General features: G+C 48.5%; 123 protein-coding genes, 1 tRNA gene and 1 pseudogene (1 of these 125 running past the window's edge). 80 read left to right on the top strand and 45 right to left on the bottom strand.

The genetic code is table 11. The features are described 5' to 3' along the window. The 12 genes from VD907_06425 to VD907_06370 all read left to right on the top strand — a co-directional run. Window positions 1-115, top strand: partial view of a hypothetical protein gene (locus VD907_06425; protein ID HYG84481.1) — the 3' end only. It extends 890 nt beyond the left edge of the window; only the last 115 of its 1,005 coding nucleotides appear in the window; the start codon falls outside the window, past its left edge; its stop codon occupies window positions 113-115. Next, complete coding sequence (locus VD907_06420) at window positions 115-597, top strand: hypothetical protein (protein ID HYG84480.1); 483 nt, start codon at window positions 115-117, stop codon at window positions 595-597. Before VD907_06425 ends, VD907_06420 begins: the two co-directional genes overlap by 1 nt. Next, window positions 598-1,212 carry a hypothetical protein gene (locus VD907_06415; GenBank protein ID HYG84479.1) on the top strand — a complete coding sequence of 205 codons (615 nt, stop codon included), beginning with the start codon at window positions 598-600 and terminating at the stop codon, window positions 1,210-1,212. Between the two features lie 9 nt (window positions 1,213-1,221). Next, window positions 1,222-2,970 carry an ATP-binding protein gene (locus VD907_06410; protein ID HYG84478.1) on the top strand — a complete coding sequence of 583 codons (1,749 nt, stop codon included), beginning with the start codon at window positions 1,222-1,224 and terminating at the stop codon, window positions 2,968-2,970. 72 nt (window positions 2,971-3,042) lie between these two features. Then, the gene (locus VD907_06405) at window positions 3,043-3,603 is read left to right on the top strand and encodes a M23 family metallopeptidase (GenBank protein HYG84477.1); all 561 of its coding nucleotides are present in this window, start codon (window positions 3,043-3,045) and stop codon (window positions 3,601-3,603) included. Next, window positions 3,600-5,891, top strand: a complete 2,292-nt coding sequence (locus VD907_06400) for a TraM recognition domain-containing protein (GenBank protein ID HYG84476.1) — start codon at window positions 3,600-3,602, stop codon at window positions 5,889-5,891. Before VD907_06405 ends, VD907_06400 begins: the two co-directional genes overlap by 4 nt. A 141-nt stretch (window positions 5,892-6,032) precedes the next feature. Continuing rightward, the gene (locus VD907_06395) at window positions 6,033-6,344 is read left to right on the top strand and encodes a hypothetical protein (protein HYG84475.1); all 312 of its coding nucleotides are present in this window, start codon (window positions 6,033-6,035) and stop codon (window positions 6,342-6,344) included. A gap of 464 nt (window positions 6,345-6,808) precedes the next feature. Continuing rightward, window positions 6,809-7,246, top strand: a complete 438-nt coding sequence (locus VD907_06390) for a hypothetical protein (GenBank protein HYG84474.1) — start codon at window positions 6,809-6,811, stop codon at window positions 7,244-7,246. A 1,214-nt stretch (window positions 7,247-8,460) separates the two neighbouring features. Then, a complete protein-coding gene (locus VD907_06385) occupies window positions 8,461-9,645 on the top strand; it encodes an ATP-binding protein (protein HYG84473.1) in 1,185 nt (394 codons plus the stop codon). A gap of 375 nt (window positions 9,646-10,020) precedes the next feature. Further along, window positions 10,021-10,455 carry a hypothetical protein gene (locus VD907_06380; protein HYG84472.1) on the top strand — a complete coding sequence of 145 codons (435 nt, stop codon included), beginning with the start codon at window positions 10,021-10,023 and terminating at the stop codon, window positions 10,453-10,455. A gap of 530 nt (window positions 10,456-10,985) precedes the next feature. Then, window positions 10,986-11,318 (top strand): type II toxin-antitoxin system RelE/ParE family toxin, encoded by a 333-nt coding sequence (locus VD907_06375; protein HYG84471.1) that lies wholly within the window; start codon window positions 10,986-10,988, stop codon window positions 11,316-11,318. Between the two features lie 73 nt (window positions 11,319-11,391). Next, complete coding sequence (locus VD907_06370; protein HYG84470.1) at window positions 11,392-11,667, top strand: helix-turn-helix transcriptional regulator; 276 nt, start codon at window positions 11,392-11,394, stop codon at window positions 11,665-11,667. 213 nt (window positions 11,668-11,880) lie between these two features. On the opposite strand, the gene VD907_06365 is transcribed toward VD907_06370, so the two are convergent. Then, window positions 11,881-12,288, bottom strand: coding sequence for a hypothetical protein (locus tag VD907_06365; protein ID HYG84469.1), 408 nt, complete (start codon window positions 12,286-12,288; stop codon window positions 11,881-11,883). Between the two features lie 212 nt (window positions 12,289-12,500). Here VD907_06365 and VD907_06360 point away from each other — a divergent pair. Then, window positions 12,501-12,731: pseudogene (locus tag VD907_06360) on the top strand (recombinase family protein). A 25-nt stretch (window positions 12,732-12,756) separates the two neighbouring features. Further along, the gene (locus tag VD907_06355; protein HYG84468.1) at window positions 12,757-13,032 is read left to right on the top strand and encodes a hypothetical protein; all 276 of its coding nucleotides are present in this window, start codon (window positions 12,757-12,759) and stop codon (window positions 13,030-13,032) included. Between the two features lie 290 nt (window positions 13,033-13,322). Here the strand turns inward: VD907_06355 and VD907_06350 are convergent, their stop codons facing one another. Continuing rightward, entirely contained in the window at window positions 13,323-13,610 is a 288-nt protein-coding gene (locus VD907_06350; protein HYG84467.1) for a hypothetical protein, read from the bottom strand. A gap of 377 nt (window positions 13,611-13,987) precedes the next feature. On the opposite strand from VD907_06350, the gene VD907_06345 reads away from it, so the two are divergent. Continuing rightward, window positions 13,988-14,845: a replication-relaxation family protein gene (locus VD907_06345; protein HYG84466.1), complete on the top strand. Its 858-nt coding sequence runs from the start codon at window positions 13,988-13,990 to the stop codon at window positions 14,843-14,845. Window positions 14,846-15,032: 187 nt separating this feature from the next. Here VD907_06345 and VD907_06340 read toward each other — a convergent pair whose 3' ends face one another. Further along, a complete protein-coding gene (locus VD907_06340) occupies window positions 15,033-15,326 on the bottom strand; it encodes a type II toxin-antitoxin system Phd/YefM family antitoxin (GenBank protein ID HYG84465.1) in 294 nt (97 codons plus the stop codon). Between the two features lie 117 nt (window positions 15,327-15,443). Here VD907_06340 and VD907_06335 point away from each other — a divergent pair, with 117 nt between their 5' ends. Further along, complete coding sequence (locus tag VD907_06335; GenBank protein ID HYG84464.1) at window positions 15,444-15,770, top strand: hypothetical protein; 327 nt, start codon at window positions 15,444-15,446, stop codon at window positions 15,768-15,770. 89 nt (window positions 15,771-15,859) lie between these two features. On the opposite strand, the gene VD907_06330 is transcribed toward VD907_06335, so the two are convergent. Continuing rightward, entirely contained in the window at window positions 15,860-16,408 is a 549-nt protein-coding gene (locus VD907_06330) for a DUF1697 domain-containing protein (GenBank protein HYG84463.1), read from the bottom strand. A gap of 133 nt (window positions 16,409-16,541) precedes the next feature. On the opposite strand from VD907_06330, the gene VD907_06325 reads away from it, so the two are divergent. After that, entirely contained in the window at window positions 16,542-16,979 is a 438-nt protein-coding gene (locus VD907_06325; protein ID HYG84462.1) for a prepilin-type N-terminal cleavage/methylation domain-containing protein, read from the top strand. 418 nt (window positions 16,980-17,397) lie between these two features. Here VD907_06325 and VD907_06320 read toward each other — a convergent pair whose 3' ends face one another. From VD907_06320 to VD907_06310, 3 genes are all read right to left on the bottom strand, one after another. Continuing rightward, a complete protein-coding gene (locus tag VD907_06320; GenBank protein HYG84461.1) occupies window positions 17,398-17,838 on the bottom strand; it encodes a VOC family protein in 441 nt (146 codons plus the stop codon). Window positions 17,839-17,894: 56 nt separating this feature from the next. After that, the gene (locus VD907_06315) at window positions 17,895-18,557 is read right to left on the bottom strand and encodes a VOC family protein (GenBank protein HYG84460.1); all 663 of its coding nucleotides are present in this window, start codon (window positions 18,555-18,557) and stop codon (window positions 17,895-17,897) included. Window positions 18,558-18,740: 183 nt separating this feature from the next. Continuing rightward, window positions 18,741-19,091, bottom strand: a complete 351-nt coding sequence (locus tag VD907_06310; protein HYG84459.1) for a hypothetical protein — start codon at window positions 19,089-19,091, stop codon at window positions 18,741-18,743. Window positions 19,092-19,427: 336 nt separating this feature from the next. On the opposite strand from VD907_06310, the gene VD907_06305 reads away from it, so the two are divergent. Beyond that, complete coding sequence (locus VD907_06305; protein HYG84458.1) at window positions 19,428-19,688, top strand: hypothetical protein; 261 nt, start codon at window positions 19,428-19,430, stop codon at window positions 19,686-19,688. Between the two features lie 649 nt (window positions 19,689-20,337). Then, window positions 20,338-20,871 (top strand): hypothetical protein, encoded by a 534-nt coding sequence (locus tag VD907_06300; GenBank protein HYG84457.1) that lies wholly within the window; start codon window positions 20,338-20,340, stop codon window positions 20,869-20,871. Between the two features lie 269 nt (window positions 20,872-21,140). On the opposite strand, the gene VD907_06295 is transcribed toward VD907_06300, so the two are convergent. Next, complete coding sequence (locus VD907_06295) at window positions 21,141-21,779, bottom strand: YdcF family protein (protein HYG84456.1); 639 nt, start codon at window positions 21,777-21,779, stop codon at window positions 21,141-21,143. A 283-nt stretch (window positions 21,780-22,062) separates the two neighbouring features. On the opposite strand from VD907_06295, the gene VD907_06290 reads away from it, so the two are divergent. The 4 genes from VD907_06290 to VD907_06275 all read left to right on the top strand — a co-directional run bounded on the left by VD907_06290 (window position 22,063) and on the right by VD907_06275 (window position 28,916). After that, on the top strand, window positions 22,063-22,311 hold the full coding sequence (locus tag VD907_06290) for a hypothetical protein (protein HYG84455.1): 249 nt from the start codon (window positions 22,063-22,065) through the stop codon (window positions 22,309-22,311). A 504-nt stretch (window positions 22,312-22,815) separates the two neighbouring features. Next, on the top strand, window positions 22,816-23,130 hold the full coding sequence (locus VD907_06285; protein HYG84454.1) for a hypothetical protein: 315 nt from the start codon (window positions 22,816-22,818) through the stop codon (window positions 23,128-23,130). A 356-nt stretch (window positions 23,131-23,486) separates the two neighbouring features. Next, complete coding sequence (locus tag VD907_06280; GenBank protein HYG84453.1) at window positions 23,487-26,156, top strand: hypothetical protein; 2,670 nt, start codon at window positions 23,487-23,489, stop codon at window positions 26,154-26,156. A 27-nt stretch (window positions 26,157-26,183) separates the two neighbouring features. Further along, window positions 26,184-28,916 carry a right-handed parallel beta-helix repeat-containing protein gene (locus VD907_06275; protein ID HYG84452.1) on the top strand — a complete coding sequence of 911 codons (2,733 nt, stop codon included), beginning with the start codon at window positions 26,184-26,186 and terminating at the stop codon, window positions 28,914-28,916. 394 nt (window positions 28,917-29,310) lie between these two features. Here the strand turns inward: VD907_06275 and VD907_06270 are convergent, their stop codons facing one another. Continuing rightward, window positions 29,311-29,988, bottom strand: coding sequence for a hypothetical protein (locus VD907_06270; GenBank protein HYG84451.1), 678 nt, complete (start codon window positions 29,986-29,988; stop codon window positions 29,311-29,313). A 226-nt stretch (window positions 29,989-30,214) separates the two neighbouring features. Between VD907_06270 and VD907_06265 the strand changes: the two genes are divergently transcribed. Next, window positions 30,215-30,508 (top strand): hypothetical protein, encoded by a 294-nt coding sequence (locus VD907_06265; protein HYG84450.1) that lies wholly within the window; start codon window positions 30,215-30,217, stop codon window positions 30,506-30,508. 350 nt (window positions 30,509-30,858) lie between these two features. Here VD907_06265 and VD907_06260 read toward each other — a convergent pair whose 3' ends face one another. Together VD907_06260 and VD907_06255 are read right to left on the bottom strand one after the other, a co-directional pair. Next, on the bottom strand, window positions 30,859-31,071 hold the full coding sequence (locus VD907_06260) for a hypothetical protein (GenBank protein HYG84449.1): 213 nt from the start codon (window positions 31,069-31,071) through the stop codon (window positions 30,859-30,861). Window positions 31,072-31,520: 449 nt separating this feature from the next. Further along, window positions 31,521-31,892, bottom strand: coding sequence for a hypothetical protein (locus VD907_06255; GenBank protein HYG84448.1), 372 nt, complete (start codon window positions 31,890-31,892; stop codon window positions 31,521-31,523). Window positions 31,893-32,146: 254 nt separating this feature from the next. On the opposite strand from VD907_06255, the gene VD907_06250 reads away from it, so the two are divergent. The 5 genes from VD907_06250 (at window position 32,147) to VD907_06230 (ending at window position 36,083) form a co-directional block, all read left to right on the top strand. After that, a complete protein-coding gene (locus tag VD907_06250; GenBank protein ID HYG84447.1) occupies window positions 32,147-32,461 on the top strand; it encodes a hypothetical protein in 315 nt (104 codons plus the stop codon). 191 nt (window positions 32,462-32,652) lie between these two features. Next, window positions 32,653-33,024 carry a hypothetical protein gene (locus VD907_06245; GenBank protein ID HYG84446.1) on the top strand — a complete coding sequence of 124 codons (372 nt, stop codon included), beginning with the start codon at window positions 32,653-32,655 and terminating at the stop codon, window positions 33,022-33,024. A gap of 126 nt (window positions 33,025-33,150) precedes the next feature. Then, the gene (locus VD907_06240; protein HYG84445.1) at window positions 33,151-33,621 is read left to right on the top strand and encodes a hypothetical protein; all 471 of its coding nucleotides are present in this window, start codon (window positions 33,151-33,153) and stop codon (window positions 33,619-33,621) included. Window positions 33,622-34,554: 933 nt separating this feature from the next. Then, on the top strand, window positions 34,555-34,947 hold the full coding sequence (locus tag VD907_06235; GenBank protein HYG84444.1) for a hypothetical protein: 393 nt from the start codon (window positions 34,555-34,557) through the stop codon (window positions 34,945-34,947). 458 nt (window positions 34,948-35,405) lie between these two features. After that, window positions 35,406-36,083: a hypothetical protein gene (locus VD907_06230; protein ID HYG84443.1), complete on the top strand. Its 678-nt coding sequence runs from the start codon at window positions 35,406-35,408 to the stop codon at window positions 36,081-36,083. Window positions 36,084-36,326: 243 nt separating this feature from the next. Here VD907_06230 and VD907_06225 read toward each other — a convergent pair whose 3' ends face one another. Together VD907_06225 and VD907_06220 are read right to left on the bottom strand one after the other, a co-directional pair. Next, window positions 36,327-36,746 (bottom strand): class I SAM-dependent methyltransferase, encoded by a 420-nt coding sequence (locus VD907_06225; GenBank protein ID HYG84442.1) that lies wholly within the window; start codon window positions 36,744-36,746, stop codon window positions 36,327-36,329. Between the two features lie 31 nt (window positions 36,747-36,777). Further along, window positions 36,778-37,236, bottom strand: a complete 459-nt coding sequence (locus VD907_06220; GenBank protein ID HYG84441.1) for a hypothetical protein — start codon at window positions 37,234-37,236, stop codon at window positions 36,778-36,780. A gap of 213 nt (window positions 37,237-37,449) precedes the next feature. Here VD907_06220 and VD907_06215 point away from each other — a divergent pair, with 213 nt between their 5' ends. The 3 genes from VD907_06215 to VD907_06205 all read left to right on the top strand — a co-directional run bounded on the left by VD907_06215 (window position 37,450) and on the right by VD907_06205 (window position 38,953). Next, on the top strand, window positions 37,450-37,836 hold the full coding sequence (locus VD907_06215; protein ID HYG84440.1) for a hypothetical protein: 387 nt from the start codon (window positions 37,450-37,452) through the stop codon (window positions 37,834-37,836). A gap of 89 nt (window positions 37,837-37,925) precedes the next feature. Then, window positions 37,926-38,345 (top strand): hypothetical protein, encoded by a 420-nt coding sequence (locus tag VD907_06210; GenBank protein HYG84439.1) that lies wholly within the window; start codon window positions 37,926-37,928, stop codon window positions 38,343-38,345. Between the two features lie 248 nt (window positions 38,346-38,593). Beyond that, on the top strand, window positions 38,594-38,953 hold the full coding sequence (locus VD907_06205; GenBank protein ID HYG84438.1) for a DUF5655 domain-containing protein: 360 nt from the start codon (window positions 38,594-38,596) through the stop codon (window positions 38,951-38,953). Window positions 38,954-39,013: 60 nt separating this feature from the next. Here VD907_06205 and VD907_06200 read toward each other — a convergent pair whose 3' ends face one another. Beyond that, window positions 39,014-40,033 (bottom strand): cellulase family glycosylhydrolase, encoded by a 1,020-nt coding sequence (locus VD907_06200; GenBank protein HYG84437.1) that lies wholly within the window; start codon window positions 40,031-40,033, stop codon window positions 39,014-39,016. A 172-nt stretch (window positions 40,034-40,205) separates the two neighbouring features. Here VD907_06200 and VD907_06195 point away from each other — a divergent pair, with 172 nt between their 5' ends. Together VD907_06195 and VD907_06190 are read left to right on the top strand one after the other, a co-directional pair. Further along, a complete protein-coding gene (locus tag VD907_06195) occupies window positions 40,206-40,727 on the top strand; it encodes a phosphoglycerate mutase family protein (GenBank protein ID HYG84436.1) in 522 nt (173 codons plus the stop codon). A 401-nt stretch (window positions 40,728-41,128) separates the two neighbouring features. After that, complete coding sequence (locus VD907_06190) at window positions 41,129-42,565, top strand: serine hydrolase domain-containing protein (GenBank protein ID HYG84435.1); 1,437 nt, start codon at window positions 41,129-41,131, stop codon at window positions 42,563-42,565. A gap of 396 nt (window positions 42,566-42,961) precedes the next feature. Here VD907_06190 and VD907_06185 read toward each other — a convergent pair whose 3' ends face one another. Further along, the gene (locus tag VD907_06185; protein ID HYG84434.1) at window positions 42,962-43,912 is read right to left on the bottom strand and encodes a helix-turn-helix domain-containing protein; all 951 of its coding nucleotides are present in this window, start codon (window positions 43,910-43,912) and stop codon (window positions 42,962-42,964) included. Between the two features lie 97 nt (window positions 43,913-44,009). Between VD907_06185 and VD907_06180 the strand changes: the two genes are divergently transcribed. Continuing rightward, window positions 44,010-45,416, top strand: a complete 1,407-nt coding sequence (locus VD907_06180) for an MFS transporter (protein HYG84433.1) — start codon at window positions 44,010-44,012, stop codon at window positions 45,414-45,416. Between the two features lie 75 nt (window positions 45,417-45,491). Here VD907_06180 and VD907_06175 read toward each other — a convergent pair whose 3' ends face one another. After that, window positions 45,492-46,655 carry a hypothetical protein gene (locus VD907_06175; protein HYG84432.1) on the bottom strand — a complete coding sequence of 388 codons (1,164 nt, stop codon included), beginning with the start codon at window positions 46,653-46,655 and terminating at the stop codon, window positions 45,492-45,494. Window positions 46,656-46,887: 232 nt separating this feature from the next. On the opposite strand from VD907_06175, the gene VD907_06170 reads away from it, so the two are divergent. The 8 genes from VD907_06170 to VD907_06135 all read left to right on the top strand — a co-directional run bounded on the left by VD907_06170 (window position 46,888) and on the right by VD907_06135 (window position 53,165). Then, window positions 46,888-47,475, top strand: a complete 588-nt coding sequence (locus VD907_06170) for a hypothetical protein (GenBank protein ID HYG84431.1) — start codon at window positions 46,888-46,890, stop codon at window positions 47,473-47,475. 439 nt (window positions 47,476-47,914) lie between these two features. Continuing rightward, window positions 47,915-48,250: a hypothetical protein gene (locus tag VD907_06165; protein HYG84430.1), complete on the top strand. Its 336-nt coding sequence runs from the start codon at window positions 47,915-47,917 to the stop codon at window positions 48,248-48,250. A gap of 175 nt (window positions 48,251-48,425) precedes the next feature. Beyond that, on the top strand, window positions 48,426-48,677 hold the full coding sequence (locus VD907_06160; protein HYG84429.1) for a hypothetical protein: 252 nt from the start codon (window positions 48,426-48,428) through the stop codon (window positions 48,675-48,677). Between the two features lie 545 nt (window positions 48,678-49,222). Then, on the top strand, window positions 49,223-49,681 hold the full coding sequence (locus VD907_06155) for a CHAP domain-containing protein (protein ID HYG84428.1): 459 nt from the start codon (window positions 49,223-49,225) through the stop codon (window positions 49,679-49,681). Between the two features lie 677 nt (window positions 49,682-50,358). Further along, window positions 50,359-50,547, top strand: a complete 189-nt coding sequence (locus tag VD907_06150; protein HYG84427.1) for a hypothetical protein — start codon at window positions 50,359-50,361, stop codon at window positions 50,545-50,547. A gap of 340 nt (window positions 50,548-50,887) precedes the next feature. Next, window positions 50,888-51,316: a hypothetical protein gene (locus VD907_06145; protein ID HYG84426.1), complete on the top strand. Its 429-nt coding sequence runs from the start codon at window positions 50,888-50,890 to the stop codon at window positions 51,314-51,316. A 445-nt stretch (window positions 51,317-51,761) separates the two neighbouring features. Then, complete coding sequence (locus tag VD907_06140) at window positions 51,762-51,995, top strand: hypothetical protein (GenBank protein HYG84425.1); 234 nt, start codon at window positions 51,762-51,764, stop codon at window positions 51,993-51,995. A 333-nt stretch (window positions 51,996-52,328) separates the two neighbouring features. Next, entirely contained in the window at window positions 52,329-53,165 is an 837-nt protein-coding gene (locus VD907_06135; GenBank protein ID HYG84424.1) for a hypothetical protein, read from the top strand. Window positions 53,166-53,593: 428 nt separating this feature from the next. On the opposite strand, the gene VD907_06130 is transcribed toward VD907_06135, so the two are convergent. Beyond that, window positions 53,594-54,217, bottom strand: coding sequence for a hypothetical protein (locus VD907_06130; GenBank protein ID HYG84423.1), 624 nt, complete (start codon window positions 54,215-54,217; stop codon window positions 53,594-53,596). 278 nt (window positions 54,218-54,495) lie between these two features. Next, the gene (locus tag VD907_06125; GenBank protein HYG84422.1) at window positions 54,496-54,963 is read right to left on the bottom strand and encodes a hypothetical protein; all 468 of its coding nucleotides are present in this window, start codon (window positions 54,961-54,963) and stop codon (window positions 54,496-54,498) included. A gap of 240 nt (window positions 54,964-55,203) precedes the next feature. Here VD907_06125 and VD907_06120 point away from each other — a divergent pair, with 240 nt between their 5' ends. Next, window positions 55,204-55,659 (top strand): MarR family winged helix-turn-helix transcriptional regulator, encoded by a 456-nt coding sequence (locus tag VD907_06120; GenBank protein ID HYG84421.1) that lies wholly within the window; start codon window positions 55,204-55,206, stop codon window positions 55,657-55,659. A 39-nt stretch (window positions 55,660-55,698) separates the two neighbouring features. Continuing rightward, window positions 55,699-56,433 (top strand): SDR family oxidoreductase, encoded by a 735-nt coding sequence (locus VD907_06115; protein ID HYG84420.1) that lies wholly within the window; start codon window positions 55,699-55,701, stop codon window positions 56,431-56,433. 98 nt (window positions 56,434-56,531) lie between these two features. Here the strand turns inward: VD907_06115 and VD907_06110 are convergent, their stop codons facing one another. Next, complete coding sequence (locus VD907_06110) at window positions 56,532-57,341, bottom strand: hypothetical protein (GenBank protein ID HYG84419.1); 810 nt, start codon at window positions 57,339-57,341, stop codon at window positions 56,532-56,534. Window positions 57,342-57,638: 297 nt separating this feature from the next. Here VD907_06110 and VD907_06105 point away from each other — a divergent pair, with 297 nt between their 5' ends. Together VD907_06105 and VD907_06100 are read left to right on the top strand one after the other, a co-directional pair. Then, entirely contained in the window at window positions 57,639-58,043 is a 405-nt protein-coding gene (locus VD907_06105; protein ID HYG84418.1) for a hypothetical protein, read from the top strand. 157 nt (window positions 58,044-58,200) lie between these two features. Then, window positions 58,201-58,581, top strand: coding sequence for a hypothetical protein (locus VD907_06100; GenBank protein HYG84417.1), 381 nt, complete (start codon window positions 58,201-58,203; stop codon window positions 58,579-58,581). Window positions 58,582-58,693: 112 nt separating this feature from the next. Here the strand turns inward: VD907_06100 and VD907_06095 are convergent, their stop codons facing one another. Both VD907_06095 and VD907_06090 read right to left on the bottom strand, forming a co-directional pair. Beyond that, on the bottom strand, window positions 58,694-59,578 hold the full coding sequence (locus VD907_06095) for a hypothetical protein (GenBank protein HYG84416.1): 885 nt from the start codon (window positions 59,576-59,578) through the stop codon (window positions 58,694-58,696). Between the two features lie 82 nt (window positions 59,579-59,660). Then, window positions 59,661-59,867: a hypothetical protein gene (locus VD907_06090; protein ID HYG84415.1), complete on the bottom strand. Its 207-nt coding sequence runs from the start codon at window positions 59,865-59,867 to the stop codon at window positions 59,661-59,663. Window positions 59,868-60,063: 196 nt separating this feature from the next. Between VD907_06090 and VD907_06085 the strand changes: the two genes are divergently transcribed. Further along, window positions 60,064-60,528, top strand: coding sequence for a hypothetical protein (locus VD907_06085; protein HYG84414.1), 465 nt, complete (start codon window positions 60,064-60,066; stop codon window positions 60,526-60,528). Between the two features lie 19 nt (window positions 60,529-60,547). After that, window positions 60,548-60,889, top strand: a complete 342-nt coding sequence (locus VD907_06080) for a hypothetical protein (GenBank protein HYG84413.1) — start codon at window positions 60,548-60,550, stop codon at window positions 60,887-60,889. Between the two features lie 164 nt (window positions 60,890-61,053). On the opposite strand, the gene VD907_06075 is transcribed toward VD907_06080, so the two are convergent. The 4 genes from VD907_06075 to VD907_06060 form a co-directional block, all read right to left on the bottom strand. Then, a complete protein-coding gene (locus tag VD907_06075) occupies window positions 61,054-61,515 on the bottom strand; it encodes a hypothetical protein (GenBank protein ID HYG84412.1) in 462 nt (153 codons plus the stop codon). A 107-nt stretch (window positions 61,516-61,622) separates the two neighbouring features. Beyond that, the gene (locus VD907_06070; GenBank protein ID HYG84411.1) at window positions 61,623-61,844 is read right to left on the bottom strand and encodes a hypothetical protein; all 222 of its coding nucleotides are present in this window, start codon (window positions 61,842-61,844) and stop codon (window positions 61,623-61,625) included. 318 nt (window positions 61,845-62,162) lie between these two features. Continuing rightward, on the bottom strand, window positions 62,163-62,621 hold the full coding sequence (locus tag VD907_06065) for a hypothetical protein (GenBank protein ID HYG84410.1): 459 nt from the start codon (window positions 62,619-62,621) through the stop codon (window positions 62,163-62,165). A 126-nt stretch (window positions 62,622-62,747) separates the two neighbouring features. Further along, entirely contained in the window at window positions 62,748-63,110 is a 363-nt protein-coding gene (locus tag VD907_06060; GenBank protein HYG84409.1) for a hypothetical protein, read from the bottom strand. A 241-nt stretch (window positions 63,111-63,351) separates the two neighbouring features. Here VD907_06060 and VD907_06055 point away from each other — a divergent pair, with 241 nt between their 5' ends. The 3 genes from VD907_06055 (at window position 63,352) to VD907_06045 (ending at window position 66,322) form a co-directional block, all read left to right on the top strand. Beyond that, window positions 63,352-63,645 carry a hypothetical protein gene (locus VD907_06055; protein HYG84408.1) on the top strand — a complete coding sequence of 98 codons (294 nt, stop codon included), beginning with the start codon at window positions 63,352-63,354 and terminating at the stop codon, window positions 63,643-63,645. A 122-nt stretch (window positions 63,646-63,767) separates the two neighbouring features. After that, on the top strand, window positions 63,768-65,204 hold the full coding sequence (locus VD907_06050; protein HYG84407.1) for a sugar transferase: 1,437 nt from the start codon (window positions 63,768-63,770) through the stop codon (window positions 65,202-65,204). Next, window positions 65,204-66,322, top strand: coding sequence for a glycosyltransferase (locus VD907_06045; GenBank protein ID HYG84406.1), 1,119 nt, complete (start codon window positions 65,204-65,206; stop codon window positions 66,320-66,322). The genes VD907_06050 and VD907_06045 overlap by 1 nt, the downstream gene beginning before the upstream one ends. On the opposite strand, the gene VD907_06040 is transcribed toward VD907_06045, so the two are convergent. Genes VD907_06040 through VD907_06030 form a run of 3 tightly spaced genes read right to left on the bottom strand, consistent with a single transcriptional unit; the run spans window position 66,319 to window position 69,054 of the window. Next, window positions 66,319-67,356 (bottom strand): sugar phosphate nucleotidyltransferase, encoded by a 1,038-nt coding sequence (locus VD907_06040; GenBank protein ID HYG84405.1) that lies wholly within the window; start codon window positions 67,354-67,356, stop codon window positions 66,319-66,321. The two genes, VD907_06045 and VD907_06040, sit on opposite strands and share 4 nt — an antisense overlap. Window positions 67,357-67,373: 17 nt before the next feature. Further along, window positions 67,374-68,501, bottom strand: coding sequence for a glycosyltransferase (locus VD907_06035; GenBank protein ID HYG84404.1), 1,128 nt, complete (start codon window positions 68,499-68,501; stop codon window positions 67,374-67,376). Beyond that, a complete protein-coding gene (locus VD907_06030) occupies window positions 68,494-69,054 on the bottom strand; it encodes an NUDIX hydrolase (protein HYG84403.1) in 561 nt (186 codons plus the stop codon). The genes VD907_06035 and VD907_06030 overlap by 8 nt, the downstream gene beginning before the upstream one ends. Before the next feature lie 515 nt (window positions 69,055-69,569). Between VD907_06030 and VD907_06025 the strand changes: the two genes are divergently transcribed. The 3 genes from VD907_06025 (at window position 69,570) to VD907_06015 (ending at window position 70,970) form a co-directional block, all read left to right on the top strand. Next, entirely contained in the window at window positions 69,570-69,899 is a 330-nt protein-coding gene (locus VD907_06025) for a hypothetical protein (GenBank protein ID HYG84402.1), read from the top strand. Window positions 69,900-69,965: 66 nt separating this feature from the next. Next, window positions 69,966-70,358, top strand: a complete 393-nt coding sequence (locus tag VD907_06020) for a hypothetical protein (GenBank protein ID HYG84401.1) — start codon at window positions 69,966-69,968, stop codon at window positions 70,356-70,358. Between the two features lie 204 nt (window positions 70,359-70,562). After that, entirely contained in the window at window positions 70,563-70,970 is a 408-nt protein-coding gene (locus VD907_06015; GenBank protein ID HYG84400.1) for a hypothetical protein, read from the top strand. A gap of 183 nt (window positions 70,971-71,153) precedes the next feature. Here VD907_06015 and VD907_06010 read toward each other — a convergent pair whose 3' ends face one another. After that, window positions 71,154-72,914: an ABC transporter ATP-binding protein gene (locus VD907_06010; GenBank protein ID HYG84399.1), complete on the bottom strand. Its 1,761-nt coding sequence runs from the start codon at window positions 72,912-72,914 to the stop codon at window positions 71,154-71,156. A gap of 108 nt (window positions 72,915-73,022) precedes the next feature. Here VD907_06010 and VD907_06005 point away from each other — a divergent pair, with 108 nt between their 5' ends. Continuing rightward, entirely contained in the window at window positions 73,023-73,652 is a 630-nt protein-coding gene (locus VD907_06005) for a hypothetical protein (protein ID HYG84398.1), read from the top strand. Window positions 73,653-73,754: 102 nt separating this feature from the next. Here VD907_06005 and VD907_06000 read toward each other — a convergent pair whose 3' ends face one another. Beyond that, the gene (locus VD907_06000; protein ID HYG84397.1) at window positions 73,755-74,147 is read right to left on the bottom strand and encodes a hypothetical protein; all 393 of its coding nucleotides are present in this window, start codon (window positions 74,145-74,147) and stop codon (window positions 73,755-73,757) included. Window positions 74,148-74,327: 180 nt separating this feature from the next. Here VD907_06000 and rfbB point away from each other — a divergent pair, with 180 nt between their 5' ends. Genes rfbB through VD907_05975 form a run of 5 tightly spaced genes read left to right on the top strand, consistent with a single transcriptional unit; the run spans window position 74,328 to window position 79,034 of the window. Continuing rightward, window positions 74,328-75,323 carry a dTDP-glucose 4,6-dehydratase gene (gene rfbB / locus VD907_05995; protein ID HYG84396.1) on the top strand — a complete coding sequence of 332 codons (996 nt, stop codon included), beginning with the start codon at window positions 74,328-74,330 and terminating at the stop codon, window positions 75,321-75,323. Between the two features lie 2 nt (window positions 75,324-75,325). Next, window positions 75,326-75,928, top strand: coding sequence for a dTDP-4-dehydrorhamnose 3,5-epimerase (rfbC, locus tag VD907_05990; GenBank protein HYG84395.1), 603 nt, complete (start codon window positions 75,326-75,328; stop codon window positions 75,926-75,928). 2 nt (window positions 75,929-75,930) lie between these two features. Then, on the top strand, window positions 75,931-76,788 hold the full coding sequence (locus tag VD907_05985) for an NAD(P)-dependent oxidoreductase (GenBank protein HYG84394.1): 858 nt from the start codon (window positions 75,931-75,933) through the stop codon (window positions 76,786-76,788). Between the two features lie 3 nt (window positions 76,789-76,791). Then, on the top strand, window positions 76,792-77,658 hold the full coding sequence (rfbA, locus tag VD907_05980; protein ID HYG84393.1) for a glucose-1-phosphate thymidylyltransferase RfbA: 867 nt from the start codon (window positions 76,792-76,794) through the stop codon (window positions 77,656-77,658). An 11-nt stretch (window positions 77,659-77,669) separates the two neighbouring features. After that, window positions 77,670-79,034: a UDP-glucose/GDP-mannose dehydrogenase family protein gene (locus VD907_05975; GenBank protein ID HYG84392.1), complete on the top strand. Its 1,365-nt coding sequence runs from the start codon at window positions 77,670-77,672 to the stop codon at window positions 79,032-79,034. A 132-nt stretch (window positions 79,035-79,166) separates the two neighbouring features. On the opposite strand, the gene VD907_05970 is transcribed toward VD907_05975, so the two are convergent. After that, window positions 79,167-79,484, bottom strand: a complete 318-nt coding sequence (locus VD907_05970; protein HYG84391.1) for a hypothetical protein — start codon at window positions 79,482-79,484, stop codon at window positions 79,167-79,169. A gap of 187 nt (window positions 79,485-79,671) precedes the next feature. Between VD907_05970 and VD907_05965 the strand changes: the two genes are divergently transcribed. After that, window positions 79,672-80,613: a glycosyltransferase family 2 protein gene (locus VD907_05965; protein HYG84390.1), complete on the top strand. Its 942-nt coding sequence runs from the start codon at window positions 79,672-79,674 to the stop codon at window positions 80,611-80,613. A 4-nt stretch (window positions 80,614-80,617) separates the two neighbouring features. Further along, complete coding sequence (locus VD907_05960) at window positions 80,618-82,111, top strand: hypothetical protein (protein HYG84389.1); 1,494 nt, start codon at window positions 80,618-80,620, stop codon at window positions 82,109-82,111. Here VD907_05960 and VD907_05955 read toward each other — a convergent pair. Then, window positions 82,080-83,573: a hypothetical protein gene (locus VD907_05955; protein ID HYG84388.1), complete on the bottom strand. Its 1,494-nt coding sequence runs from the start codon at window positions 83,571-83,573 to the stop codon at window positions 82,080-82,082. The two genes, VD907_05960 and VD907_05955, sit on opposite strands and share 32 nt — an antisense overlap. Next, a complete protein-coding gene (locus tag VD907_05950) occupies window positions 83,570-85,075 on the bottom strand; it encodes a glycosyltransferase family 39 protein (GenBank protein ID HYG84387.1) in 1,506 nt (501 codons plus the stop codon). Before VD907_05950 ends, VD907_05955 begins: the two co-directional genes overlap by 4 nt. Window positions 85,076-85,122: 47 nt before the next feature. Here VD907_05950 and VD907_05945 point away from each other — a divergent pair, with 47 nt between their 5' ends. From VD907_05945 to VD907_05925, 5 genes are all read left to right on the top strand, one after another. Continuing rightward, complete coding sequence (locus VD907_05945) at window positions 85,123-86,025, top strand: lysylphosphatidylglycerol synthase domain-containing protein (protein ID HYG84386.1); 903 nt, start codon at window positions 85,123-85,125, stop codon at window positions 86,023-86,025. Window positions 86,026-86,096: 71 nt separating this feature from the next. Beyond that, a complete protein-coding gene (locus tag VD907_05940; protein ID HYG84385.1) occupies window positions 86,097-86,675 on the top strand; it encodes a hypothetical protein in 579 nt (192 codons plus the stop codon). Beyond that, window positions 86,672-89,038: a hypothetical protein gene (locus VD907_05935; GenBank protein HYG84384.1), complete on the top strand. Its 2,367-nt coding sequence runs from the start codon at window positions 86,672-86,674 to the stop codon at window positions 89,036-89,038. Before VD907_05940 ends, VD907_05935 begins: the two co-directional genes overlap by 4 nt. A gap of 91 nt (window positions 89,039-89,129) precedes the next feature. Next, a complete protein-coding gene (locus VD907_05930; protein ID HYG84383.1) occupies window positions 89,130-90,152 on the top strand; it encodes a glycosyltransferase family 2 protein in 1,023 nt (340 codons plus the stop codon). After that, window positions 90,149-91,243: a glycosyltransferase family 1 protein gene (locus VD907_05925; GenBank protein ID HYG84382.1), complete on the top strand. Its 1,095-nt coding sequence runs from the start codon at window positions 90,149-90,151 to the stop codon at window positions 91,241-91,243. Before VD907_05930 ends, VD907_05925 begins: the two co-directional genes overlap by 4 nt. 4 nt (window positions 91,244-91,247) lie before the next feature. On the opposite strand, the gene VD907_05920 is transcribed toward VD907_05925, so the two are convergent. Next, window positions 91,248-91,712 carry a R3H domain-containing nucleic acid-binding protein gene (locus VD907_05920; protein ID HYG84381.1) on the bottom strand — a complete coding sequence of 155 codons (465 nt, stop codon included), beginning with the start codon at window positions 91,710-91,712 and terminating at the stop codon, window positions 91,248-91,250. A gap of 1 nt (window position 91,713) precedes the next feature. Continuing rightward, a complete protein-coding gene (locus VD907_05915; protein ID HYG84380.1) occupies window positions 91,714-92,679 on the bottom strand; it encodes a YidC/Oxa1 family membrane protein insertase in 966 nt (321 codons plus the stop codon). Between the two features lie 196 nt (window positions 92,680-92,875). Here VD907_05915 and VD907_05910 point away from each other — a divergent pair, with 196 nt between their 5' ends. After that, window positions 92,876-93,757 (top strand): hypothetical protein, encoded by an 882-nt coding sequence (locus VD907_05910; GenBank protein ID HYG84379.1) that lies wholly within the window; start codon window positions 92,876-92,878, stop codon window positions 93,755-93,757. A gap of 153 nt (window positions 93,758-93,910) precedes the next feature. Here VD907_05910 and rnpA read toward each other — a convergent pair whose 3' ends face one another. Together rnpA and rpmH are read right to left on the bottom strand one after the other, a co-directional pair. Beyond that, window positions 93,911-94,255, bottom strand: a complete 345-nt coding sequence (gene rnpA / locus VD907_05905) for a ribonuclease P protein component (GenBank protein ID HYG84378.1) — start codon at window positions 94,253-94,255, stop codon at window positions 93,911-93,913. A 214-nt stretch (window positions 94,256-94,469) separates the two neighbouring features. Continuing rightward, window positions 94,470-94,607, bottom strand: a complete 138-nt coding sequence (gene rpmH / locus VD907_05900) for a 50S ribosomal protein L34 (protein HYG84377.1) — start codon at window positions 94,605-94,607, stop codon at window positions 94,470-94,472. Between the two features lie 259 nt (window positions 94,608-94,866). On the opposite strand from rpmH, the gene dnaA reads away from it, so the two are divergent. The 3 genes from dnaA (at window position 94,867) to recF (ending at window position 98,647) form a co-directional block, all read left to right on the top strand. Next, window positions 94,867-96,213, top strand: coding sequence for a chromosomal replication initiator protein DnaA (dnaA, locus tag VD907_05895; GenBank protein ID HYG84376.1), 1,347 nt, complete (start codon window positions 94,867-94,869; stop codon window positions 96,211-96,213). Window positions 96,214-96,501: 288 nt separating this feature from the next. Further along, window positions 96,502-97,596 carry a DNA polymerase III subunit beta gene (dnaN, locus tag VD907_05890; protein ID HYG84375.1) on the top strand — a complete coding sequence of 365 codons (1,095 nt, stop codon included), beginning with the start codon at window positions 96,502-96,504 and terminating at the stop codon, window positions 97,594-97,596. A gap of 1 nt (window position 97,597) precedes the next feature. Beyond that, window positions 97,598-98,647, top strand: coding sequence for a DNA replication and repair protein RecF (recF, locus tag VD907_05885; protein HYG84374.1), 1,050 nt, complete (start codon window positions 97,598-97,600; stop codon window positions 98,645-98,647). Here recF and VD907_05880 read toward each other — a convergent pair. The 7 genes from VD907_05880 to VD907_05850 all read right to left on the bottom strand — a co-directional run bounded on the left by VD907_05880 (window position 98,644) and on the right by VD907_05850 (window position 111,076). Then, complete coding sequence (locus VD907_05880) at window positions 98,644-100,218, bottom strand: hypothetical protein (GenBank protein HYG84373.1); 1,575 nt, start codon at window positions 100,216-100,218, stop codon at window positions 98,644-98,646. The genes recF and VD907_05880 overlap by 4 nt on opposite strands. Further along, window positions 100,218-101,528, bottom strand: coding sequence for a peptidoglycan DD-metalloendopeptidase family protein (locus tag VD907_05875; GenBank protein ID HYG84372.1), 1,311 nt, complete (start codon window positions 101,526-101,528; stop codon window positions 100,218-100,220). Before VD907_05875 ends, VD907_05880 begins: the two co-directional genes overlap by 1 nt. Continuing rightward, on the bottom strand, window positions 101,528-104,569 hold the full coding sequence (locus VD907_05870) for a hypothetical protein (GenBank protein ID HYG84371.1): 3,042 nt from the start codon (window positions 104,567-104,569) through the stop codon (window positions 101,528-101,530). Before VD907_05870 ends, VD907_05875 begins: the two co-directional genes overlap by 1 nt. Before the next feature lie 23 nt (window positions 104,570-104,592). After that, the gene (locus tag VD907_05865) at window positions 104,593-106,470 is read right to left on the bottom strand and encodes a DUF87 domain-containing protein (GenBank protein ID HYG84370.1); all 1,878 of its coding nucleotides are present in this window, start codon (window positions 106,468-106,470) and stop codon (window positions 104,593-104,595) included. A 1-nt stretch (window position 106,471) separates the two neighbouring features. After that, the gene (locus VD907_05860) at window positions 106,472-107,278 is read right to left on the bottom strand and encodes a hypothetical protein (GenBank protein HYG84369.1); all 807 of its coding nucleotides are present in this window, start codon (window positions 107,276-107,278) and stop codon (window positions 106,472-106,474) included. Window positions 107,279-107,315: 37 nt separating this feature from the next. Beyond that, a complete protein-coding gene (locus tag VD907_05855) occupies window positions 107,316-108,323 on the bottom strand; it encodes a PrgI family protein (GenBank protein HYG84368.1) in 1,008 nt (335 codons plus the stop codon). A gap of 410 nt (window positions 108,324-108,733) precedes the next feature. After that, window positions 108,734-111,076: a hypothetical protein gene (locus tag VD907_05850; protein HYG84367.1), complete on the bottom strand. Its 2,343-nt coding sequence runs from the start codon at window positions 111,074-111,076 to the stop codon at window positions 108,734-108,736. A 163-nt stretch (window positions 111,077-111,239) separates the two neighbouring features. Here VD907_05850 and VD907_05845 point away from each other — a divergent pair, with 163 nt between their 5' ends. The 6 genes from VD907_05845 (at window position 111,240) to VD907_05820 (ending at window position 113,655) form a co-directional block, all read left to right on the top strand. Next, window positions 111,240-111,653 (top strand): hypothetical protein, encoded by a 414-nt coding sequence (locus tag VD907_05845; GenBank protein HYG84366.1) that lies wholly within the window; start codon window positions 111,240-111,242, stop codon window positions 111,651-111,653. Between the two features lie 16 nt (window positions 111,654-111,669). Beyond that, a complete protein-coding gene (locus VD907_05840) occupies window positions 111,670-112,104 on the top strand; it encodes a pilin (GenBank protein HYG84365.1) in 435 nt (144 codons plus the stop codon). A gap of 4 nt (window positions 112,105-112,108) precedes the next feature. Then, window positions 112,109-112,399: a hypothetical protein gene (locus VD907_05835; GenBank protein ID HYG84364.1), complete on the top strand. Its 291-nt coding sequence runs from the start codon at window positions 112,109-112,111 to the stop codon at window positions 112,397-112,399. Between the two features lie 9 nt (window positions 112,400-112,408). After that, window positions 112,409-112,780, top strand: coding sequence for a pilin (locus VD907_05830; GenBank protein HYG84363.1), 372 nt, complete (start codon window positions 112,409-112,411; stop codon window positions 112,778-112,780). 10 nt (window positions 112,781-112,790) lie between these two features. After that, entirely contained in the window at window positions 112,791-113,168 is a 378-nt protein-coding gene (locus tag VD907_05825) for a pilin (protein HYG84362.1), read from the top strand. A gap of 61 nt (window positions 113,169-113,229) precedes the next feature. Then, on the top strand, window positions 113,230-113,655 hold the full coding sequence (locus VD907_05820; protein HYG84361.1) for a pilin: 426 nt from the start codon (window positions 113,230-113,232) through the stop codon (window positions 113,653-113,655). A 124-nt stretch (window positions 113,656-113,779) separates the two neighbouring features. Here VD907_05820 and VD907_05815 read toward each other — a convergent pair whose 3' ends face one another. Beyond that, window positions 113,780-114,250: an Hsp20/alpha crystallin family protein gene (locus tag VD907_05815; GenBank protein ID HYG84360.1), complete on the bottom strand. Its 471-nt coding sequence runs from the start codon at window positions 114,248-114,250 to the stop codon at window positions 113,780-113,782. Between the two features lie 111 nt (window positions 114,251-114,361). Between VD907_05815 and VD907_05810 the strand changes: the two genes are divergently transcribed. Next, window positions 114,362-115,045, top strand: a complete 684-nt coding sequence (locus VD907_05810) for a phosphoribosyltransferase family protein (GenBank protein ID HYG84359.1) — start codon at window positions 114,362-114,364, stop codon at window positions 115,043-115,045. A 14-nt stretch (window positions 115,046-115,059) separates the two neighbouring features. Continuing rightward, window positions 115,060-115,149: transfer RNA gene (locus VD907_05805), tRNA-Ser, on the top strand. Window positions 115,150-115,343: the final 194 nt, after the last annotated feature.

The following is a 115,343-nucleotide window of genomic DNA, read 5'->3' as shown; positions in this document are numbered from 1 at the left end:
GGAGATGACAATTCAAAAGCCGACTCCTGCCGTAAATATAGCCACCACCCCCATAAGCCCTCCGTCAAACAGCAAGGGTATACGCGAATCAATAAATAAGAGTGACAAAAAGTAATGCGTGTTTCTATTGTCCCCGCTCAAATTACCACTGTCGAAGATAAAATCGTTGGCAATTTAAGTGTCCAACAGTCCGCGCTCATTGGCATTCCGACTCTATTGTCTTTTTTGCTCGCCGTATCTTTCCCGCCATCTGGTCAGGTTGTCGGCTATAAGCTGGTTATTGCAGGAATAGCTTTAGGTACCGGCTGCCTATTAGCTATCCGAATCAGAGATCGAATCATTGCCCAGTGGCTACTGTTACTTGTCAGATATCTGTCTCGTCCGAGGTATTACGTTTACGACAAGAATAGTTTGTACTTACGCTCAAATAAGTTGCTGCTAGTAGCACCTGAGCAACCGAATCCTAATACGGTTTCATCGACAACATTAAAGCTGCAAGAAAAAACTCTCGGAGAAAAAGAGCGAGTACGACTTGAGAGTCTCGCGCATAGTACTGATGCACATTTAAAGTTTGTGGTGGGCAGAAAGGAAGAATGAATGTTCGCATTAAAGAAGTTCGTTAAGAAAGGCTCATCCAGACATCAAATTGCAATTGAAGGGGTTGAAGATGGCATCTTATCACTTCCCAATCGTGAATACAGGGTGATCATTGAAACATCGTCGATTAACTTTCATCTTATGAGCCAGGCGGAGCAGGATGTGACAATTGATATCTATCGGGCATTTCTTAATTCACTATCCTTCCCTATCCAAATCCTTGAACGAGTACGGCAATTAGATATTGATGACTACGATAAAATTTTTGAACAAAAGCAAGCAACTGAGCAGGTGCTGATATATAAGTCGCAAATAGCGAACTACAGGCAATACGTTAAAAGCTTAGTGAAAACCAACAAAATTCTTTCTCGCCGCTTTTATTTGATTATTCCCTATACGGCCAACGGAAAGGAAACCATGGAAGTAGTGCGCGAACAGCTAGTCAACCGTCTAACGATAGTTGAGCGCGGACTTGGCAATGTTGGTATCAAATGCCGTGCCCTCAGTAGCCTTCAAATTCTTGATTTGTTTTACGCTTCGTACAATCCAAAAGAAGCGAAGTTGCAACCGATTACCGAACGAACCTTAGCATTACTTAATCAGAATTACTTTTAGAGGGTAGTTATGAAACTTAAAGTCGTGAATCCACTAAATACGATCAAGCATATAAAACAAACGCGCGCAGACCAAGCTAAAGTCCATACTCTGGATTTTGGCGAACAAGATCCAATGGACTTTATTTCCTATGCTGGTATGGAGGAGGCACCAGATCATTTGGTCATCGATGGACAGTACCGTCGAACGCTATTTCTGGCCGGCTATCCGTTTACGGCTGAAGCCGGTTGGTTAGATTCTCTCACGCATGTAAATCATAATATTGACGTCTCCTATTTTATTGATCAGGCAGATTCCAATGCAGCACTGAAGAAACTTGAAACCAAGATTACACAGCTCGAATCACAAAAACGAGCAAAACTAAAAGACGGCGGCATAATCGGTGCTGAAATAATTGATCCACTCGAAGCAGCCGAGGAGTTACGGAATGCTATCCGCCGTGGACAGCAGCGCTTATTCCACGTGTCTATTTACGCCACAATACTAGCCGACACTCTCGATGATCTAAATGACCTTACCGACATGCTCAAGTCTGCTCTCAGCGCGCGACTGTTTATTGTTAAAACTGCGCAGTATCAGCAAGTCGAAGGATTGCAGTCGACCTTACCGCGAGCTGAAGATGCCTTAAAACAAAAACGGAACCTCGACAGCGACACGGCCGCCCTCACTTTCCCGTTCGTGTCATCCGAATTAGTCCAACCGAACGGCATCCTCTATGGTGTCAATAAGTCAAATAACTCGCTGGTCATTATTGACCGCTTTTCCCTTCATAACGCGAACAGTATTACTTTCGCTACATCTGGTAGTGGCAAAAGCTATACGAGTAAGGTTGAGATTCTGCGTCAATTGATGCAAGGCACAAAAGTAATCGTGATCGATCCGGAACGAGAGTATGAAAACTTAGCCCATTCAGTCAATGGAACATATATCAAGCTCTCCCCTGACTCAGCACAGAAGTTGAATCCATTCGATATGGCCACCACTTCACGAAATAAGGAAGACATCTCTGCTCACGCCCAAGATTTGATTGATGTCATCGCCCTGATGGTTGATGGTTTAGACGCTGCCGAAAAGGCTGCGCTAGATAAAGCGATATTGGTCGTGTATAAGAAAGTAAAGTTTCCGAAACTGCAAAACTTATTTGATGAACTGAAGAAACAAAAAGAAACCAGCCTTTGTAAGCGCCTGGAGCGCTTTGTTACCGGAACACTGGCAGACGTATTTAATTGCCAGACCAACATCGCACTCGATAATCGTCTAGTGGTATTCGACATCAAAGATTTACCCGAATCAATGCGAAAGATCATGATGATGATCGTTGCTAACTTTGTACAGAACACCGTCAAACTGCGACCGGAACGACGACTCCTAGTAATTGATGAAGGCTGGTTACTATTGCAGCACCATGAGAGTTCGCGTTTTCTCGCTGGACTTGTTCGGCGGGCACGGAAGTATTACTTAGGTGTATCAATCATATCGCAGCACCCCAATGACTTTCTGGCCAATCCTGATGGTCAGGCGATTGCCGCTCAAAGTTCACTGCGAATTTTGATGCACCAGGACGAAACCACCATAGAACAAGTCGCCCGAGAGTTCCGGCTCAGTGACTTTGAAAAAGATCTATTGGTTTCTGCGAGCCGCGGCGATGCGCTCATTATTGCCGATCAGCATCATGTTTCACTGCAAGTAACCGCTTCTGAAGCTGAGCATCCGCTTATTACCACGAACCCACTTGAAGTGCACCGTCAGGAGTCATAGCTAGTGCAGTTTGCGAGAATCGGCTCTATTGCCTGGTCCTTTCGCCGAGAACTGAGCGCTTCATTCGGTGTAATGGCAGTGCTTGTCCTACTACCTATCTTCGCCACCCTTGGCTTACTTAATAATAATTCCCGGGCTGTATCTGACGCTATCATCTCAGTAAATCCCGTCACACATAAGGTTGAAGTACGGGGGCCAAGTGGAAAAGTAATAGCAGTTATTGATGCGACGACCACCTGGCCGATGCGAGGTGTTATTACCCAGGAATTTGGTGTACCGAATCTACCATATCAGAAAGCGCACTCAGGCATAGACATCGATGGTGGATTAGGGAAACCGATCAGTGCGGTTATGGCTGGCACGGTGAGTCACGCTGGTGGCAATTCAGAATCTTGCGGCAGCCACTGCGTGCATGTTGATCACGGGCACAATATTACTTCCGTTTACGCTCATATGCGGTCACATTTTGTGAAGGTCGGGCAGAAAGTGAAACCGGGAGATGCGTTAGGCGAGCAGGGTGAAGAAGGTTGGGCGGATGGCGATCACCTCCATTTTGAAATTCGCGTTGGCGGTATTCCCGTCAATCCACGATCCTTTTTGATTGGCAATCCCCAGCCTGAGGTGCGCGAATGATAGAATTCACAAGAACACTAGGCAGCCAAGAGACAATCATTTTTTACGCTCTCATCGGGGCGTTCGTCTGCCTCGGTGTTTTCGGATTTGCGCTTTGGGTACGGCTATCTGATCTAAAACGAATATTTAGCCAGAAAAAGGTATTTATCGAAGTCACACCACCACGTACGGTTAGTAAATCACCTGAAGCCATGGAGCAATTATTTAATTTGGTGAGCACACTGAGCTCAACGAAGCGTTTCCGTCACCGTGTCTTGCGCCGTAATACCGTTTTCTCACTTGAGATAATCGCCAGTAAATCGAATGGTATTCGTTATGTTATTGGCACAAGTGAGCGGGAGGCGGCTGCGATTGAGCGTAGCATTCTCGCCTACCTGAGTGATGCGAAGCTTTCACGTATTGATGATCCACTGCAAAAACGCGGTCAGCATACTCTAGTTAAAGAGTTTAAACAAACAAAACACTATGCACTGCCGATTCGAACTATCGACTCCTTTGAAAAACACGATCCAATTGCCTTTATTGCAACTTCGATGAACGAACTGGCTGAGGGTGAACAAATGGCTCTGCAGCTTGTGATTGCTCCAGCTCGGATTCGCAATATGGCGGCAATTGTCCAGCGCTATTTTGAATTTTATAAAGTTTCGGAAGCGACACACAATAAAGGCTATGGCATGCTGTTTCGTACAGACTTACGCGTACGAGTCGTGGCGCAATCTCCTCAGAGTAAAATAAGGCACATGCACGCAATCGAATCAACTATGCGTGCTTTTGACATCCCCAAAGTCCAAACCCTGAAAGCCCGTTATAATTTTCCCGAGAATATTCGCGGCCAGTACCGGGAATGGTGCTTCGTGCATCGAATGCCAGCTATAATCCACAAGAATTCCAATATATTCTCATCCTTGGAACTTGCGAATATCTATCACTTCCCTGCTAACCAAAACCGAACCGAAAACATCAATAAGTCACTGAGCCGAACACTGCCCGCACCATTATCGCTTCGCGGTACGAACGACTTCAGTGTTATTCTCGGTCAGACAAATCATTTCGGTGAGAAATATAAAATAGGCCTGACAACTGAAGAACGAGCACGTCACGCACTTTACATCGGAAAAACTGGCAGCGGTAAAACGACCATGCTGGAGTATGAGATTATTCAGGATATTAACAATGGTCATGGCGTTATTTTTATTGACCCACACGGCGATGCGGCAGAAGATATCCTGAAGCGAATTCCCGAAAGTAGAATTGACGATGTCATTTATTTTAACCCCGATGATATCGACTATCCAGTTGCGCTCAATATGCTCGAGATTCCGGAAGAAGTAACCGGCAATGAATTACTGCGCCAGAAAGATTTAGTTACTGAAACCCTTATTACGGTATTCCGTAAAGTCTTCTCCGACGGCGACGATAGCGGCAGCAGAGTGGAAGCAGCCTTACGGAATACAATCCAGACAGCATTAACATTAAAAGATCCGACAATCTTTACTCTCTACAAGCTTATTAACGATCCAGTATTTCGAAAGAAAGCTGTCTTGAAACTTGAAGACCAAAATCTACGCGATTACTGGGTGCACGAAGTTGGCGCAGCGGGTGCAATGCAGCGCGTTAAAATGATGCAAGGTGTGACAACAAAACTGAGCCGGTTTATCTTTGCTCCTTACGCTGAACGTATTATGAACTATCCAAAGTCTTCCATCGATTTCAATGACGTGCTGGCATCAAAAAAGATACTGATCTGCAATCTTGCAAAAGGTAAAATTGGCGAAGATACATCGCAACTATTTGGCGTAATGCTACTTGCAAAAATACAAATGGCAGCTCTCGCACGGGCGAATATGAAGAAGGAAGATAGGACACCGGTCTATATCTATATCGATGAATTCCAAAACTTTGCTACTCCATCATTTGTTGAGATGCTCGCCGAAGCTCGTAAGTACGGCATCAGCATGAATATGGCGCAGCAAACACTCTCCCAGCAGCACGATGAAAAAATGATCAGCACTATCGTGGCAAACTCAGGCACTATTGTGCTATTTCAGACAGCGAGCTTAGATGATCGCCGACACCTCGGTCACTTATTTGAGCCAAGTATTGATATTAGTGAAATACAAAACTTACCGGCGTTTAATTTCTACGTTCGACTTAATGCTATAAAATCTCAGGAGCCGGTATCGGGTCAAACAATACAGCTTGATGGAAGCGGTGAACTCCAGACAGCTAAGAAAATCATTCTTTCTTCGCGGGAGCGCTATGGCCGTAAGTACGAGATTACTAAGTAATCCGAAGTTAAACTCGAAAACTATCAAATCTCGATCGCTATTCCAGAGATAATCATAGAACTCTATTTTTGTACTCGAAAAGGTTGAATGTTTCACCTCCTTGATGACAAAACAGTGAGTACATTCTAGCATGGAGAAGAGATGAGTATTTTAGAAGAGATCGAGATTAAAAAAGACGACAAAGGCGTCGTCGGTTTTTACGCCCCTCGTAAATATTACATGATTGAAGGAATCTTTGATAACTTAGGAGAATTCCATGCTATCTGGGAGGACGCGATTGCAGCAATTGAGAATAATACACCCTGGGAAGTACACGGTGATGAACACTCTGTAGTGTTCAAAGGGGAAGAAGTCATTTTTTCTTCTCAATTTAGAAACGATGAAACAGTACGCCTTCCAAAAACTGAAGCTAAAGAACTATTTGAAAAATATTTGAGTCTTTCTAAAGATTAATTAGCAATAGACTAAGCTCCTGAATATGCTTTTAATTTGAGAAGATCTTCGTTAAATAGTTGGAATATCTCCCATTCTCCAGCGAAAGGAATGCAGCTTATACAGGATTGCGGGTGCAGAGATTTTTTACCGTTGCCCTCAAGCGTGAGTTGGGTGTATGCTCTGTGAAAATGTTGCTGCTCTTAATAGACCTACGAACAAGTTAGATATTCCAGCGATTGCCTCGTGGCTGCATGAGCGTGTCGAAAAAGAGTCAAGTATCAAACAGCCTCAGAGGTACCGGACGTCGTTTCGTTGATCTGCCTGTCATATACTCCTCGCTCTTCGAACTTCATGCTTACCACTCCAAGATTGTCGAATCAACAATCTATCTATCATCAACCAATGCTTAGGCCTCGCAATGGGGCGGCGTGCGTGCTAATATAAATCTTGGTAATTGAGTGCTATCTTTATTTGGAGCAGCTATGTCCCTTCCCCGGGAATATCAAGAACTGGCTAAGATGTTTGGTGTCACCCGAAAGGCTGGCCAAACCGATGAAGAGTTTATGCGATGGCTTGACAATCTTCGCGGCCACACTGGACTCCTCAGGAAAGCTACCGAGTGGCAGGTTCCAATTACTAATGGAATGACAAGCGCGGATCTAAGAGAAGCAATTCAGCAGCAGTTGCTAGAGTTGCTTAAGGAGCGTGGCTTTGCTCCTAAGGTTAAGGTAAAACTGCCTAATACCAATAATCCAGAACGAATTGTCGAAATCCGAGAAATTGATGTCAAGTCCGGAAAAAACCCAGGAATCACCGTTAAGTTTTGGACAATTAGTCCTTGGACAAAAGCCGATAATCGCGGGCGCGCAAACCATGAACCCGCCGAAGTTGTGCTTAAGACTGGCACCGTTCTTAGTTAAAGTCAGCCTCTAAAAGCTGTATAGCACCATCCCCAATTATTCATTATTCGGAATCATTAAAGTCCGATGTTGAGTAGGAGGGGTTTATTTTTTTAAAATATCCTTAACGACGACGTCGAGTATATCGGCACGCTATACGACAAATTTGATGAAGAAAGTCTGGAGATCAGAGATGCCGGACCAACCGGTGTGCTAGGTAAGCTAGCCGATGCCCGGGAAGTACTCCAATTGGCGAAGCTCACAGGTATAGCCCTAACCAAATTGAAGATAAACGAGCATAAAAATTTAATGAACGGGGCGGCTTTGATGATAGAGCTTCCTTAGAAAGACGGACGAAGCCTAACTTTCCTTGAATTCTGCATCCAACTTCACGACCTATATATGCCTTCTAGCTCACGCAGCTGTGACCAGCTATGCAATTATATAAGAGGAACTTCGCTATTGTGCATGCCTTTCTTTTCTATCCAGCTTTCATTTGTTAAATGGTCGAATCCTCTCTCTCCAGCCAAGATTACTTCAACAGCGGAAAGAAGTCCAAAATTTAGGCTTCTTTTTGTTTTACATGATTTTGCCATCTTCAAAGATTTGGAATCGGTTCGGATCTTTGTTGCTAATAACCAAAAGCTCTACACGCAACACAGGCGGCCGGATTTATCCTAATCTTCAAGCCCACTGTTCGGTATTTTGAGAATGGCAAAGAAACCATTAAAGGTAACGTTGACGCCGAACTTGTACTCCATGCTGCTGCAATTGAGTACCCAAATTATGACAAAGCAATTATTGTCAGCGGCGACGGGGATTTCGCTTGCCTTATAGATTTTCTCGAAGAAAATAACAAGCTGCTCCACGTTTTTACGCCTAATAGTAAATACTCTAAGCTATTGCGGCCCTATTCTAAATATATTGTAGAGCTTAGTCAGCTAAAATCATCTCTTGAATATCAAAAGACCGGCATCGGCGGTCGGTCGAAACCTTAGGCCTATCCGGTCATGGTGATGTCGCCATTATAGCAGGTATCATTACATATTGTCAAATATCAATAATTATTTCTTGGTAGGTAGAAATGTCAGGTTCAATACATGTGTATTCCATTGCTTACTGTATATCAGAGTGCGATCCAAACGATTTAACGCGCTCAGCCGTTCTAACGATTTTAGCGTTTTATAATGTAATTAGACTTTACAGATAATACGGATATTTTGTATAGTGTAGTTATGTATATAACAAGAAAAGTAGAAACAGAACTGTCAAAACTCCTAGAAGACGATAAAATCGTGATTCTTCTTGGGGCGAGACAAGTCGGGAAAACAACTCTCACGGAGCCATTTGTTCGAGAAAGGGGAGGTGTTTCACTTAATTGCGACATCGAGATAGACCGGGCGCGTATTCTTGCAGCTGGTTCTTTAAGCCCCGCTGATGCCATGGCCTCCTTAGGAAACCCGTCGCTAATCGTGATTGATGAGGCACAAAACCTGCCCGAAGTGGGACGAATCGTTAAGGGTTGGTATGATGCTAAAGTCAGAGCAAAGATCGTATTGCTTGGGTCTTCGAGCCTAGATCTATTAGACCAAACTGCTGAGCCCTTGACTGGCAGAAACGAAAAGCTTCATCTTACCCCGCTCCTTTTCTCAGAAGTTATTCGGAACCAATCTTGGTATTCGCCCCAGTTCACGGCAAAACACCTTCAAGAGCATTTCTCGAGCCAAATTATGGCTCTAATGTTGCAACAGATGACATTCGGAAGCTATCCCGAGGCGATCAAGAGTCTCGACAAGGAGCGCTATTTACTTAACCTGACTTCCGACTATTTGCTGCGTGACGTGCTGCAAAGCGGCCTTATTAAGTCCCCTGACCCTATTCGACGACTACTCCTTCTACTTGCTCAGAGGATTGGTAGTGAGGTGAGCATAAACACACTTGCGAGTGATCTTAATATCGCTCGTCCAACAGTAGAAAATTACATTGAACTACTTGAGCGATCGTATGTTATTTTCAGAGTGAATCCATATAGTACAAATCGGGCCAAGGAGATTACGAAAAGCTCCAAAATTTACTTCTGGGACATGGGTATTCGCAATGCTCTTTTGAAGGATTTTGCCGTAACACCTACTAGGCAGGATATTGGTGACCTATTCGAGAACTGGGTCGTAATTGAAATTGCCAAGCATAATCTTATGCTGAATAATGGCCGCCTCGACGTGCTGTTTTGGCGCAACACCGATAAGCGAGAGGTGGATATAATTTTGCGTGGGACCAACACCTTAAAAGCTTACGAAACAAAATGGAACAAGGCGAATGCTACTCCATCAACAAAGGCGTTTACAAGTGCGTATGGTGTACCAGTTGAAGTGGTGACAAAGGATACGATACTACCTTTACTTTGGGAGGATGAGAAGTAATGAATTACCCCGGACGTTAGTGCATCCGGGGGTAATCCGTCTAAGTGGGCTTTCAGGCATTGCGCAGTTACTGTCAGCGACGGGTCTGCACGCAGGCGACCGCAACAAACATCATCCCCACGCTGACAATATAAAATTACAGATCAATTATTCCCTTTCTCGTCCCGCACACTCGAACTAGCACTAGCCGGTGCTGGTCGTGATGCAGGGATACGAAAAGAAGTTTTTCAGTCAGCATCTTACGGGATATTTTTGTTGTTCGGTTTATTAAAGATGGCGGCCGAGACGAGGATGCGTTTGAAAAGATCGGCCTTAGTAAACAAGCTATGATGATGCACGGAAAAAATATAGCCGTTTAACAAAGGCGGCGCTGTAGTGATAGCTGACACGTTCTTTTTAGACAATAATGTCTGGAACAACTTGATCGAATCTAATCAGTTTACCGAGGAGCAGCTGGGGCAAGCCCGGCAGAGCTTGGTTGAAGGTGTCCAACAGAGAGAATGGGAAGTAGTATGCAGCTTGCCAGTGTTGCAAGAGGCCATGAGAACGCACCGAGAGAATCCACTGAAGTATGAGGCCATGAAGAAGCTGATTTTTGATGTCGTTGGCAATAAATGGCTTTTTCCCCTCAATGAACGGTACGTCGCTGAGTTATATAACGGGGGTAGATTGCCGCACACTACAAGATACATCAGCCGCGACAAACGCCGGCAGATAGAGCGTTTAGTCAACAGTAAAAAAGATATTTTCGACATTGGCGAAGCCGCTTATAAAGAAGGTTTGACATTCAAAAGGAGCAAGAAGCTTTAAGAAAAAAGTCTATACCGATCTAGGCTCTGTCGATGGTAGACCGCCGAAAAAAACTGCGCAGGCATATAAGAAATGGTTCGCAGATTCAGACAGCCGCGACCTTGAGGGTTGGGTTTAAAGTACTTGAAGGGGGAGTGAAGAGAAAGATATTTCCCATTTCAAAAATCCGAGACTTCCGGCCGTCATACTCGAACAGTCCGTCTGCTTGGCGTAGATTTTCGTCAAGCTAAGGTACTGCTGAACTTAGGGCACAAACGATCGATCAAAGACTCTGACCCTGTTGACGCTGATATTTACGGCTGCAGCCCCTATTACGATTTGCTGGTGACCGAAGACGGTCAATTTAGAGACGCTATCGAAATGGTTAATAGTGGGAAGTTCCGCGTGTACGGCTTCAAGCAGCTTATGGGAATGCTTGGGGTAAATAGTTTAGATTAATTATTTTGCGTCGTTTTTGCAAAAAAATCTAAAACTTTTGAAGAGTATAATTAGGAGTAAGGGTGTGAGAGAAACAAAACAAAAGGAAGATCATGAGTTGGGAAATAGAATATTACAAAACAAGCACCGGTAATGAAGTTGTTAAAGATTTTATTGATAAGTTGCCAAAAATACCAAGTACAAAGCTTGGACGACAATTAGACCTTCTAGAAGAATTCGGTAGTGATCTTGGCATGCCTCATGTAAAATCACTAGGAGATGGGCTCCTGGAGCTTCGTGTTCGAGGCAAACAAGAGGTAAGAGTATTCTATGCGTTTGTAGTCGGGCGGAAGATCATTCTACTACATGGATTCATTAAAAAGACCCAGGAAACGCCTAAAAAAGAGCTAGATATTGCTCGAAGGAGGCAGTCAGAAGTGATGTAATGTAACTTTTATGTTGCATTACATGTTGACATAGTGTAACTTATAAGTTACACTTCAATCAGGAGAAGTGATTATGACAACCTGGAAAGAACACAAGAAAGAACTACTCAAAGACCCTGAGTACAAAGCAGCGTATGATGCCCTTGAGCCCGAGTATCAGCTTGCACGCGAGATCATCAAAGCACGCCTCAGCAAGAAGCTTACACAGACGGAACTTGCAGAGCGTGCAGGCGTGAGCCGTATGGTTGTCGCACGAATTGAGAGCGGCACCTCAAACCCAACGCTTGAAACTGTCAGCAAAGTTGCGAGCGCGCTTGGCAAGGAGCTGAAGCTCGTTGGCACTCACTAGAGCTGCATGATAAGATAAAAACGCTACGGTACGTTAATGACCACTAAAAGCGAAGTGGCAATAGCCGTAACAGGCGGTTATTTTTGTCTCTAAAACCACCGTATTTAGGACACCAAAGGCCTTATAAAGTGAAAACCCCGCTATCTGCGAGGCTCTCACTGAGCATTTCACGCAGACAACGGGATGCCTCGGGGTCGTTCCGGAGGACTCGATTCAGCGCCTGTAACGCTCTCTTCCGCTGGAGCCAGCGGAATTCTTCGCCACCAAGCGTTTGATGTGGGGATCGATGCCCCGGATGGAGAGGAATGCGTCATCGTTAAAGATGGGCACATGGAGCGCCGGGCTGCCCTTCCTGTCTTCACTCTCGTACTTCGACAAGTAGAGTAGGGTGTGGTGACCCACATCACTCTTGCGGGGGTCAAGCTTTCCGTTCGCCTCCACAATGATATGAAGGGGGGGACGCTCATTTTCCAGACCAAACATCCCCGTGACGCACACAACTCGGCCAAATTGCAAGAAAGAAAAGTCGTGATAGTGGGTAGGAACACCCCCCTGGTTCATGTAGCCCTTCAGCCATGTGATGTACTCGTCAAGAACTGCGGATCTGAAATTCCCGTACATGCTTACTCCGTTCGTAGAGATACAATTTCATAATACTACATATATCTGAAATTCGTCAAGATCTTCTATGCTATTTGTCTCAAAAACCTTCGTTTTATAGACATATCTCATATATCATCCATCTAAAATTGCCTTCTCCTTAAATGTTTGTCCATAAACTCGTCTATAAAACAATATCCATAAACTTTACATTTATATGAGCTTTGAGGTATATGATATTGGTTACGCCCGTCTCGACTATCGATCAAGCATTAGATTTACAAAATGAGGCGCTCTTAAAAGCAGGCTGCGAGAAAGTATTCAGTGGCACAGCTAGTGGGTCTAAAGTTGATCGCAAAGGACTAGCCAAAGCGCTTGATCACTTACGCGAGGAGATGCCGGTCGTATGGCGGTTAGACCAATTGGGTCGCTTTAAGCAGCTTATTGAGCTAACAAACAACCTACTGATCGAGGAATAGTTTTATGATTATGCCACTAACGTCAGGGGGTTTGATGACTGCCGCGGATATTAAAGACCGCCTGCAGGAGATGGCCAAGAAAAATGGCATTACTATTGGTGATCTTATGCGAATGTCGGCAATGCAAATTCTAAACAAAGGAATCACTATTGAGCCGACCCCAGAGCCGTCTGGCTATCTGATGAATGCAATCCGAGAGAGTGAAAAGGATTTGACTGAGGGTAACACCACTAGCGTCAAGTCTACCGACGAACTTACTAATCACTTTCAAAAATTAAAGCGATAGCCGGATGCAGTTAGAGTTTTCAAAAGAGTTTGATAGGCAATTCATGCAGAAATAGAAAGGCGCCGGGATCACCGACGCCTTTTGTGGCAGCAATTCCTGGCACTAGTTGTCGTTACCCCTAGATCAAACGAAATAGTTCCTCGACAACGTTTAGTGACGGTACTCCAGAAGCCTTCGCCTTCTCCATCCGCTAGCGAACAGTGCTTACCCTAACAGTCCTGGATTACGCACGACGACTGGACAAATGGCACCTCACCAGGATGCACGGTTACTCCCTTTGGTCTTTGCGCTTAAAACAGAAGGTGGAAGGGGTTCTCAGGCTTCGTGCGGCGAAAGTCTTCTTCCTGCTGCTTACACCAGGAATCGCCCGTATCGCCGTATTGGGCCACAATATCACATGCCCTGTAAAAGTGAGAGCCGACGACTCCCCAGCCATCACCGACCAAACAAGGAATGTTCAGCTTTGCAGCAACTTCGCGAACAATTGCTGACACTGAATGGTCTGCGCCACCGGTCACAATCTTTAGCTTGTCATATCCAGACTTACGCAGCAGCTCTGGATCTAGAAAACGTTCCAAAACACTTCGATATGCGACCTTGCCTCCTTTTGATTGATCCTTCCCGTTGGAGTGAGTTCGCTGATAAATCCAAGGACCAACGTCTTCACAATAAGCTCCATTCGGGATGAACACCGTAACGTATAAATTATATACTATTATTTTATTATTGTCTAAGAAGCTAGAAGTAATCATGTGCAGCCTAGTCAATACCAAGATGCTTTCCAATAGTTGTGCAACATAAAATAGCCAGACTTATCGGTAGTAAGATTTATTCTTGTCTTAACAAATAATCCATCGATACCCAACCTATCTTTTGTCGCTATAATCTGTTATTTAAATATTGCATTATCCTCTCTTATTATATATACATATATAGAGAAAGACTCTAATGGCAGATTTTAATCATAATAACTAGCTCAGAGAAAACAGGACCAAAGTACCGAAGAAAGCTAAATAAAGAACAGTTTGCTGTTTTACGTTTACTTTATAGATTTAGATTTGCCAGTAGCGCGCAGGTAGCGAAGTACCAGCAAAAGCCACACAGCAAATCTATTCAAAACCGTTTGAAAATACTCGAGGATCAGGGATATATTGCAAAGCGTTATGATAAATCGTATAAGCTAAGAGGCAAACCTGCAGCCTATTACCTACTGCCATACGGTGCCCGGGCGGTACTGAGCGCAGAAAATATAAATACCGCCTCACCACTTTTTGTTGTCCACCTCTATAAAGCCAAGCACGTGTCTGAAGACTTTATTCAACACTGTCTAAATATTGTGAATGTCTTTCTTGCGTTACATGAGCTCTACGGCAACCGGCTCACTTTCTTCTCTAAAATAGACCTGAAGTCCCAAGAACTTGAGGACCTCCCACAGCCACTCCCTGACGCGTATTTCTATATTGAAAGTGCCGAGGAGCGTAAAGAGTACTTTTTAAATATTTTCGCAGATAGCCAGCCCTTCTTTGTGCTTGTACGACGAATTAAGAAATATTTGGAATATGCCGGAAGTAGCGAACGGCCAGCTACCACTCTCCCCACCGTTCTAATGATTGTCGAAAACAGTAGCATCCACAAGCGACTGCGGAAGCGACTTACGAAGGAGGTACGCAGCTCATACGAAGAAGTGGAATTTGCGACGACTATACTAGGCAATTTATTTACTTCCAATTCCCTCGGTAAAGTATGGTTACCAATTGACGAGACATTGGATAGTTTTGAAGATCGAAAGGCAGTACGGTTAGAAGATCTGTAAGTCACTACTTATAAATCATCTGTATCCACTTTCAAAAGAACCCGCCACATAGGAGCTCCGGTTTCAAAAGCATTGAGGTATAAAAATCCCGCTTATCATTCACCGATAAGCGGGAGTCAAACGAGGCTTCAGTGCCGTAAGGCTAGAAGCGGATCCCTAGTATGGAATTTTTAAATCTTCTCTACTCTTACTGCTGCAGTCGTGCATCTAGCTTTTTCATGAGGTCTTCGATTGGAGAGAGACGCCCGTGCTTCACATCTTCAAGTGCTTGCTCAAACTGTTCACGGAGTGATGGTTTTTCCGCCCATAGGCTATAAATCTCGACTGTTGTTACGACTGATTCCAGATCATGAACAGACATAAGAACTGCGGCATCGGCACCATGCTTCGTAATGCGGTGCCTAGTATGCATCTGCTCTACTTCATCGACGAGCTTAGACAATTTATTACGTGCTTCTGCAATACCGTATCGCTCGGTCATGTATTTATTGTAGCATGACAGCATTCCATACTTTTTACTGTAGCGCTATTGAGTTTGTTGACAATACTTATATTAAGGGTTATAGTATAATAATTCCTACCCAAAAAGGGAGTGGCTGTGGAGCAGGACATCCTGGACAGCATTGCCGAGCCCTGCCCCGACTGGGAGGGTAAAGAGGTCTTAGTGACCCTTTACCACCTCTACCCCGGAGTAGCCTCAGCGGTACCGTCGAGCAGGAAGGAAGACGTCGAGGGGTTCCTCGGAACGCTGCGGTGCTTCGAGGACGAGAAGCGCTTCGAGGTGCACGAAGGCGGTGAACTCATCGCCGAGATCCACGCCGTGTACCGCATCGAGGCCGAAGACGGACGACTTTTCATCGAAGGCTGGGTCGGCGACCCGACCAACCACAAGTGGTCGAAGTGGGTCGTAGAAGAGATCCGTTGAGTTATCTCTGGGAGGATAGGGCCGGCATTGCCGGTCCTTCTCATTACCACAAGATTAATATAGCTCCTGTCTGCTTACTAGTTAGGCCCTCACCGGGCTATCATCTTCTCAATAGTATTTAAATTCCTGTTCGTAGTAATAGCTTTGTATCTTGACTTAGAAATTATCTTATTAAACACGGTGTTACTATCGCTTCCTTTTGGCGCCTGCCAGTACACTACCTGATCACCAGCAGCTATGCGCTCGACCGAAGGATCGAGCTCACTCGCATAGTGCACCAATTCCTCTACCGTTGCTTGCGAGCCGCAGAAGATTGCATAGCGATGCTTATCGGTGGCATCGCCAAATGGCCAGGCCGCCACAACCGAAGCGAGCTTTTCTTTTAGAAAAATGAGAACATGGGCCGAATACTTAAATCGTTCGGTCAAAGCTTTTTCAACACCTTCTTTAAGTTCCCCACTCGCTAGGTTTGACGAAAGGGTGACATTCCCCGATTGTAAATAGGTTTTTATATCCTGAACCGGCAAACTTTGCAGACACTGCCGCAGCTCGTTCATCGGTACACGAATCCCTCCCACATTCACGCCGCGTAAAAATATTGCATATTCTCTCATTACTACTAAGAATATCGTACTCATCGCTATCTTGCCAGGAGACCCGCATGCTTATCGATGCTTCGTTCCCGCAAAGCTTTGTCGACCAAAAGCACAACCTTGCACACCAAACAAGCTTACGCTAAAGTTGTAATAACAATATTTACTTTGGGGGCATATGGGCAAGTATAAAGGTTTTACGATCGTCGAGCTACTAATTGTCATCGTGGTAATCAGTATCCTTGCCGTCATCACCATGACCGCCTTTAACGGCATACAAGCAAGTGCCCGCGATACTGAACGCCGAACAGATATAAGACAGCTAGCGCAGCAGCTTGAAGTGTATCATAGCGACAATGGCTTTTATCCTTTATTTTCACAACTGAGCAGTAGTTCATGGCGTGCCGCTAATATGCCGAGTGTTAAGGACGGCCTCGTGACTCCGCCGGGTAGAGCCACACCCGGGATCTTCAATGTTACCTCCCCCACCATCAGTCAGTATGGATATTATACCGTCAATTCTTGTGTCAATGGCCAATGCGCAAAGTACCGACTGCTTTGGAGAAGTGAGGTAACCAATCAGATTGAAACCCACATCGGTGCTACTGGCCTGTAATTTATCCTCACTGTGCGCCGCCAATTCTGCTGACGAATGGAGTTTACGATACGGGAACGACACCTTCAGAAGGCCGTAATGTTGCCAGGCAATTGCCAGGTTCTCGGTGGTTTGGCGTCGAAGGCTACCATTCAGTCTATCTCTTCGGCAGTAACCGCTGTGCACGTGGCGTGGTTCATAACTACTTCACAGCTGGAAGTCTGCCTCCAAGTAACTTCGTCTGTCGTAGAGACGACCGGTAACTACCGGTTCGCTACTTAGTCCTAACGGCTAGCTGCGAACGGCCCGGACCAAAAATCGTGTTCGGGCCATTTTATTGACCTAAAAAGAAACCTGGAATCATTGACTCCAGGTTTCTGTTCAGGTGGCAATTTAAAATTATCTGCCGTAGCAAGCTTCTAGTCCATACGTAACGCGACTATACCTCCGACGCTTCAGATGCAAGGTTCATTTTTCCGACGTTTAGCTGCCATGATGTGCCATATTTGTCGTTAAACCAGGCGTATTTTTCACTAAAGCCGTAATCGTCCAAAGGAAGCATTAGATCGCCGCCTTCAGATAGTTTTTCGTACAGCTCATCAATTTCTTCAACGCTATCGCATTCAACGAAAATTGACACTGCTGGCGAAGCGTTCCACACGTGCTGTTCGTTGTTTTCAGAGGCGAAAAACTCTTGACCATTCAGGGTAAATTGTGCAAATTTCACCATACCCTTGTCGCCGCCGTATTCACCTTCTTTGTAGTGAAGAAGACTGTCGAGCTTCGAGTTTTTAAATACTGAAACATAAAACTTGACCGCTTCTTCAGCTTTACCAGCTTTGTCGTTTACAAAAGTAATATAGGTTGTCATTTTTCCCATAATTATCTCCTTATCTTATTATTTACTTGGGTGTGCTAACCGATTACATGGTAGGCTTACCCTTTCCTTTCTATTAGCTGAATCAGGTTGCCGCAGGTGTCATCGAGTATCGCGATTTTAACGCTATCCATCTGCGTCGGCTTCACCACAAATTCCACACCCAGCGCAGTGAGCCGTTGGTATTCATCGTCAATATTGCTGACACCAAACATGGCCGCCGGAATGCCCTCTTCTGAAAGGCCCCTTTTGTAATCCTGGATAGCCTGGTTTTCACTTGGCTCAAGCAGGAGCTCGGTTCCCTCAGGATCGTCCGGTGAAACGACCGTTATCCACTTATGTTCTCCCATGGAGGTGTTATATTTTTTAATGAAACCAAGCTTTTCAGTATAGAATTCGAGCGCCTTATCTTGGTCGTCAACAAAAATACTCGTCAGAATAATTTTTATTCGGGCTGGTTTAGACGGCTGCATTTTGATCGTTGGTTTATTGTTTAGAATTAGAAAGCGATACTTCCCGCGACGCTCAGACCGAAGCAGCCCTGCGCTCTCTAAGATACCGACGTGCTTCACAATCGCTGGCCGCGACATAGTTAGCTTGTGCTTCATAGCCAGCCGAACCGTCAGCTCGTACAGAGTTTGTTCTTCACGTTCAGTGAACTCATCTAAAATAAGCCTTCTGGTTGGATCGGCTAATGCTTTAAATACTGCATCTTTGCTCATAACACATAGTATATATAACCATATGGTTTCATGTCAAGAGATATATGCCTTTCTTTTAGCGGCTGCGCATGTGAATAACGACAATTGCGTGAGCACTAAGAGCGTAGCACGAAAAGCCCGCCCGAAAAAAGCGAGCTTCCTGCGTTACAGGTCGCAGGACTTGGGCTTTTTGCGGACGGGGAACTAGATGGATAGCGGGCCTACTCTCCAGACAATAACGGCGCCGTTCAAATGGCCCAAACCCTCGATCTGGATGCCATCCACACCTTCAGTGAAGATGAAGCTGGCCGGTTCGCCTTCGGAGTCGATAAGCCATTCGTAAGTCCCTTCTGGCATACGCTCCCGAATCTCGGTAGCGTTGAACCAAACCTTCTGACTGCGGCGGGTCGTCCCCGTGCTGACAGCCAGCAGAATTCGATCGTCTCGCTCCTCCATCATGTCGAAGAACAGATTTACTGCTCGTACGATCTTTTGGGTGTCAGGGTCGAAGAACGAATGGATCATGAAAGGACCGGTGCACACGTGTGCTTCCATCACGAGCACCTCTCAGTGGACAGTGATAACTTATATATTATAATATTACTATACTATAATGTCAATATGCATTTACTAAAAATTAGCTCCCCCCCTTGCTAACGCATTTTCTCAATGCAACAGAGCCGATCCCAACAAGGCCTTGAATAGATACATATAATTACTTAATTGAGAATAATGGCATAAAACATGGTGAGGTATATACAAGTCAATGCCTTAATCTTTGGAAATGCTGCCTGCGTAATCTGACAATCAACCCTTTCCTAGTTATTAAATGTGGCTTCATTGATTTCTGTTATATAATGTCTTTATCCTTCCCGATCTGAGGAGAGTATCGTGACCGTTGATGAACTGCTTGCCAATGCGCGGAAAGCTGAAGAGATCCGCGCGCTGCCTGCTACGGCCGCGCGTGGTGCTGAGGCATATTTCCAGGCTTACTATTTTGTCGCAGTTGACAATCCAAACGAAACCCCAATTACACTCCGGATCATGGCAGATGAGTACCTTTCGATGACTGCGTCTCCGCCTTTAAGCAATGAGGAAGAAGAGGCCTCGGAACTTGCCAGATTTATTCTTAGGCGCCTGAATCCAAGGTGATAAACGAGCCTCGTCATGTTATGACGAGGCTCTTTAATTTAATACCCCTTCGCCGCATCTCGACTCTCGGTCAAGTGAGCGAAGCTCTTGAACTGCTACTAGATTTTTTACCAATCTCATCATGTTCATCAAATTATAGTCTGCTATTAAACAAAAAAATATCCTCGCACCCGGCTAGCATACAACTAGTCGGATGCGAGGATTCAGATGTTACCGCAGGTTGCCGGGAACCTTGGTGAAGTCGGGGTCAGTCGCGTAGCGCGTCGGCTCGTCGGTCGTTTCAGCCGCCTTACTGCCGGGTGCTTCCCCTTCGCTTGCACCGGGCCAGTTGGGCGAACCTATCAGGTACGAAGGGTCAGTGGCGTTAGCCATAATAATGCGCTCCCTACAAATCGTGGATAGATTGCGTGCGAACGTAATGCGCTTATTAGTATACGCTACAGTACTTCGGTGTCAAGCGAGGCAACTGCTGGAGCCTTGCTATAAAACCCCCAAAAAATCCTATTACAAAACTATGCAACCATATGCGCGTAGGCGGTCGGGAATGTAGTTGCGCCACTCGAATACCCAAATCAAAAAGCGGTAATTTGACTATTAGGCTCAAGCAGCATATAGTAAACGCGTTCGCCTCTCATGAGAAGGAGTACCAATGTCCAAAGTGGGCAATGTGGTGGCAATCTTTCCTCTTCCCAGAAAAGATCGCCGAAAGACCGACTATGCGCTACGTGGCCATCTTGACGCCTCACAGATTGAGAGCCTCGATGGGCTACTCAGGCGAAGGCTCGGGGGCAACGCACTAAGCGCTCTTGCATGTCAAGCAAATCACTTGTTGGTTCTAGCAGATAATGGCAAGGCTGACGCCATCGAAGGAAAAGAATTTCCTCTTCTCAGCGCGCTTCGCGACGTTTTATCGGTAACGGCCGACTACAGCGGTGTTATTCAAAGTATTGAGAAGGGTTCGGGTAAGTTCCGCGTTTCGCTTGTGCTGCTGGGAGGACATACTGCGGAGCAACAAATGCACGCAAGCAATCGCCTTACTCGAGTTGAAGGTCTTAGCTCGCCAGGCTTGTACACTGGCTCCTCAACGCTCGCTTTCGACGTTAGCGGTAACCCGAAGAGTAGAATGAAAGCACTGCTTGATGGCCTGCTAAAGGTGGGCATTGCCGCTACGGTCATGCCGTAGCCAGATAGACACGACGCTTCAGCTAAGTCCTGCCCCAACTTAAAATTACAGCGTGACGCAGTAAGATGAACTTTATCTTACTGCGTCACGCTATTCATTTATTTATCCACAAGCATCCAGTGTGCTTACAAAACTGTTAATGAGCTCCCACTTTATACTGAGGCATACCCTCAACTCGTTACCGTAAATAGAATACTTTTAGCTGTAATCATTCCTAACAGTTGCCAAATTGAAGGTGCAGTTTACAACGAAACTGCACCATAGCCAGATCACTTCTTATTGTTATGGCCCTTGTAGCCTCGCTCCACCAAAAGAGCATGAGCTTCTCTGACTGCTGGCGGAATGGTTTGAGCGACTTGCATACCCGTTCGAGTGTATGCGTCTACTCGTTCAATATTGCCGATAAGCCGAGCGGAAATGTATGCGTCGCCTAGCTCGTCGAGGGCTTTTTCTAAAGTCGTCGCCTCATGATAGCGACAAAAGAAATCTACCTTCTTACCCTTCCACTGCGCCAATGCCGTAGCCCTAAAGCGTTTAGTCATGTAAGGTATATGTACCAGAATAACCGAACGGATCGTATGGCCTTTCAAAAGCGCTTGCGACAGGGTAATGTTTTCACCGGTATGCCGTGCGCTTCGTTCGCGGATTATCGCGCTTTCAGGTACGCCTGCCCTTAGGGCAATCTCTGCCATCCGATCGGCTTCAACCGCCGCAAGATTCTTACTGTAGCCTCCCGAAAACACGATTCGCGGTGCCCAGCCGTGCAAGAACAATCTTGCAGCCTCACGCGCAACATTCATATCCTTGCAGCCGCCTGCAATAATAACATCGGCTTTTCTCAGCGGCGACTGCTCAGATAGATAGTCCCAAAGGATTTGCAGAAGTACTTTATCTTGACGAGGCAACATGCCTAAACGCCCTTTCTATTCGTGACAACAAGTCTACTTAACTATATTACGGTTAGCCACTAGCAACAAATTAAAAGTTTTTGGAAAAGACTTTGACGGTTCCTAATTAATCTCCACTAGCTAAGTTTCAAGCATACCAAACGAAAGGTGCACGCGATTTAGTTTCTCTTAGCGGAACACATTAGGTCAAAAATTATTGAGTCAAAAAAATTTGCTTATAGTCAAAGTTATTTTTAGCTACTATACCAACGTACCTTGCAAGCACGAGAGAAAAGGTGACATCATGAAGGTTGTTGTTGAAGGACGCGACCCCGGCTATGAGTTTGACTGCACGAGTTGCCGCTCGAAACTGATCGCCGAGCCGCAGGACATCAGGGTCGGCTACTTCGGCGCCAACTACGGCGGCGATCAGCCGGAACGCTCCTACTACACTGAGTGCGTGGTGTGCGGCCAGACCCGCCGCATCTCGGCAAGCCGTCTGAGCAAGGCCGCGCGCGACCAGGCTGACGCCCGGGAGAATAAGCCCGAGTAGGTAACGCCCTTGCCAACTGCAAACGCTAGCTCCACTGCAAGCTAAGAGGTACTCGCCCTGCATTTCCATTTAGGAGGTGCAGGGCTTTATCAAGAAGGTTATTCCGTTATAATAGTTTTTAGCGATCACTCGAGAACTTAAGGATGCTCATGAAGTTGAATGGCCGGGATGGCAGTACGGGAATATAACCTTTGAGGATGAGGTTGAAGTTAATGTTGAGGAGATGCGTGAACTGCTCGATGATGGCCAGAAGGAGTCCGCAAGCTAGGCTACTCAAACTTTAGCAGAACAAATCTACTTCTCGTCATATCCTATGCGACCACTACCAGTAATTATACTAATCACAGTTTCTTTCGATATATCACCATTCGTTACAGATAAACATATCTTGTGCAAACTCTTGTATCAAGGTATGACACATATTCTACCGATTCAAGTAGATCGGAGTCGTCTCCTGTGTAAGCCTTTTTCCGCAGTCGTGGCTCTGTCTCATAGTCATGATTTATGATTAAAATACATTTTTCGGCCCCAAGCTTTGATTTCCTGATAAAGTGGTTAGTAGCTTGGCCGGTTCGTTCTGGACAACTAAATATCGGACCATTTGCTATTGAGCCAATCAATGAAGCTGATCTAGCGGTGAGCGGACAAGGAACGGATGACGACTTTGCCAATATGACTCTCGATTTTGGCTTTACGTGTAGTGCGCTTGCTAGTACGGGCACGAGCCAAATACAGATAGCATTAATTGCGGCTGGCTTCATAACTACGGCAAGCGCAGCAACACTTTATGCTACGAAGAAGACCGTTTTTAACTCATAACAGGATAGCTGTAGAGCATTCGGTAAGAGTTGTTTCTTTACTTCGCTCGTCAAAATGACTCAAAATAAACCGCTTATGTTCGTAAAAATAATGATATAATTAAAGTCAAGCTAAGCATAAGAAACAAGGGCTTATATGCCAGTGTGGGCTGAAAATAAGAGAGGGCAATAAAGAACATGCGCAGACCAATAGAGCGGTTACACCTTTTTATAACTAATGTGTGCGGCAGATATCTGCCCATAAAAGCACTCCGGCAAAACCCAGGGAGATTACGCAAGTCAAAGGCTTGGTACGCTGCAGGAATTACGGCGCTTGTAGCAACATTCACACTCAGCTCTTTCCTTATCGGTCCAGCCATGGCAGCCACTAACACTACCCTCAAATGGACACCGCAAACGGCCAGTGCTACAGCAATATGGAATTCGGTAGTCTGGTCACCGGAGCTCAATATATTTGTGGCTGCAGCCGTTGGTGCCACAAATAACGTAATGAGGTCGACAGACGGTATTACTTGGACGACACATTCTACGCCTGTAGCAACTAATATTCGCGACGTGGTATGGGCAGCAAGTATTGGTAAGTTCGTAGCAGTCACGCCAACCGGTCTGACTTTTTCGAGTACCGATGGGGCTACCTGGGTGAGCGAGGGTGCCATACCTACACCCCAACAGTGGTGGGAAACGATTACTTGGTCTCCCGAGCTGGGAATGTTAGTCGCAATTAGCTGTGGTATCGGTGGAACTGGTTGTAATAATAACCCCGCAAACCGCGTCGCTACTTCTACAGACGGCGGTGCTACCTGGACGACGCACCCAGACGCTGGAGACTTCCAATACTGGTTTGTAGACTGGTCTTCGGAACTGGGGCTATTCGTGGCAACAGCACAAAATGGCGGCACGCAAGGGGTGATGACCAGCCCCGATGGTATTAACTGGACCCCACGAACGACTCCTGTTGGTGCATGGTGGGGTCTTACTTATTCCCCGGATCTCAACTTATATGTGGTGGTCGGAACAGATGGCAAGATTATGACCTCGCCGGATGCCATTACATGGACACAGCGCACCGCTCCTGTAGCGAACCAATGGCGATCCGTCGCCTGGTCTCCCGAGCTTAGTCTTTTTGTAGCCGTAGGTAACACCGGTACAAACCGCATCATGACCTCACCAGACGGCATCAACTGGACAGCTAGGCCTGCCGTCAACAACAATACATGGAAAGATATTACATGGTCTCCCGCACGCCATGCCTTTGTGGCAGTTGGTGATACCGGCGGTGCCAGTCAAGTAATGACGGGTGCGATGGTAACTGCGACCACCACCTCCGCAACAAGTATTACAGGTTCAACAGCCACTTTACGGGGTGATTACCTCGATAATTACCCCGGCGCTAGCGTTTTCTTCCGCTACCGCGTGGCAGGTTCAGGCGGAGCCTTTACGAGTACTCCAATCCAAAGTGCCCCAGCGCAGGGATCTTTCAGCGCGAATATTACCGGCCTTAGTCCAAATACAACTTATGAATATACCGTAGTTGTGCAATGGCCGAGTGCTACCGGCACCCAAGAAATACAAGGCGGCTTCGAGCAATTTACCACTCTCTTTTCACAAGTCCACTACCGCAAAACGGTTAGCCCTGTAGTTACGAGTATTACCCCTGGCCAAACCTTCACCTATACCGTAGCTGTCGAAAATGTCGGCACCACGCCGCTTACTGGCCTTTCATTCACTGATGATTTAAGTGATGTTGTGGATGATGCAGTATACAACAATAATGTGACCTCTGGCGGCACCGGAACTGCCTCATGGAATGGATCCAACGAGATAAACTGGAATGGGAACTTGGCCATTGGCCAAACGGCTACCATTACCTATTCATTTACCATGAATGATCCGGTTACCGGTAACGGTACCCTAAGGAACAGTGTCGTCGGTACAGGCGCAGGTTCTAACTGTACTGCAAATCCAGCGGTTGACCCAGAATGTATGACGGTCTCACCTCTCCCTGTTATTTCAAGTCAAAAAACTCTTGTTGGCCCTGCAAACCCTAAAGCGGGTGACACGGTAGATTACCAATTCACGATCACTAACACGGGCGGTGCGGCGGCAACTGGCGTTGCAGTGGCAGATAACCTTGTTGGCGTACTCGACGATGCAACTTATAATAACGACGCAAGTGCATCAACGGGTACCATTACCTACGATGCTGGGAGTAAGCGAGTTATCTGGAATGGCGACCTTGCCGCTAGCGGTAGCCCTGGGGATAGTGTCACCGTGAGCTACTCGGTGGATGTAAATGGTGCTGATAATCTAGGCGATGCCATGCTAAATAATGCGCTCATTACCTCTGATTGTCCGAATCCTGCAATTTTTAACCCAGCCACGCCTGGTTACGAAGCAAATTGTGTCACCAGTACGCCAGTTGCCGCCTGGACAGCAGTTAAGACAACCGCAGCAGCAAATGGCATTAAGCTGGGGGAAACCGCCAATTATACAATTACTGTTACTAATACCGGTGCAGTAAACTTAACTGGCGCAAGTGCTCCTGCTCTAGATGATGATCTGACTGATGTTATTGACGATGCTGACTTTGATAGCGCTAATGCCCAAGCAACGATTGGAACTGTAAGCTACGCCAGCCTAACTCTTCACTGGACAGGTAATCTAAATGCCGGCCAAACAGCCACAATTACCTACGGCGCTACAGTGAAGCCACAGGGGAGTCTTGGCAATGCAAGTTTGGCAAACGCCATAGGTGCAGGTCCAATGAACTGTCCAGTAACACCTACCGCTAACCCTAGCGACCCTAGTTTTAATGCCAGTTGTGCTACCTTAACCTCAATTGACACTACTGATCCTGGTACTGGTCCTGGTGGTCCTACGACACCTCCAAACGGCTCATCGTCAGGTGGCTTAGCCGATACCGGCCAAAATATTCTTTGGATTATTCTCGGCGTAGTCATACTACTTGCAGGCGGAATCGTTGGGCTATTTGGCCGCAATATTCGAAAACTACTTAAAAGCAACTAACGGAGCTCCGATTAAATAGCGTAGTCTATGAAACAAAAGCTAACTACATATTCTATACTCGCTTTTGTCTCAGCTACGATCTGGGCGGTGTTAGGCGTATCCCAGACTGCATATGCAGCAACCTTTACGGTGACGAACACTAATGACACTGGCGCGGGCTCATTACGACAGGCGATAACCGATGCGAACGCTACTGTTGGATCGCACGCCATCACCTTTAGCATTCTAGGTGCTGGACCGCATGTTATAACACCGGCAACTGCACTGCCTTCACTGGGCTTTGGTGCTGGGACAACACCGCGCTCAATTATGATTGATGGGTGTAGCCAGCCTGGATCTGTATGTGAGAGCTTTCCGTTGACTTTAAAAATACAGATTAACGGTGTGAATGCCAGTACATCAACGACTGGAATATTTGGAATAAACAAAACAGACGGGGGCATGACTATACGTGGTCTCTCGTTGACCAACTCCCAGGGGTGGGCGATCGCGGCAAATAGAACTGCCTATAATGGTCAATTTTGGAATCCCGATAACTTCGTGGCTGAATACAACTACATCGGCTTAAAACCAGATGGGACAGCTGCGCCTAATGCCAATGGTATTCGGCTAATAGGAGCGGTTGGTGGTACTCAAGGTGGAGACGGAGATAGAGTTTCAAATAATGTCATAGGCGCTAATACTGGGGCTGCACTTATAACTAACGGCGCTGCCAGCGTTTTTACGGCCATACAGCCGATGGATAACTTGATCATAGAAAATAATATCGTCGGGCTTGATCCTACCGGAACCCAAGCTAGAACTAATGGCAATGGTGTAAATGTCAGCGGAACTAATGGGGCTATTGTGCGCAATAACCAGATAGTAGGCAGCACGGGATATGGTTTGGATGTTCGTGCGCAAAGTATGAACTTGCTAATAGAAAACAACACGATCCAAAGCAATGGCACGAACGGTATAAGTTTTGCGAAAGGCACTATCGCTAACCCCACGTTCGTTGGCCCAGTGACACTGTACGGCAATACGGTTACAGCTAACGCCCAGACCGGCATACTAGCTACTGATGCACCCGGTATTACTATTGGCGGAACCGGTACAGGGCAAGCAAATAACATTTCAAATAATGGCAACACGGGTGTATTGATGACTGGAGCACTTACGAACAGTGGCAGCATAAGAGGCAATACAATGAGTTCGAACAACGGGGCGGGAGTATCAATCAGCGGGGCGTCGACTATCCAGGTAACAAATAACAATATCAACTCTACTGTCGATGCAGGGGTAGTTTTGAACAGTGCGACTAATCTTACCTTAAATGGCAACAGCATTCAGAATAATGGTATTGGTATTAGGGGTCAGACAGTGACAAGCTCAACAATGCGCGCTAATACGATTGCTAACAACGCACTTGGCGGGATCCTCCTTGATACAAATACGAATAACGTTACCATCGGAAACTTTGTTGGGCAAGAAAACCATATACATGACAATGGCGGTCCGGGGATTGCCGTAGGAGGTAACAATACAGACACTACAGCAAGCGTAAGAATCCGTATGAATACTATTTATAACAATGCTGGTCTTGGCATTGACTTAGGATCAAATGGTGTCACCCCGAACGATAGTGGCGACGGCGACACTGGTCCAAATAAGCTGATCAACTTCCCGGTCATACAGTCAGTCGCCAGAGGTTCGGTAAAAGTAAAAGGTACGTATACCGGCACAGCTAGTCAAGGCTTTATTCTTGACTTTTACCTAAACAGCAGTCCAGACGCATCGGGGTATGGAGAAGGTCAGACGTACATCGGTTCAACCACAGTTACTACCGATATACTCGGTCAGGCTACGTATGGCCTTACGTTTCCTGGCACAATTCCACCTGTCGGCGTAGTATCTGTGACGGCTACCGATTTTAGTGGCAACACATCGGAATTTAGTAGAAGTGCATATGTGAACCCCATCGCTAACGATAGTAACTCAACGACGACATCCGGCCAGACCACGACATTCAATGTGTTAGATAATGATGAAACAGAGAGTCCAGGATTTGATCTATCTAGTGTCCGCTTAATTGACCCTGCATCTAATAACGAAGTTAAGGATCTTGTTGTGGACGGACAAGGAACGTGGCACGTTAATACTGATGGCACGATCGCCTTTACGGCGCTAGCCAGTTTTATTGGTATTACGTCACCCGTTAATTATGTGGTAACCGATGTGAGCGGAATGAAGTCAGAGCCAGCCGCTTTATCGGTGACAGTAAATGCGCCCTCGGCTGCATCAACCTCAAATACAGGGGGCGGACTGGCTAACACTGGTCAGAATATACTAGTCCTATCCTCGCTCGCGGGAGTACTGTTGCTTGCCGGTGTCGGGGTGTTATTTAGAAAAAGAATAATAAAGCTACGAAAGCTTAAATTCAAAAATGAGAAGAAAGGTAGGGACCGGATCTACTATTTAGAAACAATGATGCAGCATGAAACGAAGCAAACCAATAGGCAGTTCAAATTAAATAGCCGGAATACACTTATCTACAGTGCATTCCGGCATTTCCTACTTTACGCTCTGAACGGCAACCTCAAGGCCTTTGCGCCCAAGTGCATAGCATTGCGCCTCATTGCCAACTCTTACAACTCCCTGGCAAGACATGATGCGCTTAAGCAATGCCTTCTTAATATCTTGTTGCAACCGTGGTGTATTCTCGATTCGCCACAGGAGCTTGCCCAGCTCCGTATCGGCATTCGCCGTCAACTCATCTGAAGCAACAAGGCCGCCGATAGGAGGGTCAAGGTACACAAATAGCACGTAATACTTCACCTTCTCCACACTAGGGATTGCTGCTACTGTTAGATCGAAACGACTTGCGGTCGCATTAGCAGGCTGCCCTTGAATTGCAGCAGGACAACTCGGCGGCACAAGTGCGTGGCCTCTATTATCGCGCATTGGTGCTCCAAACCAGGGTTGTGCTCTATATGTCATGGGACGCCTCAGTTAAAGTACTGCGGCACCGGCTTCTACTTAAAGACCACATGCGTATGGATGGTCCGGTGCAGTTACTTAGCGAACTGCACCGGACCTACTTGAATGGAAAGCCTTGCTCTTGGCAGTAATTGTAACCTAGAGCTGACCGGCCGACTAACCGCAAATGCAGCGACTAGCTCTTTAGTACCGTTGACCTAAACTTTACCCCAGCAGCAGCAAGCCGACCACTCAACCGTGGAGTATGCGCTGCGCCAGTGGCGTAAAGGAGTACCGATCGATCTCCTGACCGATTTCCGGTCGTCATGTCAATGGCAATATCCCCGAGCCGGGCCAGCATCTTACTGTTGCGGGCTACCTGTTCCTGCTCTTTTTTAGAAGCCGCATCTGTCGAAGATGCCTCGGCTTTCGCCTGGATGGCTTCCCATTCGCTTTCCGTAACTTCAGCGGTATGCACCTCTACCCGATGCAGTAGAGCTCGAGCTGCGACATACGCTAGGTTATTGATAACGCGCTCAGAGCGCCCCTCCTCAAGAAGCTCCAGCAGCTGCGGCTGCAACTCATCCGGTGGTAGAGCCTGGGTTGCCTCAGCAGATACAGGAATAATACTTGGAATGGACGGTGGTTCATCAAGGCTAACAAAGCCCGTGGGCTCAATCGCCAGCACGTCTCCGCGTCGGGCGTCTAGTGCGTCAACAACCTCCTTGAGCTTCTGGTAATCACCCTCGCTGATCTGATCCACGCGCTTTTTTGCCTGGATGCCGTGCACGACACCATAAAGCCGAAGATCAACGGCATTGAGGGCGGAAACTTGCTGACGAGAGAGCGAGAACTCATCATTAGACCGTTCCATGCCTACAAGTATGGTGCTTAATTAATTATTTAACAAGTTAGCTTTGATTCTTACTATGTTTGCTTTTTGCATATGGTTATCAAAACCGATTTAACAGTAGCTCTTCTAGTGGCAGTACCTAATCCTGGAAGGTTTTTGTGTTCGGCTGTAGCTCGCTGTGCATACAAAATATAATAGTATATATTTATATAGACGGAGATTAGAAAGTTTTCTGAGAGGAACAGACATGCCGAGCTTTGACTTCCCTAGTGCGGAAGAAATTGCGAGCCAGCGCCGATCAAGTGAAGACTTCCAAAGTCAAGTTCAGGGCTTTCTAGCTCAAGTCAAGAGGGATATGGTCTCTCGTAAGGGCGATAGCAATGTTGCGGGATACTTGCTCTTTCCGCCCGGCACCAGCCCGGATGTTCGGGAAGCGGTTTGTGATGCCATCAACGCCGTCAATGGCGGCCAAGATTGGGACGCACAACTGTCGACCGACGAAGGCCAGCCGGTACTGATTGTGCACAAGCGTCAGGGCTGACAAACTTATCCGTAACGCTCTTCACTACTGCCGGGGATTCAGAAGCGATTCTGGATCCCCGGCATACACAATATATGAATAGTAACGCGGGAACGCCTCCTTCGCCCTTATCAAACCCCTCACTCCGGCTATAGTGCACTTTCCTAGATCTTTAGTTCATCTCTTGGTTAGACCTACTAAGTCTCAGCGTCATTATAGAACATGCATTGTCGACCTATTATAGATACGCCCTGCTTTAACATGCCTATATTCCGGGGATAAGACTTTAAGCAGTTATAATACTTTGCAAATCAAAAAGAAGCCCCCACTGGGTGTGGGGGTTTGCCAAAACAACCTAAATGCGAAGGTACTTACTCGATGAAAATATCATAGCCTTTACCGGGATCTCCCGCATCAACATACCTCAGCTCAACTTCAGTTCCCTTTTGGAGCCGCAGTGGGTGGTCATGAACTATAAAAAGTTCTCGAGTAACCCACTTACCTGGTAGTTGTTCGACTGACATACGTATTTTAGTCATTCCGGCTGTTTCGACGCTCACATCGCTAATGACTAATGCCTTCATGCTTCAGTCCTTTACGGTAACGAAAATAATGTCAACCAAACCATACTATCATACCAGCCTGAAAACTATGGTATTAACTAATAACTTTAAGACCACACAGTAAGCGTGTGCATCCATACAAGAGCCTTGGAGCGTCATGCATATCTCGCTTGTTCTTCTAGGAAACCGGCTGCAGAGCAGCAAATGAGAGCGAGTAATTGCATTACCCAGGTCGAAGGCGTTCGATTAGGCACTTCTTAGCTCTGGCAGGGAAGCTCGACTCGCATTGAACGGCACGCGTCTCCTGTCTCTCCGCGCCAATCCAGGCGCTGGAGGACGGAGATACAACTTTTTGCAACACTTTACACCCTGAAAGGCGTTTAAATACTTAGGTAGTTATTCTCCGCAAAGTTCAAATGGCAAATTTAAACGAGCCGTTCTCAGATATATTCCAAGAACGGCCCAGCGCCTTAAGCGGAAGCAGGCATGAGGAAGCGATAGTGTTCCCATGTGTTACCATCTGACTTCAGGCCGAGCTCCCACAGATCATGAACCCAGCCTCGGCGCCGCGCTACCTCCACATCAAAGACGGCATTGCCGGCACTGTCAAGACCGCGAAAGATCATGCCCGACCGCACAACATGGTACCAGGTCTCCTTTTCTGGGGGCAGCGCAATGCGAATCCCGTGGTCGGTGCAAAAGTGCAGTTCGTACGTCCTGCCTTCGACAAGCTCGGAAAGAGCCTTGACAGCACCAGCAGGTAACGCCGGCTTGGCGAGCGTCCTCTGATCAAACTTATCACCATTGAGCGGACACAGGCCTGCTCGGTTCTCTCGATACACTGGACCTTCTCTCCTGGTCGGCGAGCTAATACTTATATTCTATCATAACGTTTAGGATTGCCATTTTACACCTTGAGACGACCCTCCTGGTACCTCGCTGCACTGAACCACCAAACCGGTGCCAAACTCTTGCTTGTGCCTACTATCAATGCTCGCATTCCTTAAAATTGCAATCTTAATTTATTATGATAGAATTAGTTTATTCTGCTCTCAGAGCTGAAGAAGTCCTAGCAGTATCCTCCTTGGGAGACTTTGTGCGTGAACTTAAGAAATTCCCGGAACTTCCTGAGCTTCTTGAACTTCTCGCTGCCAATGATCTTAGCCGCTATACCATTGTTCGCCACGGCTATCGGGTGGCCCGTATTGCTGGAGATGATGTCACCGATGGCCCATTCATTTATGAAGGCGGTGACGACTTCGACTTCTTGCAGGACCGCCTCGCTGCAGCTGCAGAAAGTCGTGTCGATAACCATGAATGCTACGAGATCATGGCTCCTGACGGAAACATTTTCTGCATCTGGTTCCGCGACTGGAGGGTGACTGTCGGCAAGGCCATCATGCCCTACTAGACGATCCCGGTGTGTGCCGGCTTTATGCACACACCGGGTCCACACTGAAATTAACGACACCCCTAATCAGACCGTTATTTAGATACCCGTTCATTTTTTGCCATGAGCTTAACAACTATTAATGATTATTAGTTGTTATAAAAAGAAAAAAGTTATATTATAATGTGTCCCCTATTGACAAGGTGAGTGGCATGGGCCTAAAGGTAATTAGTGTCGAATCGCAGGGCCGCTTTGCGCGTGTAAGCTTCTCTGATAACCATAGGATAACTTTTTACGAGAACACCGGCGGTTGGGGAATGCCCACCTGCCTTGAGCGTGTACTGCTCAAGGATGGCGAAGAGATGGTAGTAGAATTTGTCTCACCGTATCAATATCCGATTAATCACCGTCCTTTTGGTTTTCGAGTTCTAAAGGATGGTTATCGCGAGCGTTTGATAGCATACTGGACTCTCGCCCTTAGTCACGCTATCAAGGGCAAGGCTTCCGATGAAACGCTCGCCGATACCTGGCGAACCATCATTTTGGGCGGCCAGGAATTAGAGGATATTAAATCGGGCAAGTAGACGATCTTAACCCTTAATTAATTCTCACGAGTGATAGTTCACTCGTGAGAATATTTATTTCCCTTTGCAACGATGGTAGTAAATGTTATTATCTAAGCGCTATTCGACTTAGAGCGGAGAGAAATTATGCCCACACCGGGTACGAGTGTCGAGCAACCGAGTGGTGGATTGCCGGATAATTTTGTCGTGGTACATGCGCTAGAAAGCCTGCGTCGTCGCGACGTATTTTTCATCGGAGAGGCTAGTTACACCGTGAAGGCTTGCTATTCATCTTCCGATAAGTCTGGGTCGACATTGCTACAGGCGGTCGACAAACGTCAAAGGTCGCTTTGGCTGTTGCAGCATGCACGTAATATCTGGCACATCGCAAGGGAAAGCTATTTCGACTTTAACGAGACGAATCGTACCATTCGTACCTCTAAAGCGACGTTTGGTCCAGCAGGTGATCCGGTTACTATTTTCGATGTCGTCGTTCAGCCTTACCAAAGTGATAGGTTCCTGATTGCAATTAGACCAATCAGTATCCTTGCAAGAGCACTTGATTCCGGCTTGTATCGCGGAACGCAGGTAGCCATCAGCTTGCGTGACAGTATGTGATCTTAGGCGGACAGGCGAACCCTGTCCGCTGTTAAAAAGCGTATTCCAACTTTGACTCCCACATAAAGTCGCCTTGTCCCGATAGAAACATGCAAATAATAGCGCTCTTACCCGTACCTTCACGCTATAGCCGTCTAGGAATGTGCAGGCCTTTACTAGTAGTATCTACATAATTTCTAAACTCCATCAAAAAATTGTATAATGCAGCCCACGTGAAACCTCTTACTGACTATTCTTAGCAGTTCTTTATGGTATACTATCCCCTAGCCTACCCTATGAGAGAGGCACTGATGAAGGCATCGATTTCTGCAAGCGGCATCCTAAAGGTCGTACTAACGGGTACTGTCCCCTTCCGCATCCAGAAAAGGACAGATTGTGGTAATGCGTTTGAGATTCCCGACGTCCCTTCAGTGACGTACCTAGAAATTACTCGCAAAGATGAAGGTTGTACGCTTGTGTTTGATCTTTGTTGGCGAGAAGGACCAGGGATTGGTCGCTGGGTTAAGCCTATTGAAGTTCTGCTCCTTCGACCTACGTGGTACGACGGAGAGATCGAGGATCGGTGCAAGCCCACAGCAACCAATTAGTACTATTTTTGTATTGGCCTCGATAACTCAGCGCTGCGACGGCTAATAAGTAATCAGGGCATAGAGTATCGTAAGCAACTAAGGTAGTTGCGGGGCGTACCGCTTATGGGGCGCCCCTTCTCTTTATGCAAATTTGAAATAGATGGGTATCTATCCGAACTTATAGCCTACCAGGCATAACACTATTCCTATTTATTGATTTCTTTGGAACAAAACTAAGCTCAATTCACTTGCTATAGTACCCGTGAGCGGTAGAAAGTAGATCATTACTGATGAAAGAGATTTGACCTTAGCCTAATACAGTGTTATTTTATAGTAGTTGCCAAGACCGCTAGGAGGTCAGACTATGTCGTTGAATTTTGGGTCGATCTACTATATGTTTCACGAGCTGGATGCTCGCGCTATACGAGACAGCCTTGTACCAAAGATTCTTCGATCTACCTTTGCTCAGCTTATGCTTGGGCACCCAGATGAAGAGTTTTTTGGCAAAGTTGAGGGTATTACCTATAAGTTGAATAACCAAGGCCGCAGAGATCGTATGTCTGCGCTACTAATCGAGCGCGCCCATCCATTTACGCGCACGGAGATTGAAACGCGAGAGGCTGAGTTTTTGCGCCTGCCCGGTTTTCACCATCCTAGAAAGCTCGTTCCCTATGGCTGCGGAGATGATAGACTTAACGAAGCCCTGCTTGACCGCTGCTACTCAGATAATGAAACATGGCAGCAGGTAACTGGATAGACAAGCGTTTACGCCCCGTAGTTTTACTCCGGGGCGGCTATTCTTTACAGGTCGCTAATATATGCATTTGATCGCCATGCTGACGTTAATAAGTTAGGTAGTGTATAGAAACCATCAATTAGTCCCTGCCTTTGACGCGCATTGTCTTTTGGTGCGTTTCGATCGAAGCTCAAAGCAAGTTTCGCGAGTGAGGAACTTCTGGTTAAACTCGTGATGGTAGATTTCATGCATTTATTGTAATGCGGGGGTAATATAGCGTCAGTGTAGTAGTCAAGCTAAATGCTTGACGAACGTAAAAAATTATGTTAATATTAAGTTATATTAACTAGACCCTAGCGCAAGGATTGTACGCTGAGGAAAGAGTAACCCGCCTTTTCCTCATCGTATAACACGGTGACTCTGACTGGTGGCGGTAGTCAAGCCAGAGTATCCTTTTACCGCATCTGGAGATGGTTCGAATGGGTAAAACCGGTAAGACCTTCTACGCTAATGACCGCACCTCGCACTTCATCACGAACGGCAAGTGGGTACTTGAGGGCGTTAGCTGCGCCCCGGGCTACCATCAGTGGTTCATTGGGGCTCACGAGGGACTCCAGCGCATCGAGATCGAACTTCTTTACGGCCAGACGTCCAAGGTCGTCTGGGTCGGTGAGCAGCCCTTCGGAATTCTCCGGTGGGACAAGACGGATGGGGCGTGGCTCCCGACGGGTGGCATTTCTTTTGAGTCCGCCAAGCAGGTCAACAACGGCCAGCTTGGCCACCTGACGCCGATCCCCAAGCTCGCGCGTGTGCACGAGCTGGGCGAGAAGGTTGCTTGGAGTCGCGTGTCCGACCTCGTCGAACTGTCTGGCTACCGCTTCGCGGAGATCGTCGAGCGGTTCTGGCCGTTTGTCGACCGCAGCTACCAGCCGTGGCACCCCTTCCCCGCTACGCTCAAGATGGTTCTCGTCAGCAGCGCTGACGAGATCAGGACGCAACAGCGGAAGATCGAGGAGTTCACGCAGAAGGACTTGCTGGACAAGCTCCAGAACAACTCGTCCTTCTACAACAACGCGTGGATCCCGGCATCGCTGGGTCGCACCATCCTCCGACTGATCGCCCTCGGCTACGAACCGATCGGGGCGACCAGCACCTGATTCATCAGGCACCCCCGCAAACAACTTCAACCCGAAAGGGTGAAGGCCTCGCTTGCGGGGTTTTCACTTTCAGTTAATTTACAGGTAAAGCTTGGTCGTACAAATTTTTCATGCGTAAGAAAGTATATGTCTGCGCGTAATACCGTCAGTGAGCAATTGTTATGTGTAAAAATGTAGGATTCTAAATCATAGTAAAAGCACCCATTGGTGATAGAAATATCACCAATGGGTGCCGAAGTGCAACTACCTAAGGAAGCTCACTAGCTTATGCTTTTTGCAGAGCTCCTGTGTAATTTGCGGGCCACTGCGCTGTATGCGCTCGACAGTCTCTCGTACCCTCTTAGAACTTGCGAGTACTCCGCTGGACTTCAGTTTATCTACAATCTCTAGCATCATTCTATCTCTATCTTCAGGCTTGAGGTAGTCGAATAGCTCAAGACAAAGCACGAAGTAATTATCCCTGCTTTCCCACCACGCACTGAATACAAGATTTGAAGGCAGGTCTTGCTTGATAATCACCACTCGACGAATTGCTTCGAGAGCGGCGATTCGCTCCTTGCCAGATAGTTTACTCATTTGCTCCTTGATGTCTACAGGATAGACGGTAGCACGAGTAAACCTTTCAGTAAAAAGCTCAACAAGCTTTTCGTGCGAGACGGCCATGGCCCCTCCTTTGTCGCAGAGTCAGACTTCGTTAGCGGCGATCAAGCCAGAGCTTAGCGCCAGCAAGGTCATGTAGCGGATCGTAAGCAGTCCCCCATTTCCACTTGCCTTCGGCGCTAGGAGAGACCTCCAGGGTCACCTTATGATACCCACGCTCGTGGATCTCGTTGTACTTATTCCTGCTCTTTTCCTTGCTACTCTGGAGCGCAGTGGCGTGACGCTCGGTCCACATGGCTGCCTCGTTTGTAGGGATAAGATAACCGCCGAATCGGCGTCCAGCATAAGGACCTTCATACACTCCGCCCGACCAGTCGATGAACACTACGCGATTGAGCGCTCCAGGCCCGAAACGTGCCAAAAGGGCTACCATTAGCGATCGAGAGTCGATACGGATCATCGAAGATGGGCTGAACGATACTGAGCGGCCACCCGGCCCAAACCATCCTTGTGTTCCATCGAAGTACATATTGTCACTCGGACGAGCAGTCACCAAAGGCTCCTAGTTGAACTAGATTGAAATGGTGCTATCTTCTAGAAGTAAAGCATCTAGCGCAATAAGCACTATAACATAACTATCCAGGTTATCACTAAGGCGAGGGTTGTGCTTCGTGGTACAATATCGGTTGGTTAGGTACGTTCGAGGTAAGCGGAATGTTAATATAAGCCCTTTCGGCAAATGAGCCGCACACATTAGGGAGCTGTCATGAATAACTACGATCTTACCCTAGGTTATGTCCGGAGGATTGTAACGGCAGTTGGTCCTGTAGAGACAGCAGAAGATGTGAGGTACTTGCGATCAAAGCCGGGCACAGAGCAAGCAAAGCTTCACGGTTTTCTCCTTCGGGAACGCGAATCACTGCAAAACGAAGTACGCACTTCAAAATGTCTTCAACCTCAAGTGTCAACCCTCGTACATTCACTTATCTTGATTGAACTACTACTCACAACCAGCGCGCCGGTTAGCTTGATGGCTGTCAACAGCGCTGACCCAGGAAATGACAAGCGACACCGTAATGTGTTTCTTGATGCAGCTGCCGCGGCCCTCGTTCGATTGTCGGGTGGACTGCTTGAAGTAGTTGAACGGCTATGACTGTCCTTATACTTAAAGTCGAAGCTTGACATTGAAACTCCCATAATCGACAATCCTCAAAGCATCACTACTCAAGTTAGGGAGCTTTCGTGGAAGAAAAAGAGCGAGAGGCAGCGCTCGATCGTTTGCTGGCAGCAACAAACAGAATCAGCGATCCAGGTGAACTAGCAAAGCTTGCTCGTGATGCTGAACTGCTTGCTGATTTCGAAGCCAGCATGAAGAAAGCTCGAGAGCTAGCGAGTCGGACACGTAAGCGGAAAGCTGATACTGCACTCGTCAATTACGACGATGCGCTTGCATTCGGACGTCAGATTGGCTTGACTCAGCAGCGGATGTCGCGATTTTGGTCTAGTCTTCATAGAAGGGGCCGTTTCATGAGAGGCAACAGCAAAGATAGTTACCAAGCCGCTGAAATCAGCATAAAAGAGCTTCGCCAGAAGCTCCATACGTTCTCGGGGCTATCAGAATCAGAACGTATGATTCTCGAAGTTTGGTTGCTGAATCTTTAAGGCGATAGGCATTCCGCTCTCTTGGCTCATCACTATGACCTGAGGGAGGTAGCGGTACATACCATAGAACCAGCCTATGCTGGTTCTATGGTATTTTTAAAGCGCCATCCTTTTTCCGAGTAGCTTTCAGCGACCGAAGATCTATACAAGTGCAGCATCTTCTTGATACCACTGGAAATCATAGCTAAGATACTGCGCCGCATCTCATGCATTCTTCAGTTCAGCGCCTTCTTACGTATAATTAAGCCATGAGTACAAATAAGATGATTGGCAACTTTGCTGGTAAGCCCAAGACCCAAGCTTTCTTATCGAGCATAGCGGCGTATGTCCAGGAGCTTGGCCCTAGTAAGCAGGAAGTGAAAGCCCAGGTTAGCTACTCGGTTAACCGTAAGTTCTTGTGGCTATGGGCTTATGAGAAAACCGCCGATGGGATGCTCTATCTAACTGTTTGTCTTGATAAGAAAATAGACGATCCGCACTTTCATTACGTCAAACAGGTCAGCAAAAACAGGTGGAACCACCACGTTGAGGTTACCTCTTGGCAAATAGTAAACAGCGACTGGCTGCATCGGCTTATTGACGCAGGTTACGAGTTTGCGCAAAAGTAAAGGTCAAGCACCCTAGTTTTGCCTGAACAGTGACGGTTTACGCAATCAGGGTTTGCCTCTTTAAGAGGAGCGAGGGATTTCTAGCTTGCCCGATTCAATGAGTGAGCGAAAATTCCACAGCCCTGGCTTTTCAGTTTTGTAGCTCCAGTAGAACCAACCCGCGGCGTTCTCGTATGCTGCGAGTTGCGTTTGCAGGTGCCGCTGAGTGATGGCTTCCCGCTGATCTGGCGCTTTGTTTTTCATTGTCTCGCCACGCATCACGCCGCTCCACTCCCCCACAATAACGGACTGGTCTCGAGCAAGCTTGGCGAGCAGCTCGCGCCACCGCTCAATTTTTCCTAGGTACCAATCAGCCGACATGAACCCCGAGAACAACGTGCTCATATGGTACAGATGTACGTCCATGACTACCGGATGGCTGCGCCGCTTTAGCCCACCCGACATCAGGCGCGGGGTAAACGCATCACTAAAGACAACTCGCGTGTGTGGTCGCAGCACCTGGCTTAGGCGGTCGTAGGCTTTTCGGTAATAGTCACGCAGTTTGAACTGAAACAGCCCAAGTTTTGGCTCGTTGGTAATCTGCAACCCCCAGAAGTATGGATTGTCGCGATAGCGGCGGGCGATTTGCTCCAATATATCAAGTGAGCTGCGGCGAAGCGAATGCTGCCGTAACCACCCAGCTTTCCCCTTTCGGCCACTGTGGTCGCGCCCATTTTGTGAACCCGGCAGGCCATGTACGTCTATAATAGTGTGCAGTTTGTAGCGCTCAGCCATCTCCATCGCCCAGTCAAGATAGCGGACCGCTCGTAAGTACGGCGCGTCACCTTCTAGCACCCAATATCCCACGGGGATACGTAGGGCATTCACACTGTGTTCGTGCAACCACTTAAAGTCACTCTCGGTTATAAATGTCTGACGATGCTTTTCGAGTTTCTGCTCGGCATACGGCGTTGCCATGAATGTAAACTCATCCACGGCGTCTGTCCCGGCAAACAGGGATGGCGTCATCCACCGCTCCAGCAGCAGCCAACCACCGAGATTGACGCCGCGGAGTTTCTGAATTGGAAGCTTACTACTCATGTATATACTATTTTACCACCGCAACTGTTGGCGGACAGAAGCAATCGGATATAATAGTTTCACGTCCATTTATATTGAGTCGTCAAGCAGTGAGGCACCAGGTTTTGGTTCTGGCATAGGGGTTCGGGGGATCCCCTTCTCTCCTTTGTTTACCTTACCGTATAATAAGTGGATGAAAGAAGTTATTATTGTTCGACATGGAAACTGGAATCTTGTGGATGATCAGTTAACCGAGCAGGTCAAAACTCGCTGTATTGAACTTAAGCCAAGACTAGGTTCTTTCGCTATTGCGATAAGTTCGCCATTTGGTCGTACCCAAGAAACCGCACGCTTGCTCAGCGGACTTGAGCCAAGTGTCGATGAGCGTGCCGGCATACTAAAATCTCCACCTGAGTTTAGCCAGCGTGTCGCCAAACTACGTAAAACAGATCCGTTCGGGGTGGCAGGTGCAATTATTTCCATCCCTGAATTACGTGAACCACTTCGTGGACAAGGCCAACATCTCGTAGATTTAACAAGAGAGACACTCAGCCAGCTTTCTGATGACCAACGCGCACTTATCGTCTCCCATGACGGAACTATAGCTGCAGCCGAAAAAGTACTTACCGAAGCTTCCTTTGACGAGATTGACCATACATACGGCGAATTAGAGGGCTTTCGTATTGACGAAACTATGCAAATAACACGGCTATGAGTTGTCTTCATTAATCAGCTCTCGTATTTCTTGAAGTTCTATTTTAACTTTATGTAAATCATCCATTTCAAAAGTTTGGAATGGGTTTTTCTTTTCAATGATGAAATAGTATTATTCAATGATATTAATTATTTCGTTGGCTATCTTTTCTATGGACTGCGCAGCATCAGTGATTGTTGCACCTCAGCAGCTTATATTTCATGGATACTTGTGAATTAAGTTTTAACACATGTCTTAGCTCATACTCAGCTTTTGCTCCGCTCGACTTGTTCATCCCAGTATGATAATTTTTCGTCCGCATCATAGGCTTCATAACCCTGCGCTCTAGTTCTTTTTGTTACGACACTGTTTTGCCGCACAGAATAGCTTTAGTAGGATAGCTATCGTATACTAAAGCATACATGAAAACTCTCCTATTGAAGATCGTATCTATCCTTACTGTAGCCGCATTTTTATTTACCCCAGTAGCAAAAGCACAGGATACCAGCATACTTACAGATTATGTACACAATCAGTTTAGTACTTCTGGTGTCCGTACTGGTGCAGTGGTCATAACGAGAGATGACAATATCACTGAGCTCATCACTGTAGGAGATGGCGTATCGGGGTCGACGGCATTCGGCTTAGGCTCGATCAGCAAATCCTTTACTGCTCTCGCAATTATGCAGTTATATGATAAAGGCCTGATCTCTCTTGAGGCCCCGGTTCAGACGTATGTACCCGAATTCAGACTGGCGGATACTACGGCGACAAGTAAGATTACTGTCAGGCAACTTCTCAATCAGACAAGTGGGCTTCCTACTCAAGCTGGGTATTTAGGTCTCTACAATCGCTCTATTTCATTAGCAGGAAGTCTCAAAACGCTCAATGAGGTCGAACTCGTTTCAGAACCGGGCAAGGAGTTCAATTACTCGAATAGCAACTATACTATTCTAGGCTTAATCATAGAACGGGTAGCGGGAGTTTCGTATGGAGACTATATGCAGGAGCATATTTTTGCCCCTCTGGCTATGAGCCATACTTTTACAGATACCCGAATTGCAAAGAATAACGGCATGGCTAAAGGTTATACTAATTGGTTTGGCTTAAAGATTCCATTTGAAGATACACTAGCTCCAGCAGTGATCCCCGAAGGGGGTATTATAAGCAGTGCAGAAGACATGTCTCATTATATGATCGCGCTGCTCAATGATGGTGTCTTTCGAGGGACTCGAATTCTTTCTTCAAGTAGCATAGCGCATTTACTCGCACCCACAGTTAATACGCCGAATATCAGCATGCTAAATGTTAACGCATATGCGATGGGGTGGGGCGTAGGTACTATCGGCAACACTAAAATCATTTCTCACGATGGAGACACGCAAAATTTTCATGCAAATATCGGATTACTTCCCGAAGAGAAGAAGGGCATAGCGGTGCTTGTGGGTGAGAATGCTACGCTTCTAGGGTTAAGTGATACGTATAAAAGCGTTACTAGCTATATAGTAGAGGGCAAAATACCAACTATCAGTCATACTTTTAGGATATTTTATCTCGTGTTCGATGTGATTGTTATAGTAAGTACCCTCCTCGCTATATATAGCTTCTGGCGCTTGCGTTCTTGGCGTAAACAACTCGAGAGAAAATTTAAGAACAATCAGTTAGTCAAAAGAATGGTACTAAGTATTGCTATCGATGTATTCCTGGCAACCGTTCTGCTTTGTATCATTTTCGTATCAGGCTTTCCATTTGTTATCTTGATGTACGGATTACCAGATATCACAGTATGGGTACTGGGCTTAGCTTTTGTATTCATAGCTCGTGCTACGGTGAAAGCCTTCATCACCCTGCGCAGATGAAGCATAGTTTTGTTCGAACTTTTATTACTACCCTAGCAGGCAGGCCCACTGATGCTACGTTTTGATAATTATATGAGTTTGATTTTAGATGACAAGTGAATCTGATATTATCGAACCAATGATAGATTCTTGAGAATCATACATCCCCCAGCTTCTCATAATTCCTATCCTTGTGCATATATGCGCAATTGTAGCTCTTTTTGGCCTTATATCATTTTCACCCATCTTGGACTTATCTGACACTGCTCTGATGAGGTTCAGCCAAAACGGGCTAGGGCACCTGCTCGATCTTCAAGTGACTATGCCGTGAACCACGACCGGCACCAAGGCCACTGTCTCACTAGCCATGCTGCCGGCGTCGCGAATCCCGATCACTCACAATCAGAATTCACTCTTTTACGTTTTTGACATCAGCTGTTTGCGAAATTCTCCCGGCGCTAAATTATTGGTACGAGTGAAAAGGCGAGAAAATGACGCGGTATCCTGGTAGCCAATGCGATCGCAAATCTGCTGAATTGTAAAATTACTCGAAGATAGTAGTTGTTTAGCAGCCTCGAGCCGAATGACTTGCAGCCATTTGCCAGGTGTTATGTTAAGTTCCTGAAGACATTTTCGGGCGAATGTTCGCTCAGATACACCTAACATGCGGGCAAGTACACTAATGTTGCATGCCGCGAGATCCTGCATCGCAATACCTTTGATTTTACTCTCAAAGGTATTGCGCGAACTATCTTGATCTACGACATAGGGACTTTGAAATTCTCTGACTGGGGGTAGAACAAGTAGCTTTCGTATGAGCTGCTCTTGAGATGAAAATCCCATATCAATAAGCAGACGGCTGATGAGCTCTAGTCCGGAAAATGCTGCAGCACCTGTGTAAATACGACCACTCTTTATGACCATCTGTGAAGTGTTCCAGTGAACCTGCGGAAAGCGTCGCGTCACCTCTTCTTTAAGCCACCATGAAATTGTGGCGGCTTTCCCGTCAAGCAGACCATTGCTGGCAAGCAAATAAGCGGCTCCGCATGATGCCGCAATATAGGCGTTGTCATTAAGCGCTTGTGATACCAGTCTTTTAACTCGAACTGCCTCTTGCTCGAGGAGATGAAGCGTTCGTTCTCTCTCTGACTCGATACCTGCCAAAACTATCAGAACATCGATCTTTCGTGATGGCGTAGTACGTGTGGCAAACTGGATACCAGATTTAGATATCGCGTTAGTTTCGTGGCTAATGTACTCGTAGGTGAAACTAGTGCCGGTTACGTCGTTTGCAGCCTGTAAAACTTCAGCAATAGTGGCGGCAAGTGCGGCATAAAAATTTGATGGTATATAAACAGCGAAGTGCATTTATGTCTATATTAGCATATATATTGTCATTATAGACAATTTACTGAAAGTTTGAGCTTATATACAGTAGGGATAGTTAATAAAACACAGGAGTCTCATGAAATCAAATAAAGACGCTGTGCCCAAAAATAAGCGCAAGTTTTTACAGCTGGCCTTGTTGGCGTTCGCACAGTTTATTATCGCTGTTGATTACAATATTATGTACGTAGCACTGCCAGATATTGGGCAGGCACTTCACTTTACCGCGGCCTCCTTGCAATGGATAGTGAGCGCCTACGCCATCGGGTTTGGTGGCTTTTTGCTGCTTGGTGGGCGTGCTGCTGATAAACTAGGTCATCGACGAATCTTTTTGCTCGGCCTAGGACTGTTCGGCGTTGCCTCACTTGTGGGAGGGTTTGCAACTGATGGGGGTCTCCTTATCGCAGCAAGATTTGTGCAGGGTATTGGTGCAGCGCTCCTTACTCCGGCAACCCTATCGCTTATTAGCACGACGTTCACAGAAGGCGGAGAGCGTAATAAGGCCTTGGCAATTTGGGGCGCCGCTGGGAGTGGAGGGCTAGCGGCTGGAGCAGTACTTGGTGGAGTATTAACAAGTTGGCTTGGATGGCAGTGGGTATTGTTTGTAATGGTGCCGATGGCGCTGGCGGCTGCTATAGGTGCGATTCGTTGGCTAGCCTCAGATGTTATTACTGAGCGAAGTAGGCAAGGCTTTGATGCGTTAGGCGCTATCCTCGCAACAGGGGGGTCAATGAGTCTTGTCTTCGCACTTATCCAGGGACCAGAAGTAGGTTGGCTGGCATTCCAGACACTCGCTGCGTTATTGCTGAGCGCACTGCTTATGACCCTGCTTGTCTATCTTGAGAGAACAGCTAAACACCCTCTTATTCCTCTCGATTTATTCCGTAACAAAAGCGTCCTAACTTCGATTGCAGTTATCTTGGTATTCCAGGCAACGCTTGGTGGCGCGTATTATCTATTGACAATCTTTCTGCAAACCATCTTAGGATATGATGCACTTCAAGCCGGCGTTGCGTTTTTACCAATCACCCTTGTTTCTATGGTGTCTTCACTTAAAATTACACCCTACCTTTTACAGAAATATGGTATGAAGCTTACTTTGTTTATGGGCATGCTAGTGACGGGACTTGGCTTGCTGCTTCTAACTTGGGGTATGCAGCTCAATGGTACACTTTGGCTGTTGCTGCCAGGTTTAATAGTGTGGGGACTGGGCAGTGGAACGACTTTTCCAACAATGTTTATTGCGGCCGCGTCGGGAGTCAAACCTAGCGAGCAAGGTGTAGCCTCGGCGTTAGCTTCCACCTCGCAGCAAATCGGAGGAGCTATTGGCCTTGCACTGCTTATTGCCATAGCTACTGCCCATGTTCCCTCTTTTGACACAACTACTCAGTCAACGATTCTCGCGGGGATTCACCTTGCCGGTGTTATCGCAGGGTTACTCACCGCGCTCGGCGCACTTCTAGCCTGGATTATAAAGTCCAAATAGGTTCACTTACTGCATGAGCCTCAATGGCCAGCCGTCCATGCATGACTATCATAGAATAGATTGTGCTCAGTGGAGTTAGGCACCAAGCTTTGTCGGCCAATTGGCGTAAATAGTTTCGCCAGCATACAGAACTCCTAGTAATAAGCCAATGGTGACTCTATCAAAACGGCCATCGCCCTGATTGTTTTCATCTGTGGAGCGCATAATTTTAAGATTAAAGCGCTGTTCGAAATAGCGGTAAAAGCGCTCTACTATCTGTCTATCTTCCTGGGAGGGCATGCGTAACACTGGTACAGCAGGACAGAATCCAGCCTTGCGCCAAGGTCCATTTTCTAGCGACGGATGATTGTACTCATACATCCGTGGATCATGATTGGCCATTCTGAGAATCGGATTTCTTCCTGGCATAAATTCAGATGTGTTGTGGAGCGACAGGCCCTCGAATAATTCAAATTCCTGGTCTATGGAGAAATTGGCATACAGAGTGCGCAGTGCATCAGACTTCATGGAAGCAGGCCACGAAAGCTGATCGATAGTCTCCACAGCTTTTCGCATAAGTTTTTCTTTTGTAGGAAATTCTTTTGTTATTAAAGTATGTGAGTGTCCTAGTTGGGTAAGTGTTTCGATAATTCGCCAACTGGTGTCTGCAGCGACTACCTCCCATCCTGCGCGGGCGTCACGCACAAGCTTGGTCTGAGCGTAATTTTTTAAAAATTCATTTGCACCCTCAAATGCTAGCCATAGACTGTGTCGAGGATGATCTTGGTTGCCGCTTATTTCATCAAAGACTTTGTTCGAATGAGTCATGAATTGGTTGAATAGACTATGAATGCCCCGGGCAGCACTTCCTCTATGTGGAGGACAAGCATCTTCAAAAGAAAAGCTGTATACACGTGAGAGTGGCGGGTCGAGGCGATCGGTCCTCTCTAGTACAGGCGTAACGTGATGCAAAAGCTCAGTAAAAGTAACCGTACTCATTGCGGCGAAGGTAATCTGGCGAAGCGTGCGCGCGATCTTCAATCCTGTTTCTTCTGGATTAAGCTCAAGGGCGTAAGACCAGCGTGCTCGAAGTTTTTCCTCAAAGTCGATTAGAATTTCGATACTCTGTTCTTGGTTATCAAGTATTTCTTGGCCAATCCGCGTGATCTCTCCATCTTTCAATGGTGCTATTTCTCTTCTAATTTCTTCCTCAGGATGCAGGCTAACAGGACAATGCTCGATAGATGGTCTTATACTCATGCTAATAAGTATACGGCCGTATAAGTAATTCATTACTTACTTACTATCTGCCTAAGTTATTAGGCATCTATTTTATTAAAATCTTTAATAGTTCGAGTAAGCTAGGCTAGAAAGTGTTAATAGCTACGGATAGAGATTTAATAGGATTATTTGACGACTATTATATAAAAGAATATAGTATATAACGTTCGAAGAGTTCCAGCTACTCTACAACACGAGAAGTGGACAAGAAGTGGGACAAGGCAGCAGGGAAATCTCAGGGCCTAAAATCGTAGTGATTCGTAACCGAGATAATCGCTACGGTGAGAACTATAAGCGGGTCCCCGTAAACGAGTTGTTGCTCGAACAGCGCGCAGGATCCATGGAAATCGTCTGCTGCATGGAAGGGTTGACACTTTCTACCACCAGCGGCGGCAACAAGTTCAAAAATGGCGTAGGCTTCAAGTACACTTGGGGCTGCGAAGTGCTTGTCGACGTCTTCCCACGTGGACAGGAAGCCAAGTATGCTCAGTGGCAAAGGGACATAACAGAGCCAACCTCCTTCATCACGGGTATTAACTCCCCCGTGCTCACTTCCCGAACCGCTCGCGCCTATCCCAGTGGGGTTCATCGTGTTAGCGAGGGTGCCGACTATACCGAGATCTTGTCGGAATCAGATCTCCAGACCTACCTTAAGACTCATTTGCCACTTCTTGGCGTAGCCGAAAAAGATGTGACTGTTGTAATTCGCCGCATCGAGAAGCTCATTCGTGAAGGTAAGGCCGAGGCCTTGAGGAGGGCTCAGCTGCTGGAGCAAAAACGCGTCAAGCGACGTTCTTAGAGAGCACCAATCGAGGGGCGGTAAATACTCCGCTCCTCGACAGAAAGAAATTATTCAAAATCCTGGAAATAATTGCGCTTAACACCCTGCGGATAGTGAGGCTATGTAGTAGTTCACACAATCTCACTATCTGCTTTATTTTACCTATGAACCATTCTCTTCTCGACTGGGAAACTAATATCAAAACGTAGGTGACCCGATCTTAGTCCACATACCCATCGCCATAAACTGTAATTGTACCTGCGTGATGACCGGCAGTCCTGTCTCGATATAGCCAGAGTTCATCGCCTGTCTTATGCTTTATCGACTGATGATGTAATCTACTATATTAAGTGTCATTTTATGATATAATATGAAGTATACTTCATCGGACGGGAAGAGGGAGATCTGTATGAACATCCATATGGAGCAACATTTCGGAGATGGAGACTACTGGAGTATGACGTTTATCTCGAAAGGATTTGAGTTCACCGAAGATGACCTAATTGCCGTGCAGTATGCAGTTTGGTTCCCTGGAGTTCTCAAACATAAGCCACCGCAGCGTGACTTGCAGAATCGTCCTAGCGGTTCCTACCACGTCGCATGGAGTCGCAGCGATGGGCTACGTCGTACAAATCGACTCTTCGTCAGCTGCACACAAGGACAACAGCCTGGTCCAACCGTACGGGTATATCGGGTCCTAGCTCAGCGCTATCCGGATGCGCATTTCACCATGCGCGATTACCACTTGCGACAGGAACTCAACAAGCAAGGTTTGAACATTGTCACACCTTAAGGACAGGCATCAGCAGTAAGTGTTCCAGCGCCGGGTTTCGGCGCTGGAACACCATTCTTGTATATTAATCTAGTTGTTACAGCGGTGTCTTACCTCTGTTTTGCAAAGTGACTTTATGATCTGACAGCCCTGTGTCATAATTGGGGACGTCCTGATATTTACACGAGGAGCTGAGATGGCAAAGAAGGCTTTGGGCGCTAAGCTCAATACCGAGATCCGTAATTTGGTAAACATTGACAGTATTCAGGATCATTATTATCGCGAGTGGGCGTTGAGTTCCGAAGGCGCTCACTCGGTAAGTAGCGAGACAATAGGACTAGGGGGTTACGAAAGTTTCCTCCTAGTCCTATCTCCTTTCGCCATTAGACCTTTAACAAAGCAGCTGCTCTCTTTTGCAGCTATTTATACTGCTTGCTATACTACATAACGGTAACGTGCCTGCTGAATAGAACCGGTGGTAACAGTGTCTACAATTCGCGTATTCGCAACCTCCCTAAGTAATCCGAAGATCATTCTCGCAGAAAAAACGATGACGGCACAGGAGGCAGTTAATCTGATTACCGAGCTTCAAAGGTTCATTGTTCCCCCTCATCTCAGTGCAGATTAAGGCAATCCCAGCGCTTCGGGCTGTTGATGGCCAGGGATCTGGGAAGTACCGGCCTTAGCGACAAACTAGATCGCACTAGTGCCCGGCTCGAGGGAGCACGTGTATTCAACTACACATTTGAGCCTGCGGACAACGACGATACCGATTTCAGGCGTCTCCTTGCGCTGGTGAGGCGACAGTACGACGAGTAGTTCATAGTGGCTGGGCTGGCTGTTGCGTGACACAGCCAGCTCTTTAAATAGCCATCTCATACCTGCACGATCCACATCTTACGATAATAACTCGCACATTGCCTTGACATCGGCGACACAGAGTAATTAATCTTATATACTAAAAAGGTCCCATTGCTTAGGAGGTATGGTCTAATGAAAGCCTCACGCAAAGCTAGCGCCTCGCTGTTCGCACTTACCCTAGCTACAGGAGCAGGCTGCACGGCACAACAACCATCCGAGTCGCAGCAACCGACAAGCACGTTGCCCACCTCAACAAGCTCTGCGAGCAGCGAGCCGGCCACCAACGGTTATAGCTACGGTTACGGTACGTATTATGTGGCAAGCCGCCTTAACGTACCGCCGAACTGGGGTAATGCCAAAACCTGGTACGCCAGCGCTCAGGCAAGCGGCTACAGTACCGGTGATGTGCCCAAAAAGGGCGCCATTGCCTGGACCGATCGCGGCCCGCTTGGCCAAGTGGCTATTGTCGAAGATGTCAGTGCCGATGGCACACAGGTGTCTATCAGTGAGATGAATGGAAAGGATGGCTGGAATCGAGTGACGCGTCGGGCTGCACTCGCTAATTCATTCAAGTACATCTACCCGCGATAGGAGGAATCGTCCTCGGTTAACCGGCCGAGGACGTTATTATTTAACTTGATATAATAATCTATTATGCTATAATCTATTAGACATCAGCTACACCGTCAGCAAGAGATATTCAACAATTTTGGAGTGATCATGCGAGTTGAGGTTCGGGTTATCGATGACGCTGACAAGGTCATCAAAGAGGACTCGATGTCCTTGTATGACACCGCAGTTTGCGTGGTGAGCAAGACAGATGGGGCCGATAACCAAGTAAGCGTCACCATTTTCGAACCGCACGCTATCGACTCCCACCCGGATACACTTCGGGAAATCGGCGGACTCGTCGTCAGGCAGGCTACTGGAAAGTAAGGTACAGTGTCTCCAGCGCTCGCCGCTTTACCGGCGAGCGCTCACTATTTAGCTGAGATGTAGTTTCGTTGGGGTCTATAGGACTTACGCGATCTTTGCTACCTTGATACCTCCTGCTCTAGCTTGGCCTTCGTGGGAGGCTCCTTGTTGTCATCTCGATGCTCAATGATCTCCCATCTACCGAAGCCATAAGGGTAACCTTACATCATCGCCAATATAGTCGGCAATTTTCTCGTCCACCGACAAGATCCCTCGACGCTAAGCACCGAGCATGCCGGTAGCTTCCCGCGTCTAGTACTTTCCTGAGTTTCATATTATAATTATAGAAATTCATGAAAAATAACATTAACCTTAGAAATATAGGCATAGCGGTACTGATTGTTTTAGCGCCACTAGCTGCATGCGCCCTTGCCATGATAGGTTTAATGACACTTTTGATGGTGGGGCTTTTGACGCCAATTTGGGTATCTTTAGTAATATTTGCTGCTCTGTTTATCCGGAAGAAGGATAGAACAACGTAAAGTCGACGGCCGACGACTATGACCCGGTTGTTCTGGCACGCGGTGCGCTAGAGCCGAGACTGCCGTCGGCAGAGTACGCGGTGATGTTCGCTCGGTCGACGACCCACACGAACGTCTACGATGTTTGAGTACAGACACAGACGACGCGTATACCTTAGGTACTTGCATTTGCTCTGCTACCTCTTTCTAGCGAACGGACAAAGATTGTTGTGGTTGGCGGTTAATGCTACGCCTACGGCTCACTAGCAGGGTGATGCGGTCGGAAATGGAGGACATCTGTGCGCAAGTATCATGATAAACTATTAAAGATATACTGTTCACCGGGCGTAAGGAGGGTTGTATGGATCTTGCTAATATGAGCGCGAATCCAGATTTCTTGTCGCGAAAGATCGCCGATCTCGAACCGTTGTTTGACTTGGCTAAACTGTGTCGTAGGGCACTAATACAGATAACTGGCATAGACAATCCGCTGGTGGCGTTTAAAAAAGCACAGAGCGATAAGGTTGCTCAATGCGAACTTGAGACATATATCGAGGCAATTACAGAGCTCGCTGCAGGCATTGGTCGTGAGCTTAACGGCCACTACCAACTAACTGCCAGCAAGGCAGAGCGGATATACCTAGAGGTGCGGGCATTTATCAGAAGTCTGAAGGAACAGCTTAAAGAGCGTTCTCAGACGTACACAACTCCGCCACCACAAGTCGGTTCAAGAGTGAGCATCTGGACTGTATCGGGAGGGCTCCCGACACTGGGTCGTAGCCGACCATAATCCATAGGGCGTCTCGTTCACGTATCTTATCCCCACTCCGCTAGAAGAGATCATTGTATCCTTAGCGGATGTGGGGATCTTTTTGGTACGCAAAACTTTAACGTGATGTGCCTAGTGATTTCTTCGGCTGTTAAGCCGTATAGTGCTCGAAGATCATTCGTTGCTCGTATGTCCGCTATTCAGCAGCAATTCTTTGGGTCCAGCTAGAGTAGTCTCCTTTGCCTCTTCAAAAATCTTATTACGATTTCTTGTGTATGTTCTTCTGAGTGGAGCTTGAGATCAAGAACAAAAAGGTGCGCCATTACTACCAAACCGAAGCCGACCACCTATTAGATCGCAGCTACTACCATTTCATTTTAGAGAGCGAACTTATCCAGCCAAGTCTTGTGTCTTGCAAAGATAGACTCGGTGATGAGGGCAAGGAGGAGAAACGCTCAAAAGTTACATGCTCGAAGTTTTTGATCCGACCTTACCGCGCTATCGCATAAAGAAACGCTTAGGGAATTACGTGAAGTACCTAGATGACCAGGACTACGCCTGGAAAGAACAAACCGTCACAGAGAAGCTCCCGATTGTCTTATTCGTCTGCCCGCGAACAACTAATCTTATTTATGCCAAACGCAGAACACGGAAACTTATTGCGGATGCTTGGGAATGGAAGGATGAGGAGGAGGCGTGACCTCAGATAGGGTTTACGACGGTGGAGAAGCTAAGGCAGTCCGGGGTGTTTGCTGCGGAGGTTTGGGAGGAGGCGTGAGTAATCGCCGTGCTGGCGTGTATCACCTGAGTCTCAAAACCCCATGAAAACCGCAAAAGCAGAGGCTAGTAATTGAGCTTACTCACTTTGGCAAAAGTATACTTGTAGCCTTTAGGCTGTTGTGTATACGATTTAAGACCAAGGCTCTATCTGCTTGACTTATTAATATAAATATGATATATTAAAACAAGCCTCGTGCTCCATGCACGTTGGAGCACGTTCACAGTTGGTCAGTCAACCAGAGATGGAGTTACCATGACCACGTCGGTATCCGCCGTCGCCGCACTGGAGAACCTGGTCGAGTCCGGGGCGTTCGCGTCTCAGGCCGCGGCCGACATCGACCGCATGTTCCGTCACGGTGACAGGGGAACCTTCTACTCGAAGACCCTGGCCACCGAGGGGCGCGCCGCGGCCGAGCGTCAGCTCACCGAGTGGGACAAGCGGCAGCACCGCACCCTCTATGCGTCCTGCGTCGAGCCCGTCGCCCGCGGCATCGTCGCCCTGGCCAAGGCCAAGGACGACAGCCTCGTCGACATCACGGCGTGCACAACCCACGTGGACACCAGGATCAACGGTGAGAACGGCCCGCGCAGCAAGTTCATCGTCTTCAACACCCAGGCCCCTGGATACGGCAGCATGCAGCCGACAGGGAGTTACACCTTCGGCCCCTCCGGGGAGCTCGGCCTCCGGGCCGTGATCCTCGAAACGGGCTACGGTTACGACGGGTGGCCCAAGGCCGAACTCGGCCTCGTTCTGCCAGCGTGGGGAACAGGTCAACGCGCCCCCAAGCCGGGTGATCTTGTCATCGCCAAGCTCGACACCATAGGATACAGTCGCGGTGCCCACTACAACGCTTACGTCTACACGGACCAGGGTACCGCTGAGGATTTCACCGACGCCGACGCCTTCCTGAGACACCTGCTCGGCATGAAGTCGATCGAGGGCAAGGTCGGCGTCATGCAAGCCGGCATCAGCATCGGCCAGGCGATGGGGTTCCCGGGCGCCGAGGACTACCTCGCCGCCAAGCTCCCCGAGCTGGGCAACTACTTCACGGCTCTGGCTGAGAAGCTCTCCACCCCGCACACGCACTGACAGAACGGAACGTGTCTCCCGTCCCTCCGCGCCAATTCAGGCGTTGGAGGGACGGCCGACACAACTTTGATATAGTTTTACACCCGGACGGGTGTTTTTTAATGCTTAAATTCGTTCAAGTTTGTGATTCGAATACGACGAGTGGGACTACTGATCACCCGTAAGACCTAGCTAGACCGTAAAAGTGCTCCTGCGCTCATGTGTTAGTCTGGTAGCTGGCTGCTCAAATGATAGCTCTATCCCGCGAGTTCAATATCTGCATCACTGCTCTACCCGGCCCGCCGCGTTTTTCTTTTGCAGGAAACTCTGACGGCCCGTGGAAACGAGCCGGTACAGAAATGGCCCCTTGGTTGGGGCCTTTATCTTTTTATTAGCATGTCAGTAATTCAGAAAAGAGAAGGGAGCTATGTTAACAGAGGTGAAAGAGCTCAAAATTCAGACTCTTTTGTATCTACAATAATCTCGGGCTTGCGCCGGCGCGCATAAAAAGGCTGACTCGGTAATAACAGTAGCGTCATAAATATATAAAGCGCCAGCATGACTGCAGGGTATGCTGCAGTAGTAAAGGTAAAGTTAGTGATAGCAAATAGCCCAAGCATACAACGCACCACGCTTATTGGGTAAGTTATAAACGTTTCCTCATGAGGTCTTGTAAGCGATTTACGAATCGTCGGTATAAAAGCCAGAATATCTGCAATAATAACCAGCGAAATTGAAATCAGCAGCTCCTCAGTGAAATAACACAGCGCAACAGCCGGAAGCGCAAATGCCAAGCAGAGTTTATCTATAAGGGTTACCTTGGCCGAACCCTGCTTTAGCGATAATACTAGTATAATCAGATTAATAAGCGTCGTCACACCGGTCACCCAAGCCCCTGGCCCAGCGTGTTCAGCTACCTGACTAATAAAAACTACCCCTGTTATAAGTGTCCAGATTAACCAGCTGAATATGTGCGGTTTGCATTTTCCCCGAGCCGTATCGATAATGTACGGTAAAAAAGCAATAATATTCATCACAACGGCAATACCGCCGACCAACAATTTATAGTCCACCCTGAAAAATCCCTCCTTGAGGTTTGTTACATATTATTTTTGAGCAAAAGCAAATAGTAGTTACGGAAGATTCACATCAATTAAAAGATTATGTTGAGTGCCCACCTTCTCACATATTGCTTCTTCCATGATAACCTACGCATCGTGTATGTCAAAGCGTGAAAAGAAGTTATACTCTATTAACAACAAAAAGCGCGCTGCCTGCGCGTCGATGAAAGTTGGTGTGCCGGCACCTGGATCTCCGCCAGGTGCCGGCTGTTGAGTGGATTCGGGGGAATTCAGATTTGCTCGCACCTCTCGAACTCTAACGTTCGATTGAAAGTGGTGGTTGCGACGCGAATAGTCACCCGCTCGCCACCCGAGATGTTGCGCAAGCTGGTTGCACTCAGGGCGATCTCCCCGTTCTGGTCGCGCACCGGCTGACCATTCTCGTCGAGAATCGGATTGATTTCACCGTCAATGATGGCTCCGCTGCCACCGCGGTAGGGCGCGCTCATGTCGAACTCGCCTTTGCCGAGACCAGTGCCCGCCAGCTCGTAGTCGTACGTCCCCTCCTGGTTCAGCGCGCAGCGCACCGTGATGCGCCCGCCATTCGCCTGGATGAACTGCTTGATGTTTGGGTCTGACGGCTCGGTCACTTGAACCGATCCGGTAGCGGAAGCCGTCACGTCAGCGGTGTGATCCGCCGGCGTACCGATGCACGCCGAAAGCGCCAGCAACAGCAAGAGCGCAACTGCTCGTCGCATAATCCTCAAAGCTCCAATGGTAGTAAGTTCATATCCACATGGACACACATGCACAATAAAGCTGTGCAATCTTAATATTATAGCATATTATTGTATATAATGCAATAATCCTTACTTTGCAGTTGTTTGTAAACCTACAGGCTTGTTTAAAGGTGTCCGCAAAAAGTTTATACAAGTGATCGGAAAGCCGTTGGAAGTGTTTGGGCTAAAGGTAACTTTTTAACAGTTATAATAAAGATAATGGATGACCCAAATACTACAAGCAAGAAATTTGAAGACGCCCTTGCTAACCTGCAATACATTCTAATCGCCCGCCGTGTACAGGCCAGTGATGAGCCTATGCGACTTACCTGGAGGCACTTCGATCTTATGGCTTTTGTTAAGGCTGAGGGTTCTGCCGTGCCATCGGTCATTAGTGAGAAGCTAGGGATGTCACGTTCAAGTACTTCAAAATACTTAAAGAGCTTAGAAGAGAAAGGTCTGTTAGAAAAAACCGCATCAGGCACCGATCGCCGCTCACATTCCGTAATACTAACCGCACAGGCCAATGATATCCTTGAGAATATTTATGCTGGGCAACGTGAGAACGCCCGCCTAGCTATGACTGCGCTTTCACCCAAAGACGCCAAGCTGTTCGCTGTGCTTGCCGCAAAAATTACCGCCGCCCTAGATGATGACAGCCTCCGCACGGTATGATATAGTTTCCTATAGGAAATTAATTTCATAAGGAGGGCTATGAAGCGAATTCTTATAACTGGCGCAGCAAACGGTATTGGCAAGGTGACCGCCCAGAAGGCACGTGATGCAGGCTATAAAGTTATTGGTCTCGACAAAATACAAGTGGACGAATCCCTGCCGGACTATGCGGGCATTGAATGGGTTCAGGCCGATCTAAAAGTACCTGAACAGGTTGAAAAAGTCGTACGCAATCTGCAAGCTTCGCAGCTGTTTGCACTTATCAATAACGCCGCCGAAATTCTTGGCTCGCCTTGGGAGGAGTTTAACTTTGACGAATGGCATCAAGCGATCGAAGCTAACCTGACTGCCCCGCTCCGGTTAAGCCATGGTCTGCGTAGAAACTTTGTCAAAGGCGGTTCGATTATCAACGTCTCAAGCCAAGGCGGGCGCCATGCGGCATATGCCAGTATTCCCTATACCCTTACGAAAGCAGCGCAGGTAAACTTGACACAATCGCTTGCAGCCAACTTCGGCCCGCAGGGCGTGCGCGTGAATACCGTGCTACCAGGCTGGGTTAACACCGAGAGCGCCAAACCGTATATCCCACCGGTTGCCGCTAAAATAACACCACTTGGTAGAAATGCCGAGCCCGACGAAATCGCCGACGCAATCTTGTGGCTGCTGTCCGACCAGGCACGGTTTGTGAACGGTACACAGCTGGTTGTAGACGGCGGCTATGATGCCGTTGATTACTCTATGTACCAACTTGATAAGATGATGCAGGAAAGTTAAGCGAATAAGACACGCTTTTACTGCTATTAGCGAAGATAATCTCATATTATACGCGGGACTCCTGGAATAAAAGCAGGAGTCCCGCCACCATAGTGCCTTCATGAAAGAATGCACTCTTCAATCTTTCGCAGCCGATCACTGCCGGTGCTACCGATCCATTCGCGCAACTTTAGGGCGACCTCAAATGCCTCAACAACATCCTCACCGCGTCGAAGCCGACAAGTGACTACCCTGCCCTGCATAACTGCTCGTCGAAGATGCTTCATTCGCAAATGGGTATCGATCGGGCCACCCTCGTAGGAACGTAACGACACAAGCACCACAATGCTGCCGCAGCTTGCGGCCATCTCGGCCTCTCGAAGCGTACCATCTTTGCCATCAAGGCAGAGAAGAATATCGGGGAGTGCTCCGACGAGCCTCTCACGCTCCTTATAGTTAGCGCCGCCGATAATCGTGCGTTGACGTGGCCCAACATGATCTTTTGCAAGAGCACTAATCGGCGTACAGCCAAGCGTAGGAACTCTAAATTGACTGGCGATGTCGGCATTCGCCTGCAGTGCGCCTACACCCGTCCCGCCATCAGTTGTAAGAATAGGGAGTGCGTTCTTGTGCTTCAGGTAGGCATACAGTTGCCTGAGTACAGCTCTGTCTATGCTGTAATCATCGCTCGACATGGCAGTCGCAAAACCAGAACAGCCCAGTATCCACCCCTTCGTCATCTGCTGCTGCAACCACGTAACTGCTTCACGAAGCGGTCGGGCATTTACACGATGCCGACGCAGCGGCTTTAGCAGTGGCTCAGGAGCATACGCCATTTGAAGCGTTTTTTGCGTGTGTTGGCTGAGCGCCACTTCACGGATACCATGCTCAGGATGAGTATAATGAACACCAAGCCCAATCGTAGTCATGGAGCACCTTCCGTCCTCGTTGTGACCGTTCGTTAGTATACCATAGACACGCCCATTAATTTCATCTGTCTCGCTTAATCATGATGAGGGGTCGTTAGTATAAGCGAGACTGCGGTACAAATCATGAGCCCCGCATAATCTGCATTCCTATTTATTGCTTTACAGATAGCTTCGACTTAACTTACAGAGCTTTTGTATACTCCTTGCTACTTCTACGGCGGCGTAAGTTGAGTCATTGACTCTTCATAGAAGATAGTCTACTGTATCAGCAGTGCACATTCTGACTGTGGAGGCATTATGGCTCTCGATATCCAGACTGACACCTCTCAGGCTATGCTGCTTGTGTTTGGTCAATCGGCTTACGGAGCTGTCGCGGTTATTTATCAGCATTCACCAAACGAGGTGGTTACTTACAGAACCGCATTCGAATTCCTTAATACAATTGGTGAACGAGGCGGCATTGATTCCATCCCGCTTGAAGAACACGAGATCATCAAGCTTCAACCCCGAATCTTGCAGCTATTGATCGACAAGCTGGCATCTAACGTATCTTTTAAGGATACTATCACTGAGCTTTCGCGCTTGGTTAAGACGAGTAGTACAAAGGATGACAGCCAGTCTGCTGCTGTTACAAACAGCGGTAGAGCACGGAACAGAGATGCCTGTCCTGCCTTGAATAAATGGCCTTACGGGAAGAGCTAGGAAAGAAAGGGCGAGCAAAGAAAAGAACTTCAATTGCTCGCCCGTTATTATATGTATCCGTCAATAAGTACCTGCCGCTCTCGTAGCATAGGTTTCTGTTCATGAACATACCTGCTACTATTGATCTAGGCGCATCTTTCTACTTGAAAGGGCCGTCATGCAACTAGTAGAAGCGGATTTGAAGCTCTTCGATAACGGGTACTTCATGATTCACGATCAGAAATTTAAAATTATGATAGTCGGCCGTATTGACCGCTTGGCACTTCGCGATGACCCTCAGTACGGGCCGGTCGTAGATATATTTTATCAGTGGCGCGCCTCTACTATTCACTCCGATGAGTGGCCGAAGCATTTTGAGAGGCCCCGCCATAGCGCATCACCAGATATGATTTTGCTCAGCCACAATCAATTTAGTTGGGGTGAAAACGGTCAACTTATGTATTTTGACCCTACTAGTGGCGCGCTGGGTATCTTCTCTCGTCCGAATGATCCTATTTTTGATGAAACTGTGGTACCAGAACGTTTTCGTAGCTACTAGCTGCCCGCCCGAACGCCCTCTCAGCGTTCGGGCTCTTAAATTAACACACTAATTCAGTCTTTAGTAGCCTATAAACGCCATGACAAGGTAGGCTCAAACGCTCATGTACATATTAACCACCGCAAGTGCTCTCGGATAGGGGCTCTAAGTCGCTGAATCTTTCCTGCACCTGCTGATTCGTTGGCTTGTCTTTTTGTACAAATAGCACCACATTGCCAATTAAATTGTTGATACGAGTTAACTTTTCTTGCGACGTTTCCTTGCCATGCGCGCTTTCGTGATTGTGGCTTTCACTGGCATGAGCGTGAGCTTTGGGGAAGATCTTATCTATCCAGCTAAGTCCGGTTTCTTTAGGGCTAAAAGCAGGAAAATTGCTAGCTGTGCCAAAAAATTGCTCTAAATCTTGAGTTTTCCAGTCGTTAAAACTTTTTTCTTGATAGCCATTTTCGTCGCCTGTATACACATAAAACGAAGTGTCGTTTGGCACTGCAGGCAACAGATTTCCGTGAATACTTACCTTTTGGATATCGAATACATTGTCTAGCCTATAGCCGAGGGCTTTATCGATACCACCAATATAGTCCCACCCATAATATTTCATTACCATACCGCCGGTCATGCCCGCCCAGTGAATGTGCACCAGTTGGTCTTGGTTGTCGTGAAAGTGTATGGGTTCTTTGGGTAGATTGGCGCTACACTGGCCTTTGACGTAATCTTGTTGGTACTTACTTGCAGCAAAGTTTTCAGCTTTGCCATTTACCAAAACTTGCATACGAAAATGGTAGTGTTCTAATTGTGGGTTACGGATCGCAGCAGGTGACGAAAAAAAGATATAGGTCACGTAGAACAGTGGAATTAACAGCAAGGCCGCAGCGATTGCCAAGGCTAGTTTTATAGGCTTCTTTAAGCCCCGCTTCAATTTCGGTGTTGCAGGTTTAGCTTTTTCCGCTTTGCTTTTCTGGTCGTCTTTTTCTTGGGTTGTTTTTTCCAGTTTCATTATGCTCTCTCGTTTTAACCGCCAGTTAGACATAAACCTTACTAGGAAGCTCGCTCATTTTTTTCAACCCAGGCCTTGCCCACTATTTCTTTCTACCGCTAAAATACTTTGTCGCGTAATAGACACAGGCGACCACTGAAATAATTAGGAGTGGCACGCGCCCTACAGGGCTCTCGTTCGGGTGGTTAACATACTCTATAACAAATAGCGCGCTGAGAAAAAGTGAAAGAGCGGCGAAGATGAGCATCATTCTTTTGGCGTTTTTGATCTGCGGGGATGGTTGATTCATAGCTACCTCAATAAAACCTTATTTTGAACATTAGCGATACACACAGATACTCTAGGTAACTTTAGGGTATCGGCCACGTACAGCCAGTATACCATAAGAGGTGAGATATGCTGATCGTGCGAATTTATTGACTAATTTAATAATAGATGCTATAGTACTTCAGTCATTCGACCACATTGTCGCTAGGAGCGCTAGCATGAGAAAGACCTTGCCCGCCGGAAAGCAGGCCAGATTCAGCATTTCTCAGGGTCACGGAGTTCTGGAATGCAACTGGCGGTTGAATGAGGGCGCCAATTACTACCTCAGCCTTTCTTGCAACTTTACCGACATCCCCAATGATGGTGACCCCTGGGGGATTGTCGAGCAGATTGCTCGGCTGGCACGCCTGGAAGACTCTGGCGTTACCTCCATTAGTGTCCACGACCGTAGCTTGACTGTCAGTTTCAATTCCACGATTACCCGCGAGGAAAGGGGCCAGATGCTAGTCAAGGCCCTGCGCGCAGCCTGCTTCGGGAGGCCAACAGCCAAATCACGGTCCGTTGACAACTTGGCCGGTGCGATCAACCCTGATCGCACCGGCCTTCGCAATTTCATACACCTTCGCAATATTCGAGGCTTTGCACAGCAGAGTCCATACGCTATACTACAGTTGCTGTCTTAACTTCAATCTGAGGTGAACGATGCAAATTAAACTCTGTGAGTTTAATCCCGATACTGGCCGGAACAAGCAGCATATTAAGCTTGAAGGTAGCAAAATCGCGGTAGATGCAGTAATGAGGCTTTTTGTGTCGTTTGATCTTACGCCAGAGGAGGCAGCCGCTCTGCGAAGATATACTACTGCGGCTTTTAGTTCCAAGCTTAAAGGGTTCGGCGCCCAAGCTTCTGTATCTGGGGACCTCGACGTCGTTGACGTTCATGTAACGATGGACTGCTGGAAAGACCAGCGGTCACTTCAGGACATTGTCAAGGACAAGCTCAACCAGATACGCTCTGCGCTCGAGCAAGCCTGCAAGCCAAGCTAGTCTTGCTCCCGTCCTGTCATCCATGTGATGGCAGGACGCTTTTTTAATCAAACCTCAAAACTTAATGTCAATCCATTTAGTACTGAGGTTTCTGCTGGATTTTTACGCATCCAGCACAGCGTATGATGGTTAGCCTCTTAAAAAAGCTTGGCCGTGACCGTGAGTTAGGCCGCCGCAGACTTCTGAGCCACAATGCCTAGTGCTTCATGAAACGATCGCCAGTAGAGCCCGGTGTAAGGAGCATCCTCCTCGGTAACCGGTACCTCCAACTTGAGGCGCCAGGTCCCATCCCCTTGCTTTTCGGCCTCTAGGCTACTTCCGGAGGTCATCGATTCGTAGAACACGTACTTGACATCTTCCGCACGCAAGATGTACCAGCCACCACCATCCTTCTCTTCTTGGAAGAAAAGTGGGTTGCGACCTTCCTCAAACTCCCAATTCCTGCCACCCCAAGAATGTGTAGCCATAAAAAGATGAGGAACGCCAACGAGCTTGTTGTCCTGCAGGAACCTATCTACCTCTGGTCGAATATATCCACCAATATTGCAGGTATACTTGACCGCGGCGGCGACAGTCTCGAACGACACGTCCTTAACACTCTTCTGTAGTCGAGTGGTGACTTCCACGACACAACCTTTCCTTGCCTACATCTTGACGGATTAACTTCTTGAATTCATCGTATAGAACAATACTTAAAACGCCCGGCTAATCCATGGACTAGCCGGGTCGCGTATTATGCCAGCGTCAGGTACGTCTCGTGGCCTTCGGGATGGTACTCCATCTCATCATCTGGATCATCCCCGAGAAGCTCTACGGGCAGGCAAGCATGAAGAATGTAAGACTGGCCAATCACTAGCTGACGCACACTCTTCACCTGCGTACGCGGGTCTGGCCCGCTCACAAGCACACCACCCTCCTGGCACTGTTTAATCACTCCGACCTTTGACTCGGACATCTGAAACCTTTCGGTTGTGCCTGCAACACTATCCCTCAACTAAGTTCGGTCCTACAAGTAGCCTGGGGCATCTACAGCCGCACATTTATTACCAAACCGGAAGCTGTGCACTTCCGGTTTGGTCGCCACACCGCAACTAAAACGCTTGCGTTACTCGGGCTAATGTAATCGTTACCCCAGTAGATTCTTCAGCGCTTCCCCGCGTATGCCAATCGCCGCCAGCGCCGAGGGCAAGGTAATGTTGTAGTAACCCCTAGCAAGACGCTCAGCATGCTTCACTGAAGTCAACTTAATCCACTTGTAGCTAAGCAGCTCCTCCTAGTTCACAATAATTTTCGGCTTCACAGTACAGAGCCCGAGAATCGGCACCACGGTAATCTTAGCACCGGGCGTCCATGTCCGGTTTTCGACGGTGGGCTGACCAGCATAGAATGCCACCAGCCTGAACTGATGGCGAGTAAAACCACACTCGGTTTCAAACTCTTCCTTCAGGGTATAGGCAATGGGGTCATCATACCACGGCCTGTCGATATAGCCAGAAACACCGCTGAAGCTGCCTACTTCACCGTGGCCACTGGCCCGCTCTACCAGCAGAATCTCTGCGTCCTTGCTGGGTCCATGCTCCGCTACTTCCTGTGGTGAGCGACGTGGATCATACAGCAGTGTGGCGTTCAGCGCGAAAGCATGTGGAGCATCCTTGTAATTTACTCCCGGCCCACCCTCATAGAGCGGCAAGCCTCGTGTCTTTTTGATCGCTTCGGCTGAAAAGGTTTTCACAAAACCTGCATCCGGGTAAATGATCACGAGGCACAGTATACCGCGATTTTACCGCAAAATAAATCTTTATCACTAAAATAAATAAGCCACCAGCAGCAACCCGATGGTCACTACTGGTGGATGGAGCTACCGCTTGTTACGAATCAAGTACTGGTAGCCGTGCTGACTATGTGCAAAAAACAGCATCTGGTCGAATCGGTTCAACTCTTTGCTCAAGGGCTTCAGTGCCTCAACCAGGTTTCCTAGGCCCCTAAGCTTACCGTGAAGCTGAACGTCCACGATAATATCCTCTTCATATTTCTGACGGGTAACAGTAACGTAACTGCTCGCTGGTGCAAAAGGCTCTTGGATAAGCTTTAGAACGACGTCACTGAGTGCATTGGCGTAGCTACTAGAAACAGAAATGTTATCAGGGCAGCGGAAGTTCTCTTCTCCCAGCTTCTCCCGCACTCCCGCAAGACCTTCATGAAGCATGACACGTCCTGTCATTTGAAGCCTCCGTCGATGCACAACTTCAGCTGAAGAGTTCAGCCAGCTTTAAGTATAGCATGATTGCAAAAGCAATATTTATGTGATTATCTGCATCTGTTTCCTACCGAGAAAACCGTGGCTAGCAACGACGTCAGGATTTGATGACACGACTCGCTACTTACTGCTGCTGAGGCGTACGAGCCCATACCCAATTCCTCGTGACAGTGGTACAATACGAACGCCGAGCTAAGGAGCTGTCATGAGTAAAACTTCCCCGATTCACTCGATCGACTACGCACTGGCGCTTTATGGCGTCACGCAACGACAAGTCGAGAGAGCATCAGGCATGGATCAGTCTACAATTTCTCGACGAGCGAAGCTACCAATAGAGGAGGTGCCCTGCGACGAACTGCTAAAAATCACCGCTGCAATCACGCAGATCGCACGCGAAAACACACCGGCTGCTGAAGTAAGTTTTCACATTGAAGTAGTGACCGACAAAAATGGAGGGGCAAAGGTCAAAAGCGTGACGTCTACAATGCACCTCCTCTGATACTACCTCTTAGATTTCTTTGAGTTAACTGAGAAGCCGCCACCGAGGACTCATGGTTCATCCTTGAGTCCTCTTAAATTTCCGCCACAACTCATCTGCTATAAATGCTATAATCACCATATATGCCCTCACGCAACGCCAAGCTATATAGTATTCTTTTGATTCTGGCTGATGTTATTACCCTGTTTGGGGCTTTTATGCTGGCGTATGTGCTGCGCACCCAATTTGATAGCCGACCACTGGTGAATGAAGTCTACGCTATTGATTTTATGCTGACCTTTCTGGTGGTGGCACCGCTGTGGATTATCGCTTTTGCTAGCCTAGGGTTGTACAGTAGCCAAATTCGTATGCGGCGCTTAAGCGAGATTGGCAAGCTATTTATTGGTTCGTTTATCGGCATTTTAATCGTCCTCGGCTACGCTTTTGTAATTGACGAAGCCGTATTTCCGGCTCGCCTGGTGGCAGTCTACGCTCTGTTTGGCTCCTTTATTCTGCTAGTGGTTGAGCGGCAGCTGTTTCACTGGGTGCGCTCGCAACTGTTTCGCTTTGGCTGGGGCATCAGCCGAGTGCTCATTATTGGCTCGTCCGAAACCGTCCGCGATATCGCCGAGAATATCAGCGACACCAAAAAATCTGGCTTTAAAGTAGTAGCGATTGCCGGGCCGAAGAATATCGTGCCCGAACAGCTCGAGCTCAAGCACTTTTCATCGGTATTAAGCGCCTTGAAATCGGTCGATAGTTTGGGTGTAACCACAATTATCCAAACCGATCTTTTTGAGGACCCTGAAAAAAACAAAAAAATCCTCGATGCCGCCCAAACCCGCCACATAAACTACAGTTTTATTCCTGGCGAAAGCGAATTTTACTCTGGTAAAAATACGGTGGATGTCTTCTTAGGCTACCCGATGATTTCCGTCTCACAAACGCCCTTGGTCGGCTGGGGCGAAGTGGTGAAGCGAATTTTTGATATCGTGCTGACAACGGTAGTCATAGTTTTGCTCTCACCAGTATTTTTAGTGCTCATACTCCTGCAAAAGATTTTTAACCCTGGGCCAGTTTTTTACAAAAGCAAACGCCTCACCCGTTATTCGCAACCCTTTTACTTGTTTAAGTTCCGCAGCATGGGCGCTGCCTATGGTAACAAAGACGCCCTGACTGTTTTTAAAGAAATGGGTCGGCCGGACTTAGTAAAAGAGTATAAAGTCTACCGGAAAGTCAAAAACGACCCACGGATTACCGCTTTTGGGCGGTTTTTGCGCCGCAGCTCGTTAGATGAGTTACCTCAGTTATTTAATGTGCTAAAGGGCGACTTAAGCCTGGTCGGCCCGCGGGCGATTTTGCCTGAAGAAATTAGCTTATTTAAAAAACAGGGCGCGCTGCTCCATAGCGTAAAATCTGGCGTTACCGGGTTATGGCAAGTATCGGGCCGCAATAACCTCACCTTCGACCAGCGGGTTGAGCTCGAGCTGTATTATGCCCAAAACTGGAGCTTTTGGCTGGATATTAAAATTTTGTTCAAAACCATTAAAGTAATTTTCACCCGCGACGGAGCGCTGTAATGCCAAATAAACCGAAAATTGCAATTGTCCACGACTGGCTAACCACTATGGGTGGGGCCGAGAAAACTGTTCTGGCGCTGCACGAAGCTTTCCCGGATGCCCCAATTTACACTTCGGTCTATACACCCAGCACCATGCCGGCCTACAAAGGCTTAGATATTCGCACCACCTGGCTACAAAAGCTGCCAAGTTGGCTCACAAAGGTACATAAGTTCTTCCCGGTGCTGCGGGTATGGGCCTTCCGTTCACTCGACCTCAGTGCCTTCGATATTATAATCGTCAGCTCCAGCGCTGAAAGCAAACAAATCAAAAAGCACCCCGGGCAAACGGTTATTTGCTACTGCCATACCCCAATTCGCTACTACTGGAGCCATTATCACGAATACAAGCGAAATCCTGGCTTTGGCAAACTAAACTGGCTTATTCGGTTACTGATGCCCCTTTTGGTGCCACCACTCAAGAAAGCCGACTATAAAGCCGCTCAAAATATGGACATTATGATCGCTAATTCTAGCGAGGTGCAGAGTCGCATAAAAAAGTATTACCAGCGCACCGCCACAGTTGTGCACCCGCCGGTCGAAGTTGACCGCTTCACCAATCAGGCGCTTAACAAAAATCGCCATGGTTTTGTGATCGTCGGGCGGCAAGTGCTCTATAAACGAGTTGATTTAGCGGTCGCCGCCTGCACCGAGTTAGCCCTACCGCTCACCGTTTATGGTAACGGTAGCGAACACGAGCGGCTTAAGAAAATCGCCGGCCCGACCATCACCTTCATTACCAACGCTTCAGACAAAGAAGTTGCCGCTGGCCTCGGAAAAGCTGAAGCCTTTATCTTTCCGGCCGAAGAAGATTTTGGCATCGTGCAAGTTGAAGCCCTGGCTGCCGGCACCCCTGTTATTGGCTTTAACAAAGGCGGCACCACCGAAATCGTCGAAGACGGGGTCAGTGGGGTGCTATTCAACGAGCAAACCGTTGAGTCGCTCAAGCAAGCCATCGCCCGCTTCCAAACCATGGAGTTTCTACCTGCGACCCTCCACCGCAAAGCAAAACGGTTTCATAAAACCTTGTTCATTAGTAAAATGCAGAAAATCGTCGCCGATCAGCTTAATAAACGCTAGCTATTAAAACGCTTTGAGACATCACCAACTTTTTGGCTCATGTCTTTGCGGGCCACCAATACTCCATTTGGCGTATTGACCACCACCACGTTATCGAGGCCGATCACCGCGACTGGCTTGTCTTCTTCGTTACGGATATAGGCATTTTCGACTTCTTCGGTTTCTACTAAGCCTTTGACGAAATTGTTCCGCTGGTCGCGCTCCGAGGCCGAATGGGCGTCTTTAAATGAGCCCAGATCCACCCAGTCGAAGGTTGCCGGTACGACGAGCAGGTTTGTGGTTCGCTCGAGCAGAGCGTAATCGATGGCCATATTCTCAAAACTTAAGTACGCCTGTTGGTATGCTTCAGGGGTAGTCGCTGCTAAAAGTCGCTGGTAGTTATCGTGCCACTCCGGTGAAAACTCACGGAAAGCCGCCACAAACGTTGCAATCGAAGCCACAAAATACCCACAGTTCCACAAATAGCGGCCACTGGCAACGTAACTTTTCGCCATATCAAATTCTGGCTTTTCTTTAAAAGCGACCACTTGGTGGACAAATTGATGATCGTCGACGGCGCCGTCTCGTTCAATATAGCCAAATCCGGTAGCCGGGTAGGTTGGTTCAATACCTATCAGCGTCAGGCGCTTGTGGTCGGTAGTAGCTTTGGCGGCCGCCTCAAAAGACCGCTGAAAGCCTTCGATATCCCGAATCGCGTGATCAGCGTGCAAAAAAGCAATTGGCTCGTTGTTATCGTGTCGCGACTGCAAGTATTCTAGCCCGGCCACCATGCAACCAGCAGTTCCGCGGCGAGCTGGTTCAATAATAAAAGCGTCATCTGGAAGTTCAGGTAACTGCCGCTTAACGTGCTCAGCGTGGCCCGCTTCGGTAATCACATACAATTTATCGAGTGGCGCTAAAGTTTTGGCTCGGGCAACAGCGCTTTGTAGCAAGCTTTCGTCGCCCTTCATCTTTAACAAATGTTTTGGATATTCAGGGGTTGAAAGCGGCCAAAGGCGCGAACCTGAGCCACCGGCATTAATAACAGCAATCATGCTAAGGGATACCTCCTTTATTTGTCGCGCTGGATGCGGCTGACTAATGGGATAATAATTTTTTCTGGGGTAAATGAACTGTGCGCTAGCGCTGCGGCTTCCTGCTGTAAGCGACTGACCATGTCTGGGTCGTCAGCTAACGAATCGAGGGCATTTGCCAAAGCCTCCGCATCACCCGGTGGCACCAGCAGCGAGCCTTTTTGTAATAGACGACGCTGTGGTGGCGTATCAGAGGTGACCATTACCGTACCCATGGCAGCACCTTGGTAGATCTTGTTCGGCACCACTTTTTGAGCTTTTTCGGTGGTGCCAAAAATACCCAAACAGATGTCGTGGCTGGCGACAAAAGCCGGAAGCTTTTCTCGCTCAACCCATGGCAGCCAGGTTACCTTGACGTGACGTGGCGCACTAGCCAGTATAGCACGAACTTCTGGTTCGTCTTGTCCGCCGCCAACGAGCGTTACTTCTATCGGTTTGGTGACTAGCGTCAGAGCCTTGGCGATGGTCGGCGTCCCCTGTAGTGGCGTAAATAATCCAAAAAAAATAGCTTTTATCGGCGTATGCACTGCGCGGCGCGAGAGGCTTTTTTGCACAGTAAACCAATCGAGTGGCGCACCAACATACACCACTAAACCTCGGTGTTTGTACTGGCGCGGCAAGGCTTCAAAATGCTCTTCGGTATCGACAATAATAATATTCGAGCGCTTTAAAGCCGACATATCAAGCCATTCAATCAGTTTGGTTTTCAGGCCTTTTTTGACGCCGCGGTCTTTGGCTGTGCCTAAGCCGCTGATCATATAATCGAGCGCAATCGGCACCTTACGGAATAAAATCCGCGCCAGGCGAATATCAAACAGCCCCAAGTGCCCTACCAATACCATATCGGCATGTGGCAAGTGCCGCGCTTTAAAAATCAGTTTCGACCAGGAATACAGCAAGCGCCACGCCAGTAGCGGCAAACGCCAAGGCTGCTTAAGCATCGCCACTCTGGCTGCGGTATTGACGCCAAGTGGCACATTGCATTCGATCACCTCAATATGGTGAGCTTTAAGTCCGTCTATCAACACTTGGACGCGCGGTGACGCCTTAACGTCGTAGGTGCCAAAGACAATTACTCGTGGAGCGGTTGCGGTCGGGCTAGCCATGGTTTACCTCTGACTGTAGCCGCTTATTCCAGACTAGATATTTGAATAACGCGGTCATCGATGGTCCGTCTACCAGCTGGTTATCGGTAATTAATTCCATAATTTCGGGCACTGAAAAGAAAGCAGCGTCGGTAATGCCTTCTTCTGCTTGTTCGTGCTGATCGGTAACCACTAGCCTTCGGGCCACAAAAGTTTCGCCGATGCCCGTCGACATGCCATTTGCAATCGCAAAACTACCGATATTGTGCCACGAATCAGCCGTATAACCGGTTTCTTCTTGTAGCTCACGCTGCGCGGCCAGCAGTGGCGGTTCACTCTCTTCTACCGAGCCGGCCGGAATCTCCCACCCTGCTCGGTCGGTCGGATACCGGTGAAGTTTGACCAATAGAATCTTTTTATCTGCACTTTCAGGGACAATAAACACCGCTGGTTGGTCTTCGACGACAAAATACTCTCCTGCCTCGCCGTCTGGGCGAACTACTTCGTCGCGTCGCACCTTATACCACGGGTTTTCATGGACATAACTACTTCTGACTGTTTTCCAGGTACTCATATATTCCATCATAACAGATGCGGTCTATTCGGTACTGAGTAAACGAGCCCCGAGTGCGCAATGCACACCCAGGGCTCGAGGTCACGAGAATATCATGCCTGTTGGGGTGGACGTCGTCTGCCAGGTGTTACCCTCTCTGTCACGACAACTGAATGTAAATCTTCCGTTCTTTAGCTCTCCAACTTGCGTCACGAAAATTTCACAACTCCCTGGCATAGCGAGGGAATTAATCTCTAGCCACTTCTGGGTATCTTGTGCAAAACAAACTGTGCTATGGGACACTGGATCATACTTCCGATTTGCAATTACTGCAGTGCTGTCGTTCGACATTGTTTCTCCAGGTCGAGGGAATTTTTGCCCTTTAATTATATCGGGAAGACCGTCGAGGTCAACAGTTGATCTGTTATGCCTTCTTTTACATACCTAGCCCTCGACCAATTTCTATATTCGCAAAATCGCTTCTTTTTATCGTAGAATACAACAGGCGGTATTCCACGGATATTACTGGAGCAGATGTGCGGCGAGAACAGCTTGCCTTTCGTCATCAATCCGATGTTGGACTGCTTGAGCTTTGCGTGGTTCTCTTCGATACAGCGATTGCCGCGTATCTCGACGATTTCTCTCAAATGCAGGGAATTTTCGAACAGAATCTTACACACGCTGCAAGCATTCTTGAGAATGATGGCACAGCGCCACCCAGGCGCGTTCTTCTCCTTCGTGAAAAGTTGCTTTTCACGCTAGATGGACCAGTAGTAGTGCAGTTTGCAGGAGCGATTGCAGGGCCTGTATCAACAAAAGCAATCGACACAGTGGTTGAGGGGATGCTTAATATGCTAGATATCTAGTGTTTGTTCTCCTCATCTTGAAGACTGTCCACACCCCAAAAACATCCCCTCTGGAGTGCAGCAAACATGACCGACCACAATGTCTTCTATATTGAAATCGAACGGTCGCCCTTTGCAAGCATGAAGGCGGAGCTGCTGAAGCGGCATCGTAAAACCCTTGCAGCGCTTGCGCACGATGATCCGTGGCTTGCGTTTGATTATCTTTGCGAAAAAGTAGCCGCCTACTCCGTGACAATCTACAAACGAGGCAAGCCTCTCGTTACAGCTGGTATGGATGGGTATGAAGCAGCTCGAGGCATGGCTATCTCTGTATTGCAGCGACGTGCCCCTGACGTGTGCCGGAAACCGCTTACAATGGCTGTTCGCGTTGAACGCCCTCGCACCCTAAAAGAAGTCCTGCAGGGTAAGAAAATGGTTTTTGACGAAGTCTGCACTTTTACGGTGCCGGTTCAGCGCTAGTGCTTTTACCCCCTCTCTTACTTTTACGTAGGAGAGGGGCTTAACTTGAGCTATGCTATTTACTTCCTGGTCTGCCATGTTAATGTCTTTTCCTGACCTCACAAGGGACACAGCTTGATGGCGCCGCACAGATATGATATAGTTTCGCCATCGGGCAAAGTCTGGACTACCGATGCACCTATTGACCAGAAGGGAGTGCTGCCTATGTCAAAATTGACACTTTCCGCTCTCATCAAACAGCGTGGTTTTGAGCTCGCAGACCTTTATCTGTCTGAGCTAGAAGTCTTTAAGGGCCGTGTTACTGCCAATGTCGGTACCTATGTTATCGATACTGTGCAGTTGACCTATGCTGCCGATGCGCCGCCGCACATTGTTCTTGATACCACTCACCTTGTAAGCGAGGTGGAGGCTCAAGAGGAATACGATGCCGGCGCCAGCAGTGCAATGGTTGATGCGATGCAACTTATGCCTCAAGCTGCAACAATAGTGCTCGCTTCTCCTGATAACACTTTGTGGTTTAGGATCCCAGAAGATGACGAAAATACCTGCTGGTGTATCCACAGTCCATACCACCCAGTCCTGCCAGGCCATATCGTACCCCAACTGGATTAACTCTACAACAGGGTGCTGCAACTCAATTGCGGCACCCTGTCAACATTTAACTTACCCTATCTAGAGAATTGACTTCATACGCCACCCCAACGCCGCTCCTTAATGTAGTTTTTTCGGTAGCGCCGGAGGCACTGTTGGCTGACACGGAGACCATGTCTGCCGGAATTAGACGATGCGACATAACTATTCGATAAAATTATCCGACTGATGCGCCCATAATTCAGCATACAACCCTTTTCGCTTCACTAGTTCCTGGTGTGAACCGTCTTCAACTACATTGCCGTCTTTTAGTACCAGTATTCGATCCATCTTGCGGATGGTGGATAAGCGGTGCGCTACCACAATCGTCGTTCGGCCAACCATTAATGTGTCGAGCGCCTTGGTGATCAGCTTTTCTGAAGTTGAATCAAGTGAACTGGTGGCTTCATCTAAGATAATAATTGGCGCGTCCTTTAAAATCGCCCGAGCTAGCGCAATTCGTTGTCGCTGCCCGCCAGAAAGCTTAACGCCGCGCTCGCCGACCATTGTGTCGTAGCCTTGAGATAACTCTCGTATAAAATCATCGGCCGAAGCCAGCTTCGCCGCCTTGATTACTTCGTCTCGGCTAGCTTCGGGCTTACCGTAGGCAATATTTTCAAATATCGACCGGTGAAATAGTAGCGGCTCTTGAGGCACATAGGCAATATTTCTCCGTAGATCTTCTTGAGTAATCGCGCTAATATCCTGTCCGTCTATAGTAATGGTACCTTTTTGGATATCCATGAAGCGTAATAGCAACTTCGTGAGAGTTGTTTTGCCACTGCCACTTGGCCCCACCAATCCTACCTTCTGCCCAGCCGGAATTGTCAGGTTAAAATCTTTAAGTAATATCTTTTTCTTCGGTGCGTCGTCGTAGCGAAATTGCACGCTATTAAAGCCGACTTCACCTTTATGAATGCGGCTCGTTTCAGGCTGTTCTGGATCGCGGACTTCATGCGGCTGCATTATTATACCGGTCATTTCGGAGGCATCAGCCAGGGCTTCTTCTAGCCGATCCATGAAACGGCCGAAGCCCCACAGCTGCGAGATCAACTGCGACAGATAGAGCTGAATGAGCACCACTTCGCCAATGCTGATCGCTCCGGATAACGCAAACTGCACCGACAGATACAGCACTGCCATATTTAGAAGAATAATCACCGCCGATTTATACATCCGGATCCGTTCACTCATGCGGGTGGATGTAAGGCGCAGATCGTGACGGCGCTGGCTCAGCTTGATAAAATGACTGGTTTCTTCTTTTGAACGAGCGAACGAGCGCACCGTCAAGGTGTTACTGATGCTATCCGCCAGCCGGGCGGTGACCTCAGATTGCGATGCCGATGCCTGGCGAGAATAGCGCATCTTCTTGCGGTGTAGCCACACCAAAGAGGCACAAAACAACACCGTCCAGATAGAAAAAATGATGGCGATTTGCCAGTTCACAAAAAACAGAATGATAAGAATCGCTATGTATTGCCGAGCCAACATACCAAAGTCACCTAGCATGGTTTCGAGGGTGCGTTGGTAAGCCGCCGTTAACCGGTTAACTTTTGCGACCAAGGCGCCGCCAAAGTTGTCGGCAAAAAACGCCAGGCTATGTTCTTGTAATTTCTTGAAGCTTAGGACTTCAAGGTCGCGCACACCTTTGGGTTCAAGGCGAATGTAGGTTTGCATCATCAAACGCCCAGCTAAAAAGTAAATGATCCGAATAGCCGCAAAGGCAAATAGTAACGGTGTGAAGTCGTGGATAGTCAGCTTTGAAATATCGGTGCTTGTTAGTTTATCAACCACCAAGCTCACCAATAGCGGCCCGGCAATTGCGTCGGCTAAAATAAAAATCGTCGCGCCGATTTCTGACCAAATTAATAGCCACTTATAGCGCCACGTTATCCGCCAGAATAATTTCAGGGTTTCGCGTGACATATGAAGTATTGTACCATTATTTACTTCCAAGATCGCTCGTTCCGATACTGACAAAAAAGTAATATATTATATAGTAAAAAAGAGCCAAGCCGCGACAGGGGAACAGATATGACTATCGGAGCTCCGGAGCTCAAAGCAATTGAAGCAGTCATGAGTGGTAAACAATCGCTTGAAAAAGCCATGGCAACATATTCGCCCTGGCAACGTACCGTAACAGCCGTCGCCATACTGCATTTGGCGGGTGAAACCTATTTTTACCGCAACGAATATGGTCCGACCCTACGAGTAATTGCAGCCTATCATGGCATCCCCATCGGCAAGTTGCCGCGCGATGACTACGATTACCCGTGCCAACCTGCGTGGTGCGAAGCAGTTGATGTCACGAAAATGGTGACTCTAAGCCGAAATCGTGGCCTGCATCAAAGCCAACATGGCAAGGGGACTGAACTTGAGCTTACTCCGCAACCAGCGCTAGAAGCATTTTGTGACAATGCCAGCTACGTGCAGCGAGCTAAAACTTTGCTCACAAATGCTCGTAAATCGGCTGCGGATTTCAAGATAGCCTACGACGAAATGTTCGAGCGAAGGCGTCAACAGTATCTGAGATTCCAACGAGCCCTTGAAGCTGCCGGCCTGGAGGGCGTCGAAAGTATTCCCCATCAAGACATCGCCGATCTGCGCTCTAAGCTATTGATGGTAGTCAGTATAATTGATGCGCACTTTCCTAAGAGTCGTTAAATGCCTCGCGCACTCCTCGGAGTGCGCTTCTTTACAGCATATTTTACTTCAGATTATTAAAGATAGACGCCCCGGCTCAATGAAGAGCTGGGGCGTTTGTTGCTACCGCCGGTATGTACCGAGGAACTGGTCAATACCACCATCGTCACTGTAGTCGGTGATGTATCGCTCTTTTGCGAAATGTCCCCGTACGGCATCGACAAAAGCATCGCGTCCAGCTTGCTCAGTAGATCGTGCCACCGCTACTGATCGATCTCCAGAAACAACAACCTTGCTAACAAGCCCGTGCTTCTCCAGCTGGTACGCAAGTTGTGCCTCAGCGTCGGCAAAGGATTTACCGTTCGCTGGTCGAAACCAGATGTAGAAATGACGAAAACCAGGCTCGTCAGCAGCAAGTCTATTAATGATCTCGGCAGCCGAAGGCGTGACATTGGACATTCGCATTTGGTTCGGAGTGAAATTAACCGCCGCAGTTGAAACTGTATCCAGCCACAAACACATTTTCCTCATGGCATCCTCGCGTGTCGAAGACAATATAACTCTCTGCTTATACACTATTTTATATTTTTATGCAACTTATCCACATTTTTGCTGCTCCCGCAAAAAGAGCACCCAGTAATAAAAACAGCATTATTGCCAAAACCTAAAGGTCATTATGCGCTACAATAAACATATATGAATATGCTTATCACTGGTGGCGCGGGGTTCATTGGGGCGAACTTTGTGCACTACACCGTTACTAACCACCCCGAATACACTGTGACCGTTATCGATAAACTCACCTATGCCGGACACCTTGAAAACCTAGCGCCAGTACAGGATAAAATTACTTTTGTACAGGGCGACATCTGCGACCGCGAGCTGATGGATAAACTGGTGGGTGAAACTGATGTGGTGGTGCACTTTGCCGCCGAATCGCACAACGATAATTCACTGCGCGACCCCTGGCCATTCGTTGAAACTAACCTAATTGGGACCGCTACCATCCTTGAAGCAGTTCGTAAGCACAATAAGCGCCTGCATCACATCTCTACCGATGAAGTCTACGGTGATCTTGAACTAAATGACCCGTCAAAATTCACCGAAAAAACCCAGCACAACCCCTCAAGCCCCTATTCCAGCACCAAAGCTGGCTCGGACTTACTCGTAAAAGCCTGGGTTCGGTCGTTTGGCATTAAAGCTACTTTAAGTAACTGTTCCAACAACTACGGCCCCTACCAACACATCGAAAAGTTTATCCCACGCCAAATTACCAACGTGCTTTCGGGCATCCGGCCTAAGCTTTACGGCACCGGCGAGCAAGTCCGCGATTGGATTCACGTTGACGACCACAATGCCGCCGTGCACACCATTCTCGAAAAAGGCAAAATTGGCGAACTCTACCTGATTGGCGCCGATGGTGAAGAGAACAATAAATACGTAGTGGAAACCATTCTCGAACTCATGGGCCAGCCAAAAGATGCCTACGATCACGTCAACGACCGCCCCGGTCACGATCAGCGCTACGCTATTGATTCAACCAAACTACGCACCGAACTCGGCTGGCAACCGAAGTACACCAACCTCCGTGAGGGTCTACAAGCAACAATCGACTGGTACCGTCAGCACGAAGACTGGTGGAAATCAGAAAAAGAAGCCGTTGAAGCCGCCTATAAGGCGCAGGGGCAGTAGATATGGAAACCTGGCAGCCAGTATCTCAAGAAGTGACCGCTCGCGCCACCAGCATTCCTGGCCTGTTTGAATTCCAGCTCGATGTGCGCGGCGATAACCGCGGCTGGTTTAAAGAGAACTATCAGCGACAAAAACTACAGGCCGCGCTCGATACCATTGCAACTGAAAACCGCCAAGCTTTTGATAATTTTACCGTTATCCAAAACAATATCTCTTATAACAAACAAGCCGGCGTCACCCGCGGTATTCATGCCGAGCCGTGGGACAAATATATTTCGGTGGTACACGGCGAGGCCTTTGCCGCCATTGTTGATCTGCGTCCCGGCGATACTTTCGGTAACCTTGAAGCTTTTCACCTCACCCCAAACACGGCTATCTTCGTGCCAAATGGCTGTGGCAACTCGTTCCAGGCCCTCACCGATGACTTAGTTTACGCTTATTTGGTCAACGCCCACTGGTCGCCCGACGCTGAATACATGTTTGTTAATTTGCGCGATTCAGAACTCGCGATTGACTGGCCTATTCCCATCACCGACGATTTAATTTCAGCTAAAGATAAAGCCCACCCAACACTTGCTGAGGTGCGCGCCACACTGGAGGTATAGCTATGGATGACAGCCGTTTCTTAATTATTGGGGCGTATGGGCAGCTTGGCAAAGCTCTTTCAGAGCGCTTCCCAAACGCCCAAAAAACCGACCGCGACACCTTAGATATCACCGATAAAACCGCTCTTGAAGCCTTTAACTGGGAAGATGTTGACGTCATTTTAAACGCCTCGGCTTTTACCAACGTTGATGGCGCTGAAACTCCCGAAGGCCGGGTAGCAGCTTGGCAGATTAACGCCCAGGCCGTGGGGTATTTAACGCGCATTGCAGCACAGCACGATATCACACTGGTGCACGTTTCTACCGAATACGTGTTTGACGGCACTAAAACACCCCATACAGAGAACGAACCAGTTTCACCACTCGGTATTTACGGCCAAAGCAAAGCTGCTGGCGATATTATTGCTGGCGTCGCACCAAAACACTATATTCTGCGGACCACCTGGCTCATTGGCGAAGGCAAAAACTTTGTTCGCACCATGATTGGCCTGGCCGAAAAGAATATTTCGCCCACCGTCGTAAGCGACCAGGTTGGCCGCCTGACTTTTACCCCAACCTTAGTTGAGGCAATTGAGAAACTCCTTGCAGTAAAGGCCCCTTACGGCATCTATAACGTCACCAACAGCGGTGAGCCCGCCAGCTGGGCCGAGATCACTCGCACTATTTTCACAATTATGGGCCGAAACGATCTAACCGTGACTGATACCTCCACCGAAGCTTATTTCAAAGATAAACCCGGTATGGCAGCGCGGCCGTTGCAAAGTGCGCTTGATCTGACTAAAATACAATCTGTTGGCGTCGTGCTGCGCGATTGGCGCGACGATCTTACTCGTTACATTGAATCACAACCAAAGGAGTAGCCTATGAAAGGGATAATCTTAGCCGGTGGGTCGGGTACGCGGCTGTACCCAATTACGAAAGCAACAATCAAACAGCTGGTGCCGGTCTATGATAAACCGATGATCTACTACCCGCTCTCCACCTTAATGAGCGCCGGAATTCGCGACATCTTGATTATCTCTACCCCTAAAGACCTCCCGCGTTTCGAAGAACTACTCGGCAGCGGCGAACAAATTGGCTGTAATTTCACCTACAAAGTCCAGGAAAAGCCACGCGGCCTGGCCGATGCCTACATTGTGGGCGCAGATTTTATCGGTAGCGATAAAGTCGCCATGATCCTCGGCGATAACCTGTTTTACGGGGCTAATATGGGCGAAAAACTAAAACAATACGCCGATGTTGACGGTGCAGTTGGTTTTGCCGCGCCCGTAAAAGATCCGCAGCGCTATGGTGTTTACGAATTCGACGACCAGATGAACGTGCTTTCGATCGAAGAAAAACCTGAAAAACCAAAATCGCATTACGCTAACTCTGGCCTGTATTTCACCGATAACAATGTCGTTGAAATTGCCAAGAACGTCAAGCCAAGTGCCCGTGGCGAAGTTGAAATCACCGAAGTTCTTGATGCCTACCGCCGCATAGGCAAGCTGAAAGTGTCGCTGCTCGATCGTGGCACCGCCTGGCTCGACACCGGCACTTTTGACGCCATGCTCGACGCCAGCAACTTTGTGGATGTCGTCGAAAAGCGCACCGGCCAAAAAATCGGCTGCATTGAAGAGATTGCCTGGCGCGAAGGCTTTATTTCAGACGAACAACTGCACACCCTGGCCGATCCTCTGAAAAAAAGCGGCTACGGTACTTACCTACTCGACCTCTTAAAGCATAACTAGGAGCACCGCTTATGACCCCCGACCTTTCAACTATTACTATTCTTGGTACTGGCTACGTTGGTATTTCGAGCGCCGCGATTATGGCTGCCGCTGGCTACACGGTTTATTTAGTCGACGTTATTCCTGAGCGGCTGGAGAGTATTCGCCAGGGCAAAGCTTTCTTTTACGAAGAAGGCTTAGACCCGCTGATCGCTGATGGCGTGGCAAAAAACAAGATTATCCCGACTGAATCGTATGCCGAATCAGTCGCGAAAAGCGATGTGGTGTTTTCGTGCGTTGGCACCCCCGACAACCCCGATGGCAGCAGTAACCTCAGCTACGTTTTTGCCGCCGCCGAAGAAGCCAGCCAATACCTAAAGCCTGGTAGTGTATTCGTACAAAAAAGCACCGTTCCGGTGGGCACCGGCGAAAAAGTTGAAGTCGCCATGGCCAAAAGCGGCAAAACCATTCGCTATGTTTCAAACCCAGAATTTCTGCGCGAAAGCACAGCTGTGTACGATACGCTCTGGTTCGACCGCATCGTCCTTGGCGGCAGTGATGCAGAAGCCCTTGAAAAAGTCATGGCTATTTACCGCACCATTGCCCAACACCGTGACAGCATTGCCGAGCTAGCCGGTATTTCGGGGCCAAAAGACAGCCCTGAAGGCCAATACATTACCACCACCCGCAACAGCGCCGAATTAGTAAAAGTCAGCGCCAACGCCTTCCTCGCCCTTAAAATTTCGTTCGCCAATTCGATCGCTAAGCTGGCCGACGCCGCTGGTGCCGATATTACCGAAGTCATGAACGCCGTCGGTGCCGACCCGCGAATCGGCCGGGCATTCTTGAACGCTGGCCGCGGCTACGGGGGCGGTTGTTTTCCGAAAGACGTCAGCGGCTTAATTAACAGCGCCCGCGAGTTTGGCGTGGATATGGAAATCATGCAAGCTGCCAGCCACTTAAACGATTCGATGCCTGGCTATATAGCAGAAAAACTAAAGCAACAGCTCGGCAACAACTTAGCAGGCAAAAAAATCGCCGTGCTTGGCTTATCCTTCAAAGCTGGTACGAGCGACACGCGGCGTTCGTCGGCCATCGCCCTCGCTAACATCCTGGCCAAAGAAAAAGCTGCGGTACATGCTTACGACCCTGAAGCCAACAAAGAAGCCAAACCCGAACTAGACAGCTCCATCACTCTGCATAATTCCACCGTCACCACTGCCGAAAAAGCTGACGCCATTCTAGTAGCTACCGACTGGAAGCACTTCACCCAGCTTTCGGCTGTCGACTATAGCCAATTCGCGCCTGGTGCGGTTTTTGTAGACTGCATGAACCGTTTTGTTTCTGAAGACTTCAAGGCAGCCGGCATGGCGTACATTGGAGTTGGTCGCTCATAGTCAGAAATGCAGAGACTAAAAATATCCTTCCGTCGCTTCGCATATTCTTCAATGGTTTAGGATCTTGATAAGCCAAGAGTTGTGCTATAAAGAAGGCCTTGGCAAAAATCGCCAAGGCCTTTTTGGGGTTGCCTACTTTTGGTTCGTCTCAACCCGACGCTGAACCGCTGCCGCGAGATCTTCGTCCGTCAGCGAAACGCCAGGGAGCGTCATACCCTTGCCATCAAGCCAAAAGCTTCCCGACTCAATGTCCTTTGCACTTACATTCTTGACCGTAAGAGTTACCCTCTTCAGTCGGTGAGAATCACCAATAGCCGTTCCCTCGCCTGGGGTGAGGTCACCCAACACGTTCTGGGTGGCTTTTGAAATCCAGCCCTCATCCATTTCAGGCGCAGCAGCCTTAACAGCAGCGAGAACTCGTGCATGCGTTACTGGCTTCGACTTGCCCATGAAATTGCTCCTATCTCTGGAGGGACAACCTATCTATTCTACCTTTTCCCCTATAAACGTACAAGTCAAACTGTGACAAGCGCTAAACTTCTTATGGCGCCAGCTGTCACAATCCTGGATATAGTCCAATTAGCCTCAATTAACGTATTTTGCGCGGCTTAGCTTTTACTATATAATTAAGGTAACTATGAAAGTTATCATCCAAATCCCTTGCCTTAACGAAGAGGCAACCCTACCGCTTGTGTTTGAAAAGATGCCAAAGAAAATTGATGGCGTTGATGTATTAGAATACCTGGTTGTCGATGACGGCTCTACTGATAAAACAGTTGAAGTTGCGAAAAAGCTAGGCGTACATCATATTGTGCGACACGCCCGAAATATGGGTCTCGCTCGTTCATTTCACGATGGCGTGTCGTATGCCCTGGCGCAGGGCGCTGATATTGTCGTTAACACCGATGGCGACAACCAGTACCCGCAAGATCGCATCCCTGATTTAGTCAAGCCGATCCTGGAAGGCAAAGCTGATATCGTCATTGGCGACCGCCAAACCAGCACTATTGCCCACTTTTCACCGCTCAAAAAAGCCTTGCAGCGTTTTGGCAGCTACATCGTCAATAAAGCCGCCGGCACAAATATCCCTGATGCCGCCAGTGGTTTCAGGGCCTACTCACGCGGTTCGCTTATGCGGATGAATATTATTACCCAGTTTAGTTACTGCATGGAAACTATCATTCAGGCCGGCAACAAGCGGATGGCCATTACCAGCATCCCAATTACCACCAATGCGAAAACTCGCGAATCGCGGCTGTTTAAATCGATGCGCCAACACGTCATGAAGTCTGGTGCCGCTATTGTGCGAGCCTACCTAATGTACAAGCCGCACGTCATATTTACGACCCTTGGCGTGACGCTGCTTGCCCTCGGGTTAATTCCGTTCGTGCGCTACTTTTACCTGATCGTCAACGGCAGTGATGGTAGCCACGTGCAGTCGTTAATTGTCGGTACCACTCTACTGATCGCTTCCTTTTTATCGTTTGTGCTAGGCATTGTGGCGGATATTATCCGCACCAACCGAATTCTAACCGAAGAGACTCTCGAGCATCTAAAACACATCCGGTTCGATAAGTAGCACCGTGGCAAGGGCATCGTTCTGGCAACGGGTCAGTCAATGGTACTTGCCAAATATTCCCGATTTAGTTCGACGCAAACTCATATCTGGTATTGTTGCCGTCGCTGTATTGTTCAGTGCGGCAGCGTTTTTGCACGCCTTACTGATTCCGCCGCTAGCAACGGGCGATGAAGCCCTGCACCTCGATTACGTGGTAGATGTTTCGCAGCTTCAACTGCCGCGGTTTTTTGATGGAGCGCACTTTAAAGTACCGGGCGCCTATACCCCACCGGTGCAGTGGGTCTCCCAGCATCCACCTTTGTATTATATGATCTTGGCGCCCTTTGTTGCGCTAGCAGATAGCTTTGGATCGCCAGGCGTAATGGTGTTCGTTGGAAGAATGCTATCACTTATCATTGGGCTTTTGGCGCTACTCGCCATTCCGCCGATTTTAGCCCGTTGGCGCCAGTCACCTCGGGTCATTCTTGGCGCAACACTGCTCGGGAGCGTGGTCAGCATGCATATCGGCACCAGCTCAGCTATTTATAATGACCCACTCGCAACGCTGCTTTCGGTTGTGACCGTTGGCTTGGCTGGCTACATACTGCTCGAAGGGCCAACCAGGCGGCGGGTAGGCTTATTAGCGCTGCTAGCTGCGCTTGGGCTTTTCACGCGAGCAACGATGCTCGTTAACGTTATGGTCGCCTGTTTGACACTGGTCATTGCCTACCCACTCCACCGCCAACAATTAGGTACCTCTATAAAAGCCAGCCTTTTAAAAGGCATTGGCGCCGCTACCCTTACGGCCGGACTTAGCTTGGTTATCGCTGGCTGGTACTATGTTCGAAATTATACCTACAGCGGCTCATTTGTTGGTAGTCAAACCGAGTGGGCAATAGAGCATCTTAATCGGCAGTATTTCACTTTTGGAAACGTGCTCAGCAGGCCTGATTTTATTCAGCAGTACTTCGCTGGATTTAGTAGTAGCCAGATTATTATTCTTAGCTGTTTCGTACTGTTTGCAGCTGGCATAATCGGTACTATCCTTTGGTCGCGGCGGCATCGAACGCACCACGAAAAACGCTTCTTACTGCTGATTGGCCTAATTGTCCTTCACTCAATCGGTATCGTGCTGCTACTAGCGCAACACATCATGAATGGTGGCGCTAACAATTATCGCTATCTCTTGCCTGCACTGTTAGCAACTGTCTTTCTTCCTGCCCTTGGCGCCCATTATCTTCGCTGGCCAGGCAAAATACTCTATCTGGTAGTCTTCTTTGGTGGCCTCTGGACGGTGCTGTATTCAATTTTTAAAGCCGAAACCGGTAAGCTCGCCGTCTACACCAACGGTTCATTCGATTTTACGATGCCACGCTCGCTGCGTGAGCTGTTGATTGTGGGTGGTCTTGCCGTTATCTGCCTGAGTGTCGTTTGGGTATTTCTGAGTTTTTATAGAATCCGCAAGGCCCAGTTCCAGCAAAAACGGTCTATTTTAAGCGTTCCTTCACGACTTTTTTAAGCAGTGTTTTTATATGTGCATCTACCGGAATAAGCGGTGACTTTGGCAAATGAGTTTCGTCTCGCTGCAGAATAAGATATGTTACTATACCACCACCCTGTGAGCCAACCAGCAGGCCAGCAACCAGCAAGCTTACTTTTAACCATTGCGCCCGTAAAATTATAGCGATAGCCTGCAGGCTAAAAGCTACGATGAATAGCAGCACTGGCAAACTATAGCGGCCTTGCACTGCAACCGGAAAGGCTAGCTGCACGTATTCTTGATAATTCCTGATCCAAAGCACTAGAAGATAACCAATTACAATAATTAATATCAGGAAGCTCGCTGGGGTATTGAATACGCGCCAGCCAACCAGTAAAAGCGCCGCCAGGCTAATAAACAGAAATGCCCACAGTGCAATCCGTAATACCGGCAGCCCGGGCGATATTCCGTACCTATTTGATCGCGGATCTTGGTCGAGGCCGGCAATCAATAGGCTATTGACCATTTCGGGCAGCCAATAGTCTTTGGTGTATTCAATTCGGTTGACAATCGGCGACGGGCTCGTCAATTGCTTCTTTCGAAGCTCGTAGTTCCTGGCCCAAGGCACATATTGCTGGCATTCTCCAACGCTCCGCACTTTTTCGCACGGCGCTTCTAAGCTCTTATATACCAGCGCGTTCACGCCAAACCGCTCGAAAAATAACCCTATCCCAATAACAAGCGGCACAATCAGCAAAATGCGCTTCACTACAGAAAGCGCCCGGTAACCTTCGCCGATTGAAGTTATAATTTTTCTGCGTTTGTATAGTGTCCAAACTAATGCCCCGAGTACCCCAATAAAGAAAATTGGCAGAAACGAAAACTTTACCAGGCTGGTGAGCAAACCGGTAGTCACTAAAGCGCCGCCGTTAACAAAGCTGTTGCCCATACCTTTTATGAACCGCACCAGATAATACGCGAACACCGCCGAACCGAGTATTTGCAGCGTGTCATAACTGACATGGCCGGCGATATAGCTCACCAGAGGAATAAGCGAGAACAATAGGATGGCTACATTCGTCGTGGCTCGACTAAGGCCCAGCGCCAGAAGCGTTTTACGGTAAAATAACAAACTGGCGGCAACAAAGGCTGTCGAGATCACCCGCACGGTAACAATCGCCAGTAAACTGTCGCCGGTCAGCAGTTTCGCTACGCGATAAGGAAAACTCATGAGGTAATGATACAGATACGATCCGTACCGAGTAATATCCCCGAACACCGCTGACTCAGGGCTTTGGGCCGTAATAAGCGGCCCCCACTGCTGCGCGTATATCTCGATAATTCCCACGTGGTAAGGTTCGTCAAAGATAAGCGGGTAGCTGGCGGTGATGGCGACCCATATTGCCTGCAACCAAAAAAGGCCGACAACGGCCGCAAAGAACTGCCAGCTGCCGAGTAGTGCGATACAGCGTTTGGTAAACGGAGGCTTAGAAGCGATCATTTCATATAGTGTACCACTGTTTGAAGAAATTCGTTAGCTTGGCGCATTGCCGGCCAGTGCCAGTCGGTTTCGCTATAAAAAATATAGGTTAACGCGCCCGACCCGAATACGCCCGCGACAATCAGCCCTGTTGCAATAACTGCCTTTATACTACGTCGCTTCAGGACCCTACTGGCTGCCAGCACAATCAGTGCCAGCAGAAACGGCAGCAGTGGAATAAAATACCGTCCCTGAATAGCCACCGGTACCGCAAAAAGGCTATATTCGCTATAATTACGCCACCACAGCGCAATGGTATAAATCGCCCCACCGGCAAGTATAAATAGGAGTGGTAGATGGTACTTTAATTGTCGCCGAAAAAGCCACACCAACACCGCTCCGCCAAGCAATATACTCCAGCCAATACACCGCAGGACCGGGTGGCCGGCTGCCGCATGGAGATTCTGCGGCGTGCCCTGGTGCAGCGCTAATGCGCCCGTAGGCGGATAGGCCGCGGTAATGAAAAGATCATTAATAATCTGCGGCAACCAGTTAACAACAGTGTAGAGCAGTGGGTTGTTCACCGCTTTTGGCTCTATTTTCTGCTGAGCCAGCAATGTGTCATTTCGGGCCCACGGACTGTACTGCAAGCAAGTTTCGCGACTTTGCACCTGGCTACAATCTGGTGTGAGTGAGTGGTAGCGCAACAAGTTGCCACCGTACCGTTCGGCAAATAAGCCAAAACTTATAACCAGCAGCACAATAAGCACCCCTTTTACCCCGAAGCGTAACTTCTTAAAACTATCTATAAAATCTGTAAAAATCTTTGTTTTATGCTGGCGTACCAATACCACCCCAGCAATCAGTAAAAAGACCGCAAAGATCGGCAACATCGTAAACTTCACCAAAGTAGCCAGCATACCAAGCGACACCAGCCCCAATAGCCATCCCGCCCAGTCTTCTTTTTGGATGGCTCTTAGCAGGCAGTAGGCCATCGCCGGAACAAGTAGCAGCGTAACCGGATCGTAACTCACATGCGCCGAAACAAAAGGCACCAGTGGCGTTGCGACAAATAATAATAGAGTAAAATGCACCACCGCTCGAGGCAGCTTTGCAAGCAGCAACACCCAGCGATACATAAATAGTGCCGCAACTACCGTGGCAACACTTAAAAGACGGAGCAGAATCGTCAATGTCTGAATATCAGAAGTAAAAAGCTTTGCCAATCGGTAGGGAAAACTAGCTAAATAATGATACAGGTACGAATTATAGCGGGTAATATCCCCGTAAACCGCCGCTTCGGGTGGCTGAACGGCTATAAACGGCGATAACTGCCGCGAGTATATATCAATAATTCCCAAGTGATATTCTTCGTCGAAGATCATTGGATACGTCACCGATACCGCCAACCAAACTGCGCTGATACAAAAAACGAGCACCACTCCATAAAAAAAATAACGGTGCGCTATGATACCCGGTACCCGCGCCGTCCAGAGCCGCCAGAAAGATGCTACACTATTCATATATCTTTATTCAGTATAGCAAGTCGTTTAATTATAAAGGCACCTCCATGCGCGAAAAAATAACCGCTCTTATACGTTCAAAAAAGGTTCGAACTACCGCCGGCATTGCCATTTTAGTGCTATCATTAGCAGCTTTCAGTTTTTATGCCGTCACCCATCCTGAGCTGTTTCAGCATCTTACTTCGGTCAGACTTCCTGAGGCCGCCGGCATACTGGCACTCTATTTTGTGTTTTTGTTTGCCACCGCCAGCATTTTGCACGTTAATGTACAGATGTGTAAGGCGGTTATTGGCCGAAAAGAAGGCTTTCTGCTGACTATTTACTCCACGATTGTAAACTTTTTTGGTCCTTTACAGAGCGGCCCGGGTTTTCGGGCAATCTATCTAAAAAAGAAACTCGGTATCAAACTACGCGATTATGGCCTCGCAACCGTCTACTACTACCTGTTTTTTGCGATTTTTAGCGCTATTTTTTTGTTGCTTGGCGTGCTCGAACCGATGGCGATTGTCTTTGCCGTAGCCGGATTAGTTGGGCTGGCCTTTTTATTTATTATCTGGCGCAAGCGGACCGGTAAAAAAGCTCCTTCTGGCTCACCAAAATTATTCTTACAGCTGGCCGTAGTGACGCTATTACAGGTCACAGTGGTGGCGATTATTTACTTTATCGAACTCCGCTCAATCGATAGCTCCATTTCACTGCAACAGGCTTTCACCTACACCGGGGCGGCTAATTTCGCCCTGTTTGCTGCTCTCACGCCAGGTTCAATTGGTATTCGAGAATCGTTCTTGCTGTTTTCACAGCAACTTCACGGCATCGACAGCCAGACCGTCATTGCTGCTAGCGTCATCGATCGGGCGTTTTACTTTATTTTCTTGGGCCTTCTGTTTCTTATTGCTACTTCGCTCCATGCCAAAGACAAATTGCAACTTCGATCGAAAAATAACGAATAATCGTACCGCTGCTTGTTGTGCACTTTTCAAGAAAGGTCTATAATTAACATAAGCAATAAAATAGGTCCGTCATGAAAAGCCTCAAAAAACCAAAATCACACAAAAAAACCATCATTCTTCTTGCACTACTAATTGTTCTAGCTGGCGCAGGTACCGCGTATGCGGCCATGCAAAAAATTGGCCCTTTCAGCTCACCTTCGAGCACCGCCACTGAATCAACCGAGCCGGCCCAAAACGATATTAACACCAGCCCGCCGACCGACGACCAAATTGATGCCGGCGAACAAACTGCTACCGACAAAGAGCCGCAAAAGCCTTCACCTACTCCCCCCGATAACAGCGAACCTGGTACCAGCAAACGCCAAGCCCAAGTTACTATCGATTCGGTGAATCAAACCGGCACCACCTTGCGCATTCGTGCCTCGATCAACACCATCGATGCCGATAGTAAATGTACCGCCACCCTTACGCGCGTCAGCACCACAGCCTTTACCGAGACCGTTGACACCCAGACCATGCCTAGCTACTCTATGTGCAAAGGCTTTAACATCCCTGTTGCCAATCTCGAAAAAGGCGCCTGGAAACTAACCATCAGTTACGAAAGCAAAAATTTTAAAGGTGAAACCACCCAGGAGGTGAGCGTGCAATGAAACGATTAGCCTCAATAAGGCTTGTTTTATTCGGTATATTATTCTTAGCTGCTGCGTCACTACTGACGCAGTCTTCAGCATCAGCCGCTGGCTCAACCGCTGGCTTCAAGGCCGGCCGGATTATTGATGATTCTACATTTACTAATGCAAACAGCATGTCGGCCGCACAAATTCAGCATTTTCTCAACAGTAAAGTACCGCACTGCGACACCAATGGCACCCAACCCTCCGAATACGGTGGCGGCACAAGGGCACAATATGGTCGTTCGCGCGGCAACCCGCCGCCATTCATTTGCTTGAAAGATTACAGAGAAAGCACCAAAAGCGCCGCCCAGATTATTAAAGAGGTAGCAGTGCAGTACCAAATAAACCCGCAAGTCTTAATTGTGCTGCTACAAAAAGAACAAGGCCTCATTACCGATAGCTGGCCCTGGAAAGTGCAATACCGCAGCGCCACTGGCTACGGCTGCCCTGATACCGCCCCTTGCGACCGCGAGTACTATGGTTTTTCTAACCAAGTACGCTGGGCGGCTAAAATGTTCCGTGCCATTATGAATGACGACCCAAATTGGTATGTTCGTTACACTGTCGGTAGCAATCGCATCTACTACAATCCTAATGCCGCCTGTGGCAGTAGCATGGTAAACATTGAAAACCGAGCGACGGCTGCACTGTATAATTACACGCCCTATCAGCCAAACCGCTCTGCCCTCGCCGCTGGCTATGGCCAGGGTGATAGCTGTGGTGCCTACGGTAATCGCAATTTCTACTTGTATTTCAAAGATTGGTTTGGTGCCACTACCGGCTCCGATACACCGTTCTTTACGGTGGCTGGCCGCGGCGGCATCTATATCACCGGTGCGAGTAACACCTATTATTACTTGGTCAACAATAACCAACTAAAAGATTACGGCTACGGCAGCCTGTTTGGCCGCATTAAAAGCATTTCTCCTCAAGCTTTTGCCGGACTCACTCCAAAAGGCGCCCTGCCAGACATAGCTCGGTTTGAAGGCGATGAGATTTATGCCATTAGCCAATCGGGCAAGCATAAGTTTAGTTCGGCTGCTCAGTATGCTCAGTACGGCTTCCGGATGGGCCAAGAAGCAAGTTTACCAAAAGAGCTTGCCAGTTGGTATGCCGCCCGATCAGAAATGCAGAATGTGCTTCGCCAGCACGATCGACCGGAGGTATTCTTTGTCCAGGACGGCAAGAAGCGTCATATCTCGTCGCGTCAGGCCTTTGAAACCCTTGGCTCCCCGGCTTACGTCTCGCGGGCTTCAGTCACGCTCTCGAGCCGTTTTGCTACCGCCCTCTCGACCGGTGCACCCATTTTAACCGCTAGTACGCTGGTTGCTGCAACAGATACAGCAGCCTACCACTGGTGGAATGGTACCGGACGCCAGGCAATTGCGCCAAAAATTATTCACGAAGCCGAGAAGCCAGTTGACTACGCGGCGCCAGCTAAAATCGTCGATCAACTGCCCGCAGCTGCGACCGCGCCCATCGATAACTACGTTCGCGACGCCGCCGGTAAATACTATCTGCTCTCAGGAAAATACAAAATCCATCTTTCCCCTGCCGACGTCACTAAGCTTGGTGTCGCCGGTAGCAACTATAAGCTATCTGACGACGTCTTCCTGGCAGCTTTCACTAATGTAGTACCAACCAATAAACCTATCCGAATTAACAAAAGCAGTAAGATTTACCTCTACGTCGATGGTGCTTTCCGGCACGTTTATTCACAAGCCGATCTCGCCAGTTACGGTTTTAGGACTGGTGATGCCATTAATTTAACGACCGAAGTAACTAAGCTCTATACTGTCAGCGAGCAACCGTTGCTTGCTGAAGGGAGTCTCATACGCAGCAACCGTGCCCCAGAGGTATACCTGATAAACAATGGCAAAAAACACCATGTCACCTCTGTAGCTCAACTAAAAAACTTTGGTAAAACCATGGGCGATGTCCGCAGCGTCACACCCGAAGCGGCCAACGCCTACCCTACCAGCTCACCGCTCGCCTATTGGCTAAAAGATACCTCTGGCGCAGTGTGGTTTATCCAAAACGGAAAACGCTACAGTGTGAGCGCGCCAATGCTTCTGCCCGAGCGTTACGCCGTTGCAACCACTCACCTCACTGCCATAGCCGATAGCACGCTCACAAAACTTGCGATCGCCGGTCAGCTAGACCAATTCGTCCGTAGTCACGGCGATAAAAAGGTCTACGTTATCGAACACGGCAAAAAGCGCCACGTAGAATCATGGGCTGCCTTACGTAAACACTACGGGGACGATAAAATAGCGCGAATCTTAGACGTATCCGCTGATTTTGTACAGCCTATCCCAACCGGTACGCCGGTACGCTAGTCATGTAACTTGTTCGCTGACGTATCATAAGCTACACAAAAGACCCCGGCTTCTCATCTGCAGCAATTAGGTATAAGATAGACGTAACTGTATGAATAGAGTCGTCGTTGTTATCCCCAGCTGGAACGGTGCTGCTGAGCTGCCGAGTGCCATTGAATCAATCTTGAGTCAAAGCTTGACCGACTTTACTTTGGTAATTGTAGATAACGCCTCCAGCGACGATTCGCCGCAAATTATTAAGGAATTCGCACAAAAAGATAAGCGAATTAAAGCTATCTATAACGATAAAAACTATGGCTTTACCGGTGGCGTGAACGCCGGGCTCGCTTACGCCATTAAACATAAAGCCACTTATGCTGCCCTATTTAATAACGACGCCGTCGCCGATAAAGACTGGCTGAAGCATTTAGTAGCCTTTCTAGATGACCACCCGGCTTACGGCATGGCGGCCTGCAAACTACTCCACGCCGACGGCAAAACTTTTGATAGCACTGGCGATCAGTATTCGATTTGGGGCTTACCGTACCCGCGCGGCCGCGACGAGCCAACCAGCACCAAATACGATCACTCAACCGAGATTTTTGGCGCTTCAGGCGGCGCCAGCATCTACCGGATTGCCATGCTAGAAAAGATTGGCCTGTTTGATGAAGATATTTTTGCCTACTACGAAGATATCGATATCAGCTTCCGCGCTCAGCTAGCTGGCTGGAAAGTTGCCTATGTGCCTGAGGCCATAGTCTACCACGAGCAGGGCACCACTAGCGCTAAATTAAAAGATTTTACGGTTTATCAGGCTTTTAAGAACTTCCCGATTGTGGCTGTGAGGAACATCCCCAAAGGTCTCGGCCGCACCATTTGGCCGCGGTTTTTACTGGCTTACGCCGCTTTTTTTGCCAGTGCCATCAAGCGTGGTAAAGGCCTAGCTGCCCTTAAGGGAATTGGTAAATTCCTGACTTTACTTCCTAAAAAACTCCGCGAGCGGCGCCAGATTCAAGCCTCCCGCACTGTTAGCCTTGACTATATCGATTCACTACTGCTTCACGACTTACCGCCCGACCAAAAGAAGCTACTGGCGCTGCGCGCTAAATGGTGGAAACTGCGAGGTAGAGCGTGAAACGAATTGTCATCGACGCCCGGATCATAAACTCTACCACCGGCCGCTACGTTGAACGCTTGGTCGAACACTTACAAGCTATCGACACTGAAAATCACTACATTATTTTGGTACCCGAAAAAGATAAAGACTATTGGCAGCCAAAAGCGCCAAATTTTGAAGTACAAATTGCTAACTTCAAAAACTATAGCTTGGGCGAACAAATCGGTTTTGCCAAGCTCCTCTACCAGCTCAAGGCCGATCTAATCCATTTTTGCATGCCGCAGCAACCGCTGTTTTACTTTCGGCGCCATGTCACCACGGTGCACGACTTAATTTTGCTCCGGACATATAATTCAGATAAAAACTGGCTGGTGTTCCACCTAAAACAACTGGTGGGGCGGGTGGTATTTTTTGTGATAGGCCGCACCTCAAGGCACATTCTGGTGCCAACACAGTACACCAAGCAGGACTACCAAAGCTTCGCCAAAATTCCAGCCAGCAAAATTACCGTCACCTATGAAGCCAGCGACATCGCCACCACCAAAAAAACTGCCATTGATCTCCCCTTCAAGCAATTTTTACTGTATGTTGGCCAGCAAAGCGACTATAAAAACGTTCGCGGGTTAATTCAGGCGCACCAGGTGCTGCGGACACAAAAGCCAGAGCTCGGCCTGGTAATTGTGGGGGCACTAAACGAAGCTGCCCGCCGCAACAAGGCTTGGGTCGAACAGCATAACTTTCAGGGCGTGCATTTTACCGGCTTTGTCAGTAATGAGGAGCTTGCTTGGTTATATGGCCATTGCACCACCTATGTTTTCCCCTCGTTTATGGAAGGCTTTGGCCTGCCTGGGCTCGAAGCTATGGCTTTTGGCGCGCCGGTGGCCAGCAGTAACGCCACCTGCTTACCCGAAGTCTATGGCTCAGCCGCGCACTACTTTAACCCGCACAGCAGCCATGATATGGCCCAAAAAATTGCCGAAATTATCGATCAGCCCGAACTGCGCCAGGCACTAATTGCCGCCGGAAAACAGCAGGTACAGAAATATTCCTGGCACAAGATGGCCCAAGAGACGCATCAGGTCTATCTGCGCGCCCTCACCGATAAATAAGAAACTAATCTTCTTTGATAAAAATAACAATATGCCGGTCGCGGCCTTCGCCTTCGGAACGGGTTGAGACATCACCATACTCACTAACCGCGTGATGCACCACCCGGCGATCGGCGGCGTTCATTGGCGCTAACGGGAGCGGCTGTTTTGAATCGCGCACGGTTTTTACCCAGTCTTCTACTCGCTGAGCCAGACGATCGGCGCGTTGACGCTTATATTGTGCAACATCGATATTCACCCGATGCAAGGCCGCCTCTTTGTTACGCAGCGTTGTCGAAACCAGCAGCTGCATACTGCGCAAGGTTTCGCCGCGCTGGCCAATCAGGAAGCCGTTAAGATGGCTCGAGGGGACGCTTAATTCAATGACCTCATCGTCGTGCGTTGCCGTCACATCAACATTTAGCCCAAAAAACGATAAAATATCTTCTAAATACTTCTTGGCAAATACTACTGACGCTTCAGTGTCCATACTACCTCCGTTTACGTGATTTTGCGGTGGTCTTCTTCTTACTCTTTGCTACAACAGTCGCCTCAGTGGCGTTGGCTTCCCGGGTTTTTGCCGGCGTGGCTTTTTTGGCGACCGCCTTCTTTGGTGTGTTTTCTGCGCTATCGGCAATAGCTTCCATTTCGGTAACATCCTTTGAAAGCACCATATGCTGCTGAATAATTGCCACAAAGCTGGTGGCGGCATAGTATAGCACCAGCGCACCCGGCAGGTAGAGGGCCACAAAGAACAACAGAATCGGCAGCACCATAATCATCCGACCACTCATAATTGCCGTTACTTCCGACTGATCGACGTCTTTGCCGGCAGCGGAGTCTTTAAGAATTTCACGCAATTTCTTCTTCGAGCTCTGCTGCGGCAGCAACTGCTTCGATTGGATAAACTGCAAAACCGCTGCTACCACCGCTAAAATTACCAGCGGTACGTACACCGCGTTATTACCAATGGCGTGTTTAGTGAGGTCGATAAACCCAAGCAATGTTTCATTCAATTTTTCAGGATGAGCGATAATCGCCCCAATTGGGCCAAGTTTTTCAACGAAATCGTAGGCATAGGTGGCAATCTGCTGGCGCTCAACCGTAATAATCTGAATCACCCGAAACAGTGCAAAAAAGATTGGTAACTGGACAATTAATAGGCCAATTGAACTGAAGGGCTTAATGCCCCGCTCTTTATACAGCTCCATCATCATCTGAGCTTCAAGCGCCCGGTTGCCTTTGGCTTTTTGCTTGATCTTCTTCGTTTCGGGCTGTACTTGGCGCATCAACTTGGTTTGGTGCAGTTGCTTTTTAATCAGCGGCCACATCACCAAGCGCACCAGCACCGTAAAGATAATTAAGGCAATGCCAAGATCGTTACCTGGTGTAATGCTATAAATCGTCAGCAGCACATTGAAAATCGGCTGCACAATAAGCGTGTCGAAAATACTCATAATAAACTTTAGTGTTTACTCCTTATACTTCCCTACAGCATAGCAGATTTTGAGCGTCAGAGCGAGAGGATTAGTGCCAACAATTTATAGTTGACATATCGGACCATACGTGTTATTATGCCTGTCAGTACCCCTAGGATTAGCGTGCCGCTACCCTATGGGTTTGTTCATTTCGGATCGAGACAACGAGGAGTCAATGATGGCCACCAAGGGCGGCAGCACCGAGCCGAAGTCGGCGGAAGAGCACGCCAACGATCGTGAAACCGCGAAGAGCAAGAAGAGGCGCAAGGCTGGTCGCTTCAGCACCGGAAATCTGGTGCGTGACATCGAACAGGACAAGCGCAACGCTGTCTTTGACACGGCACTGGAATGCCTGGACATTTTCCCCGGACTCGACATCGAGGACGTCAAGGCACTGCTCGACGCCTACTGCAACATCTGGGACATCAGCCTGATCGAGCAGGTCGAACGGCGCTTCGACGAGGAGCACCTGCTGCACCTCCGGATGGCCTTCGCTTGGGCGCGCCTGCAGCCTGACCACTACGGGACCCGCATCGCGGCGTTCAAGATGGACTGGTTCCAGGAAGCAAAGCAGCTGGCCCACAAGATGGGCAGGCTGCGGTTCGAGAAGCAGAAGGCGGCAGCCCTCGAAGCAGCCAAGCGACGCGAGGCTGAAAAGAAGGAAGCCGCGCTCCGCCCGGTCTGTGACCGGGCCACCGAGCTCGCCGAGGCATGGGCAAGCACGCGGGCCGAGACCGACCCCACGGGTCAGTCCTGGCCGAAGTACGAACAGGCTGTCATCGAAGACGGCAACGCCCTGATCGAGCACTACCTCTTCGGAAACGAAGAGGAGGTCACCGAGCTGGAAGCTCGGCTGTCTGAGGACTTCACTAGCCACATCCGAAAGTTCGTGACGGTGGCAGTACTCGAGGCCAGGCTGATCATCCCGGCGCTGCCCCGCAACAACCAGTGGTACAGCGAAACGGTAACGAGCCAGGCCCGGCAGTTCATCCGGGATGAGAGGAGGCGTCAGCGCGCTGCGCAAGCCGCCAAGCCCCAGCTCGCCACCGTCTCCTGATCCACTCCGCCCTGTGGCACGAGTCGTCTACCTGACGCTCGTGTCACAGGGCACTTTTCGTTTTGACTATTTGTCAGACGTACCCTCTATCAAATTTATCTACAGTACTTATTGGCAAGTAGGAATAGTGTCCTAGAAATAAACTCTTAATAACTACACAATACCCGCCTGTTCCAAAAGCGATACCACCTGGACTTTTAATTCTGGCGCGGGCATAACCAGCGCCTCTGGCGAATACACCGTTAGGGCGATATCGTATGGCTCCTTAATGCGCGGCAGTTCCAAGCGAATAACTTCATAGATCCGTCGCCGCACCCGATTGCGCTTGACCGCCGATTTTATAACCTTCTTGCCAATAATTACCGCCACCCGCGGTCGTTTGCGGTGCGGATTTTTTGAATATTTTAAAGTCAGCGTCCGGTTGCGCTCGGTTTTGCCGTGTTTATATACATATCGTAAGCTGCCGTGGCCGTGGAATCGGTAAGGTTGGGATAACATAAATCACTTCTAATGATGGCATAAAGTCGAATAATTGCCTACCATGAAGCGTATGGCTACGCATCTCAAGGCGACACAAAATGCCGCCTAGAACACGCTGGCCTGCCTTACTGCAAAAATCAACAACCCATCAAAAGAGAGAAGCCCTAAGCCACGTGCGACAATGGTAGAATAGCTGCAACAAAAAACCGCCATCGGGCGGTGATTTGCTATCTTAGATGCTGATCTTTAGGCGATTCTTCAGCCGGCGGGCTTTCAGTACCATGCGACCAGCTTTAGTTGCCATACGTGCACGGAAGCCGTGAACACGTGCGCGTCGGCGCGAGTGTGGTTGGTGAGTTCTTTTTGGCATATCTTTCCTAGCTTACTGACCTGTCGGTGTTTTGGCAAGTCAAACTTGAATTAACTTTAGATTCATGCATTAGTATTGCAGACTTTTCCACATAATGCAAGGGGTTATCCACAGATTAACAGGGGTAGCACAAAAATGTGTATAACTCCCCCGTCTTTTATGATCTTTTCTACATCATGTTGCAGGTTGTGGAAAACTTTTGAGTTGCGTACAATTTTAAGGAGAACAGTTAGTTATTGACGAGGGTAGAAATCGGGGTATGCATTCCTTATGGCAGACAGTATTAGGCGAAATTGAACTCTCCGTATCACGGGGCACTTTTGTGACCTGGTTTAAAAACACGGAGCTGATTGAACATACCGAAGATGGCGAGATTGTGATTGGCGTCCCAAATATTTTTGCCAAACGACAATTTGAAGTGAAATTTAACGATCTTATCAGTGAAATCCTGCAAAAAAACAATATTGAAGCCCGGTCAATTAGCTACGAAATCCAAACCCAAAAAAAGAAGTCGCTCCAAACTGTAGCCACTGAAAAAGTCCAAAGCATCGCTGCTACCGCTCCAGCACGTCCAGCCGCCCCCAACGCCGGCAATGGGCTTAATCCACGCTACACTTTTGATTCGTATATTGTTGGCTCAAGCAACGACCTTGCGTATACTGCCTGCCAAGCGGTCGCCAAGCACCCGGGCGAAAAATACAACCCGATTTTTATTTATGGCGGCGTCGGCCTTGGTAAAACCCACCTAATTCAAGCGGTTGGCAACGAAATCGCCCGCCGCGACCCTGGCGCCCGAATTTTGTACGTCAGCACCGAAACCTTCGTCAATGAATTCCTTGAGTACATTCGCTTTAAAAAGAAGGGTTTTTCTGATCGCTACCGCAATATTGACGTGCTAATTATCGACGATATCCAGTTCATCGCCCGCAAGGAAAAAACCCAGGAAGAATTCTTCCACACCTTTAACGCCCTGCACCAAGCGAACAAGCAGATCATTATTAGTTCGGATAAGCCGCCAAAAAGCATCCCGACCCTTACCGAACGACTCCGCAGCCGCTTTGAATGGGGCATGTCGATTGATATCCAGATGCCCGACTTCGAAACCCGCTGCGCTATTCTGGAAACTAAAGCCTCAATGGCCAATATGGAGTTGCCGCGCGAAACAGTGGAATACTTAGCCAGCAACATCAAAACCAACATCCGCGAGCTCGAAGGCGCCCTCAACCAGCTGCTGGCCTTTTGTGAAATGCGCGGCATTACTCCTGACCTTCAAACCGCTGAAGGTTTGCTCGGTGACGTCCGCCAAACCCGGCCACACCACCTGACTGCCAAGCAGATCATCGAGCGCACCGCCAAGCACTTCCAGGTGGAACCGCGCGATATCATGAGCCCTAAGCGCGACAAACACATTGTGGTACCGCGCCAAATTGCCATGTATTTGCTTCGTAGCGAGCTACATTTAAGCTTTCCTAAAATTGCCGTCGAGCTTGGCCGCAAAGATCACACCACCGCGATTCATTCGGTAGAAAAAATTGAAAAAGCCATCAAGCTCGACTACCTCATTCGTGAGCAGGTGGCCGATATCCGTGAGAAATTGTATGTTTAAAACCTGTGAACAACTTGTGAAAAGGCCAGCGGAAAAGCCTGTGGGCGAGCTTGCACAGCTTTTCCAGAGCCAAGTACACCACCCTCGCCAAACTGCCGGTTTTCCTCATTTCAGCCATTACTCCACAACCTATACCCCGCTCCCACCCACAGCTCTATACACAACCAAAAATACCCGTTTCACCCTGTTTTCCGCCCCTTTTTCCGCACTTTCCACACTCCCTACTATGACTACTACGTATTTATATAAATTAGTAATACAATAATAGAAGAAGGCTAATGACCCATCATGAAACTGACCGTCACCCAGGAAAATCTTACTAAAGCACTCACTGCCGTGGGGCGGGTTGCCAGTGGCAAAACGCCCTTACCAATTTTGAATAACATTTTGCTGCGCACCGACAGCAACCGCTTAGTGGTAGCGGCCACCAATTTAGAAATCGCCATTACTGAGCATATTGGTGCCAAAATTGAACAAAACGGTGCCGTCACTGTACCGGCTCGCTTGATGACTGAATTTATTAGTAACCTACCAAAGGGCAATGTGGAACTTGTTGCTGACGGCGCGCACCTAAAAATAACCGCAGGTCGCTATAGCTCGATGATCCACGGCATGGAAGCGGATGAATTTCCCGAGCTTCCCACCATTTCTGAAGCGATTAGTTTTGACATTCCCCTCGAAACCTTTAAGCGCGCCGTTACCCAAACGGTACTAGCGGCTTCCGGGGATGCCACCCGGCCGATTCTTACCGGTGTCTACGCCCATACTTACGAAGGGCAGCTGTATTTTGTGGCCAGCGATGGCTATCGGCTGGCCGAGCGCCGGATTCAACCGGTAGCTGGCGAACTGGCGGCAATTATTCCGGCCAGCACCCTGCAAGATGTCCTGCGGGTGGCGCCAGAAAGTAGCGCCAGCGTGTCGTTGCTCTTCGATGATACCCAGGTGCGGTTCCGGATGAATGAAGTCGAGGTGACCAGCCGGCTGATTGACGGCACCTTCCTTGATTACCGCCAATTGATTCCGAAAACCACTGAGCACACCGTAGAACTCGAAAAAGCCGATTTCACCCGAATTACTAAAATCGCCAGCCTGTTTGCCCGCGAAAGCGGCGGCAGCGTGGTGGTAAAAACCGATAGCACCAAACAGGCCCTGTCGATGCACTCTATCGCCTCGCAGCTGGGCGAGAACACTTCAGAAGCCGCTGGTAAGGTGGTTGGCGACGGCGAAGTCACCCTTAATTCACGTTATCTGCTCGAAGCCTTAAACTGCATCGATAGCGCTGATGTGCGCTTTGCTTTTGGCGGCAAGCTGGCACCTTGCGTGTTAACGGCCATTTCGGACGACCCCGACTACCAGCACATTATTATGCCCATGAAGAGCTAAGATGTTTCGCCGGCTGCAGCTCTCGTATTTTCGGTCGTATACTGATGCCGCGGTCGATTTTTCCCCTGCTGTAACAATAATTAGTGGCCCAAACGGCAGCGGCAAAACCAATATCCTTGAGGCGCTGTACGTGCTCTCTCGCGGCAGCTCGTTTCGCGCTAGCGACAGCGAACTATTGCAATTTGGTGCCCAGTGGTGGCGACTGGCGGCAATCACTACTGAGGGTGATCGGAAAATCGCTTTTGACGCCCGCAAAGACACGAGCCGAAAACAGGTAGAAATTGAAGGCCATAAAAAACAGCGCTTGGCGGCCAGCCAAAGGTTACCGCTGGTATTATTTGAGCCCAATGATCTGCGGCTACTGACCGGTTCACCAGCCCGCCGCCGTGACTTTATTAACCTATCGATCGCCCAGCTCGAACCGCACTACGGTACCCAGCTCAATAAATACGAGCGAGCGCTCAAACAGCGCAACAATTTGCTAAAGGCCGAAACTATACGTGACGATGAACTGTTTGTCTGGAATATGTTGCTGGCCGAACTGGGCGCGGCAATTGTCACGGCGCGGCACCAGCATATTGCGCGGCTGGAGGCTCGGTTAACTGAGGTCTACCGCTCAATCGCTCAAAATAACGACACCATTACTATTAGCTACTCTCAAAGCCCGCAGAGCCATCCACAGCAGTATTTGCTTGATCGTCTGCACGCCCATGCCGAGCGCGACCGTTTATACGGCTTCACTAGCGTCGGCCCGCACCGAGATGATATCCTGTTCCAGTTTAACGGCTCACCGGCCACAGCCGTCGCCTCACGCGGCGAGACGCGTAGTATTGTACTGGCGTTGAAGTTGATTGAAATCGCTTTGGTAAAAGAATTACTTGGCAAAAAACCGCTGCTGCTGCTCGATGATGTTTTTAGCGAACTCGATAGCATCCGCCGAAAAGCCCTGGTGTCGGTTGGGCGAGATATCCAAACGGTTATCACCACCACCGACGCCGACATTAGCCAGGAATTCGGGCCGGAAGTCCGGCATATCACCTTGCCGCTTTAGTAGTCGAAAATAAGTCGTGGATTGTGTTTGAGTAATCCGTCGTTGCGTAGCCGCTGGGTGACGACATATTCCGCTCGCTGTACTTCGCTTGGTTCAGCGATCATGCGTCCGGTGCGGTGATCAGAAATCACGCTGACTGCCAGGCGGACGTAAATATGGCTATCGCTGTAGTCCATTAGTCGGATTGGCAGCGATCGATCGGCGTAGGGCAGCTTGTCTTCTAGGCGGGTAGCTGGCCGGGCTGTTTCTTCAATCATGTAGGTGTGGGTGGTGTCGCCCGAGCCGTTTCGGACATAGGTGTTAAAGAGGACTTGCGGCCCCATAGCCTGAACATTACCGAGGCGCAAGTTTTTGCTGGCAAATACCAGCCGGGTTTCGTGGGTGCCGGTGTCGTAGCGGTAGAGTTTGTCGCCGCGGACGTATACTAGGCTTTCGCCGTTATCGACGCTAGTGATATCGGGGCTTACTAATGTTGCTTTGACGCGGTCGCCATCGCGCTCCAAGCGGTAAAGTTTTTCATCGCTCACCGCGAACAACGTACCGTCTTTGATCATGAAAAGATTGTCGACCCCGGCGAGGCCATCTATAGGTAGGCTATAGCTTGGGTTTTTGTGCTGGCCAGCGGTGTCGAATACTTCAAGGGTAGGCAAAATTGCTTTTTCTTTATGCTCTGTTGCTTCGTGGCTGTCTGGTGGGTGTGAGGTCGGGCCAAAGTAACAAGCTATTTGACTGGTGTTCATAGAACAGAGTGATACATCAAAGCTTGGATTAATCTTTATTTTGCGCTGCAACTGAACTGTATTGGTGCCATTCTTAAGGTCGCCATAATAAAATAACTCCCCTCTTTGGCGGTTTAAGATAGCAAAGCCAGGGTGATCTTTGCTGGTTTTATTAGTAATAAGTAGTAGGTCACGCTCAGCGTCGTCGGGTGCATTTATTGGCAGGTGAGCGACAGTAGCCAGTGGTGCGCCAGGTTCGCGGTATTCTAAACTAAAATTGCCTGATTCGTCACTAAAAGTCAGATTACCGTCGCGGTAACGCACGAAATTGAACTGTTGCACGGGGCTGTCGTCGACTATACTCACCCGCCATGGCCCATTGTTTGGCCGGTTAAATTTAAGGACTCGTTGCAGGTTGGTGCAATTATAGCTAAAAACACCATAATTATTCACAATCTCACAGCCTGAGCCTTCGGCGCCAATTTTTTCTACGGACCGTTGTTTCTTAGGCTTCACCACGATATCTGTCGCGCCGAAAAGAGGCAAGCTTTTAATTGGGGTGACTGTTTCGGTGTCTTCACCAGTAGTGACGAGCTGTGCGGCGCCACGTGGCACTAAGCTGTAACCGAATAGTGTTGTAATAGCTTTTTCTTCGCCGCTTGTTTCAAGGGCTTTAGTGGTGAGCTTACTGGCTGTAATGCCTGTCTCGGGTTGCAAGGTAATGCGCACCAGCGCGTACTGGACAATTAACGATAATATAGTCAGCACAAAAACCACTAAAATTCCGGCAACAATCCAAAACTGCACCGATTTTCCAGCAATCGTAACTTTGCCATTATTATCAACTTGCATTATACCCTCACCTCGTTCGACTTTAATTCTTCGTACAGCTTATCAATCAATGGTACTAAGCGCTTATCTCGAGTTGACTCTCGGCCGTCTGGACTTTGATCTATATGAAGATGAGGAAGTGAGCCATCGCCCTTATCAGTACACCGCGGCTCGCCAATTTCTGCTATTTTTTGGCCAGCTTGAACAGTGTCACCTTCTTTTATGGTCACATTTTGTACGTGAATATACCAGTACTGTGCGTTATCCTCGCCAATAAGCTGGAAAATGTAACAACCTTGATGGCCACGATATACGGATAAATTCTCAATTTTCCCTTTATAAATTGCGATAACTGGCTTCCCTACGGTGGCCCCAGCATTGCCGCCCGGCGAGTCTTTGTGGAATAAGTCGAATGCAGGCGTTCCGTCATGGTGACAAATGCTTGAGCATGGCCAGCGATAGCCGTTCGAAATGTCTTCTTTTGGAATGCCGCCTACTGGGAATGCATAACCTTCAGCGTTAACATTGCCACCATCTCCACATGAAAGATTACTCGCACCACCATTTGGGCCACCCGCTTCATTTCGAGGATTAAGAGGGTCAACAAAGCGATTACCTTCTGCTAGGTACGCCTGTTTAAAGTCGCTGGCAATCAACCAAAAGCCCATTTTGACATAATCGGAGTTTTCATTACGCGGGAAGGTGTTCAGTGTTTGGCCATCAGGAGCGCCGCTGCCGTTATACTTGGCCATGAAGTACATCAGGCTAGCTTTATCGGGTGCCATGCTGCGGTAGAAGGGTAAGCTGCTGTAAGCCGTTTGCGGATCGCCTGTGTAGCCGGGTAGAATCGGCAAGCCCGCCGAGCCTTCTTGGTGCTTGAAGGCGGCAATAACGGCAATTTCAGGGTTGTTGCGATCGGCTAGAGTGTAGCCAGGCATCATACTCTGCCAAGTCGGTACAATAAACTGCCACGGGCCAGCAGCGCCGGCGTGTGACACACCCCAGTCTTTATCGTACGGTGGCCATTCGCGGTTTTCTACCCATAAGGTTGCGGCCACTAGTCGCGGGTCAACTTTCGGGAAGTCAGGGATATGCTTGGCGATCAAGCTACGCCACGGTTCGGGTACGTTGGCGATGCTTTCGGCACCCGGTCCGCCACCACTGCCTGGGCCGCAGACGCTGGACGATTTATCGTACCAGACGTTATTGGTTTCGGTGTAAAAGTCGGAGGTAGATTGTGCAAAAGCAATACTCTGCAACGACGGCGCTACCAGTGCGGCGCAGGCTACTGCAAGTAGACACTGTTTAATTCGTAAATAAAAGTATTTCATTACGGTGCGTTATTTCCTACGTCAATATGAAGGTGATTGCAAGTATCCTCAAAATAATTTATTCCAGAAGGTAGATTAATGGAACCCATACACTGTTTCTCGCCGATGCCGCCACCTTGTGGCAAGAACTTAGCGATATGCTCACTAAATTCTCTCGCGATATTCCCTGCCTGATTATTATTACGGATATCACTTAGCTCTATGCCATTTATAGCATTTAAGTCCACTGCCCTCCCGGTGTAATGCCGTGAAGAACTACCGTGATCGCCATTCGTGGTGTAGCCTATCCTAAATTTATAGCTTTGAGCAGCCTGTAATAGTGCGCGCATCATCGATGTGGACATAGGAGTCGTCGTTCCTATATGCTCCACTTTGGCAGGTTCGCCCTTCGCCGTCGCTTCAAATGAAGCCCGAGCCGCCGCTCCCTCAAAACTAATATTATTGAATTCAATATTCTTGTGCTCTAAAATCTGCTGTGCCAGCGACTTGGCATCACCGCTAATGTTGGTGCCGCCGCCTCCACCGCCACTGCTTGAGGCGCCAATGCCAAGCTTGTCTTCGGCGGCGTCTTTGCGGCTTTGGTCATCGTTTTCGTAGCCTAAGAATATGCGGAAGTACCGGTATTTCACCTCTTTGCTCAAGCAAATGCCAGAGCCTTTATCGGCAACATCGATCCCCGACCCGTCTTCGGTGACTGGCACATCAACCGAATCCATGCAGATTTCTTTAAATTCTTTTAGCTCGTCGTTGTGGGCGCCGGTATCGCCATTGACGTAGCGGTTATCAATCATCCATTTATCAACTGCGCCGGGGTTCCACTTCGGGTCGTCGGTTAATAGTTCGCCATCCGGGCCAGCGATGTTACCGCAAACCGCAGTGGTTGCGAGATTGAGCTTTTTGTTGGCTTCGTCGTGACACAAATCGCCGCGGTAGGGGTCAACTGCTTCTTGGGCGTACGCCGAACTGGTCAGCAGGCTTGGTACTGCGCCTAATCCGTTGCTCACGAGCCCGGCCCCCTGCCCGGCCAGGGCCATAAGGTTCGGGTTTTGGGTTAGGGTCGATAAGAACGGCGTTAAGGCCATCGCCATGCGGTTCGTGAAGCTCATGGGGTTTTCCCAATTAAGCACACCGGCTTCTTTAGCTTCTATCTCGCGAACGGCCGCAATAGTGCGCTGCTCGTCTTTGGTGGAAGCTTCAATCGCAGCTACTTCTTCATTAGTCAGGAACTTCATGCCGCTCGACTTTCCGACTTCCGCGCCGAGGCCTGCTAGTCCGGCGACCAAAGCATTACCGGCACCAAAACCGCCTTCGGGGTCTTTTTCAGGGTCAGGGGCGACGGTTCCGGCGAGTACTTGTATTAAGTACGGCGTCGCAAACTGAGCCACTAAGCCCATAGCGACACCTTTCGCAGCGCCAACAGCCGCCCCAAAGGCCACGCCGCCAACGCCGCCGGTAAGGATCGATGAAATAATACCCCCCATAATCAGCCCAATCTGCCCAATAGGCGAACCAACTGCCTTGCAGACCGACGGCGATACCTGGCCCATGTTCAAGAAACCGGCTAACCGGTCGAGCGCTTGGCGCATCCCGCCACCGACCGTGAAGCGTTGAATTGCTTCTTGATTTGGTACTTTGCCTTCGTTAATTAAGGTAACGGCCAAAGAATCCGACACCGTTTTGCCCTTCGATTCTGGCTTGGTGCTTTGGCGTAATAATATGCCAGCCAACACGCTCGCGCCCACCAAAGTGATGGCGTTAGCCTTCAGCTGGTCACCACCTACCAGGAATAGTGAGGCATACTGCATTAACTGAGCCGCTGCGTAAACCTTCATGGCCAGCGTGAGCGTACGGATCACCTGATACAGCGAACAATACGCATCAACCCCGGCCAGGGCACCGAGCAAAGCGCCTTTCGCCCCGCCCTTCACGCCGCTGGCAACGGTATTACCAAGCTTGGTGAGGGTTTCGCTATCGCCATTCAGCAGCCCAGATGGATCTGGCAATGAACCTGGCGGAACGCCACTTTCGACCGCCTCCTTGCTTAAAGCCTCGGCACTCGAAACCAGCTCGGCGCCAACTCCTTCAAGCTGATCAACATTGAGCCGCGGCTTCCCTTCTTGGTTATACTGACTTTCATCAATATTCGCCCGGCCAGCATCGGCGTTGCCTCGTGAGTAAAGATGCTGGCGAATTTTTTTAATCACGCCTTCGCGGTCTTTCTCTTCGCCAGTGACCCCGCGCCGATTGACCCCAAGTTTCCCGACCAGCTTCGACACCACCGATTTTGAACGCAAATTAAAGGACAGCGGCGTCATAACCTTGCCATAGCGCGATCGAAAACCGGGGTCGGTGCGGAAGGAGCTTTCAAAATTACCGCCATCAATCGTTTTCTGCTTCTTGGTGAACGGATCCTCAAAACTCATCGAGGTAACGAAAGTCTTTTGGGGGCTGCCGCGAGTTTCGGTTTTTACGTCAAAACCGGCGTTTTTTAATTTCTCGAGCTCTTTATCGGTGACACCTTGGTTGTGTCGGCAGCGCCATTTGTTGTCGGTACAGCCGTTTTTATCGCCAAAGTAGATCTGCTTCATCAGTTTGCTCGCCCGTCGGCCGACGCCAATTTCTTGGTATTTGGTCATCCAGCGGGTGCCCATTTCTTTTAAGTGCAAGAAAATACCGGCTGGCGCAAAAAAGACAAACAGATAGACTAAAATGGCGATAATTATGACGGCAACAGCGCCGATGCCCGTGCCTTTCTTGTGCTTTCGAAGAAAGGCTAAAGCCCGCCCCCACGGCCCGGCGGCCGATAAGGCGGCATTGGTGGCGGCATTTGCCATAGTATTAGCGGCAGCGCCGGCGCCAGTGCGTTCGCTTTTTGCGGCGCTATCAACGGTGGCAGCACCAGTCGCCGCGCCATTTTCTCGGTCACGGGCGGAGGTCCCGCCACCGCCAGCAGTACCGGGCGTCCGGTTAAATTCGTCCTGGGCCAGCCGCTCGGCTGGGTCAAGTTCGGCATCGGGTCGGTTAAGTGTGGCGTTTGGCATACCTGCTTATATCCCCGGTAAGGTTAGACGGTCCCTAAATAATCAGCCCCAAAATTTTGGTCGGTCGCAGTACTAGCGCCACGGCTCGGGCTGGTCGATACTAATCCGTGTTCGGTTTGGCTGGCGATAATTTGTAAATGTACGTGGTTTTGGCCGGCAAAGAACAACCCTTGGCCAACCGGGAAGTTTGCCAGGCGTTTCTTTTCTTCTTCGGTCAGTTTAAATACGTCCGATAATACATCCACTGCGCTCGACGATTGCTTTAACAGTAGCTGCATGCTCGAGTTGGCCACAATCGCCCGGCCCATTTTACTGCCCATAAAGTCTTCGACGTCTTGGGTGATGGTGGTCAGACCCAGCTGGTATTTCCGGGCTCGCTTTGCCAGGCTAAACAAGAAGTTCGCTGAGTCGTCGTATTTCATCAGCTGCCAGGCTTCATCGACAATTAGCATACGCTTTCGTTGTTCGGTACGGGTCTTGTTCCAGATGTGCGACAGCACGATGTACATCGCTACTGGCCGGAGTTCATCCTCGAGGTCGCGAATGTTAAACACCACCATATTGTTATTAATATCAATATTTGACGGTTGCGAAAAAATCCCCGCAAACGTACCGGTGGTGTATTTTCGCAGCCGCTGTGCCAACTGCGGACCAGAGCCGCCCATGTGCAGCAAGGTTTCGTACATGTCGTTGATGGTCGGGGCTGGTGAATGGTGGGTTAGCGGGTCGCTGGTGATGCCGGCCCGGGCGTAGGTGTCAATTAGCGCTTGGTCAAGATCGGCTTCTTCTGCCGGGCTTAAACCAGTTGTCAGGGTGCCATTAGCGGCGGTTTGGGCGCCACCCAGCATTAGTCGCAGCAGCCCATGGAGCGTCACCAAGTTTGCCCGCAAAGCGTCATCGGCATCATCGCTATCGATTACCTGCGGCAGGTCAAACGGGTTGATGCGGGTTTCAGAATTTAAGCTCAGGCGAACATAACTACCGCCCACCGCTTCGGATAGCTTTTGGTACTCGTTTTCCGGGTCAATAATAATAACATCGGTGCCGGTCATCATGCTGCGCAGCGCTTCCAGCTTCACTGCAAACGACTTACCAGCACCCGACTTCGCAAATACCACCATGTTGGCGTTTTCCAGGCTAAAGCGGTCAAAAATCACCAGGCCGTTGTTGTGCATGTTCACGCCGTACAAAATGCCTTTTTCTTGGGTTAAATCGGCACTAGTGAACGGAAAGCTGGTCGAAATCGCCCCAGTGTTCATATTGCGGCGAATCTGCAGCTGATCGGACATCTGTGGGAAGGTGCTGTTCATGCCCTGTTCTTGCTGGCTGGAAGCAACTTTACTAAAGACTAATTGCTGGCCAAGAATAGTTTCAATCTTGTGCTGCACAAAGTTCAGTTCGTCCAGGCTATCAGCGTACATCGTAATATACAGGCCATAGCGGAAGAAGCGCTCGGCGCCCACCTGTAGCTGGTTGCGCAGTTCTTCGGCGTCCTGGATGGCCGCTTCCAGCTGCGGGTCGCGCACTCGGCCTTTTTCGGCGTTGATATTCAGGCTGGCTTCCAGCTGGGTGACTTTTTTGCGCAGGTTATTTAACACCACCTGGCTTTCGACCGGGTAAATGAACATGCTAATATCGATCACCTCATCGATATTAATAATCGAACTCAACCAGCCGGTGTAAATTTGTCGCGGATAGGCATAAACATACAGTGTGCGGGCATAGCGCGTTCCTAGCCTGAAATAACTAGTGTTAATTTCAATACTACTTGGGGCAATTAGGTCGCGAAGGGTGGTAATGCCCTTTAAAAACTCCTGTTCGATCTCTTGCTGCTCGCGGGCGCGTTGTTGCGCGGCGATATCAATCGGATCTTTTTTCTTTTTTCCGCCAAACAAACCCATACTAGAACTCCCCTCCTAAGGTGTGCGGCCGTGGTGCTTCGCCATCGCCTTTTTGGACAAAAGTGCTGGTGAGGTTTTCAAAATCGCCAATTGGCTCGCGCACGGCTGTATCGGGGTTATACACGTTGTAATACAGCTCGCCAAGTTCCTTAGTACTCAGTTGCACCGAGCGAATACCAATCTGAAACAACCCGCTCAATACCGCATTCACGCGATTTTTAATTTCGTCTTGGGCTTTATCGTAGGTGGCTTGGTCGATCCGAACGGTGGTGCGCTGTTGGGGTACAAACAGGTTTGATAGTAGGTTCTTGCTGTTATTGACGGCGCTGCTAATATCTCCCGATGGATAGTACGGCACCACCACAAAGAAGCTTTTATCCATAATATTAGCTTCTTCAGACAGCGCGGCGATAAAATCGATGTAATCGTCCATTAATACCCCAAGGAGCATATTATCCTGCGAGCGCCGAATGTTCGACAGCCGCTCGATATACGGGCCAATATCTACCCGCTGCGAGCGGATAAAAATCTGCACCGGAAAGTACAATGAATTCAAGAAACTTTGGTAAGAATACTCGACCCCTTCGCGCTCGCGCGAGCTCATAAGGTCGAAGTTAATCGATTTACAAGCAATAACCGCCCGAAAACTGCCGTCATTCATCACCACCATGCCGTCGCGAATCTCGGAAATCAGCAGGGTATTTTGGGTACTATTAGGGTTGCGCTTGACTGGCGGTGCTGCATTTTGGGTATTAGAAGTAGGGGCCGGACCGGCTGGATTTTGTTGGGATGGTGACGATGGTTGCATGTAGTATGACCTCTGCTATTTCTGTTTAGAATCCTGCTTATCGCAAGGAAATAACGACCTCTTCCCCATTCTGCTTTTCTTGCAGACGGTGCGCCTCGTGGGCAATTGTGCTAATAGATAAGTCAGGATTAGTAGCTAACTTCATTATATCAGGCGATAGCTGTTCTTCGCTAGGGGGTGCGGCTGGTTGTGGTTGGCTTGGTGCAGCTGGTTCGGCGCTTTTTGGCGGCGCAGCGGGCGCGGTGCCGAGTGGCTGCACCACGTGCTGATGAATTGTCGGGTACGGGTTAAACTGCGGAATGGCGCCAGGTTCGTCGGCGGCCGGTGCTGGCGTGTTAGGCTGCTGGCTAGTTTGCGCTGGCGCGGCTTGCGTGGCGCCAGTTGTTTTGCCGGCAGTAAATTGGTCGTAAGGGTTACCCGGAACGGCTGGTTGCTGTTGGGCTTCCCGCGAGACCTGCTGCATCCGGGCGCGCATTTCTTCTTTGCGGGCGGCATCGCTCTGTTCAATCAAAGAATTAAACGACTGCGATACGCCGGCTGTTTCGTCCATCATGTCAGTGGCTTCTTCGGCTTCCAGGGCAATATCTTCCACCAGCGACGAATTGCCTGCCGCATCCCCTACCCCACGCGATGCCCAGCCGCGGGTGTCCATCAACTGCGCCAAGTACGACAACCGGTTAACGGCTTCGTTCTCGCTAATGCCTTTGGTGCGCTGTTCTTCAATCCGCCGCGGTGCAGTAATTTGCACTAGTGACATCGTGCCATCTGGGTCCCACATGCGTTTTTTTGGCTTCAAAAAGAATTGCACCAGTGCCGCCAGGTACGTTTCCATTGGCTGGTCCTTTTTAAGAGGTAGTGCCAGTGCACCAAAAGCAATAATCACCGGCAGCGGGATGGCTATTAAGAAAATTGAAATCTGGGCCAACCCCCAAGCAATCGCCCCAGCGATGACCGCAATAATAAGGTAAATAAACTGTCTGAAGCTAAACGGCCCCAGCAGCTTATCTTCTGCTTCAACATCTTGCGGAACTTTATAGACTGCCATACGTTACCTATTGCCCACCCGAAGCGCTTTTTGTGCGCGATGAGATATATTTCACTCTTTTTAGTGTAGAGGATTGTCGGGCAAAAAGCAAAATGCTGAATTAGTGCCTAAATATTAAATATATCTTAACTTTATAAGCAGACAACGACTTACATATGTTGATATCCAAACTTCTGTGGCCTCAAATTCCAAAGGGAAGAAGATAGCGATGGCTGCTTCTACATGAGGAACCGGCGGAAGTGCATGGACAAATGATGTCACTGAGAAAATTGCGGTACTACCTCCGGCGGCACCTTCTGGAAAAGTTACAAGCAGAGGTAAATGACCAAACGGCCTTGGCGTTTTCTTGTCACGCGGGCCTTATAGTAATCGTAGCACTGATTGTATAAACCCCGCGTCCCCATGCCCCGCTACTTGTCAAACTCTTTAGGAACAGTAACTTTAAGGTCGCTAGCTGATTTTTTGATCGCCCTGCGCGATTCCTGGGTAAGGGTAGTTTTAGCGTTCTTGTTAACTGAGAGTGCATCAAGTGCTCTTTCGAAGGCGGCCTTAGCAGCTGCCTGTTTGCCCGCATCTTTAATGCCACCTATATATGTACCAATTAACTCGATTTGATCTGGTTTTTGCGATAAGAGATATTGCTGACTCATATTTTCTCTAATCTTATTATTACGGATGTTCTGACCCTCCTTATCTGCTTCGTAATCTGTTTTTCCTTGCTGTCGACTATTTGCGTAAACTGCCGCATGATAGAACAGAGGTTGAGCTTCAGTGCGAATCTTGGAAGAGCTCCGGATTGCTTTGGCTGCGAGCAACCGATTCTCATTGCTCTCCTTAGTGCCTGATTGATTAAAAATCATTTGTAACTTATCAGACGCGCCGATTTCGCCTAACTGTTTCATTGCCGCAAGCTTTGCAAACTGATTATTTTTGTTCTTATCGTTTTTGATAAACTTGACCAGTTGTTCCTTGTCGTTCGTAATCCCAAGCTGCTCAAGCTGGTCTGTCGCCAGTTTGATCTCTTCTGCCTCAAATGTATTACCCATGCGTGATCGCAAATAACGTGCCCGTGCCTGTGAGCGTGGAGTCACTCCCCCAAGCGTCCCGGTACCAATACGCCGGCCAACATTAACCACCTTGCCAAATCCAGTGGCGCGGGGGTCGTAGTTTGAGGCAATTTCGCCTTTTCCAAGGTTTGTAGCATCTTGGCGTCGCTTACGGATATTATCAACCCAGCCCTTGCCTTTATTGTTAGTCCATACACCAAAGCGCTCGCCAATACCGCCTGCCACCCTTAAGACTATCGGCGTTGCGCCGGCTGGTGCGGCTAAGATAATTACTACCGCTATCGGGGTCACCCAGGTGCCGTCATCGGCGCCGCCAATGCCATAAACAGCTATAACTTTTGCGACAAAAATTGCGCCGTGGAAAAGCCCCGGCAGGATAATGCCGAGTAACAGCATTCCCCTCGATCCCTTCCACCACACTTTTGTAAAACCAGAAGTACCTGGGAATAGCACCCCTAAAAATGCCAAGGCAGAAGTGGCAACTGCGAGCGTTATTATCAAATGACGTATTACTATGACCACAAATCCGGTAGCAAAAGCACCAGTAACTGCCAGCAAAATGCCAAGCAGTGCCAGCCCAATCGCTGGACCAAGCGGAGTAAACATAAGTGCAATGATGGCGCCGGCAGCTACGCCATAAAATGCCCCCATGCCAATTTCCGCGCCAGTGCCCCACTCGTCTTTGTCGGGAATGGCCCTAATGCCTATATCAACAATTCCCGATATGCCCGAGCCAATTATATTGGTGACGTCAATCGCTGCGGCGCAAATAAAGTACGAGACATTCACTAGAATTGCTGCGGCAACTAATCGTGGGAGGATGGTTTTAATGCCATAACTTGAAAGCCCCATCGATGTCGCCTGCGAGAAAATAATAATCAAGAATGATAATACAAAGATAAAGTTTGCAATATTACGAATCAACGACCATACCACATACAGCGGGTCGTTAGGGTCGAACGATAGCGGCTTCAGCACCAATAAGTCTTCTATTATATCCACAATCACCCCATTGGCCGCTACCAGCCCCTGCACCAGTGGGCACAAAATCCAACCCAACAAGCCGCCCGAGCAGGCGGCATCGTCGGTGTTGTTACCGGTACCTGGGGCGGGTTCATCAACCTTGCCATCGCCATTTGGGTCGTTGGCCGGCGGCGGATTAGTTGAATTGTATATCGTTAACGGTGCTGAGCGGTCCATGCCAATATAGGCCGGGTTGCCTGGACCCGGGTCGTTGGTGGCTCGCTTGTTACACGAATCAATGTACTGTTGACGATCATCTGGATCGAGCTGAATACCTTCAATGTTGTCTTTGACCCCTGGGATAATGACGCCAATTGTGCCCACGTGCACAGTATTGCCGGCAATGCTCAGTGTTACCCAGTACCAACAGTCACTAAAGGGATACTTAACATTTGTGTTTTCGCCACCGACTTTATATAGAAAAGTTTTGGTGGAATATATAGTGTGCGGTCCGCGCCCGGGTGCCGGTTGAAAAGAGACAACATTGTCGCCATATACACCCCCGGTTCCGGTAATGGTGGTCGTTGGGCCTTTGCTTTCATTTTTATAGTACTTTTCACCGGCTGCATGGGCGATATCGCCACCGCCAAAGGTACTAAAAAGAAGTGTCGCTGCAAAAGCGACCACCGCACCCAAGAAATAGCGCCGTAAGCCTGTGAACATCTTACGCTTATTTTATATCAAGTTGAGATAAACGACAATTAGTCAAACAATAAATTATTGCTTTTAACTTTTCACTGCCCTCTTCCCGGCAGGCCGATAGATAAATTAGTGTTGCAATAGTATAAAGGGTGTTACATAATTAATCATAAAGATAATGAAAAATATGAAAAAAACACGCCTTAATTCATTGCTAACACCATTGTTTCTCGCTATTGCGTTAGCCGTGAGCGCAGTTACCAGCGTTATTCAAGCTCAACCAGCGGCGGCGGCACAGTGTGGGCCAATACAAACGGCTTTTGATTTCGGTTGCACAAACGTCGACCCAAATGCGGGCGATAGCCGTAATCCTATCTTTCATATAATAATTGTCGCCATTAACTTCATGGCGGTTGGGCTTGGCATAGTAGTGCTATTCTTTATTATTTGGGGTTCACTGATGTACGTTACCTCAAATGGCGAAGCTGCCAAGGCGCAAAAGGGCATTAGTTATATCACTAATGCCGTGCTGGCCTTGGTGCTATTTATGGCCATGTACGCTGTGGCTAACTTCCTCATTCCAGGAGGAATCTTTACCTAATAAGGATATTACAGACATGTTTAAAAGATTATTACTCCTCATTGGCCTCGCTGGCACGCTTCTCACTGGTACTGCTGTTTCACAAACAGTCAGCGCTGCACCACTTCCCGCTTCGCAAGTCGCCCAGATAAACAACCCCAGCTGTGCGCCAATCTTCCTTACCTTTCCGGTCTGGTACCGAGGGCTGCCTGGTGGTGACCAATGCAAGCCGCAGATAACAAAAATCAGCGATGTGTGGGTAATTGCCCTCAACGTCACAGAAATGCTATTGCAAGCGGTGGCTTACGCGGCGGTTGGTTATATTATCTGGGGTGGTATCCGCTACAGCATTAGTGCGGGTGATCCGGGCAAAATTACCGCTGCCAAGAATACCATTACTAATGCAGTGATCGGCTTTGTTATCGCCCTCTCATCAATTGGTATTGTTAATTTTGTTGCGGGGTTAATCTAATAGTATGGAAAAGCTTACTTACCTTGTCGCTCAGTTCACTATCCCGAGCAACCAAGTGAACGTGCCGCAAATTACCGCCGGCAACCTAGTTGAAGCCATCTTGCAAGGTACCTTCTTTATTGTTGGTATTATTGCGGTAATTATGATTATTATTGGCGGCTACCAGTACACTACCTCAAATGGCGATCCGGCGGGTGCAGCCCGAGCCCGCAAGACCATCATTTACGCCATCGTGGGCATGGTTATTTCGTTATTTGCCTTTGTGATTATGCAATTTATACGCGGAGTATTTTAGGAGGAGATTATGAAAAAATACTTAAAAAATCTAGGCTTTTCGCTGCTGGCGGTGGTGGGCGCAGTGCTCTTAATTGCTCCGCCCGCCTCGGCAATTGACCCCTTCGATCAAGCTTGCCAGTCAAATGCCCAATCGGCAATTTGCCGTTCGTCTAATGATTCACTGCCCTCACTCATCCAGAATATTATTAATGTCCTGATTTTCTTAATCGGTGCTATATCCGTCATTATGATCGTCATTGGTGGCTTGCGCTATACAACTTCTGGTGGCGATTCGAGTGCGGTAACCGGCGCCAAAAATACCATTCTTTATGCCATAATTGGCTTAGTAGTAGCTATTTCGGCCTATGGAATTGTAAACTTCGTGTTAGCAAATATTTAAAGGAGAAACTATGAAAAAACTTCGCGTTGTTATCGCTAGTATCGCAGTAATGATCGGGCTTATCGCCCCGCTGACGCCGCAATTAGCCTACGCTCAACAGCCAACTGACCCGAGAGGACAGGCGCAAAGTGGTGTGAACGCTATTGGCGGAGAAGGTCGGAATGATTTTCCGACTATTCTGCGCAACATCATAAATATTATGCTGTTCATTATTGGTGCTATCGCTGTACTGATGATTGTGATTGGTGGGTTGCGCTACGTAACCTCGGGCGGTGACTCTGCTTCGGTAACCGGCGCTAAAAACACTGTGCTGTACGCAGTGATTGGCTTAATCGTCGCCATTATGGCCTACGGCATCGTTAACTTCATTCTCGATTCAATTACATAAGAATTAGCACTATACTTTAGTAAAAATAATGATATAATTCCCATATAAGGAGAAGCAAATAATGCAAAAAACAATCAAAAAAGCATTACAAGCGTTGCTATTTGTGCCACTACTCGCTTTAGGTGCGAGCACAGTAGTTCCAGCGACTAATGTTGGTGCGCAAGCGGCTCAGCCGTGTGACCAAAACAATCTATCAATCGGTTCGGGTGCCTCTTGTGCCCGCGGTAACGACCAAGGCGAAGACCTATTTAGTGAAAGCGGCATCTTCCGCACCATCACTAACATCTTGCTCTTCTTGGTTGGTGCGATCTCGGTGATTATGTTGATTATCGGTGGTATTCGCTACGTAGTATCAAACGGTGACCAAAACGCTGTCACAAGCGCCAAGAACACCATCCTATACGCGATTATCGGTATCATTGTTGCCTTCCTAGCATACGCAGCCGTCAACTTTGTGACGACTCAGTTGGTACAAGGTAGCAACTAGTAGCTTTCTTACGCAACTACTAAAATCCGCCCCTCTCGGGCGGATTTTTAGTTGCCTTTAGTCCATCTAATAACAAAACTCCCCTGTTTAACCAAGGGAGTTTTGTTATTAGATGAATCTATCTTTACTGAATCTGAATCTTGCGGGCTTGTTCTTGCTTCACCTTCGTAAAGCTAATGGTCAGTACGCCGTCTTTTAGCACGGCTTCTACCTCTTCTTCCTTTACGGGTACGGGCAGTGCCAGGGTGCGGCTAAACTCGCCCCAGTAGCATTCTTGAATGTGCCACTGAGTTGCTTCGGTGTCGTCGCCGCTCGAAAGCGTGCCGCTGATGGTAAGGATGCCATCAGAAATACTCACATCAAGGTCTTGCTTGTTAACGCCGGCGGTCCGGGCTTTAATAACCAGCCGTTCGGCCGTTTCATAAACGTCAACTGCCAGCTGTCCTGGCATAGTAGCTGAGTCGTCTTCTTCCCACGCTGTATCTTCTGGTTGTTGTTGCACCGCTGCTGGTGCGTCGTTGTCGTCGTTTAAAAAAGCAGCCGCAAGTTCTTCTTCAATCAACAAATCATCATTTTGCTTATGTCCTCTCGCCATAGGTCTCCTCCACTTCAAATATAGGCTCAATTGACAGTTATCCTGGCTCTTAGTATAGCTGAAAAATACGATATAATGCAACAAATAGCACGTATTGAGGTAAAAAATACAATGTTTGAAACGTTTATTTCAGGATTTGCACCGCACCGCTGTTACAATTGCCGAAAAATTGGGTCGTTATTATGCCTAAGTTGTGAAGAAAACATCGATAGATATGTAAAAAATGACTGCATTTTGTGCGCAAAACCGGCAGCTAATGGCATTTGTGCGGCTTGCGCTAACGGAACAATTACCCAAATAATTGTCGTATCCGAACGCAAAGGCTCTATTAAGCAGCTGCTCAATGGCTACAAATTTCATCGTCAGCGCGCTGCCGGCATCCATTGCGCACGGCTTTTGGCTCGAACGCTTCCCCAACTTCCCACTAATAGTTATATTGTTCCCATCCCGACTGCTGCGCGACACATTAGGCAACGTGGCTACGACCACACACTTCTTATCGCCAAGCAACTCGGTGGATTATTGAATACTTCAGTTACTCCCCTTTTACAGCGCCACCACGATAAAACTCAAGTTGGCGCTTCAAAGGCAGAACGCTTAGTACAGGCCGCTAACGCCTTCTCTACCACCGCAACGCTCGACCCTAAAGCGCACTATATTCTTATCGACGACATCATCACGACCGGCGCTACTGTGCGCGCTGCGGCTCGGGTGCTCGCACAGGCCGGAGCGCGTACCATTACCATTGCCGCCGTTGCTCACCAAAACCTCGACGAATCGCCCGATCTCTGGTAGAATAAACCATGCCTGGAGAGGTGACCGAGCGGTTGAAGGTAACGGTCTTGAAAACCGTCGTGCCAGCAATGGTACCGTGGGTTCGAATCCCACTCTCTCCGCCAAGAAAAATAGATGACTTTTTCAGGTCATCTATTTTTCTTGTCCTCAAGATCAACTTGAGTCATAAAAGTTTATGTTTCGTACAATACCCTACTGCCTCCTCAAAGAATTTTCGTCCTCGGATAGCCTCAGATAGTTTCTTGAGGGGTATCCACGCGTAATCACTATGCTCCCAACTAAGTTTTACTTCCGGGGT

The sequence above is a fragment of the Verrucomicrobiia bacterium genome, from assembly GCA_035629335.1.
Lineage (GTDB): Bacteria > Patescibacteriota > Saccharimonadia > Saccharimonadales > Saccharimonadaceae > DASUUR01.
This window is presented reverse-complemented; position numbering and strand designations above follow the sequence as displayed.

Coding starts and splice junctions, on each gene's coding strand:
- VD907_05850 (HYG84367.1), bottom strand. CDS start 111,076: ATGTTCACAGGCTTACGGCGCTATTTCTTGGGTGCGGTGGTCGCTTTT.
- VD907_05835 (HYG84364.1), top strand. CDS start 112,109: ATGGAAAAGCTTACTTACCTTGTCGCTCAGTTCACTATCCCGAGCAAC.
- VD907_06275 (HYG84452.1), top strand. CDS start 26,184: ATGAAACAAAAGCTAACTACATATTCTATACTCGCTTTTGTCTCAGCT.
- VD907_06120 (HYG84421.1), top strand. CDS start 55,204: ATGGATGACCCAAATACTACAAGCAAGAAATTTGAAGACGCCCTTGCT.
- VD907_05930 (HYG84383.1), top strand. CDS start 89,130: ATGAATAGAGTCGTCGTTGTTATCCCCAGCTGGAACGGTGCTGCTGAG.
- recF (HYG84374.1), top strand. CDS start 97,598: ATGTTTCGCCGGCTGCAGCTCTCGTATTTTCGGTCGTATACTGATGCC.
- VD907_05950 (HYG84387.1), bottom strand. CDS start 85,075: ATGAATAGTGTAGCATCTTTCTGGCGGCTCTGGACGGCGCGGGTACCG.
- VD907_06005 (HYG84398.1), top strand. CDS start 73,023: ATGACTATCGGAGCTCCGGAGCTCAAAGCAATTGAAGCAGTCATGAGT.
- rnpA (HYG84378.1), bottom strand. CDS start 94,255: ATGTTATCCCAACCTTACCGATTCCACGGCCACGGCAGCTTACGATAT.
- VD907_06140 (HYG84425.1), top strand. CDS start 51,762: ATGCTCGAAGTTTTTGATCCGACCTTACCGCGCTATCGCATAAAGAAA.
- VD907_05825 (HYG84362.1), top strand. CDS start 112,791: ATGAAAAAACTTCGCGTTGTTATCGCTAGTATCGCAGTAATGATCGGG.
- VD907_06355 (HYG84468.1), top strand. CDS start 12,757: ATGCCACTAACGTCAGGGGGTTTGATGACTGCCGCGGATATTAAAGAC.
- VD907_06285 (HYG84454.1), top strand. CDS start 22,816: ATGATTAAAATACATTTTTCGGCCCCAAGCTTTGATTTCCTGATAAAG.
- VD907_06030 (HYG84403.1), bottom strand. CDS start 69,054: ATGAGTACCTGGAAAACAGTCAGAAGTAGTTATGTCCATGAAAACCCG.
- VD907_05840 (HYG84365.1), top strand. CDS start 111,670: ATGTTTAAAAGATTATTACTCCTCATTGGCCTCGCTGGCACGCTTCTC.
- VD907_06290 (HYG84455.1), top strand. CDS start 22,063: ATGAAGGTTGTTGTTGAAGGACGCGACCCCGGCTATGAGTTTGACTGC.
- rfbB (HYG84396.1), top strand. CDS start 74,328: ATGAATATGCTTATCACTGGTGGCGCGGGGTTCATTGGGGCGAACTTT.
- VD907_06095 (HYG84416.1), bottom strand. CDS start 59,578: ATGAAACTGGAAAAAACAACCCAAGAAAAAGACGACCAGAAAAGCAAA.
- VD907_06060 (HYG84409.1), bottom strand. CDS start 63,110: ATGACAGGACGTGTCATGCTTCATGAAGGTCTTGCGGGAGTGCGGGAG.
- VD907_05940 (HYG84385.1), top strand. CDS start 86,097: ATGAAAAGCCTCAAAAAACCAAAATCACACAAAAAAACCATCATTCTT.
- VD907_06320 (HYG84461.1), bottom strand. CDS start 17,838: ATGGGAAAAATGACAACCTATATTACTTTTGTAAACGACAAAGCTGGT.
- VD907_06235 (HYG84444.1), top strand. CDS start 34,555: ATGTCGTTGAATTTTGGGTCGATCTACTATATGTTTCACGAGCTGGAT.
- VD907_05870 (HYG84371.1), bottom strand. CDS start 104,569: ATGCCAAACGCCACACTTAACCGACCCGATGCCGAACTTGACCCAGCC.
- rfbA (HYG84393.1), top strand. CDS start 76,792: ATGAAAGGGATAATCTTAGCCGGTGGGTCGGGTACGCGGCTGTACCCA.
- VD907_06295 (HYG84456.1), bottom strand. CDS start 21,779: ATGTTGCCTCGTCAAGATAAAGTACTTCTGCAAATCCTTTGGGACTAT.
- VD907_05855 (HYG84368.1), bottom strand. CDS start 108,323: ATGGCAGTCTATAAAGTTCCGCAAGATGTTGAAGCAGAAGATAAGCTG.
- VD907_05865 (HYG84370.1), bottom strand. CDS start 106,470: ATGGGTTTGTTTGGCGGAAAAAAGAAAAAAGATCCGATTGATATCGCC.
- VD907_06205 (HYG84438.1), top strand. CDS start 38,594: ATGAGTACAAATAAGATGATTGGCAACTTTGCTGGTAAGCCCAAGACC.
- VD907_06325 (HYG84462.1), top strand. CDS start 16,542: ATGGGCAAGTATAAAGGTTTTACGATCGTCGAGCTACTAATTGTCATC.
- VD907_06160 (HYG84429.1), top strand. CDS start 48,426: ATGGCAAAGAAGGCTTTGGGCGCTAAGCTCAATACCGAGATCCGTAAT.
- VD907_06315 (HYG84460.1), bottom strand. CDS start 18,557: ATGAGCAAAGATGCAGTATTTAAAGCATTAGCCGATCCAACCAGAAGG.
- VD907_05915 (HYG84380.1), bottom strand. CDS start 92,679: ATGAGTATTTTCGACACGCTTATTGTGCAGCCGATTTTCAATGTGCTG.
- VD907_06035 (HYG84404.1), bottom strand. CDS start 68,501: ATGGCTAGCCCGACCGCAACCGCTCCACGAGTAATTGTCTTTGGCACC.
- VD907_06385 (HYG84473.1), top strand. CDS start 8,461: ATGTATATAACAAGAAAAGTAGAAACAGAACTGTCAAAACTCCTAGAA.
- VD907_06020 (HYG84401.1), top strand. CDS start 69,966: ATGACCGACCACAATGTCTTCTATATTGAAATCGAACGGTCGCCCTTT.
- VD907_06230 (HYG84443.1), top strand. CDS start 35,406: ATGGGTAAAACCGGTAAGACCTTCTACGCTAATGACCGCACCTCGCAC.
- VD907_06400 (HYG84476.1), top strand. CDS start 3,600: ATGATAGAATTCACAAGAACACTAGGCAGCCAAGAGACAATCATTTTT.
- VD907_06270 (HYG84451.1), bottom strand. CDS start 29,988: ATGGAACGGTCTAATGATGAGTTCTCGCTCTCTCGTCAGCAAGTTTCC.
- VD907_05970 (HYG84391.1), bottom strand. CDS start 79,484: ATGGGCAAGTCGAAGCCAGTAACGCATGCACGAGTTCTCGCTGCTGTT.
- VD907_06240 (HYG84445.1), top strand. CDS start 33,151: ATGCCCACACCGGGTACGAGTGTCGAGCAACCGAGTGGTGGATTGCCG.
- VD907_06190 (HYG84435.1), top strand. CDS start 41,129: ATGAAAACTCTCCTATTGAAGATCGTATCTATCCTTACTGTAGCCGCA.
- VD907_06395 (HYG84475.1), top strand. CDS start 6,033: ATGAGTATTTTAGAAGAGATCGAGATTAAAAAAGACGACAAAGGCGTC.
- VD907_05965 (HYG84390.1), top strand. CDS start 79,672: ATGAAAGTTATCATCCAAATCCCTTGCCTTAACGAAGAGGCAACCCTA.
- VD907_06405 (HYG84477.1), top strand. CDS start 3,043: ATGGCAGTGCTTGTCCTACTACCTATCTTCGCCACCCTTGGCTTACTT.
- VD907_06300 (HYG84457.1), top strand. CDS start 20,338: ATGTCCAAAGTGGGCAATGTGGTGGCAATCTTTCCTCTTCCCAGAAAA.
- VD907_05815 (HYG84360.1), bottom strand. CDS start 114,250: ATGGCGAGAGGACATAAGCAAAATGATGATTTGTTGATTGAAGAAGAA.
- VD907_05830 (HYG84363.1), top strand. CDS start 112,409: ATGAAAAAATACTTAAAAAATCTAGGCTTTTCGCTGCTGGCGGTGGTG.
- rpmH (HYG84377.1), bottom strand. CDS start 94,607: ATGCCAAAAAGAACTCACCAACCACACTCGCGCCGACGCGCACGTGTT.
- VD907_06375 (HYG84471.1), top strand. CDS start 10,986: ATGAGTTGGGAAATAGAATATTACAAAACAAGCACCGGTAATGAAGTT.
- VD907_05810 (HYG84359.1), top strand. CDS start 114,362: ATGTTTGAAACGTTTATTTCAGGATTTGCACCGCACCGCTGTTACAAT.
- VD907_05975 (HYG84392.1), top strand. CDS start 77,670: ATGACCCCCGACCTTTCAACTATTACTATTCTTGGTACTGGCTACGTT.
- VD907_06085 (HYG84414.1), top strand. CDS start 60,064: ATGAGAAAGACCTTGCCCGCCGGAAAGCAGGCCAGATTCAGCATTTCT.
- VD907_06265 (HYG84450.1), top strand. CDS start 30,215: ATGCCGAGCTTTGACTTCCCTAGTGCGGAAGAAATTGCGAGCCAGCGC.
- VD907_05875 (HYG84372.1), bottom strand. CDS start 101,528: ATGAAATACTTTTATTTACGAATTAAACAGTGTCTACTTGCAGTAGCC.
- VD907_06280 (HYG84453.1), top strand. CDS start 23,487: ATGGCAGCCACTAACACTACCCTCAAATGGACACCGCAAACGGCCAGT.
- VD907_05920 (HYG84381.1), bottom strand. CDS start 91,712: ATGGACACTGAAGCGTCAGTAGTATTTGCCAAGAAGTATTTAGAAGAT.
- VD907_06010 (HYG84399.1), bottom strand. CDS start 72,914: ATGTCACGCGAAACCCTGAAATTATTCTGGCGGATAACGTGGCGCTAT.
- VD907_06215 (HYG84440.1), top strand. CDS start 37,450: ATGAATAACTACGATCTTACCCTAGGTTATGTCCGGAGGATTGTAACG.
- VD907_06150 (HYG84427.1), top strand. CDS start 50,359: ATGAAAAATAACATTAACCTTAGAAATATAGGCATAGCGGTACTGATT.
- VD907_06055 (HYG84408.1), top strand. CDS start 63,352: ATGAGTAAAACTTCCCCGATTCACTCGATCGACTACGCACTGGCGCTT.
- VD907_06040 (HYG84405.1), bottom strand. CDS start 67,356: ATGATTGCTGTTATTAATGCCGGTGGCTCAGGTTCGCGCCTTTGGCCG.
- VD907_06115 (HYG84420.1), top strand. CDS start 55,699: ATGAAGCGAATTCTTATAACTGGCGCAGCAAACGGTATTGGCAAGGTG.
- VD907_06415 (HYG84479.1), top strand. CDS start 598: ATGTTCGCATTAAAGAAGTTCGTTAAGAAAGGCTCATCCAGACATCAA.
- VD907_06105 (HYG84418.1), top strand. CDS start 57,639: ATGGCTCTCGATATCCAGACTGACACCTCTCAGGCTATGCTGCTTGTG.
- VD907_06175 (HYG84432.1), bottom strand. CDS start 46,655: ATGAGTATAAGACCATCTATCGAGCATTGTCCTGTTAGCCTGCATCCT.
- dnaA (HYG84376.1), top strand. CDS start 94,867: ATGCATTCCTTATGGCAGACAGTATTAGGCGAAATTGAACTCTCCGTA.
- VD907_06420 (HYG84480.1), top strand. CDS start 115: ATGCGTGTTTCTATTGTCCCCGCTCAAATTACCACTGTCGAAGATAAA.
- rfbC (HYG84395.1), top strand. CDS start 75,326: ATGGAAACCTGGCAGCCAGTATCTCAAGAAGTGACCGCTCGCGCCACC.
- VD907_06110 (HYG84419.1), bottom strand. CDS start 57,341: ATGACTACGATTGGGCTTGGTGTTCATTATACTCATCCTGAGCATGGT.
- VD907_06080 (HYG84413.1), top strand. CDS start 60,548: ATGCAAATTAAACTCTGTGAGTTTAATCCCGATACTGGCCGGAACAAG.
- VD907_06390 (HYG84474.1), top strand. CDS start 6,809: ATGTCCCTTCCCCGGGAATATCAAGAACTGGCTAAGATGTTTGGTGTC.
- VD907_05955 (HYG84388.1), bottom strand. CDS start 83,573: ATGATCGCTTCTAAGCCTCCGTTTACCAAACGCTGTATCGCACTACTC.
- VD907_06185 (HYG84434.1), bottom strand. CDS start 43,912: ATGCACTTCGCTGTTTATATACCATCAAATTTTTATGCCGCACTTGCC.
- VD907_06045 (HYG84406.1), top strand. CDS start 65,204: ATGCCAAATAAACCGAAAATTGCAATTGTCCACGACTGGCTAACCACT.
- VD907_05845 (HYG84366.1), top strand. CDS start 111,240: ATGAAAAAAACACGCCTTAATTCATTGCTAACACCATTGTTTCTCGCT.
- VD907_06245 (HYG84446.1), top strand. CDS start 32,653: ATGGGCCTAAAGGTAATTAGTGTCGAATCGCAGGGCCGCTTTGCGCGT.
- VD907_05935 (HYG84384.1), top strand. CDS start 86,672: ATGAAACGATTAGCCTCAATAAGGCTTGTTTTATTCGGTATATTATTC.
- VD907_06225 (HYG84442.1), bottom strand. CDS start 36,746: ATGGCCGTCTCGCACGAAAAGCTTGTTGAGCTTTTTACTGAAAGGTTT.
- dnaN (HYG84375.1), top strand. CDS start 96,502: ATGAAACTGACCGTCACCCAGGAAAATCTTACTAAAGCACTCACTGCC.
- VD907_06165 (HYG84430.1), top strand. CDS start 47,915: ATGACGTTTATCTCGAAAGGATTTGAGTTCACCGAAGATGACCTAATT.
- VD907_06195 (HYG84436.1), top strand. CDS start 40,206: ATGAAAGAAGTTATTATTGTTCGACATGGAAACTGGAATCTTGTGGAT.
- VD907_05985 (HYG84394.1), top strand. CDS start 75,931: ATGGATGACAGCCGTTTCTTAATTATTGGGGCGTATGGGCAGCTTGGC.
- VD907_05910 (HYG84379.1), top strand. CDS start 92,876: ATGATGGCCACCAAGGGCGGCAGCACCGAGCCGAAGTCGGCGGAAGAG.
- VD907_06135 (HYG84424.1), top strand. CDS start 52,329: ATGACCACGTCGGTATCCGCCGTCGCCGCACTGGAGAACCTGGTCGAG.
- VD907_06365 (HYG84469.1), bottom strand. CDS start 12,288: ATGTACGGGAATTTCAGATCCGCAGTTCTTGACGAGTACATCACATGG.
- VD907_06100 (HYG84417.1), top strand. CDS start 58,201: ATGCAACTAGTAGAAGCGGATTTGAAGCTCTTCGATAACGGGTACTTC.
- VD907_06330 (HYG84463.1), bottom strand. CDS start 16,408: ATGAGTACGATATTCTTAGTAGTAATGAGAGAATATGCAATATTTTTA.
- VD907_06155 (HYG84428.1), top strand. CDS start 49,223: ATGAAAGCCTCACGCAAAGCTAGCGCCTCGCTGTTCGCACTTACCCTA.
- VD907_05880 (HYG84373.1), bottom strand. CDS start 100,218: ATGCAAGTTGATAATAATGGCAAAGTTACGATTGCTGGAAAATCGGTG.
- VD907_05820 (HYG84361.1), top strand. CDS start 113,230: ATGCAAAAAACAATCAAAAAAGCATTACAAGCGTTGCTATTTGTGCCA.
- VD907_06410 (HYG84478.1), top strand. CDS start 1,222: ATGAAACTTAAAGTCGTGAATCCACTAAATACGATCAAGCATATAAAA.
- VD907_06200 (HYG84437.1), bottom strand. CDS start 40,033: ATGAGTAGTAAGCTTCCAATTCAGAAACTCCGCGGCGTCAATCTCGGT.
- VD907_06015 (HYG84400.1), top strand. CDS start 70,563: ATGTCAAAATTGACACTTTCCGCTCTCATCAAACAGCGTGGTTTTGAG.
- VD907_06260 (HYG84449.1), bottom strand. CDS start 31,071: ATGAAGGCATTAGTCATTAGCGATGTGAGCGTCGAAACAGCCGGAATG.
- VD907_06090 (HYG84415.1), bottom strand. CDS start 59,867: ATGAATCAACCATCCCCGCAGATCAAAAACGCCAAAAGAATGATGCTC.
- VD907_06145 (HYG84426.1), top strand. CDS start 50,888: ATGGATCTTGCTAATATGAGCGCGAATCCAGATTTCTTGTCGCGAAAG.
- VD907_06180 (HYG84433.1), top strand. CDS start 44,010: ATGAAATCAAATAAAGACGCTGTGCCCAAAAATAAGCGCAAGTTTTTA.
- VD907_06310 (HYG84459.1), bottom strand. CDS start 19,091: ATGGAAGCACACGTGTGCACCGGTCCTTTCATGATCCATTCGTTCTTC.
- VD907_05860 (HYG84369.1), bottom strand. CDS start 107,278: ATGCAACCATCGTCACCATCCCAACAAAATCCAGCCGGTCCGGCCCCT.
- VD907_06370 (HYG84470.1), top strand. CDS start 11,392: ATGACAACCTGGAAAGAACACAAGAAAGAACTACTCAAAGACCCTGAG.
- VD907_06070 (HYG84411.1), bottom strand. CDS start 61,844: ATGTCCGAGTCAAAGGTCGGAGTGATTAAACAGTGCCAGGAGGGTGGT.
- VD907_06125 (HYG84422.1), bottom strand. CDS start 54,963: ATGCGACGAGCAGTTGCGCTCTTGCTGTTGCTGGCGCTTTCGGCGTGC.
- VD907_05945 (HYG84386.1), top strand. CDS start 85,123: ATGCGCGAAAAAATAACCGCTCTTATACGTTCAAAAAAGGTTCGAACT.
- VD907_06050 (HYG84407.1), top strand. CDS start 63,768: ATGCCCTCACGCAACGCCAAGCTATATAGTATTCTTTTGATTCTGGCT.
- VD907_06340 (HYG84465.1), bottom strand. CDS start 15,326: ATGACCGAGCGATACGGTATTGCAGAAGCACGTAATAAATTGTCTAAG.